Annotated in this window: 102 protein-coding genes, 2 pseudogenes and 1 riboswitch (2 of these 105 running past the window's edge); of the genes and pseudogenes, 37 read left to right on the top strand and 67 right to left on the bottom strand. The window is 69.9% G+C overall.

The window, feature by feature from the left end; translation table 11 throughout:
- Positions 1-388, bottom strand: the 5' end (the start) of a protein-coding gene (locus tag AFR_RS03265) for an ABC transporter permease (protein WP_023357876.1). Its footprint begins 644 nt before the window's first position; only the first 388 of its 1,032 coding nucleotides appear in the window; its start codon is at positions 386-388; the stop codon falls past the left edge of the window.
- A gap of 2 nt (positions 389-390) precedes the next feature.
- A complete protein-coding gene (locus tag AFR_RS03260) occupies positions 391-1,446 on the bottom strand; it encodes a sugar ABC transporter substrate-binding protein (RefSeq protein WP_041840569.1) in 1,056 nt (351 codons plus the stop codon).
- 164 nt (positions 1,447-1,610) lie between these two features.
- Here AFR_RS03260 and AFR_RS03255 point away from each other — a divergent pair, with 164 nt between their 5' ends.
- A complete protein-coding gene (locus AFR_RS03255) occupies positions 1,611-2,612 on the top strand; it encodes a LacI family DNA-binding transcriptional regulator (protein ID WP_023357874.1) in 1,002 nt (333 codons plus the stop codon).
- Here the strand turns inward: AFR_RS03255 and AFR_RS03250 are convergent.
- Entirely contained in the window at positions 2,596-4,818 is a 2,223-nt protein-coding gene (locus AFR_RS03250) for a discoidin domain-containing protein (RefSeq protein ID WP_023357873.1), read from the bottom strand. The two genes, AFR_RS03255 and AFR_RS03250, sit on opposite strands and share 17 nt — an antisense overlap.
- Before the next feature lie 520 nt (positions 4,819-5,338).
- On the opposite strand from AFR_RS03250, the gene AFR_RS03245 reads away from it, so the two are divergent.
- On the top strand, positions 5,339-5,842 hold the full coding sequence (locus tag AFR_RS03245) for a metallophosphoesterase family protein (RefSeq protein WP_023357872.1): 504 nt from the start codon (positions 5,339-5,341) through the stop codon (positions 5,840-5,842).
- Here AFR_RS03245 and AFR_RS03240 read toward each other — a convergent pair.
- The 3 genes from AFR_RS03240 to AFR_RS03230 all read right to left on the bottom strand — a co-directional run bounded on the left by AFR_RS03240 (position 5,829) and on the right by AFR_RS03230 (position 9,336).
- Entirely contained in the window at positions 5,829-6,923 is a 1,095-nt protein-coding gene (locus AFR_RS03240) for an L-dopachrome tautomerase-related protein (RefSeq protein ID WP_023357871.1), read from the bottom strand. The genes AFR_RS03245 and AFR_RS03240 overlap by 14 nt on opposite strands.
- 86 nt (positions 6,924-7,009) lie before the next feature.
- Positions 7,010-8,431, bottom strand: coding sequence for a glycine hydroxymethyltransferase (locus AFR_RS03235; protein WP_023357870.1), 1,422 nt, complete (start codon positions 8,429-8,431; stop codon positions 7,010-7,012).
- 19 nt (positions 8,432-8,450) lie between these two features.
- Positions 8,451-8,544: riboswitch (ZMP/ZTP riboswitch) on the bottom strand.
- Between the two features lie 33 nt (positions 8,545-8,577).
- A complete protein-coding gene (locus AFR_RS03230; protein WP_023357869.1) occupies positions 8,578-9,336 on the bottom strand; it encodes an SDR family oxidoreductase in 759 nt (252 codons plus the stop codon).
- Positions 9,337-9,425: 89 nt separating this feature from the next.
- Between AFR_RS03230 and AFR_RS03225 the strand changes: the two genes are divergently transcribed.
- Positions 9,426-10,331 (top strand): sugar-binding transcriptional regulator, encoded by a 906-nt coding sequence (locus AFR_RS03225; protein ID WP_023357868.1) that lies wholly within the window; start codon positions 9,426-9,428, stop codon positions 10,329-10,331.
- 5 nt (positions 10,332-10,336) lie between these two features.
- The gene (locus AFR_RS03220) at positions 10,337-11,899 is read left to right on the top strand and encodes a cation:proton antiporter (protein ID WP_023357867.1); all 1,563 of its coding nucleotides are present in this window, start codon (positions 10,337-10,339) and stop codon (positions 11,897-11,899) included.
- Here the strand turns inward: AFR_RS03220 and AFR_RS03215 are convergent.
- Together AFR_RS03215 and AFR_RS03210 are read right to left on the bottom strand one after the other, a co-directional pair.
- Entirely contained in the window at positions 11,884-12,615 is a 732-nt protein-coding gene (locus AFR_RS03215) for a methyltransferase domain-containing protein (RefSeq protein WP_041840567.1), read from the bottom strand. The two genes, AFR_RS03220 and AFR_RS03215, sit on opposite strands and share 16 nt — an antisense overlap.
- Before the next feature lie 32 nt (positions 12,616-12,647).
- On the bottom strand, positions 12,648-13,604 hold the full coding sequence (locus tag AFR_RS03210; RefSeq protein ID WP_023357865.1) for a helix-turn-helix domain-containing protein: 957 nt from the start codon (positions 13,602-13,604) through the stop codon (positions 12,648-12,650).
- 60 nt (positions 13,605-13,664) lie between these two features.
- Here AFR_RS03210 and AFR_RS03205 point away from each other — a divergent pair, with 60 nt between their 5' ends.
- The gene (locus tag AFR_RS03205; RefSeq protein WP_041840566.1) at positions 13,665-14,846 is read left to right on the top strand and encodes an MFS transporter; all 1,182 of its coding nucleotides are present in this window, start codon (positions 13,665-13,667) and stop codon (positions 14,844-14,846) included.
- On the opposite strand, the gene AFR_RS03200 is transcribed toward AFR_RS03205, so the two are convergent.
- On the bottom strand, positions 14,817-15,230 hold the full coding sequence (locus tag AFR_RS03200; RefSeq protein WP_023357863.1) for a hypothetical protein: 414 nt from the start codon (positions 15,228-15,230) through the stop codon (positions 14,817-14,819). The genes AFR_RS03205 and AFR_RS03200 overlap by 30 nt on opposite strands.
- 299 nt (positions 15,231-15,529) lie before the next feature.
- On the opposite strand from AFR_RS03200, the gene erm reads away from it, so the two are divergent.
- Positions 15,530-16,363, top strand: a complete 834-nt coding sequence (gene erm / locus AFR_RS03195) for an ErmE/ErmH/ErmO/ErmR family 23S rRNA (adenine(2058)-N(6))-methyltransferase (protein ID WP_023357862.1) — start codon at positions 15,530-15,532, stop codon at positions 16,361-16,363.
- Positions 16,364-16,492: 129 nt separating this feature from the next.
- Here erm and AFR_RS03190 read toward each other — a convergent pair whose 3' ends face one another.
- The 3 genes from AFR_RS03190 to AFR_RS03180 form a co-directional block, all read right to left on the bottom strand.
- Positions 16,493-18,145: a methyl-accepting chemotaxis protein gene (locus AFR_RS03190; RefSeq protein WP_023357861.1), complete on the bottom strand. Its 1,653-nt coding sequence runs from the start codon at positions 18,143-18,145 to the stop codon at positions 16,493-16,495.
- Positions 18,146-18,259: 114 nt separating this feature from the next.
- Entirely contained in the window at positions 18,260-21,223 is a 2,964-nt protein-coding gene (locus AFR_RS03185; protein WP_023357860.1) for a discoidin domain-containing protein, read from the bottom strand.
- A 200-nt stretch (positions 21,224-21,423) separates the two neighbouring features.
- On the bottom strand, positions 21,424-22,488 hold the full coding sequence (locus tag AFR_RS03180) for an aldo/keto reductase (protein ID WP_041840565.1): 1,065 nt from the start codon (positions 22,486-22,488) through the stop codon (positions 21,424-21,426).
- A 273-nt stretch (positions 22,489-22,761) separates the two neighbouring features.
- Here AFR_RS03180 and AFR_RS03175 point away from each other — a divergent pair, with 273 nt between their 5' ends.
- Positions 22,762-23,583 carry a helix-turn-helix transcriptional regulator gene (locus AFR_RS03175; RefSeq protein WP_023357858.1) on the top strand — a complete coding sequence of 274 codons (822 nt, stop codon included), beginning with the start codon at positions 22,762-22,764 and terminating at the stop codon, positions 23,581-23,583.
- 101 nt (positions 23,584-23,684) lie between these two features.
- Here the strand turns inward: AFR_RS03175 and AFR_RS03170 are convergent, their stop codons facing one another.
- Complete coding sequence (locus tag AFR_RS03170) at positions 23,685-24,488, bottom strand: SDR family NAD(P)-dependent oxidoreductase (protein WP_041841732.1); 804 nt, start codon at positions 24,486-24,488, stop codon at positions 23,685-23,687.
- 111 nt (positions 24,489-24,599) lie between these two features.
- On the opposite strand from AFR_RS03170, the gene AFR_RS03165 reads away from it, so the two are divergent.
- The 5 genes from AFR_RS03165 to AFR_RS03145 all read left to right on the top strand — a co-directional run bounded on the left by AFR_RS03165 (position 24,600) and on the right by AFR_RS03145 (position 29,395).
- Positions 24,600-25,784 carry a zinc-dependent alcohol dehydrogenase gene (locus AFR_RS03165; protein WP_023357856.1) on the top strand — a complete coding sequence of 395 codons (1,185 nt, stop codon included), beginning with the start codon at positions 24,600-24,602 and terminating at the stop codon, positions 25,782-25,784.
- A 27-nt stretch (positions 25,785-25,811) separates the two neighbouring features.
- Positions 25,812-26,327: an LURP-one-related/scramblase family protein gene (locus AFR_RS03160; protein ID WP_023357855.1), complete on the top strand. Its 516-nt coding sequence runs from the start codon at positions 25,812-25,814 to the stop codon at positions 26,325-26,327.
- Positions 26,328-26,399: 72 nt separating this feature from the next.
- Complete coding sequence (locus AFR_RS03155; protein ID WP_023357854.1) at positions 26,400-26,957, top strand: copper resistance CopC family protein; 558 nt, start codon at positions 26,400-26,402, stop codon at positions 26,955-26,957.
- Between the two features lie 232 nt (positions 26,958-27,189).
- Entirely contained in the window at positions 27,190-27,996 is an 807-nt protein-coding gene (locus tag AFR_RS03150) for an RNA polymerase sigma factor SigF (protein ID WP_023357853.1), read from the top strand.
- Between the two features lie 82 nt (positions 27,997-28,078).
- Positions 28,079-29,395 (top strand): alpha-amylase family protein, encoded by a 1,317-nt coding sequence (locus AFR_RS03145; RefSeq protein WP_023357852.1) that lies wholly within the window; start codon positions 28,079-28,081, stop codon positions 29,393-29,395.
- Between the two features lie 44 nt (positions 29,396-29,439).
- Here the strand turns inward: AFR_RS03145 and AFR_RS47050 are convergent, their stop codons facing one another.
- A complete protein-coding gene (locus tag AFR_RS47050; protein ID WP_023357851.1) occupies positions 29,440-29,595 on the bottom strand; it encodes a hypothetical protein in 156 nt (51 codons plus the stop codon).
- 87 nt (positions 29,596-29,682) lie between these two features.
- Positions 29,683-31,401: a sulfatase-like hydrolase/transferase gene (locus AFR_RS03140; RefSeq protein ID WP_023357850.1), complete on the bottom strand. Its 1,719-nt coding sequence runs from the start codon at positions 31,399-31,401 to the stop codon at positions 29,683-29,685.
- A 69-nt stretch (positions 31,402-31,470) separates the two neighbouring features.
- Here AFR_RS03140 and AFR_RS03135 point away from each other — a divergent pair, with 69 nt between their 5' ends.
- From AFR_RS03135 to AFR_RS03120, 4 genes are all read left to right on the top strand, one after another.
- A complete protein-coding gene (locus AFR_RS03135; protein ID WP_023357849.1) occupies positions 31,471-31,824 on the top strand; it encodes a DNA polymerase ligase N-terminal domain-containing protein in 354 nt (117 codons plus the stop codon).
- A gap of 68 nt (positions 31,825-31,892) precedes the next feature.
- Positions 31,893-34,751: a GH92 family glycosyl hydrolase gene (locus AFR_RS03130; protein ID WP_023357848.1), complete on the top strand. Its 2,859-nt coding sequence runs from the start codon at positions 31,893-31,895 to the stop codon at positions 34,749-34,751.
- Between the two features lie 153 nt (positions 34,752-34,904).
- Positions 34,905-35,591, top strand: a complete 687-nt coding sequence (locus AFR_RS03125; RefSeq protein ID WP_023357847.1) for a DedA family protein — start codon at positions 34,905-34,907, stop codon at positions 35,589-35,591.
- Between the two features lie 58 nt (positions 35,592-35,649).
- Positions 35,650-36,183 carry a hypothetical protein gene (locus tag AFR_RS03120; protein WP_023357846.1) on the top strand — a complete coding sequence of 178 codons (534 nt, stop codon included), beginning with the start codon at positions 35,650-35,652 and terminating at the stop codon, positions 36,181-36,183.
- Between the two features lie 61 nt (positions 36,184-36,244).
- Here the strand turns inward: AFR_RS03120 and AFR_RS03115 are convergent, their stop codons facing one another.
- A complete protein-coding gene (locus AFR_RS03115) occupies positions 36,245-37,204 on the bottom strand; it encodes a Dyp-type peroxidase (protein WP_052359312.1) in 960 nt (319 codons plus the stop codon).
- Between the two features lie 27 nt (positions 37,205-37,231).
- Between AFR_RS03115 and AFR_RS03110 the strand changes: the two genes are divergently transcribed.
- From AFR_RS03110 to AFR_RS03095, 4 genes are read left to right on the top strand one after another with little or no spacing between them, the layout of a single operon-like run.
- The gene (locus tag AFR_RS03110) at positions 37,232-38,662 is read left to right on the top strand and encodes a flavin-containing monooxygenase (protein ID WP_041840564.1); all 1,431 of its coding nucleotides are present in this window, start codon (positions 37,232-37,234) and stop codon (positions 38,660-38,662) included.
- 1 nt (position 38,663) lies between these two features.
- Positions 38,664-39,494, top strand: coding sequence for an SDR family NAD(P)-dependent oxidoreductase (locus tag AFR_RS03105; RefSeq protein ID WP_023357843.1), 831 nt, complete (start codon positions 38,664-38,666; stop codon positions 39,492-39,494).
- 45 nt (positions 39,495-39,539) lie between these two features.
- Positions 39,540-40,529 (top strand): daunorubicin resistance protein DrrA family ABC transporter ATP-binding protein, encoded by a 990-nt coding sequence (locus AFR_RS03100; protein ID WP_023357842.1) that lies wholly within the window; start codon positions 39,540-39,542, stop codon positions 40,527-40,529.
- The gene (locus AFR_RS03095; protein ID WP_023357841.1) at positions 40,526-41,356 is read left to right on the top strand and encodes an ABC transporter permease; all 831 of its coding nucleotides are present in this window, start codon (positions 40,526-40,528) and stop codon (positions 41,354-41,356) included. The genes AFR_RS03100 and AFR_RS03095 overlap by 4 nt, the downstream gene beginning before the upstream one ends.
- Here AFR_RS03095 and AFR_RS03090 read toward each other — a convergent pair.
- The 4 genes from AFR_RS03090 to AFR_RS03075 form a co-directional block, all read right to left on the bottom strand.
- Positions 41,353-44,511: an ATP-binding protein gene (locus tag AFR_RS03090; protein WP_041840563.1), complete on the bottom strand. Its 3,159-nt coding sequence runs from the start codon at positions 44,509-44,511 to the stop codon at positions 41,353-41,355. The genes AFR_RS03095 and AFR_RS03090 overlap by 4 nt on opposite strands.
- An 821-nt stretch (positions 44,512-45,332) precedes the next feature.
- On the bottom strand, positions 45,333-46,115 hold the full coding sequence (locus tag AFR_RS03085; protein WP_023357838.1) for an IS5/IS1182 family transposase: 783 nt from the start codon (positions 46,113-46,115) through the stop codon (positions 45,333-45,335).
- Positions 46,116-46,355: 240 nt separating this feature from the next.
- Positions 46,356-47,501: a PQQ-binding-like beta-propeller repeat protein gene (locus AFR_RS03080; RefSeq protein WP_023357837.1), complete on the bottom strand. Its 1,146-nt coding sequence runs from the start codon at positions 47,499-47,501 to the stop codon at positions 46,356-46,358.
- A 6-nt stretch (positions 47,502-47,507) separates the two neighbouring features.
- Positions 47,508-49,652, bottom strand: a complete 2,145-nt coding sequence (locus AFR_RS03075; RefSeq protein WP_238547230.1) for an alkaline phosphatase family protein — start codon at positions 49,650-49,652, stop codon at positions 47,508-47,510.
- Between the two features lie 127 nt (positions 49,653-49,779).
- Here AFR_RS03075 and AFR_RS03070 point away from each other — a divergent pair, with 127 nt between their 5' ends.
- Both AFR_RS03070 and AFR_RS03065 read left to right on the top strand, forming a co-directional pair.
- Positions 49,780-50,253, top strand: coding sequence for a DUF6174 domain-containing protein (locus AFR_RS03070; RefSeq protein WP_202963968.1), 474 nt, complete (start codon positions 49,780-49,782; stop codon positions 50,251-50,253).
- A 92-nt stretch (positions 50,254-50,345) separates the two neighbouring features.
- A pseudogene (locus tag AFR_RS03065) lies at positions 50,346-51,494 on the top strand (glycoside hydrolase family 18 protein); the annotation flags it as partial.
- Here the strand turns inward: AFR_RS03065 and AFR_RS03060 are convergent.
- The 10 genes from AFR_RS03060 to mtlA form a co-directional block, all read right to left on the bottom strand.
- A complete protein-coding gene (locus tag AFR_RS03060) occupies positions 51,491-52,294 on the bottom strand; it encodes a LamG-like jellyroll fold domain-containing protein (RefSeq protein ID WP_023357833.1) in 804 nt (267 codons plus the stop codon). The pseudogene AFR_RS03065 and the gene AFR_RS03060 sit on opposite strands and share 4 nt — an antisense overlap.
- A gap of 147 nt (positions 52,295-52,441) precedes the next feature.
- Positions 52,442-53,947 (bottom strand): MFS transporter, encoded by a 1,506-nt coding sequence (locus AFR_RS03055; RefSeq protein ID WP_041840562.1) that lies wholly within the window; start codon positions 53,945-53,947, stop codon positions 52,442-52,444.
- A gap of 133 nt (positions 53,948-54,080) precedes the next feature.
- Positions 54,081-55,400 (bottom strand): NAD(P)/FAD-dependent oxidoreductase, encoded by a 1,320-nt coding sequence (locus AFR_RS03050; RefSeq protein WP_023357831.1) that lies wholly within the window; start codon positions 55,398-55,400, stop codon positions 54,081-54,083.
- A gap of 70 nt (positions 55,401-55,470) precedes the next feature.
- Positions 55,471-56,391 (bottom strand): sporulation protein, encoded by a 921-nt coding sequence (locus AFR_RS03045; RefSeq protein WP_148308249.1) that lies wholly within the window; start codon positions 56,389-56,391, stop codon positions 55,471-55,473.
- 92 nt (positions 56,392-56,483) lie between these two features.
- Positions 56,484-58,130: a putative PEP-binding protein gene (locus tag AFR_RS03040; RefSeq protein WP_023357829.1), complete on the bottom strand. Its 1,647-nt coding sequence runs from the start codon at positions 58,128-58,130 to the stop codon at positions 56,484-56,486.
- Positions 58,123-58,395, bottom strand: a complete 273-nt coding sequence (locus AFR_RS03035) for an HPr family phosphocarrier protein (protein ID WP_023357828.1) — start codon at positions 58,393-58,395, stop codon at positions 58,123-58,125. The genes AFR_RS03040 and AFR_RS03035 overlap by 8 nt, the downstream gene beginning before the upstream one ends.
- Complete coding sequence (locus AFR_RS03030; protein ID WP_041840561.1) at positions 58,392-58,844, bottom strand: PTS mannitol transporter subunit IIA; 453 nt, start codon at positions 58,842-58,844, stop codon at positions 58,392-58,394. The genes AFR_RS03035 and AFR_RS03030 overlap by 4 nt, the downstream gene beginning before the upstream one ends.
- A complete protein-coding gene (locus tag AFR_RS03025) occupies positions 58,841-59,593 on the bottom strand; it encodes a magnesium transporter MgtE N-terminal domain-containing protein (protein ID WP_023357826.1) in 753 nt (250 codons plus the stop codon). The genes AFR_RS03030 and AFR_RS03025 overlap by 4 nt, the downstream gene beginning before the upstream one ends.
- A gap of 13 nt (positions 59,594-59,606) precedes the next feature.
- Complete coding sequence (locus AFR_RS03020; protein WP_023357825.1) at positions 59,607-59,927, bottom strand: PTS sugar transporter subunit IIBC family protein; 321 nt, start codon at positions 59,925-59,927, stop codon at positions 59,607-59,609.
- Positions 59,924-60,991, bottom strand: a complete 1,068-nt coding sequence (gene mtlA / locus AFR_RS03015) for a mannitol-specific PTS transporter subunit IIC (RefSeq protein WP_023357824.1) — start codon at positions 60,989-60,991, stop codon at positions 59,924-59,926. Before mtlA ends, AFR_RS03020 begins: the two co-directional genes overlap by 4 nt.
- Before the next feature lie 421 nt (positions 60,992-61,412).
- Between mtlA and AFR_RS03010 the strand changes: the two genes are divergently transcribed.
- From AFR_RS03010 to AFR_RS02995, 3 genes are read left to right on the top strand one after another with little or no spacing between them, the layout of a single operon-like run.
- A complete protein-coding gene (locus AFR_RS03010; protein ID WP_023357823.1) occupies positions 61,413-61,943 on the top strand; it encodes a SigE family RNA polymerase sigma factor in 531 nt (176 codons plus the stop codon).
- Positions 61,940-63,097: a PD40 domain-containing protein gene (locus AFR_RS43330; protein WP_023357822.1), complete on the top strand. Its 1,158-nt coding sequence runs from the start codon at positions 61,940-61,942 to the stop codon at positions 63,095-63,097. The genes AFR_RS03010 and AFR_RS43330 overlap by 4 nt, the downstream gene beginning before the upstream one ends.
- 42 nt (positions 63,098-63,139) lie before the next feature.
- Positions 63,140-64,168, top strand: a complete 1,029-nt coding sequence (locus AFR_RS02995; RefSeq protein ID WP_023357821.1) for a lysylphosphatidylglycerol synthase transmembrane domain-containing protein — start codon at positions 63,140-63,142, stop codon at positions 64,166-64,168.
- Here AFR_RS02995 and AFR_RS02990 read toward each other — a convergent pair.
- The 4 genes from AFR_RS02990 to AFR_RS02975 are packed head-to-tail and all read right to left on the bottom strand — an operon-like array spanning position 64,134 to position 67,180.
- Positions 64,134-64,853 (bottom strand): tetratricopeptide repeat protein, encoded by a 720-nt coding sequence (locus tag AFR_RS02990; protein ID WP_023357820.1) that lies wholly within the window; start codon positions 64,851-64,853, stop codon positions 64,134-64,136. The two genes, AFR_RS02995 and AFR_RS02990, sit on opposite strands and share 35 nt — an antisense overlap.
- Positions 64,854-64,895: 42 nt before the next feature.
- Positions 64,896-65,633: a tetratricopeptide repeat protein gene (locus tag AFR_RS02985; protein WP_023357819.1), complete on the bottom strand. Its 738-nt coding sequence runs from the start codon at positions 65,631-65,633 to the stop codon at positions 64,896-64,898.
- The gene (locus AFR_RS02980; protein ID WP_023357818.1) at positions 65,630-66,586 is read right to left on the bottom strand and encodes a cyclase family protein; all 957 of its coding nucleotides are present in this window, start codon (positions 66,584-66,586) and stop codon (positions 65,630-65,632) included. The genes AFR_RS02985 and AFR_RS02980 overlap by 4 nt, the downstream gene beginning before the upstream one ends.
- A gap of 3 nt (positions 66,587-66,589) precedes the next feature.
- A complete protein-coding gene (locus AFR_RS02975; protein ID WP_023357817.1) occupies positions 66,590-67,180 on the bottom strand; it encodes a TMEM165/GDT1 family protein in 591 nt (196 codons plus the stop codon).
- 223 nt (positions 67,181-67,403) lie between these two features.
- Between AFR_RS02975 and AFR_RS02970 the strand changes: the two genes are divergently transcribed.
- The gene (locus AFR_RS02970; RefSeq protein ID WP_023357816.1) at positions 67,404-68,339 is read left to right on the top strand and encodes an NAD(+)/NADH kinase; all 936 of its coding nucleotides are present in this window, start codon (positions 67,404-67,406) and stop codon (positions 68,337-68,339) included.
- Between the two features lie 9 nt (positions 68,340-68,348).
- Here the strand turns inward: AFR_RS02970 and AFR_RS02965 are convergent, their stop codons facing one another.
- Positions 68,349-69,944: an alpha/beta hydrolase gene (locus tag AFR_RS02965; RefSeq protein WP_023357815.1), complete on the bottom strand. Its 1,596-nt coding sequence runs from the start codon at positions 69,942-69,944 to the stop codon at positions 68,349-68,351.
- 97 nt (positions 69,945-70,041) lie between these two features.
- Positions 70,042-71,271 (bottom strand): MFS transporter, encoded by a 1,230-nt coding sequence (locus tag AFR_RS02960; protein ID WP_023357814.1) that lies wholly within the window; start codon positions 71,269-71,271, stop codon positions 70,042-70,044.
- A gap of 78 nt (positions 71,272-71,349) precedes the next feature.
- Between AFR_RS02960 and AFR_RS02955 the strand changes: the two genes are divergently transcribed.
- A complete protein-coding gene (locus tag AFR_RS02955) occupies positions 71,350-71,937 on the top strand; it encodes a TetR/AcrR family transcriptional regulator (RefSeq protein WP_052359308.1) in 588 nt (195 codons plus the stop codon).
- Here the strand turns inward: AFR_RS02955 and AFR_RS02950 are convergent.
- Together AFR_RS02950 and AFR_RS02945 are read right to left on the bottom strand one after the other, a co-directional pair.
- Positions 71,927-73,696, bottom strand: coding sequence for an MFS transporter (locus tag AFR_RS02950; protein WP_023357812.1), 1,770 nt, complete (start codon positions 73,694-73,696; stop codon positions 71,927-71,929). The two genes, AFR_RS02955 and AFR_RS02950, sit on opposite strands and share 11 nt — an antisense overlap.
- A 25-nt stretch (positions 73,697-73,721) precedes the next feature.
- Positions 73,722-74,162 (bottom strand): MarR family winged helix-turn-helix transcriptional regulator, encoded by a 441-nt coding sequence (locus tag AFR_RS02945; protein ID WP_023357811.1) that lies wholly within the window; start codon positions 74,160-74,162, stop codon positions 73,722-73,724.
- 171 nt (positions 74,163-74,333) lie between these two features.
- On the opposite strand from AFR_RS02945, the gene AFR_RS02940 reads away from it, so the two are divergent.
- On the top strand, positions 74,334-74,822 hold the full coding sequence (locus AFR_RS02940) for a hypothetical protein (RefSeq protein WP_238547229.1): 489 nt from the start codon (positions 74,334-74,336) through the stop codon (positions 74,820-74,822).
- On the opposite strand, the gene AFR_RS02935 is transcribed toward AFR_RS02940, so the two are convergent.
- The 6 genes from AFR_RS02935 to AFR_RS02910 form a co-directional block, all read right to left on the bottom strand.
- Entirely contained in the window at positions 74,812-76,251 is a 1,440-nt protein-coding gene (locus AFR_RS02935; protein ID WP_023357809.1) for an APC family permease, read from the bottom strand. The two genes, AFR_RS02940 and AFR_RS02935, sit on opposite strands and share 11 nt — an antisense overlap.
- Before the next feature lie 124 nt (positions 76,252-76,375).
- On the bottom strand, positions 76,376-77,365 hold the full coding sequence (locus AFR_RS02930) for a zinc-dependent alcohol dehydrogenase family protein (RefSeq protein ID WP_023357808.1): 990 nt from the start codon (positions 77,363-77,365) through the stop codon (positions 76,376-76,378).
- Complete coding sequence (locus AFR_RS02925; RefSeq protein WP_023357807.1) at positions 77,362-78,222, bottom strand: carbohydrate ABC transporter permease; 861 nt, start codon at positions 78,220-78,222, stop codon at positions 77,362-77,364. Before AFR_RS02925 ends, AFR_RS02930 begins: the two co-directional genes overlap by 4 nt.
- The gene (locus AFR_RS02920) at positions 78,219-79,151 is read right to left on the bottom strand and encodes a carbohydrate ABC transporter permease (RefSeq protein WP_023357806.1); all 933 of its coding nucleotides are present in this window, start codon (positions 79,149-79,151) and stop codon (positions 78,219-78,221) included. Before AFR_RS02920 ends, AFR_RS02925 begins: the two co-directional genes overlap by 4 nt.
- Positions 79,152-79,208: 57 nt before the next feature.
- Positions 79,209-80,570 carry an ABC transporter substrate-binding protein gene (locus AFR_RS02915; RefSeq protein WP_023357805.1) on the bottom strand — a complete coding sequence of 454 codons (1,362 nt, stop codon included), beginning with the start codon at positions 80,568-80,570 and terminating at the stop codon, positions 79,209-79,211.
- An 81-nt stretch (positions 80,571-80,651) separates the two neighbouring features.
- Positions 80,652-81,413 carry a DeoR/GlpR family DNA-binding transcription regulator gene (locus tag AFR_RS02910; RefSeq protein ID WP_023357804.1) on the bottom strand — a complete coding sequence of 254 codons (762 nt, stop codon included), beginning with the start codon at positions 81,411-81,413 and terminating at the stop codon, positions 80,652-80,654.
- Positions 81,414-81,819: 406 nt separating this feature from the next.
- Here AFR_RS02910 and AFR_RS02905 point away from each other — a divergent pair, with 406 nt between their 5' ends.
- A complete protein-coding gene (locus tag AFR_RS02905; protein ID WP_023357803.1) occupies positions 81,820-84,093 on the top strand; it encodes a putative bifunctional diguanylate cyclase/phosphodiesterase in 2,274 nt (757 codons plus the stop codon).
- Here the strand turns inward: AFR_RS02905 and AFR_RS43325 are convergent.
- The 12 genes from AFR_RS43325 to AFR_RS02845 form a co-directional block, all read right to left on the bottom strand.
- Positions 84,079-84,804 (bottom strand): DUF4190 domain-containing protein, encoded by a 726-nt coding sequence (locus AFR_RS43325; RefSeq protein WP_023357802.1) that lies wholly within the window; start codon positions 84,802-84,804, stop codon positions 84,079-84,081. The two genes, AFR_RS02905 and AFR_RS43325, sit on opposite strands and share 15 nt — an antisense overlap.
- Before the next feature lie 49 nt (positions 84,805-84,853).
- Complete coding sequence (locus AFR_RS02895) at positions 84,854-85,897, bottom strand: DUF4232 domain-containing protein (RefSeq protein WP_023357801.1); 1,044 nt, start codon at positions 85,895-85,897, stop codon at positions 84,854-84,856.
- A complete protein-coding gene (locus AFR_RS02890) occupies positions 85,897-86,394 on the bottom strand; it encodes a SigE family RNA polymerase sigma factor (RefSeq protein ID WP_041840556.1) in 498 nt (165 codons plus the stop codon). Before AFR_RS02890 ends, AFR_RS02895 begins: the two co-directional genes overlap by 1 nt.
- Positions 86,395-86,430: 36 nt before the next feature.
- On the bottom strand, positions 86,431-86,787 hold the full coding sequence (gene crcB, locus AFR_RS02885; RefSeq protein WP_023357799.1) for a fluoride efflux transporter CrcB: 357 nt from the start codon (positions 86,785-86,787) through the stop codon (positions 86,431-86,433).
- Positions 86,784-87,170, bottom strand: a complete 387-nt coding sequence (locus AFR_RS02880; protein ID WP_023357798.1) for a fluoride efflux transporter FluC — start codon at positions 87,168-87,170, stop codon at positions 86,784-86,786. The genes crcB and AFR_RS02880 overlap by 4 nt, the downstream gene beginning before the upstream one ends.
- Before the next feature lie 84 nt (positions 87,171-87,254).
- Positions 87,255-88,694: an NAD(P)-binding protein gene (locus AFR_RS02875; protein ID WP_023357797.1), complete on the bottom strand. Its 1,440-nt coding sequence runs from the start codon at positions 88,692-88,694 to the stop codon at positions 87,255-87,257.
- A 109-nt stretch (positions 88,695-88,803) separates the two neighbouring features.
- The gene (locus AFR_RS02870; protein WP_023357796.1) at positions 88,804-89,826 is read right to left on the bottom strand and encodes a hypothetical protein; all 1,023 of its coding nucleotides are present in this window, start codon (positions 89,824-89,826) and stop codon (positions 88,804-88,806) included.
- Complete coding sequence (locus tag AFR_RS43320) at positions 89,823-90,776, bottom strand: hypothetical protein (protein ID WP_023357795.1); 954 nt, start codon at positions 90,774-90,776, stop codon at positions 89,823-89,825. Before AFR_RS43320 ends, AFR_RS02870 begins: the two co-directional genes overlap by 4 nt.
- A complete protein-coding gene (locus AFR_RS02860; RefSeq protein WP_023357794.1) occupies positions 90,773-92,356 on the bottom strand; it encodes a hypothetical protein in 1,584 nt (527 codons plus the stop codon). Before AFR_RS02860 ends, AFR_RS43320 begins: the two co-directional genes overlap by 4 nt.
- 18 nt (positions 92,357-92,374) lie before the next feature.
- Positions 92,375-93,358, bottom strand: a complete 984-nt coding sequence (pseI, locus tag AFR_RS02855; RefSeq protein ID WP_238547326.1) for a pseudaminic acid synthase — start codon at positions 93,356-93,358, stop codon at positions 92,375-92,377.
- Between the two features lie 53 nt (positions 93,359-93,411).
- The gene (locus AFR_RS02850; protein WP_023357792.1) at positions 93,412-93,879 is read right to left on the bottom strand and encodes a GNAT family N-acetyltransferase; all 468 of its coding nucleotides are present in this window, start codon (positions 93,877-93,879) and stop codon (positions 93,412-93,414) included.
- Between the two features lie 35 nt (positions 93,880-93,914).
- Positions 93,915-94,958 (bottom strand): glycosyltransferase family 2 protein, encoded by a 1,044-nt coding sequence (locus AFR_RS02845; protein ID WP_041840554.1) that lies wholly within the window; start codon positions 94,956-94,958, stop codon positions 93,915-93,917.
- A 149-nt stretch (positions 94,959-95,107) separates the two neighbouring features.
- Between AFR_RS02845 and AFR_RS02840 the strand changes: the two genes are divergently transcribed.
- Positions 95,108-97,435, top strand: coding sequence for a putative bifunctional diguanylate cyclase/phosphodiesterase (locus AFR_RS02840; RefSeq protein WP_023357790.1), 2,328 nt, complete (start codon positions 95,108-95,110; stop codon positions 97,433-97,435).
- 55 nt (positions 97,436-97,490) lie between these two features.
- Positions 97,491-97,664, top strand: coding sequence for a CsbD family protein (locus tag AFR_RS02835; RefSeq protein WP_023357789.1), 174 nt, complete (start codon positions 97,491-97,493; stop codon positions 97,662-97,664).
- Between the two features lie 141 nt (positions 97,665-97,805).
- Here the strand turns inward: AFR_RS02835 and AFR_RS02830 are convergent, their stop codons facing one another.
- The 4 genes from AFR_RS02830 to AFR_RS02815 form a co-directional block, all read right to left on the bottom strand.
- Positions 97,806-99,995 (bottom strand): MMPL family transporter, encoded by a 2,190-nt coding sequence (locus tag AFR_RS02830; RefSeq protein WP_041840553.1) that lies wholly within the window; start codon positions 99,993-99,995, stop codon positions 97,806-97,808.
- Positions 99,996-100,067: 72 nt separating this feature from the next.
- A complete protein-coding gene (locus AFR_RS02825; protein WP_023357787.1) occupies positions 100,068-100,487 on the bottom strand; it encodes an SMI1/KNR4 family protein in 420 nt (139 codons plus the stop codon).
- Complete coding sequence (locus tag AFR_RS02820; RefSeq protein WP_023357786.1) at positions 100,484-101,128, bottom strand: response regulator; 645 nt, start codon at positions 101,126-101,128, stop codon at positions 100,484-100,486. Before AFR_RS02820 ends, AFR_RS02825 begins: the two co-directional genes overlap by 4 nt.
- Before the next feature lie 28 nt (positions 101,129-101,156).
- Positions 101,157-102,464 (bottom strand): sensor histidine kinase, encoded by a 1,308-nt coding sequence (locus AFR_RS02815; protein WP_041841719.1) that lies wholly within the window; start codon positions 102,462-102,464, stop codon positions 101,157-101,159.
- A 161-nt stretch (positions 102,465-102,625) separates the two neighbouring features.
- Between AFR_RS02815 and AFR_RS02810 the strand changes: the two genes are divergently transcribed.
- Complete coding sequence (locus tag AFR_RS02810; RefSeq protein WP_023357784.1) at positions 102,626-103,726, top strand: EstA family serine hydrolase; 1,101 nt, start codon at positions 102,626-102,628, stop codon at positions 103,724-103,726.
- 33 nt (positions 103,727-103,759) lie between these two features.
- Positions 103,760-104,869, top strand: a pseudogene (locus tag AFR_RS47600) (MFS transporter); the annotation flags it as partial.
- A gap of 45 nt (positions 104,870-104,914) precedes the next feature.
- Here the strand turns inward: AFR_RS47600 and AFR_RS44760 are convergent.
- Positions 104,915-105,472 (bottom strand): MarR family winged helix-turn-helix transcriptional regulator, encoded by a 558-nt coding sequence (locus AFR_RS44760; protein ID WP_084297888.1) that lies wholly within the window; start codon positions 105,470-105,472, stop codon positions 104,915-104,917.
- Positions 105,473-105,566: 94 nt separating this feature from the next.
- On the opposite strand from AFR_RS44760, the gene AFR_RS02795 reads away from it, so the two are divergent.
- The 4 genes from AFR_RS02795 to AFR_RS02780 are packed head-to-tail and all read left to right on the top strand — an operon-like array spanning position 105,567 to position 107,863.
- Positions 105,567-106,496: an NADP-dependent oxidoreductase gene (locus tag AFR_RS02795; RefSeq protein ID WP_023357781.1), complete on the top strand. Its 930-nt coding sequence runs from the start codon at positions 105,567-105,569 to the stop codon at positions 106,494-106,496.
- Positions 106,493-107,008: a cupin domain-containing protein gene (locus AFR_RS02790; protein ID WP_023357780.1), complete on the top strand. Its 516-nt coding sequence runs from the start codon at positions 106,493-106,495 to the stop codon at positions 107,006-107,008. Before AFR_RS02795 ends, AFR_RS02790 begins: the two co-directional genes overlap by 4 nt.
- Before the next feature lie 43 nt (positions 107,009-107,051).
- On the top strand, positions 107,052-107,495 hold the full coding sequence (locus AFR_RS02785; protein ID WP_023357779.1) for a helix-turn-helix domain-containing protein: 444 nt from the start codon (positions 107,052-107,054) through the stop codon (positions 107,493-107,495).
- The gene (locus AFR_RS02780) at positions 107,492-107,863 is read left to right on the top strand and encodes a DUF4180 domain-containing protein (RefSeq protein WP_023357778.1); all 372 of its coding nucleotides are present in this window, start codon (positions 107,492-107,494) and stop codon (positions 107,861-107,863) included. Before AFR_RS02785 ends, AFR_RS02780 begins: the two co-directional genes overlap by 4 nt.
- Here AFR_RS02780 and AFR_RS02775 read toward each other — a convergent pair.
- The 6 genes in view from AFR_RS02775 to AFR_RS02750 are tightly spaced (at most 8 nt apart) and all read right to left on the bottom strand, a layout consistent with a single transcriptional unit that may run on beyond the window.
- Positions 107,848-110,118 carry a hypothetical protein gene (locus tag AFR_RS02775; RefSeq protein ID WP_023357777.1) on the bottom strand — a complete coding sequence of 757 codons (2,271 nt, stop codon included), beginning with the start codon at positions 110,116-110,118 and terminating at the stop codon, positions 107,848-107,850. The genes AFR_RS02780 and AFR_RS02775 overlap by 16 nt on opposite strands.
- On the bottom strand, positions 110,115-111,098 hold the full coding sequence (locus AFR_RS02770) for a glycosyltransferase family 2 protein (protein WP_023357776.1): 984 nt from the start codon (positions 111,096-111,098) through the stop codon (positions 110,115-110,117). Before AFR_RS02770 ends, AFR_RS02775 begins: the two co-directional genes overlap by 4 nt.
- An 8-nt stretch (positions 111,099-111,106) precedes the next feature.
- A complete protein-coding gene (locus tag AFR_RS02765) occupies positions 111,107-112,291 on the bottom strand; it encodes an acyl-CoA reductase (RefSeq protein ID WP_023357775.1) in 1,185 nt (394 codons plus the stop codon).
- Positions 112,288-113,325, bottom strand: coding sequence for a LuxE/PaaK family acyltransferase (locus AFR_RS02760; RefSeq protein WP_023357774.1), 1,038 nt, complete (start codon positions 113,323-113,325; stop codon positions 112,288-112,290). The genes AFR_RS02765 and AFR_RS02760 overlap by 4 nt, the downstream gene beginning before the upstream one ends.
- Positions 113,322-114,653 carry an AMP-binding protein gene (locus AFR_RS02755; protein ID WP_023357773.1) on the bottom strand — a complete coding sequence of 444 codons (1,332 nt, stop codon included), beginning with the start codon at positions 114,651-114,653 and terminating at the stop codon, positions 113,322-113,324. The genes AFR_RS02760 and AFR_RS02755 overlap by 4 nt, the downstream gene beginning before the upstream one ends.
- Positions 114,650-115,343, bottom strand: partial view of an SDR family NAD(P)-dependent oxidoreductase gene (locus AFR_RS02750; RefSeq protein ID WP_023357772.1) — the 3' portion only. The gene runs 44 nt beyond the window's last position; the window shows 694 of its 738 coding nt (coding positions 45-738); its start codon lies off the right edge, out of view; the stop codon is at positions 114,650-114,652. Before AFR_RS02750 ends, AFR_RS02755 begins: the two co-directional genes overlap by 4 nt.

Raw genomic sequence — 115,343 nt, 5'->3', positions numbered from 1 at the left:
CACCCATCGCCGTGCCGCAGATCAGGCCGAGGATCAGGGCGAGCAGGCCCGGTACGCCGATCTTGGTGGCGAAGCTGGCCATCAGGATCGACGAGAACACGGCCACCGCGCCCACCGACAGGTCGATGCCGGCGGTGAGGATGATCAGCGTCTGACCGAGGGCCAGGACCGCGATGACGGTGACCTGGGCGAGCACCAGGGACAGGTTGGCGGCGGAGAAGAAACGCTGGTTGGCGATCGAGAAGGCGATGATCGCGACGATCAGGACGGCCAGCGGGCCCAAGGTCGGATTGCCGTGCAGCAGATGCTGCAGGCGCAGGCCGAGGGAGTCGTTGCGCCGGACGTCGAACTCCTGCGGCGAAGGCTCTTTGGTGGCGGTTGTTGTCATCGTCAGCCCCAGCAGTTTTCTTTGCCCCAGGCCGAGTCCTTGGCCTCGACACCGGTCTGCGGCTGGTCGGTGATCAGCGTCGCCCCGGTGTCGACGAAGTCCTTGCCCGCGGTCACCTGTGGTTTGGTGCCGTCCTTGGCGAAGGCCGAGATCGCGTCGATGCCCAGCGAGGCCATCTTCAGCGGGAACTGCATCGAGGTCGCGCCGATGACACCGGCCTTGACGTTGTCGACGCCGGGACAGCCGCCGTCGATCGAGACGATGGTGACGTCCTTGTCCTTGCCGGCGGCCTTGAGCGCCTGGTAGGCACCGGCCGCGGCGGGCTCGTTGATCGTGTAGACCAGGTTGATCGACGGGTCCTTCTGGAGCAGGTTCTCCATCGCCGTACGCCCGCCGTCCTCGGCGCCGTCGGTGACGTCGTGACCGGAGATCCGCGGGTCGTTCTCGTCGCCGATCTTGTTGGGGTCGCCGACGGGGATACCAAAACCGTCCAGGAAACCCTGGTCACGCTTGACGTCGACGGAGACCTGGTTGGCGTTGAGGTCCAACAGGGCGATCTTCGCCTGCTTGCCGTCTTTCTCGAACTTCGCCTTGGCCCACTGCCCGACCAGCTTGCCGGCCTGGTAGTTGTCGGTGGCGAAAGTCGCGTCGGCGGCGTTGGCCGGGTCGGTCGGCGTGTCCAGGGCGATGACGAGCATGCCCTGCTGACGTGCCTTGTCGATCGACGGGACGATCGCCTTCGAGTCGTTCGGTGTGATCAGGAAACCCTTGGCGCCGGCGGAGATCAGGCTCTCGATCGCCTGCACCTGGGCCTCGTTGTCCCCGTCCTGCTTGCCGGCGAAGCTCTGGAGCTTCACCCCCGCCGAGTTCGCGGCCTGCTGCGCGCCCTCCTTCATCTTGACGAAGAAGGGGTTGGTGTCCGTCTTGGTGATCAGGCCGACGATCGCTCCGTCACCGGAACCCGAGTCGCCACCACAGGCCGCGGTCCCCACGATCAGGGTCACGGCGAGCAGTGCAGGCCCGAGGCGCCCGCGCTTGATCAGCATTGATTGGCGCATGTCCCCTCCAAATCGATTTAGCAAAAATCGAGAGACAACGTTGTCTTGCAGTAGACGTCTCGGCGGATCGAGTGTCAACAATAAGTTTCCAGAATGTTGCTATCCGTGATCATCATTGGCGTTGATCAATGGAATGGGGAGATATGACGGAGGGGCGGCCGACCATGAACGACGTCGCTCGCAGTGCCGGTGTCAGTCTCAAGACCGTTTCCCGCGTGGTGAACGGCGAGCCCACCGTCGACCCGGCGCTGGTGGAGCGCGTGCGCGCCGCGGTCGCCTCGCTCCACTACCGGCCGCACCTCGGCGCGAGCATGCTGCGCCGCAAGGACAGGCGCACCGGCACGATCGGGCTGCTGCTCGAGGATGTCGGCAACCCGTTCTCGGCCGCCGTCCACCGGGCCGTGGAGGACGAGGCGCGGGCGCGCGGGGTGCACGTGCTGACCGGCAGCCTCGACGACGATCCCGAGCGCGAACGCGACCTGGCGCGGGCCTTCGCGCGACGGCACGCCGACGGGCTGATCCTGGCACCCGTCGGGCCCGACCAGGGATATCTGGCCCTGGAGCTGCCGCCCGGTGTTCCCGTCGTTTTTGTGGACCGGACGGCGACGGGCTTCACCGGTGACTCCGTGCTGGCCCGTAACGCCGCGGGGGCCTCCGCGGCAGTACGCCACCTGATCGCGTACGGGCACCGGAGGATCGTGTTTCTCGGGGACCTGTCACGGATCACCACGACGCGGGAGCGCAGGCGGGGCTACCTGGATTCGGTGGGGGCGGCGGGGCTGCGGGCGTACACGGTGGAGGGTTTGCATGATTCGGTGGCGGCCGAGGCGGCGACGCGGGAGCTTTTCGAGCGGGCGCGACCCCCGACCGCCCTGTTCACCGGTCAGAACCTGATCACCATCGGCGCGGTGCGGGGGCTGCGTGCGCTGGGCCGGCACCACGACGTCGCGCTGGTCGGCTTCGACGACTTCCCGCTGGCGGACCTGCTCGAACCGGCGGTGACCGTGATCGCCCAGGATCCGGCGGCGATGGGCCGGGCCGCCGCACAGGCACTGTTCGCCCGCATCGACGGGGACACCAAGGAGCCGCGCGAGATCAGCGTGGCGACAACGCTGATCCCGCGCGGCAGTGGAGAGATACCGGTCCGGTTTACGGGAAGTTCGTGACCGTGCGCGGCACAACCTCGGAGGCCGTTGCCGCGGCCCCGATGTTGTTGACGACGTGGTCGATGGTTCCCGAGGCGAGCGAGATGGTGAAGATGTTGCGGAAGCGCACGTTTCCGTTGGCCGGAGCCTGGAAGCCGTTCGCCGAGTGGACCGCCGGGTTGTTCTGGAAGAACGCGTAGCTGCCCATGGCCCAGGCGTCGTGGCTGGTCACGTTGTCGGCGACCTTGTACGCCGGGTAGCCGACGCCGTCCGTACGCCACACCGCGTTCGACGGCGGGTCGTACGGCTGCTCGTTCTGCAGGAAGTAGGTCCGGCCGCCGTTGCCGTTCCAGAGGACCTCGGTCTTCTGGTAGTGCTCGACGAACAGGCCGTACGCGGTCACGTTCTGACCGTTGACGATCAGGCCGCTGTCGGCGGTGTTGATGGTCCAGCCGTAGGTGCCGGCGTTGCCGTGGTCGGCCCGCCACGCCCAGATGTGGTCGATGATCGTGTTGTTGCTGTTGACCAGCAGGCTGTTGGTGGCCTTGCCGGCGATCGAGCCGCCGATCCGGAAGAAGACGTCCTGGACGGTCGTCGGGTTGCCCGCGTGGTTCGCGTTCGAGCCGTTCGGGCCGATGACCAGCAGGTTCGCCGAGTTGGTCGTGCCGGCGTCGAAGAGCAGGCCGGCGATCTTCACGCCGTCCACGTCGGCCACCTGCATCGGGGTGACGCCGCCGTCCGGGATGATCGTCGCGTAGCCGAGACCGAGCACCACGGTGTTCGCCCGGGTCACGTTGATCGTCTGGTTGACGTGGTAGATGCCCGGCTGGAAGAGCAGGTTGAGGCCCTGAGCCAGTGCGTTGTTGATCGTCGCGGCGCTGTCACCGGGCTTGGCGACGTAGAACTGCGTCAACGGGATCGCGGTGCCCGGCGTGTTGCCGTTCAGCCAGGTGGCACCGGAGGCGTTGGTCTGCAGGTTGGGGACGAACACCTGGTAGGCCCCGCCGGCCTGGTACAGGTAGGGCTTCTCCCGGATGACCGGCGCGCTGCCGATCACCGTGTACGGCGGGGTCGGGTAGCTCGCCGCGGGTGCGCCCTGCACACCGACGAACGTCTGGTTCCACACCGCGTTGGAGTTCGAGCCGATGGTGCTGTTGCGGGTGAACCACTGCTGCTGCGAGTACTGACCCTCGACGCCGGTGATCCGCGAGTCGGCGATGTAGCCGCCGGACGCCCAGCCGTAGCCGTTCGGGGCGAGGTTCAGGTCGCCGTGGATGTCCATCCGGCGGAAGGGCGCGGCCTGCGAGACGGCCCAGCGGTTCGCACCCGAGACCGGGTACAGGGAGAGGTTCTCGACCGAGCGCCAGAAGTTCTGGGTGGCGTTGCCCTGGAACCAGCCGGCGTCGACGGTGATGTCACCGTTGATCCGGGTGTCCTGCGGGTTCTGGCCGAGGCCCAGCACGGAGGTGTAGAAGCCGACCTGGATGTTCAGGCCGTTGTAGGTGCCCGGCTTGAACGCGAGCACGTACCGCTGCAGGCCGAACTGGTTCGACTCCTGCTGGCGGAAGATCGTGTCGGCCTGGCTCTGGATCGAGGCGGACGACATCGACGGGTCGAAGACGATGACGTTCGCGCCGAGGCTGCCGCCGCCCGGCAGTGTCGGGCCGCCGGGGGTGGTCGGCGGGGTGGTCGGCGTCGTGGGCGTGCCGCCGAAGACCTTGAACTCCCAGAGCGAGTAGCCGTACTGGGTGGCGCGCTCGGTGCCGTACATGCGGACGTAGCGAGCGGTGGCCGTGACGTCCACGCTCTGGACGCCCGCGTTGCCCGCGGTGTTACCCGTGGCGTCGGCCCACGTGCTGCCGTTCTGCGACGTCTGGATCTTGAAGGTCTTGCCGTACGCCGCCTCCCAGTTCAGCTCGACCCGGCTGATCGCCGAGCTGGCGCCGAGGTCGACCTGCAACCACTGCGGGTCGGAGAAGGCGGACGCCCAGCGGGTGCCCGTGTTGCCGTCGACCGCGGCGGACGCCGGGAACGCGCCCGGGTTCTCCGACGACGAGGCGGTTGCCGTCTTGCCCTGCGACAGCAGCGTCTCGGCGGCCTCGGCGCTCAGCGCGGTGATGGCGCCGAAACCGGCGACGACGGTGGCGACCAGCGCACCGGTGGCGGCGAGCCGCCACTTGCTGCGGGATCGCCTCTCGGGGACTACGGAGGGAGCGGGATTGACCATTGCTTCTCCTACACACAGCGATACGGACGCGGGGGATGCGCGTCCGGACGGGAGCCGGGGAAAGCTCCCGATGGGGATGCCGGAGGGGCGTTCACGGAGAGCGCTCCCCCGTTCCTGGACGCTAAGTTCGTTACGGCCATGTGTCAAAGGTGGGGTCTGAAGTTAAGCGGCGGTTAATCGCGTCCGCCCGGCCGCAGACCGGGCCTGGGCCGTCACTCCATCGGTGGCATCGATTGCCTCACTGTTCGTGATCCACCTCCACCCAAGACCGGTGGCACCGATCGTGAGCTGCGGAAACCTGCAATCACCTCCAGGGACATCAGGTAGCGGCGCGTAGTTGGCCGGCTGACTGACGAGGCTTCGGTGACGGGTACGCCTGGGTCCGGATAACGGTTGCGGACGGGCAATCGGCCTGCCCGAATCGGCTCGCTCGCGCAGGACGGTCATTACCGGCTTACCGCTCGATTGGGGCAGCGAGGCGAAAAATCGGGGAAGCGCTTCCCCGTCGTAGGGTGGACGGATGCGGCTGGTTCTGATGGCGGACACACACGTGCCCAAGCGCGCCCGGGACCTGCCCCCGGCGCTGTGGGCCGAGGTGGAGGCAGCCGACGTGGTCGTCCACGCCGGCGACTGGGTCGACGTGCCACTGCTGGACGCGCTGGAGGCCCGGTCGAGACGGCTGATCGCCTGTTACGGCAACAACGACGGTCCGGCGCTGCGGGCCCGGCTGCCGGAGATCGCCCGCGCCGAGCTGGACGGCGTACGCCTCGCCGTGGTCCACGAGACCGGGCAGTCCACGGGTCGCGAGCAGCGCTGCGCGGAACGCTTCCCCGACACGGACGTGCTGGTGTTCGGCCACTCGCACATCCCGTGGGACACGACGGCCACCACCGGGCTGCGGTTGCTCAACCCCGGCTCACCGACCGACCGCCGCCGTCAGCCGTACGCGACTTTCCAGACGGCGACGGTGGCCGGTGGGCAGCTGTCCGGCGTGGAGCTGCACCGGGTGATCAGACGAGCCTGACCGGGCCCGCATCGATCGCCACCCGGAACAGCGAGTACGGGTAGTGCCGCTGGTCGGTGCCACCCTGGTAGTCCGCCTGCCGGTGCAGCTGGTTGGCCGTGACGTAGAGGTGGCGGTCGGCGGCAACCGACATCGTGTCCGGCCACAGCAGCCGCGGATCGTGGGCGACCGTCTCGAACGTACCGTCCGGCAGCCGCCGCAGGATCGCGTTGTGCTCGTAATCGGTGACGTAGAAGCGGCCCTGGTCGTCGGTCTCGAGGCCGTCGGATCCGCCGCCCTTGTTGCCCTCGTCGACGACGGTGGCGGCCACCTCCGGATCACCGACCGACCGGTCCACCAGGGCGTCGGTGGAGACGCTGTACCAGTGCCGGGAGGCGAGCGGGCAGTAGTAGAGGCGGGACCCGTCGGCGGCGATGGCGATGCCGTCCGACCCCATGCGTACCGGCTCCGGTGGGCCGTCGGCGGGTCGTTTCATCAGCACCGCACCCTCCACGACCGGCAGGAACGTCGCCGGCTCCTCGGCCTTGGTGGAGGGGTGATCGTGCAGCCGGCGCCAGGCCGTACCGGTGGCCAGGTCGACCACGATGATGCCGTTGGCGCCCTGGTCCGAGGAGTCGGTGATGAAAGCGACGTTGCGGCGCAGGTCGAAGCGGACGTCGTTGAGGTACGTGGTCGGCAGCGCCACGTCGGGCTCGAAGACGATGGTCTGCACGACGGTGTCGGTCGCGAGGTCGACGCAGACGAGCTTGGGCCCGCCGGGCGTGGTCGGCTGGAACAGCGGGCTGCCGGTGTCGAGCACCCACAACCGGTCGGCGGGGTCGACGACGATGCTCTGCACGGAGACGAAGGCCTTGGCGTCGTCGTCACCGGCCGGGCTGTTCCAGGCCTGGTCCGGGTAGGCGACGGCGGTGCCGTCACGCAGCTCGGCGACGGTGAACTCCACGTCGTCGCCCCACTTGGGGTAGTTGACGAAGATCCGGCCGGTCGCCGAAACGCTCACCCCGGTGGGCATCGGCCCGCTGTCGAAGGTGTGCACGGTTTCGAGATCGCCGATGGGCTGGTCACTCGGTTGTTCCGTCATGGCAGCCGCATACCCGCCTCGGCACGGGCCTAACGAGCGCAGCAAGATGGCCGCGCCCGAACTCCGGACGCAGCCATCTGCGCAGGTCAGCCCAGGTCGACGCTGGGGTAGAGCGGGAAGTCGGCGAGCAGCTCGGTGGCCTGCTTCGACACCCGGTCGGAAACCGCGGTGGCAAGGTCGAACTTCGCCTTGGACGCGCCGGCCTTGGTGCTGGTCAGGACCGTGTGCATGAGCTCGGCGATCTGGTCCATCTCGCCCGTGCCGAGGCCGCGGGTGGTCAGGGCCGGCGTGCCGATGCGGATGCCCGAGGTGTACCAGGCGCCGTTCGGGTCCTGCGGGATCGAGTTGCGGTTGGTGACGATGCCCGAGTCGAGCAGCGCCTGCTCCGCCTGACGGCCGGTCAGGCCGTACTTGTCGACGTCGATCAGCACCAGGTGGTTGTCGGTGCCGCCGCTGACGACGGTGGCGCCCCGGCTGGTCAGGCCGGCCGCGAGCGCCTGAGAGTTGTCGACGATGCGCTGGGCGTAGTCGGCGAACTCGGGGCGGCGGGCCTCGGCGAACGCGACCGCCTTGGCCGCCATCACGTGCGCGAGCGGGCCGCCGAGGACCATCGGACAGCCGCGGTCGACCTGGTCGGACAGCTCGGGCTGGCAGAAGACCGCACCGCCGCGCGGGCCGCGCAGGCTCTTGTGGGTCGTCGTGGTGACGATGTGGGCGTTCGCGATCGGGTCGAAGTCACCGGTGAAGACCTTGCCGGCGACCAGGCCCGCGAAGTGCGCCATGTCGACCATGAACGTCGCACCGACCTCGTCGGCGATCTCGCGCATGATGCGGAAGTTCACCTTGCGGGGGTACGCGGAGTAGCCACCGACGATGACCAGGGGCTTGAACTCCTGGGCCGACGTCCGCAGCGCCGCGTAGTCGATCTGGCCCGTGGCCGGGTCGACGCCGTAGCTGCGCTGGTCGAACATCTTGCCGGAGATGTTCGGGCGGAAACCGTGGGTGAGGTGACCACCGGCGTCGAGCGACATGCCGAGCATGCGCTGGTTGCCGAAAGCAGCCCGCAGCTCGGCCCACTCGGCGTCGGTCATGTCGTTGACGTTGCGCTTCTGGACCTTGGCCAGGGCGGGCGCCTCGACCCGGTCGGCGAGGATCGCCCAGTACGCGACGAGGTTCGCGTCGATGCCGGAGTGCGGCTGCACGTACGCGTACGGCGCGTTGAACAGGGCCTTCGCGTGCTCGACGGCGACGGACTCGACGGTGTCGACGTTCTGGCAGCCGGCGTAGAAACGGCGGCCGATCGTGCCCTCGGCGTACTTGTCGCTGAGCCAGTTACCCATGGCCAGCAGCACGGCCGGGGACGCGTAGTTCTCGGACGCGATCAGCTTGAGGGACTCGCGCTGATCGGTCAGCTCCTTGGCGATCGCGTCGGCGATGCGGGGCTCGACGGCGCGGACCGCGTCCAGGGCGGAGCGGAATGCGGTCGATTCGGCGTTCAGTGCAGACATCGGACCTCCCTATCACAGGTGAAGAGGCCCAGGCGCACGGCAGGTCGTCCGGAACGGACGGGACCGCTCCCCGATGGTTTGCCCATCCGAACGCGCCAGTCACGGCCCGCCGACCAGCATACCGGCGTGCGCCCGGGCGACGGCAGTCAGGAGAACCACATTCCGCCGTCGACGACGATGGACTGGCCGGTCACGTAACCCGCGTCGGATGACGCCAGGAACGAGACGACACCGGCGACGTCGTCCGGCGTCTCGAGGCGGCCCAGCGGGATGCCGGCGACCATGCCGGCCAGCTCCGAGCCGGTCGCGGTGCCCCGGCGGGTGGTCATCACCTGGTCGATCGACTCCCACATCGGCGTCTGCACGACGCCCGGGCTGTAGACGTTGACGGTGATGTTGTGCTCCGCGAGCTCCTGGGCGACGGACTGGCTCAGACCGCGAACGGCGAACTTCGACGCCGAATAGGCGCCCTGCCACTTGCCACCGCGATGGGCGGCGACCGACGCCGCACCGATCAGCCGGCCGCCGCGCCCCTGGGCGATCATCTGCCGGGCGGCGGCCCGATAGCAGTGGAAGACACCCTTGAGGTTGACGTCCATCGTGCGCTGCCAGTCCTCGGCCGTGGTCTCTACCAGCGGCGCGGTCACGGCGATGCCCGCGTTCGCCACCAGCACGTCGAGACCTCCGAAGCGGGCCACGTGCGCCGCGACGGCCGCGTCGACCTCACCCTGTTCGACAACATCCACCGGTACGCCGTGAGCACCGAGCTCCACGGCTGTCCGGTCGAGCTCCGGACCGGGCAGGTCGGCCACCGACACGGCGAGCCCGTCCGCGATCAGGCGAGCGGCGATTGCCCGTCCGATGCCCCGCGCGGCTCCGGTGATCAGCGCCGACCGTTGCTCCATGCCAACTCCCTGCTAGGGTGCGCTCATATGAGCGGCTCATCGCTCGTTTGACAACCATCGTGCGCTGCTGTCCGGAACGGAGTCAAGGCGTGCAGGACCTGATCGCCGCGCTGGTCGCCCGGCGCTTCTACCTGGAGCAGCGCACCAAGAAGCAGATCGGGGACGAGCTCGGCATCTCGCGCTTCCGGGTCGCGCGGATCCTGGACCGCGCCTTGCGCGACGGCGTCGTCCGCATCGAGATCGCGGTGCCACCGGCGGTGGACCTCGAGCTGTCGGAGCGCCTGACCGCGTACACCGGGATCCGGCAGGCGCTGGTCCTGCGGGAGCCGGACCAGCTCGGGCCCGCCTGTGCCGCCCTGCTGGCCGAGCGGCTCACCGAGGAGGACGTGCTCGGCGTCTCCTGGGGCCGTACGCTGCACGAACTCACCGCGGTCCTGCCGCCGCTGCCCCGGGCCGAGGTGGTCCAGATCGTCGGAAGCGTGCCGAGCGCGGATCTCAACGTGAACTCGCTGGAGCTGCTGCGCCGCCTGAGTGAACGCACCGGCGGCCGGGTCCACGCCCTGCACGTGCCCATGATCCTCGACTCGCCCGAGGTCGCCGCCTCGCTGCGGGCCACCGCGTCGGTCGCGGAGACGCTGGCGACTTTCCCGCGGCTGACCTGTGCGCTGGTCGGCATCGGACGCTGGCAGCCCGGCGGCTCGTCGCTGCGGTCGGCCCTGCCGGAGCCGCTGATCCGGGATCTCGACGCGGCCGGTGCCGTCGCGGACATCTGCTCGACCGTTCTGGACAAGAACGGCTCGGTGGTCGGCGGCGACACCGTGCCCGCCCGGTGCATCGCCATCACCACCGAGCAACTGCGGGCGGTGCCTGACGTCATCGCGGTGGCCGGCGGCGAGACGAAGGCGCCCGCACTCGCCGCAGCCGTCCGGGCGGGACTCGTTCACCGATTGATCACCGACACGGCAGCGGCGACGGCGTTGATGTCACTAGCCTGACGGGCGTGAACGGCGTACAGATCTTGCTCATCATCGGGGCCGGCATCGGCATCTCGGCCCTGGCCCACCGGCGTGGACTCCAGCCCGGCCTCATCGTGGTCACGCTGGCCGCCGGGGTCAGCTTCATCCCCGGGGTGCCGCGGCTGGAGCTCGAGAGCGAGCTGATGCTGGCGATCGTCGTGCCGCCGCTGCTCTACTCGGCCACCCGCGGGGCGTCGTTCACGGCGTTCGGCAGGAACTTCCGGGCCATCTTCAACCTGGGTGTGCTCCTGGTCGTGCTGACCGCGGGCGCCCTCGGTGCGCTGTCGACCTGGCTGTTGCCGACGATCGGGCTGGCGGCCGCCTTTGTGCTCGGCTCGGTGCTCGCACCGCCGGACACGATCACCACGGTGACCCACGGCGACGAGCTGGGGCTGCCCAAACGGGTCACCACCATCCTCACCGGCGAGAGCCTGGTGAACGACGCCACGGCGCTGACGTTGTTCAGCATCGCGGTCGCGGCGGTGAGCGGTGAGCACACCACGTGGGGCGGCGGGATCCTGGAGTTCTTCCGCAACGCCAGCATCGGCGCGGGGATCGGTGGCCTGCTGGCCATCGCGACGCTCACGCTGCGCAAGATGCTGCGCAACCCGACGCTGGAGACCTCACTCGGGCTGCTCGTGCCGTTCACGGCGTTCCTGCTCGCCGAACAGGTGCACGCCTCGGGCATCATCGCGGTTGTCGTCGCCGCCTTCTCGATCAGCATCAACACGTCGCTGGACCCGCGTCACCAATATCCGAACGCGTACCGGACGCGGTTGCAGGAGGACGCGTTCTGGCCCGTCGTGGACTTCCTGCTGGAGACGTTCGTCTTCGCGTACATCGGGCTGCAGTTGAAGTTCGTGCTCGAGGATCTGGCCGCGGAGGAGGATCCGGGCCTGACCCGGACGCTGGTCGCAGCCGGTGTGCTGCTGCTCGCGGCGATCGTCCTGCGCCTGACCGGTGTCTACGCGCTCTTCGGCTGGTGGCAGCTCGGCGACCGCAACACCAAGGCGAAGCTGGCCCGATCTCCGGAATTCGCCGAGCGGCTGAACGAACGCCGGACGCGGGGGCGGCGCAACCGGCGGCCCCGCGAGATGCCGCTGGACGCGCCGAACGCCCGCGAGACCATGGTCGTCGGCTGGACGGGCATGCGCGGCATCCTGACGCTGGCGGCCGCGGCATCCGTGCCGGAGATGCTGGCGAACGGCGAGGAGTTCCCCGGGCGCAGTGCGATCCAGGCGATCGCGCTGATCGTCACGCTGGGCACCCTGCTGATCCAGGGCACGACGATCCGCAGGCTGGTCGGCCTGCTCCACCTCGACACCTCGGGCGAACGCCGCGAGGCGGAGGAGATGCGGACCCGCGGCGTCGAGGTGATGACCGCGGCGGCGCCGGCCCGTGACGGTGGCCCGACCACGGACGACTACGAGAAGCAGCGGACGGCGATCAGCACGGCCGTGTCCGACGGAACGCTGGACGAGGAGACCGGTCGCGGCCTGATCAGCGACATCGACCTGCGCCAGGCCGCCGCTCAGGCGAGCTCGTAGACGGAGATGTGGTCCGCGCTCCGGCTGGTGAAGGGTGCGCGGTGCCAGTCGGACCAGCGTTCGCGCAGACGCAGGCCGGCCAGGCGGGCCATCAGGTCCAGCTCGGCCGGCCAGCAGTAGCGATGTGCGGTCGGCAGCAGGCGGAAGCCCGTCGCGTCGACCGTGACGTGCTGCATCTCGATGCGCTGGGCGATGCGGTCGTGGACGGTCAGCGTGAAACCGGCGGAGTCCTCGTGGACGGCGTCCGTCCGGAACTGGCTGTCGTAGGCGGCCACGTCGGGGACGTAACACTCGAGGACAAAAACGCCGCCCGGCTCCAGCACCCGGGCCACGTTGCGGAACGTGTCGACCTGGCGGTCCTGGGCGGTCAGGTTGAAGAGGCTGTTCCAGACCACGTAGACCAGCGGGAACGGTCCCGGGTTGGGCACGTCGGCCATGTCGCCGGTGAGCACGGGCAGCGACTCACCACCGGAGATGGTCCGGAGTCTGTCCACAACGGCCTGGGACGCTTCGACCCCCTCGACGGCGAACCCGCGCCGGGCCAGCGGAATCGCCACCCGACCACCGCCGATGGCCAGCTCGAGCACGCTCGAACCGGCCGGGGCCAGGCCGGCGAGGAAGTCCACGGCGGCCGTCGGGTCCGGGCCCTGACTCAGGTCGTCGTAGCGGCCGGCCCAGCGGTCCCCGAAAAACGCGGGGTCGTCGAAATCCGTCACGGCCCGACGCAACCAGAACAACCCCGGGTCCGCTACCGCTTTTCTCCGGCCAGGCCGTCGCCGAGGCCGGTGCGGTAGTAGAGCACCGAACGGCCGGACCGGCGGCGGCGCACCAGGCCGGCGTCGAGCAGCACCTTGAGGTGGTTGCCGACCGAACCCAGGCCGTAGCCCGTGACGGCGACGAGGTGGGTGGTGCTCATCGGCGCCGACAGGGCCGCGAGGACGGCCGCACGACCGGGGCCGAGCAGACGGGCCAGGGCGGCGGGAGCAGCGGTCTCCCGGGGCACCAGCAGGCCCGTGCACGGGTAGATCACCGAATACCGGTGCGGCGGATTCCAGCCGACCCAGCCGTTGCGGGTCGAGGCCGGGATGAACAACAGGGTCGCCGCGGTGAGATCACGCGGCGGGTACGCGTACGAGTTGATCTGCAGTTGACCGTCGCCCAGCCAGCGCAGTCCGGACCGCATGCCGTTGACCGCCGCGGCCCAGCCGCCGGTGCTCAGACTGCGGGTGCGGGCGACGATGTCGGCCTCGAAAGCCGCGCGCCGGCGGGACCAGCCGGGCCGGACGGCGTGCTCCCACACCCAGGTGAGGACGTCCGCGATGCGCTCGGGGAGGTCGGGGACGCGCAGACCGGGCGGTTCGCGGCCGCCCTGACCGGCCGACAGGTCCGCGATCAGCGTCTCCGCGGGAGTCCGCCGGACGCGGGCGAGCTCGTCCGCGAAGTCCTGGTCGTTCTCGTGCGGCGGGCGGCAGAGGAAGTCGGCGAGCCACCGCGGCACGGTCGCGGCCTGGACGAACGCGGCCGCCACCGGGTCGTCGGCGAGCCTGCGCCGGAAGGCGGCACGCAGCCCGGCCACGTCGGTGAGCTGCCCCGGAACAGCCTGACCTCCGCGCAGGACCAGCATCGCCGCGACCGTCTCGGTGAAGGGCGAGACGGCAAAGCGGCTGCGGGCGAGCACGTCCGAGTCGACCAGCCAGACACCCAAGGTTTCGCCTCCCCGCGAAACTCTACGGTCCCGGACCGGCACGGCCACAGACTTCCGGCCATGCGTACGTACGGGGAATTGTTCCGCACCACCGAGTTCAAGCCACTGTTCGCGTCCTCCGCCACCCAGGTCGCCGCCGGCACGCTGAGCAGCCTCGCCTTCGGCACGCTCATCTACGCCCGGACCGGCTCACCGCTGCTGGCCGCACTGAGCATGTTCGGGCCGTCGTTCGCACAGGTCGTCGGGGCGATGTTGCTGATGTCGGCCGCGGACCGGCTGCGCCCACGGACGGCTGTGGCCCTGATCGGCACGGTGTTCGGGGCGGGCAACCTGGTGCTGGCACTGCCCGGGATGCCGCTCGGCGCGATGTTCGCCGTGATCCTGGTGATGGGCCTGGCCGGGTCCGTCGGTGGTGGCGCGCGGGCCGGGCTGCTCGGCCAGATCCTGCCGCCGGAGGGATACATCCTGGGCCGCTCGATGCTCAACCTGGCCGTCGGAGTGATGCAGATCCTCGGGTACGCCGCCGGCGGAGTGCTCGTCGCGCTGATGTCACCACGCACGGCACTCGTGCTGGGCGGCCTGCTCTGCTTGATCGCCGCACTGATCGCTCGGCTCGGGCTGAGCGACCGCCCGCCCCGGGCCACCGGACGTCCCTCGATCGCGGCGACCTGGCAGGTCAACCGCGTGCTGTGGTCCTCACCGGCGCGGCGGGCCGTCTTCCTGTCGCTGTGGGTGCCGAACGGCCTGGTGGTGGGTGCGGAGGCGCTCTTTGTGCCCTACGCACCACAGGCGGCCGGGGCGCTCTTCATCGCGGGCGCCGCCGGAATGCTCGCCGGAGACCTCAGCGCGGGACGCTTCCTGCCGGCCCGGCTGCGGCCCCGTTTTGTGACACCCTTCCGGCTGCTGCTGGCCGCGCCCTACCTGCTCTTCGTCCTGCCGCTGACCGTGCCGGTCGCGGTGGTGCTGGTGGCCGTGGCCTCGGTCGGCTTCGGCGCCGGCCTGCTGCTGCAGGAACGGCTGATCGGTCTCACCGACGAGACGATCCGCGGCCAGGCGCTCGGACTGCACGGCTCGGGCCTGATGACGATGCAGGCGGTGGGCGCAACCATCGCGGGTGTGATCGCCCAGCACCTGCCGGTCGGCACCGCCATCGCCATCATGGGCACGCTGTCACTGGTCGTGACCCTGCTGCTGACCCCCGGCCTGCGCCTGTCACGCCTTGAACTGGTCGATCAGCGGTAGCGACGGGCCGTAGTCGATCTTCCAGTCGGTGTAGACGCCGACCTGGCCGTCGGACCGGCACAGCAGAGCGAGGCTGATCCAGCGGACATCGGTGGCATCCGAGGTCAGGGCATAACCCACCGCGGCCGCGAACGACTCACCGCCGCACGGGCACTGGCACTCCTCCAGCTCGGCCTCGTCGAGATATTCCTCGCTGTCGGCGATCGCGACCTGCTCGCCGCAGGCCTCGCACGTCACGGCGCTGCCCTGCTCGTCGACGTCCACCAGGACGCTGAAGGTGCGGCCCGAACAGGCCGCGCAGACGACCTCCCGGACGTGGGCCACCGGATGACCACCGGCCCGGAAGTCGCGCAGATAGGTGTCCAGCTCTTCGAGGTCGGTCACACCCCGGAACGCTACCGGCGGCGTACGACAGAAAATCGGGTGACCGCCGGAACCCACCGCGCTTAGGGTCGCCGGATGCCCACGACGCACGCTCTGCTCGGCCTGGCCTTCGCGCCCGGCGCGCGGGGTCCGCTCCAGACGACCCGTCCGCGCCTCCGGCGTTGCGCCCTGGGCCGCCTCGCCGTCTGACCGCTGACCACCGGTAGCACCAGGGCCCTCCAAGTCCTTTTCCCACGGACGGGCCACGATGACGCCTGTCCGCGTTCCGCCGCCGTCCGGCGGCAGACAGGACCCAGGTCATGGCGCTACCCCGACGAGAGCACGCACGCACGCGGCAGGCTTTCGGCCAGAACTTTCTCTCCGACACCGCGGCGGTCCGGCGGGTGGTCACCGCAGCCGGTCCGCAGCCCGGTGATCTTGTGTACGAGGTGGGTGCGGGCCGCGGGCGGCTCACCACCGAACTGGCGCGACTCGGGGCCGAACTGGTCGCGTACGAGGTGGACCCGGCGATGGCGGCCGCGCTGCCCCGCCGGCCGGGACTCACCGTGCGGGCCGAGGACTTCCTGCGGGCCGTGCCACCCGACCGGCCTTTCCAGGTGGTCGGCAACATCCCGTACGCGCTGACGGCCGCGGTCGTCGACTGGTGCCTGCGCGCGGAGACCCTGACCACGGCAACACTGCTGACCCAGTGGGAGTACGCCCGCAAACGCACCGGGGACTACGGCCGCTGGAGCCGGCTGACCGTCAGCACCTGGCCGACATTCAGCTGGGAGCTCGCCGGGCGGATCCCGCGGACCGCCTTCCGGCCGATGCCGCGGGTCGACGGTGGCATCCTCCGGCTCACCCGCCGGCCCGTGCCGTTGGTGCAGGCGGGGGCGCTGCCGGCGTACCAGAGGCTGGTGGAACTGGGTTTCACCGGTGTGGGCGGTTCGTTGCAGGCCTCACTGGCCCGGCGCTACGGCCCGGCGCGGGTCTCGGGCGCTTTCCGGGCGGCCCGCCTGGCGCCGGACGTGCCGGTCGGGCTGGTCTGGCCGGAGCAGTGGCTGACGCTGTTCCGCCTGCTGGACGCCCCCGCCCGGCCGGACCTCGCCCCGCGGCGGCGACAACCGGGCCGAGGCCGCCGCAGGCCCTGACAAGACGCGGGCCCGGCCCGGCCACCGTCTGTTCCGACGGAAGCGCGGGCCGGGCCTGGTCACTGCCTGTTCTGCCGGAAGCGAGGGCCGGGCCTCGGCGCTGCTCGGTCTGGCGGAAGTGCAAGCGGGTCAGACGCGGAAGCGTTCGGCGACGATGCGGAGTTCGTCGGCGACGCGGTTGAGCTGGCTGACGGCGGCGTCGGCTTCGACCAGCGTGCTGCTGGTCTGCTCGGCCGAGTGGGCCACACCGTTGATGTTCATGGCGATCGTCGAGCTGCCGCCGGCGGCCTCGCTGATGCTGCGGCTCATCTCGGCGGTTGTCGCGGTCTGCTCCTCGACCGCCGAGGCGATCGTCACCTGGTAGTCGTTGATGCGCTGGATGATCTGCGAGATCTCGCCGATCGCGGCGACCGCGCTGGACGTGTCGGTCTGGATGGTCTCGACGCGGCGGGAGATGTCCTCGGTCGCCCGGGCGGTCTCCTGGGCCAGGTCCTTGACCTCGCTGGCGACGACCGCGAAGCCCTTGCCCGCGTCGCCGGCCCGCGCAGCCTCGATCGTGGCGTTCAGCGCGAGGAGGTTGGTCTGCTCGGCGATCGCGGTGATCACCTTGACCACGTCACCGATCTCGGCCGACGACGTGCCCAGCTTGGCGACGGTCTCGTTGGTGCTCTGCGCGACACCGACGGCGCTGGAGGCGACCTGGGCGGCGTCGTTGGCGTTCTGGGCGATCTCGCGGATCGAGGCACCCATCTCGTCGCTGCCGGCGGCGACCGACTGCACCGAGCCGGAGACGTCGCCGGCGGCCCCGGCGACCAGGCCGGCCTGAGCAGCGGCCTCGCGGGCGCTCTCGCCGATCCGGGCCGTCACGCCGGTCAGCTGCTGGGTGCTGTTGCCGAGGTTGGCGGCGCCGGCGGTCAGCGAGGTGATGGTGGTGCGCAGTCCCTCGCGGGCCCGGTTGACGGCGACGGCCATGCGGCCGAGTTCGTCGCGCGAGCGGACCTCGGCCGCGATGGTCAGGTTGTTGTCGGCGACGGCACCCAGGGCCGTCTGCACGGTGGCGAGCTGCTGCTTGATCAGGCGGACCACGTAGAGCGCGATGCCGCCGGCCAGCAGGATGCCGACGATCAGCGCCGTGATCATGAAGATCCGGGCGTTCTCGAAGTTGTTGGTTGCCTCGGTGGACAGCGCGTCGGCCTCGGTGTCCTCGAGCTTCTGCAGGTCGGCCACCGCGGAGTTCATCTCGCCCTCGACCGAGGAGAACTCCGCGGAGATCTGATCCGCGGCAGGCAGCGTGTACCCGGCGGCGAGCGGCTCCTGGAACAGCAGCGTGTTCCGGAGGGCGCGATAGTTCTTCATCGCGTCGCTGAAGGCGGTGATGCTCTGCTGACGTGCCGCCGACTTCGCGGCGATGGTGGAGTAGGTGCCCAGCGCCGTATCGATCTTGGTGTCGGCCGCGGCGACGTCGCTGCGGCCCTGCTTGCGCTCGGCGTCGGTGGTGCCCACCGCGTAGAGCACCATCCCGCGGAACATGTCGGCGATGCCGCCGCGCAGCTCAGCGACCTGCTGAAGGCTGTCGACGTGGTCGGCCTTCATGATCGACAGGTCGTCGCTCATCTCCGAGATCCGGGACAGGCCCAGCAAACCGACAACCACCGCGACGACGGCCATCGCGGCCACCGCCACGACGTTCTTCACCGCGAGGCTGCGGTCGGCCAGCAGCCCCGCCATCGGGCCGCGCCGCACCGTGACCTGCACAGCCTCGTTCATCTTTGCCTCCGGCATCCCCGCCACCTTTCGGTCCGCGAGAATCATCGCGCCGGGACGGAAAAGTCGGGGCAAAACGCGAAAGCTGCACTAAGAACCGTATTTCGCCCGCCAAACTGGTGGGCGAACCCGTCAGCGGACCGCGAGCTCGATCAGTTCGCCATCGCCCGGACGCCAGCCCTCGACCACCAGGGCCACATAGCGGGCCCGCTCCCCCAGCGCCGTGTAGGTCAGCCCGTCCGCCGAGGCTTCGAGGCGCCAGCGCGGGCGACGGCCCTTCGACCAGGTCAGCTGCACGTCGCCGATCGCCACGACCGCGCCGAGGTCCACGACCATCCGGCCGGAACCACCGGGCCGCCACGAGGTCCGCCGGTCACCGTCCACCGCCCGCGCGGGCGAGGTCATGCCCGCGGGCAGCGGCGAGGTCGGGAACGTCGTGCGGCCCCGCGCCCGGTCGCCGGTCGGGGTGATCGGGCCGTCCGGCACGACCAGGCGGCGGGAGCGGCCGGCGGGCACCCGCACCCGGGCCGACCACGAGCCGGAGCGGACGGTCAGCACCGCCCGGCGCCGGGCCGGTGCGGAAATCTCGAGGTGCCGGGAGTCGGCCACCTCGAACCGCGTGCCGTCCGGGGCGGGCTCGTCGAGGGTGAAACGCGGCGGCTCGACGGCCGCCGTGCCACCGGCCAGGCTGATGGACCACTCCAGGCCCCGGCCACGGGCGATCTGGCTGCCCCGATAGAGGCGACGGCCGTTCGGGAGGCGCACGGGCGCGTCCTTCACCGCGGCCGGCGTGAGGTTGAAAACGCTGAGATATCCGTCGGCATCGCTGATCCGCAGGCCGGACGCGGTCGGCAAGGGGCGGGAGGCGGCCGCCGCGAGGTCGGTGGTCGCGCCGGCGTAACCCTCGATCATCGGAGCGGTGGCCGACACGGCGGTCGCACTGACCACGATCTTCCGGGTGGCGCCGTGCGTGACGAGACCCGCGCGCCCGTCGATGCCGACCCAGCCGGCCGCCGACCGTGTCTCGGGGACGGCCACCGCGTCGGTCCAGGTCAGACCGTCGGTCGAGGTCTGGATCACGAACCGCTTGCCGTACGCGGCCTCCCAGTCGATGCGCACACCGGCCACCGTCACCGCGGAACCGAGGTCGACGGCGAGCCAGCTGTCGGCCCGTCCGCGTTCCTCGCGGGCCACCGCCCAGCGGGTGTCCGGGTTGCCGTCCGTGGCGTTGCGGGCGGGGTTCCAGATGTCCTCGGAGGAAGCGGTCGGCATCGCGCCCTGCGCCAGGTCGGCGCCGCGGGTGTCGAGCACCTCGAAGGTGTAGATCGAGTAGCCGTAGGCCGTCCCGGGCTCACGTCCGAGCATCCGCACCCAGCGGGCCTCCCGCGGCGGGAAGGTGATGTCACCTTCGTCGTGCTTGCCGAGCACGGCCACCCCGTCGGGAGTGGTGAAACTGCGGCTCCCGGAGAGGCCGGGCACCCCGGGCATGTAGAGGTTGAACAGGGTGAGCCCGCCCTCGCCGGGCAGGCCGGTGCTCGCGTAGACGACCGTGCCGGTGGGCAGCGTGGCAAATCCCGCCCGGCCGCCGCCGATCGCCAGCACGGTCGCGGTGGCGTCGAGCCCGTCGCGGCTCTTCGCGTACGCCCGGGTCCAGGTGTGGGTGGGCTTGCTGCCGGCCGGCAGGAACGCCGGGGCGCGCGTGTCGATCAGCCAGTTGTCGTGGCCGGGCTGCCACAGGAAATTGACAAAACCGTCCTTGGTGACCGCGGCGGCGAACGCCCGCTCCGACTGGTGTGCCGTCAGGCCGACGTCCTCGCCGAAGTCGCGCGTGCCGCTCGCCCGACGGAAGAACTCGGCCGGGGACACGGGCTGCACCGGCGTCTTGCGCAGACGGTGGAAGAGCCACGAGATCGCCAGCTCGGCGCGGGCCTCGGGCTCGTACTTCTCCTCGCCGCTGAACTTCGTCAGGCGGTATTTCGGCTCGTACCGCAGGTAGGGCATCAGGCGCTCGGACAGGTCGGCCTCGGCGCGGGCGGCGTCACGGTCACCCTGGACCTGGGCCAGGAACGCCAGCGGCAGGATGTCGCGGCCGTAGAGGTGATAGCGGTCGGCGACCATCGGCATCACCGGCTCACCCGCGTCACTGGCCAGCAGCCGCAGCGTCGCCCACAGCTGCTCGCCGTTGGGCTGGTGGGTGAGCACCTGCGGCAGCGGACGACCCGCGACCAGGAAGTGGATCGCCGCGCGACCGGCCGTCCGCCAGAGCTCGGCCTGGTAGTGCGGGTTGGCCGACTCGTGATTCTCGACGATGAACGAGTCGTGCAGGTTGTGCGCGGTGGCCAGCTGGTCGATGCGCTGCCCGTCGATCACGGCGGGGTTGGCGCGGTCGGCCACCGGGAGCCCGCTGGAGTTGGTCGCCCAGAGCAGGAACCGCTCGCGCCAGCCGTCGGCCTCCTCGTCGTCGTCCGCGGCCCAGGCCAGACCGGGGGCGAGAGCCTGGGCGTAGACGCCCATCTCCTCGAGCTTGGTGTCGCCGATCCAGCCACCGGCCGTGCCGCGCGGGGACCAGCCGCCGCTGAGCGGGTCGTCGTCCGAACCCAGGGCGTACGCGTACGCGGCCTGGCCGACGGCGATCCGCTCGACGTTGAGGCGCGTCTGCTCGTCGAGGTCGTCCCAGAGCAGCCGGGCGGCCAGCACGAAGTACAGCTCGAAGGTCGAGTCCCAGAAGAGCTGACGGCCCCACTCGGTGCCACCGGCGAGACGGTTGGTCGCGGCGTACCGCTGGATGGTGGCGACCGTCTTGGTCTTGAGGGTGGCCGCGTCGATGTCGGCCAGCCGGGCGTCGTAGTCGTCCATGCCGAGCAGGACGGCGTTGCCGAGGACGGCGACAAAGCGGAAGTCCTGCGCTTTGTATGCCCCGATCGTCGTGTCCCACTGCTCCTCCACCCAGCGGGTGTGCACGTGGAGCAACTCGCGGTAACGGTCGGCAACCGGGTCCGGCGCAGCCGCGGCGGCCCGGGCGGGCAGGCCGAGAGCACCAGTGATGCCTCCGGCACCGGCCAGCGCGAGAAGCTGACGGCGGGACAGTGCGAGCAAAGGACCTCCCCGGCAGAACAGGATGCCCTGGACAGGATTCGCGTCCGCCCCAAAGACTGTCAAATCACCTTTTGAGCACGAGGGACCCGTGACGCTCGTCGATCCGGCGGGCACGCAGTCCAGCATGCCCGACGGATCGAGAACGCCCGCGGATGGCGAGAGCTAGGTCACTGTGGAGACCGGCTGGTCGTCACGCGATTTCACGCGGTACGGCGACGCCGGGCGAACGGATCCGTCAAGGCCGGGGGGACATATCCGGCATCGGCCCGGCTGAAGCTCTGCCCCGGCGGCACGATCTCGTCGATGCGGTCGAGGATGTCGGTGGTCAGGTGAACGTCCACCGCGCCGAGCTGCGACTCGAGGTGCTCCATCGTGCGGGGCCCGATGATCGGCGAGGTCACCGCGGGATGCTGCATCACGAAGGCGATCGCCAGCTGCACCAGCGGGATGCCCACGTCGTCGGCCAGCTTCCCGAACGCGTCGGCCGCCTCGAGCTTCGCCTGGTTCTCCGGACGGGAGAGGTCGTACCGCTGCGGCAGGCGCTGGGCGCGCGTCGAGCCGGGCACGTCCTGACCCTTGCGGTACTTGCCGCTCAGCCAGCCACCCGCGAGCGGGCTCCACGGGAGGACACCCAGGCCGTACTGCTCGGCGACCGGCAGCAGGTCGGCCTCGATGCCACGGACCAGCATCGAGTACGGCGGCTGCTCGGTGACGAAGCGGCTCAGCCCTCGGCGCTCGGCGACCCACTGGGCCTCGACGATTTCGTGGGCGGGGAACGTCGACGAGCCGAACGCCCGGATCTTGCCCTGCCGCTGCAGATCGGTCAGCGCCGAGAGGGTCTCCTCGACGTCGGTGTCCGGCGAGGGCCGGTGCACCTGGTAGAGGTCGATCCAGTCGGTGCCGAGCCGGCGCAGGCTGTTCTCGACCTCACGGATGATCCAGCGGCGCGAGTTGCCCTGGCTGTTCGGGTCGCCCTTCGTGCCCATCGGGGCGTCGGCCGGCACGCCCATCTGACCGTGGAACTTGGTGGCGAGGATGACCTCGTCCCGCTTGCCGTTCGCCAGGGCCTTGCCGACGATGATCTCGGACTCGCCCTGCGAGTAGACGTCGGCCGTGTCGATGAAGTTGACACCGGCGTCGAGCGCCTTGTGGATGATTTTGATTGACGTGTCGTGATCGGGCTCGCCCCAGGCGCCGAACATCATGGCGCCGAGGCAGAGCGGGCTGACCTGCATTCCGGTTCGTCCGAGGCTGCGGTACTCCATGAGGATCACTGTGCCCCGAATCAGGTTCCGGAACCTGGATTACTTGCTTGTTAACTAATGCATCGATGAAACTGACAAGACCGTCCCCACAGCACGTTCCCCCGACCGATGGCGCCGGCCCCACCCGAGGCCGGCGCCTCGGCTTTTCCAGGGACTGGTGATCCGTGGGTAACCAGTTCCTTCATCCGCGCCGCGGAAGTTGCCAGACTCGGTCCAGCAGCAAGATCCGCTGACCGGGGAGAACCACCGTGAACGATCAGGGAAACTGAGGCCGTGGACCGGGCCCAGCTTGCCGATTTCCTGCGTACGCGGCGCGAGGCGTTGCAGCCGGAGGACGTCGGGCTGCCCCGCGGCGCCCGCCGGCGCACCGGAGGCCTGCGCCGCGAGGAGGTGGCCGCGCTGTGCGGCATGTCCGCGGACTACTACAGCCGCATCGAGCAGCAGCGCGGACCGCACCCGTCCGAGCAGATGCTCGCCGCCATCGCCCGCGGCCTGCACCTCTCCCTCGACGAGCGTGATCACCTCTTCCGCATCGCCGGCCACGCGACCCCGCAACGAGTGCACCGCGCCGACCACCTCAATCCCGGCATGATGCGCATCCTGGACCGGCTGGAGGACACTCCGGCCCAGGTCATGAGTGGTCTGGGCGAGACACTGCGACAGACCCGCTCGTGCATCGCGCTGCTGGGTGACGACTCCCGCTGGACCGGGATGGCCCGCAGCATGGTCTACCGCTGGTACACCGAACCGGAGTCACGGCTGATCTATCCCGAGGAGGACCACCCGGAGCACGGGCGGGTCTTCACGGCCCAGCTCCGGATCGCGTACGCCCGGGACGGCCTGAACTCGCGGGCGGCGGCCGTGGTCGACGCGCTGCGGGCGGTCAGCCCCGAGTTCATCGCGGTGTGGGCCGAGCACGACGTCACGTCGCTGCACACCGACCAGAAGCGCATCTCGCATCCGCAGCTCGGCCTGCTCGAGCTGCACTGTCAGACCCTGGTCGACCCCGACCAGTCACAGGCCCTGCTCGTCTTCACCGCAGTGCCCGGCACCGAGAGTTACGAAAAGCTTCAGCTGCTCTCGGCCGTCGCCTGAGAAGCCGGGTTGCCGGCCAGCGGATCGCGGCTTCAGGGGGCATGCTGAGCTGAGCAGCGGATGGCGGGGCCCGGCACGGCCCCGCCGTCTTGCTGTCGTCTTTACTCGGCCGAGCCGGGCTCGGCCATCTTGCGGTGCATCTGCGCCTTCACGCTGTCCGGCATGACCTTCGAGGCCGCACCCTGGACCTTCGTCTTCAACGAGCCGGCGACGACCTTCTCCTCGCCCTTCATCAGAGCCTTGAAGCCCTGCTCGGCGACCTGCGCCGGATCGTCCTTCTTGCTCGCGCCGACCTTGGTGTCCTCCATCTCGGCGCGGTCGAAGAAGTTGGTGTCCGTCGGTCCCGGCATCAGCGAGGTGACCGTCACACCGGTGTCCTTGAGCTCGTTGCGCAACGCTTCGGCGAACGACTGCACGAACGACTTCGACGCGTTGTAGACCGCCTGGTAGGTGCCGGGCATCGTCGAGGCGATCGACGACGTGAACAGCACCCGGCCGGCGCCGCGGGAGACCAGGTCGGGCAGGACACGCTTGGCGAGGTGCACAGTCGAGCGGACGTTGAGGTCGATGACGTTCAGCTCGTCGCTCAGGTCGGTCTGACGGGTGAAGTCACCGCCGATGCCCCGACCGGCGTTGATCGCGATCGCGTCGACCGGCCGGCCCGCCGCCCGGATCGCCGCGTAGAGCTCCTCGACACCGTCGTAGGTGGCCAGATCGACCTGCACGGCCTGTACGTCGTTGACGCCGTCGCGGCGCAGATCGGCCGCCGCCTGGGTGATGCCCTCGTCCTCGGCCGCCAGCAGCAGGTCGAACCCGTTCTCGGCGAACTGCCTGGCCAGCTCGTAGCCGATCCCGCTGGACGCGCCCGTCACAACCGCAAAATCCCGGCCCGTGGGTGTCGTCATGGTGTTCCCCTCCTCGTTCGGTCCCGACGGGGTGCCCGGCACGGCTCTGGTTATTCATCGCCGGAGCGGGCATGCCACCAACGGCAACGACGCTCTAGGAGGACAACCGGAATGCGCGCACTGACCTGGCAAGGAACTTCGAAGGTGTCCGTCGAGACGGTTCCGGATCCCAAGATCCAGGAGCCGACCGACGCGATCGTCAAGATGACCTCCACCGCCATCTGCGGGTCCGACCTGCACCTCTACGACACCCTGGGCATGTTCATCGACCCGGGTGACGTCCTCGGCCACGAGCCGATGGGCATCGTCGAGGAGGTCGGGCCGGAGGTCACGCACATCCGCCCCGGTGATCGTGTTGTCATCCCGTTCAACATCTCGTGCGGGCACTGCTGGATGTGCAGCCGCGGGTTCTTCGCACAGTGCGAGACCACGCAGGTGAAGAGCGAGGGCAAGGGCGCCTCACTGTTCGGGTACACGAAGCTCTACGGCCAGGTCCCGGGCGGGCAGGCCGAATATCTGCGGGTGCCCCAGGCACACTTCGGCCCGATCAAGGTGCCGGACGGTCACCCCGACGAGCGCTACCTGTTCCTCTCCGACGTGCTGACCACGAGCTGGCAAGCCGCGCAGTGGGCCGACATCACTCCCGGCGGCACGGTGTTCGTCACCGGCCTGGGACCGATCGGGCAGATGAGCGCCCGGATCGCCCGGCACCTGGGCGCCGAGCGGGTCATCGCGGTCGACAACGTGCCCGAGCGGCTCGAGATGGCCCGCCGCAACGGCATCGAGGTGCTCAACTTCGACGAGGTCGAGGACATCCCGGCGGCGGTCTACGAGATGACGGCCGGACGCGGCGCGGACAGTGTCATCGAGGCGGTCGGCATGGAGGCCCACGGCACGCCGTTCCAGGAATTCGCCCAGCGTGCGGCGGGCAAGCTGCCCGACGCGGTGTCCCGCAAGGCGATCGACAAGTTCGGCATCGACCGGATGGGGGCGCTGCGGACCGCGTTCGCCAGTGTCCGCCGGGCCGGCACGATCTCGATCATCGGCGTCTACGGCGGCCAGGCCGACCCGTTCCCGATGATGGACCTCTTCGACAAGGGCGTAACGATGCGCATGGGTCAGGCCCACGTGAAGCGCTGGGTCGACGACATCATGCCGCTGCTGACCGGCGACGACGACCCGCTGGGCGTCGACGACCTGGTGACACACCGGGTGCCGCTCGAGGAGGCGCCGCACGCGTACGAGATCTTCAAGAAGAAGGAGGACGGCTGCATCAAGGTCGTCCTCAAGCCGTAATCGTCGCGCCGGGGGAGAATCGGGCCCATGTATGTGATCAGGGAACGGTTCTTCTCCATCGGCGACGACTTCGACGTGCTCGACGAGCACGGCACCAAGCTGTTCCACGTCGACGGCAAGGTCCTCAGCGTCCGCAACAAGGTGGTGATCGAGGACCCGTCGGGCACCGAGGTCGCCAGTGTGCACCGGCACCTGGTGGCGCTCCGGCCGACGTACGAGATCCGCATCGGTGGTGAGAAGGCCGCCGAGGTGAAGAAGAAGCTGTTCACGCCGTTCCGCGACAAGTTCACCATCGACGTGCCCGGGCCGGAGGACCTGACCATGAAGGGCGACCTCCTCGACCACGAGTACGTGATCGAGCGCGAGGGTCGCGAGGTGGCGGCGGTCTCCAAGCGGTGGCTGACGATCCGGGACACGTACGCCGTGCAGGTCGGGGCCGGCGAGGACCCTCTGCTGATCATCGCGAGTGTGCTCGCGCTGGACCTCGCTCTCGAACGTGACGAGAAGAAGAAGGAAGAGAAGGACGAGAAGGACGGCAACTGAGGGATGCTGCGCGGCCCGGCCACTACGATGGCGCTCCGGAAGCGATCGGTCGGGTTGTCAGTGAGGAAACGTATGCGTCTCGTTCGTTCAGTCGCCGCGGCCCTGGTCGCGGCGACTCTCGCCGTTCTGGCCGGTGGTCCCGCGTGGGCCCACAACTCCCTGGTGGAGGCCGCGCCCAAGAAGGACGCGAAGCTGGCGAAGGCGCCGGCGGAGATCCGGCTGAAGTTCATCCAGAAGCTCGACGGCCGGTACATGACCATCGTCGTATCGGACGAGGCGAAGCAGAAGGTGGCGGTGTCGGCGCCCAAGGCCGACGGCAAGGTCGGCTCGGTCACGTTCTCGGAGCCGCTGCCCAACGGTGTGTACACAGTGGCCTACCGCGTGGTGTCTCAGGACGGGCATGCGGTGCAGGGCGCCTACTCGTTCACCGTCCAGGCGGCCGGGGCTTCGACGCCGTCGGCTGTGGCCCCGACCACCGCCTCGCCGGTCGCTCCCGCCTCGGCGGCACCTGTCCCTGTCGCCCTGGTGGAGGACAAGACGGCCACGTGGTGGCCCGTCGCAACGATCGCCGTCGCGGTCCTTCTGGTAGGCGCTGGGGCATTCGTCCTGGTCCGGCGACGGCGTTCATGATCAACCGTCTACTGTGACCATCTGACTACTAAACGTGACTCATACTTTCGGCTAGTCATCCATGGCCCTCTCGGCTAAGGTCGTCATAACCGAACGGCCAAGCATGTTCGGACGACGGCGATCGAATCGATCATCGTCATCCGGGAACCGATAGCGATACCTTGCCCGACCCGGGCCCGGCGAAACCTCGCCGAGCCGGCTCTCCGGGACAGGTGCCAGGGAGGAACACGAGATGACTGTCATTCAGTCCGCCAAGACGGAGACGAAGTCGAAGCTCAGCGAGGCTCCGGCCGACAGCGCCGCCGACCTGCTGAACGCGATGGCTGCGATGCCGGTCGGACACCCTTCTCGCGTGTCGCTGCGTGACCGTGCGATCGAGGCCTGGCTGCCGCTGGCCCGGCACCTCGCCCACCGCTACTCCGGCCGTGGTGAGCCCACCGACGACCTGATCCAGACCGCGACCGTCGGCCTGATCAAGGCCGTCGACAAGTTCGACCCCGAGCGCGGTGTCGACTTCGCCGGATACGCCATCCCCACCATCATCGGTGAGATCAAGCGCCACTTCCGCGACCGCACCTGGTCCGTGCGCGTGCCGCGCCGCCTGCAGGAACTGCGCCTGTCGATCACCGAGGCCAACAGCACCCTGACCCACACCCTGGGCCGCTCGCCGACCGTCGCCGACATCGCCGTGCACCTCGGCGTCACCGAGGAAGACGTCCTGGAAGGCCTCGAAGGCGCCCGCGCCTACAACGCCACCAGCCTGTCCACCCCGATCAGCGCCGACGGCACCACCGAGCTCGGCGACACCCTCGGCGGCGAGGACCACGAGTTCGAGCTGGCCGAGACCCGCGTCGCCCTGGGCCCCGCCCTGGCCCTGCTCGACGAGCGCGAGCAGAAGATCCTCACCCTGCGCTTCTACGGCAACCTGACCCAGTCGCAGATCGCCGACCAGGTCGGCATCTCCCAGATGCACGTCAGCCGCCTGCTCACCAAGGCCCTGACCAAGCTCCGCACGCAGCTGGCCTCCGAGGCCCTGTAATCCGAACCCCAGGAAACGCCGGCCCGGTTCGGGCCGGCGTTTTCTGCGTATGCTCTGGCATTCGAGGAAGCGGGAGAAGACTGTGAGTGAGCCCGGCTGGGTCGAGCACGCCGTGTGGTGGCAGGTGTACCCCCTCGGTTTTGTCGGCGCGTACCCGCCGGGTGGTGGCGACGGCAAGCTGGACCGCATCACGGCCTGGCTGGACTACGCCATCGAGCTCGGCGCGTCCGGGCTCATGCTCGGTCCGGTGTTCGCGTCCGAGACCCACGGTTACGACACGACCGACCACCTGACGATCGATCCGCGACTGGGTGGTGACGCCGAGTTCGACGCGCTGATCGCCGCAGCCCACGATCGTGGGCTGCGAGTGCTGCTCGACGGCGTGTTCAACCACGTCGGACGCGGGCACGCGGCGTTCCAGGCCGTGCTGGAGCAAGGACGTGACGCGCCGACCGCGCGGTGGTTCCGGCTCACCTGGCCCGACGGCGCGGGCGAACCGCAGTACGAGACCTTCGAGGGGCACGGCGCGCTGGTCGCGCTCAACCATCTCGAGCCGGCCGTCGCCGACTACGTCGTCGACGTGATGACCCACTGGCTGCGGCGGGGTGCGGACGGATGGCGACTTGATGCCGCGTACGCCGTACCGGCCGCCTTCTGGGCCAAGGTTCTCCCCCGGGTGCGGGCGGAATTCCCCGACGCGTACCTGGTGGGCGAGGTCATCCACGGCGACTACCCCAGCTTCGTCGACAGGTCCACGATGGACTCGGTGACGCAGTACGAGCTGTGGAAAGCCGTGTGGAGTTCACTCAACGAGGGCAACTTCTTCGAGCTCAGCTGGGCTCTGGAACGCCACAATCTGTTCCTCGAGACCTTCGTGCCGCAGACGTTCACCGGCAATCACGACGTGACGCGCCTGGCCAGCAAGCTCCTCGACCCGAAACACGTGCCGCTGGCCCTGGTGCTGCTGTTCACCGTCGGGGGCACGCCCTCGATCTACTCCGGGGACGAGCAGGGCTTCACGGGTGTCAAGGAGGACCGGGAGCACGGCGACGACGCTGTCCGGCCACCGTTCCCCGCCGGGCCGGACGACCTGGCGCCCTACGGCTGGCCGATCTACCACCTGCACCAGGAGCTGATCGGTCTCCGCCGGCGGCACCCGTGGCTGCACCGCGCCCGGACGAGCACCGTGAGCCTGGCGAACGAACAACTCGTCTACGAGGTCACCGACGGAAGCCACAAACTGCTGATCGCCCTGAGCGTCGGCGCCGATTCCACAATGCTTCCGGCGCCGTACGCGAAAATGGTTCTGAATGGTGACGCGGAGCTGAAGGAGCCCGGCTCGGCGAACACGACTGTGGTTCTTCCCGCGGCCGGATGGGCAGTCCTGGAGGCACAGTAAAAAGCGCCCGCACAAAGGCGGGCGCTTTTACGAGGTCCGAGGGATCAGAACCATACCTTGCGGCCACCGACCGGGCGGCCGACGGATCCGAGGATCCAGAAGACGGCACCGACGACCAGCAGGATCGCGCCGATCGTGTAGAGGATCGGGACGCTGAGGAAGATGCCCAGCAGCAGGAGAACAAGACCGAGGATCAGCATGGGGGGGCTCCGTTCGTCGGCGGAGTTTCCGCCGCCCCTCAAATACCCAACGCCCTCGATTTCCAATCACGACCTCAAAACAAAGGTCTAGCGTTTCGGGGGCGAGAGGGCGCGGTTGACGTCGCCGGACGGGCCGTAGGCGGTGAGGAACTTGTCCCGGAACTCGTTCATCTTCCAGACGGGGGCGGCCGGGGCGGGTTTGAGGCCGTCGGTCCAGCCCCAGCCGGAGATCTTGTCGAGGACCTTCTTGTCCTTGGCGACGATCGTGATGGGGACGTCGCGGCTCGCGCCCTCGCCGGTCACGATCTTCGCGGCCTGGTGGTCGCCGAGGAACACCATCACGGTGTTCTCGTCGCCGTAGTTCTCCAGCCAGCTGGTGATGGTCGTCAGCGTGTACTGGATCGACCGGGAGTATTCGCGCTGGACCTTCGCGGGGTCCTTCCAGATGGACTTCGGCCTCTTGCCGTCCTTCTGGATCTGCTTGTAGACCGAGCCGTCGCCGACGTCGTCCCAGTCGATGAACTGCGGGATCGGCGCCCACGGCGTGTGGCTCGAGACCAGCGGCATCTCGACCATCATCGGCGCGTGGTCCGGGCCGTGCACGTTCTTCTCGAACCAGGACAGCGTGTACTGGTCCGGTTGCGGCGCCCAGCCGAACTTCGGACCGACGTAACCGGTGTTGCGGGAGTCGTAGACCCGGTTGTACCCGTAGAAGCTGCCTTCGGGGAAGGCGCGGGTGGCACCCGGCATGACACTCATGGTGTCGAAGCCGGCCTTCTTGAACGCCATCGTCATCGTGAGCCGGTCGCTGGCCATGAGGTTGCGGTACCGCTGCTGGTTGTTGATCCACACACCGGACAGGAACGTCGAGTGGGCCAGCCAGCTGCCACCGCCGTACGTGGACGAGGTGAGCCAGCCGCTCTGGGCCGCGTACCCGGCCTTTTTGAGGCTTTCGGCGCTCTCGTCGAGAACTTCGACGGTGCCGGGTGACAGCTTCGGGTCCTCGATCGCTGAGCGGCCGTAACTCTCGACGAAGGTGAAGAAGACGTCCTTGCCGCGCAGCGAGGTGAGCAGCTGGTCGCCCGGGGTCGCGTCGAACGCGTCGTTGGCCGCTTCCTTGGTGAAGTCCTTCTCGTCGCGCAGGCCCGCCTTGACGGCACCGGCGCGGTCGTAGACGTAGATCGCCGAGCTGCGGGCGGCCACCGGGATGTTGTTGAAGATCTGCACACCCAGCAGCAGCAGGACCACCCAGACGGCGGTGCCGGTGATGGCCGTACCGGCGGCGGCCCGGCGGTGACCGGCCGCGACCTTGGCGACCCGCATGGCGGCCAGGCTCATCAGGGCGAGGATGGCGATGATCAGGATGACGACCCCGATCAACGCGCCGATCGCACCGGCCTCACCGACCGAGTCCTTGAGGAACGACTGGGCGTCGTCGAACAGCTCCCAGTCGAGCACCAGGTCGAACGGCCGGTTCAGGGTCTCGTAGAAGCCCATGTCGGTGAACTTCAGTAGGGTGAGCAGGCCGAGGCCGGCACCGAGGGCGCCCGCCATGATCCGCTGCCACCGCCCGCGCAGCAGCAGGATGAGGCCGACGGCGATGAAGCCCTCGACGGGCAGGCGCACGTAGGTGCCCGGACGCTCCAGCCGGCTGATCACGTTGGGCATGATCAGCGCCGCGAAGATCAGCACAAAGGCCGCAACCGTCAGCGCGTGCCCGGCGATACGCCGGAAACGGGAGGGTTCCTCCGTCTTCTCGGTACGACGGAACCGCGCGGCCAGTGCTTCGCGTACCGAACCAGGCAAGACGTGGCCCTCCTCCTCGACATTCCCACCAGGGGAACGGATCTCGGCGGCCTGTAGTTCAATCAGGCCGTGGACCAGCCCGCATTTGTCCTGCACGACCACCGCAAGCCCGCACCGCACTTCGACCTGCGGCTGGAGGAGGACGGTGTGCTGCGGTCGTGGGCGTTGCCCCGCGGCCTGCCGACCGATCCCGCGAAGAACCGCCTGGCCGTGGCCGTGCCCGATCACGCGCTCGACCACCTGACCTACACCGACGAGCACAAGTTCATCGCGGACATCGGCTGGTGGGAGGAGAACGACCGCAACACCAAGCGGTTCGTCTTCACCCTGCACGGCCGCGAGGAGTCCCACCGGTACGCCTTGATCCACACGGGTGGGAAAAACTGGCTGCTGCACCTGACCAAGGAGCAGCCGACGGGTTGACACATCGGACCCGGTCGATACAGGCTGACCTTGACATGGCATGACATCGATGTCATCTGGGGGGACGCATGATCGGATTCCGTACCGTCGCCGCGCTCGCGGGAGTGGCCCTGGCCGTGCCGATAGGCGCGGGAGCCCAGGCGGCAGCGCCGCCACCACTGGTCGCGGAGCCCGCGACGTACGTGAACCCGTTCATCGGCTCGACGAACCTCGGCAACACCTACCCCGGCGCGGTGACACCGTTCGGGATGCTCGCCTGGAGCCCGCAGACCTCGCGCGGCACCCAGATCTCGACGCCCGCACCGGGCGGTTACCAGTACACCGCGACCCGGATCCGCGGGCTGAGCCTGACGCACCTCAGCGGTGTCGGCTGCTCGGGCGCGAACGGCGACATCCCGATCATGCCGCACGTCGGTGACATCACGACCTCGCCGACCGCGGACGCCACCGACGCCGTCTTCGCCAGCACGTTCTCGCACGCCAACGAGGCCGCCAAGCCCGGCTGGTACAAGGTCGGCCTGGACAGTGGCGCCGGCGCCGAGTTGACCGTCACGCCGCGTACGGGCTTCGGGAAGTTCTCGTTCCCCGCCGACAAGCCCGCCGGGCTGCTGTTCCGCACGTCGATGTCGGAGACCGGGAGCGAGGCTGCGACCGTACACATCGATCCGGCGACGCAGACGGTGACCGGGTCGGTGAGCGCGGGCAACTTCTGCGGGCCGCAGAGCACGAACAACTCGAAGGCCTATTACACGCTGCACTTCGTGGCGAAGCTCGACCAGCCGTTCAGTGCGACGGGCACCTGGAAGGACGCCACCCTGGCGCCGGGCAGCACCGACGCCCAGGGCGGCAGCGGTTACAGCAGCACCGGGCGCCCGAACGCCGGGAAGGGCTCGGGCGGCTACGTGTCGTTCGCCCCGGGCACGACCAGCGTGGGGATGCGCGTTGCGATCTCGTACGTGAGCCTGGACGGCGCGAAGGCCAACCTGGCGCAGGAGTCGCCGGAGCGGCTGAGCTTCGCGGCGATCCAGGCGGGTGCGCGCAGCGCCTGGTCGGCCCGGCTCAAGAAGATCGGCATCGGTGGCGGCACCGAGGATCAGAAGACGACGTTCTACACGGCGCTCTACCACGCCATGCTGGAACCGACTCTGACCAGCGACGTCGACGGCCGGTATTACGGCGCTGACGACGCCGTCCACACGTTATCCACAGGACAAAAGGCTCAGTACGGGACATTTTCCGGCTGGGACGTCTATCGGGCCCAGGTTCAGCTGCTCGCGCTGCTCGACCCGAAGATGGCCAGTGACTACGCCCAGTCGCTGTTCAACTATGCGAACCAGCGTGACGGCGAGTGGGACCGCTGGCTGCTTCAGCACGGCAAGACCGCGGTGATGTCGGGCGACCCGGCCGCCGCGGCGGTCGCCGGCATGTACGCGTTCGGCGCCCGCGATTTCGACGTGCAGGGCGCCTTCGACTCCCTGGTGCACGCGGCGACCGTGCCGACGGCGAACGACTCCAGCGACGCCGGCTGCAACGTCGAGTGTGTGGGCCAGCGCCCGTCGCTCGACAAGTACCTGGAGCTGGGTTACGTGCCCGCCGACAACTGTCACTGCTGGGGTGGCGCGGCGGAGACCCTGGAGGACGCGGCGGCCGACTACGGCATCGCCGAGCTGGCCAAGGCACTCGGTGAGAAGGAGAAGCACGCCGACTTCCTGGACCGCTCGCACAACTGGCGCAACGTCTACGACAAGGACGCCAAGGCCGACGCGGGTCTCGAGCACAACATCCGCGAACGGATCACCGAGATCACCGCCAGCGCGGAGAACCCGCCCGGCGAGGGCAAGACGCAGGTTTTCGACGGCGACAAGGGCACCAAGTGGCTCACCTTCGCCACGACCGGCTGGGTCCAGGCCAAGCTGGCGGCGCCGCTGACCGTCGAGAAGTACGCCCTGACCTCGGCCAACGACGTACCGGAACGTGATCCCCGGGACTGGCAGCTGCAGGGCTCGACCGACGGCACCACGTGGACCACGCTCGACACGCAGACCGGTCAAGCGTTCGAGAAGCGCGGTCAGACCAAGGAGTACACGGTTGCGAACCCGCAGCCGTACAGCTACTACCGGCTGACCATCACCGCGAACGGCGGCGCCCCGATCGTGCAGCTCGCCGAGGTGGAGTTGGCCGACCCGGCCGTCCCCACCCCGATCCCGGCCGACGGTGCGTTTGTCGGCTGGATGCGCGACCGCTACGCCGACGGTGACTGGGCCGAGGGCTTCAGCCCGTCGACCGGGTCCGGCTTCGTCGAGGGCAGCAGCGCGCAGTACACCTGGATGGTCTACTCCGACGTGGTCGGCCTGGCCGCGGCGATGGGCGGCAACAAGGTCGCGATCGAGCGCCTCGACGCGTTCTTCCGCAACCCCGACGGCACGTTCGACCTGAGCGCCACCAAGGGCACGAAGTTCGACGCGACCAACGAGCCCGACATCCAGACGCCGTACCTCTACAACTACTTCGGGGCGGCGTACAAGACGCAGGAGACGGTGCGCGCGATCGTCGACGGCAAGTGGAGCAACGGCACCGGCGGCATCCCGGGCAACGACGACGCCGGCACGATGAGCGCCTGGTACGTCTTCTCCGCCCTGGGTCTCTACCCGACCGTGCCGACCCGGGCCGAGCTGGCGCTGACCACGCCTCTCTTCCCGCGGGCGGTCGTCCACCTGGCGAACGGCAAGGACCTCACGATCGAGGCACCCCGCTCCGACGCCAAGGCGATCTACGTGGAGAAACTGACGGTGAACGGGAAAACGACCACGAAGGGCTGGTTGCCCGCGAGTGTGGTCAGCACGGGCGGGAAGCTGAGCTACACCCTGTCCACCACACCCAGCCTGACCTGGGGAAGTGGTCCCGGGGACGTGCCTCCGCAGAACTAGTTGCGGCGCGGTTGTAATCTCCGCGGAAGCGTGACAGCGGGTGCCCTGGCGAGGGATCGTCAGGGCACCCCCACGTTTGTGTCTCCGGCGGGTGGATACCGTGGGAGGTCGGGGCTGCAAGTCCCGACACGACGACGGGAGACTGTCCAGCCCATGCCGCCCCCGGATGATCTGCCCAGTTTTCTGCACAGCGTCGCCCCGATTCTCGACCGGTGGGGGTACCTCGCCGTAGCAGGCGTCATCGGGGTCGAAAGTTTCGGCGTGCCGGCACCGGGTCAGACGATCATGGTCGCTGCGGCCATCTACTCCAGCTGGGGCCGGCTGGACATCTTCGCCGTCGCCGCGATCTCCTTCGTCGCGGCCGTGCTCGGCGACAACGTCGGCTACTGGATCGGCGTGCGCGGTGGCCGCCGGGCCGTGCACCGCTTCGGCAAGTACATCTTCATCACCCCGGCCCGCCTCGAACGCGCGGAGAAGTTCTTCGCCCGGCGCGGCAACCGCATCGTGGTCGTGGCCCGCTTCATCGACGGCCTCCGCCAGCTCAACGGCGTGATCGCCGGCATCACCGCGATGCCCTGGCGCACCTTCCTGCTCTACAACGCGATCGGCGCCGCGCTCTGGGTCGGCTGGTGGACCACCATCGCGTACCTCCTCGGCACGCACCTCGTCGAGATCATCGAACGCGCCGAGGAATACAAGTTCTGGGCGATCGGCGCGATCGTCATCGCCGTCGGCACCTACATCTGGCTGCATCTGCGCCACATCCGCAAACGCCGCGCCCGGCAGGCCGCCGAAGCCGCCGAGGCCGCCGCCTGTGAGCCGGAAGACGTCCAGGCCTGAGGGTTGCGGCCCGGCCCACCGGGTAGGTCTTCGGTAAGACCCGATGGGAGTGATAGTTGTGACTTCACCCGCCCAGTCCCTGGACCGCCGCCGCGACAAGGCGAGCAGCGCGGGCGCCGCAGCCGACAAGGCACAGGCGGCGGTGACCGACATCGACCACCAGCTCGACACGATCGCCGGACTGACCCAGCAGCAGAAACAGGCACTGCGCCACGCCCGCGACGAGGCCGAGCGGCTCAAGCGATCGCTCGCGGCCGCGGCCAAACGGCAGAGTCAGCTGACCCGGCAACGCAAGAAGGCCGTCGCGCAGGCGGACAAGGCGCGAGGCAAGGCCAAGGCCGCCGAGGCGAAATACGACAAGGAAGTGCTGGCCGAGCTGATCCGCCGCGAAAAGGCCGCTTCGGCCGGCCCGGCCCCGGTCCCAGCGGACAGTGCGCCGGACGGCAGTGCCCGCGAGGTCGCTGCCAAGGTCACGGCCGCGAAGGCGAGCGGGGCCCGTCCCCCGCGCCGGCCTGCCGCCGATCCCGCGCCTGAGAAGCCCAGCGCGGCCACGACAACGGCCCGGCGCACCGCCGCACGAGCAACCCGCTAGACCCTTTACCCGTACGTGCACCACCGTGGGGCTCTCCGTACGGGGAGCCCCGCAGCCGTGGTCAGGTGGCGGACGTGGCCGGTGGCAGGTCGTCGAGGAAGTCACCCGTCGGCACGAAGAACAGCGATCCCGTCCGGGCCGTCGAGAAGTCGAGGATGCGGTCGTAGCTGCCGTACGGGTCACCGAGGAACATCCGCCGCAGCATCAGCTCCGGCACGTCGGGCGTCGCGGCGTACGCGATGTAGTAGGTCCCGAACTCGCCGGCCGCGATCGAGCCGAACGGCATGTTGTCCCGCAGGATCTTGAGCTCGTTGCCCTCGTGGTCCTCGACCGTGTTCAGGGCGACGTGCGAGTCGGCGGGTTTGTCGGCGATCTCGATGTTGTCGAGCTTGGTCCGGCCGATCACCGCCTCCTGCTGCTCGACGGTCATGGTGTTCCAGGCGGTCATGTCGTGCACGTACTTCTGCACCATGACGTAGCTGCCGCCGGCAAAATCCGGGTCCTCGTCGCCGACCAGCACCGCCGCCGAGGCCGCCGCACCGACGGGGTTCTCCGTGCCGTCGACAAAGCCGAGCAGATCGCGCTCGTCGAAGTACTTGAAACCGTGCGTCTCGTCGATGATGTCGGCAGCGCCCCGGAGCCGTTCGCCGATCTTGGTGGCCAGCTCGAAGCAGACGTCGACCTGGCTCGCCCGCAGGTGGAACAGCAGGTCACCGGGGGTGGACGGCGCCGTGTGCTTCGGACCTTTCCACTGGCGGAAGCGGTGCAGCTGCGCGGGCCGCGGGCCGTCGAAGAGCCGGTCCCACAGGTCCGAGCCGATGCCGGTCACGCAGGACAGCTGGGCCGCGGGCACCCGGAAGCCGACCGACCGCTGCAGGGCGCCGAGATCCTCGAGCAGGTCGCGGACCGCCTGCTCACCGCCCTCACGAACCGTCGCCACCAGAAAGATCGCGGCGTCGGTGAGCGGGCTGAGCACGGCCTGCTGATTGACGGTGGGTCCCACCGACCGAGGTGCTGTCACACGGCGCAGCTTAGTGATAATCAAGCTATGAGCGAGCACGTAGAGGTACTCGTCATAGGCGCGGGGTTGTCCGGAATCGGCGCGGCGTACCGGCTGCAGACCGAATCTCCGGGCCGCAGCTACGCCATCCTCGAGGCACGGGAGACGAGCGGCGGGACGTGGGACCTGTTCCGCTATCCCGGCGTGCGGTCCGACTCCGACATGTTCACGCTCGGATATCCGTTCCGGCCCTGGCGGGAGCCGAAGTCGATCGCGGCGGGCCGGACGATCCTCGATTATCTGCGCGACACCGCCGCCGAGAACGGCATCGACAAGCACATCCGCTACGGCCGGCGGGTGGTCAGCGCGGCCTGGTCGACCCCGGAGGCCCGCTGGACGGTACGCACGGCCACCGGCGAGGAGTGGACCTGTTCCTTCCTGTACGTCTGCACCGGTTACTACCGCTACGACAGTGGCTACGAGGCCGACTTCCCGGGGCGGGAGAGTTTCACCGGCCCGATCGTGCACCCGCAGCACTGGCCGGAGGACCTGGACTGGACCGGCAAACGCGTGGTGATCATCGGCAGCGGCGCGACGGCGGTGACGCTCGTCCCCGCGATGGCCGACCGGGCGGCTCACGTGACGATGCTGCAGCGCTCCCCCAGTTATCTGCTGGCTCTGCCGACCCGCGAGGGCGCCGCGCGACGGGTCGGACCGCACGTGGTCCGGGCCCGGAACGTCCTGCTGACGTGGGCGCTCTACCAGGCCGCCCAGCGCTGGCCGGACCGCGTGGCCCGGGCCCTCAAGAAGGGCGTGGCCGAACAACTGCCTCCGGGTGTGGACGTGGACCCGCACTTCTCCCCGCGGTACGCCCCCTGGGATCAGCGGTTGTGCGTCGTGCCCGACGGCGATCTGTTCGCGGCGATGCGGGCGGGGCAGGCCTCGGTGTCGACCGGCACGATCGAGTCGTTCACACCGGACGGCATCCGGCTGACCGGCGGTGAGCACCTCGACGCCGACGTGATCGTCACGGCGACCGGCCTGACGATGGTGGCGTTCGGCGAGATCGCGCTGACCGTCGACGGACGGGAGATCAACTCAGCGGATCTGCACGTGTACAAGGGCATGATGTTCGACGGTGTGCCCAACTTCGCCTGGTGCGTGGGGTACACGAATGCCTCCTGGACCCTGCGCGCCGACCTGACCTCCCGGTACGTGTGCCGCCTGCTCAACTATCTGGCCCGGCACCGCATCGACATCGCCACACCCACACTGCCGGCGGACGCGCACGACACCGGCGAGCCGCTCATGGCGCTCTCCTCCGGTTATGTCCAGCGGGCCGCGAGCGTGCTCCCGCGTCAGAGTGACCGCCGCACCTGGCGAATGATCAACAACTATCTGCTCGATCTGCCGCGCATGCGACTGAGCCGCATCGACGACGGTGACATGATGTTCGCGCGGATCAAGACGGGGGCCTGACGTGGATCGTTTCGCATTTGCCGGACGCACGTGTGTCATCACGGGCGCGGCCAGTGGCATCGGAGCAGCACTGACACTCGACCTGGCCAAGCGCCGGGCGGTGCTCGTGCTGATCGATCGTGACGCCGAGGGCCTCGCCCGCGTCGCCGAGCTGGCCCGGGAGATCGGCGCCAAGGAGGTCAGCACGCACGTCGTCGACCTCTCCGACGGCGGTGACCGGCTGGACCTGGCGGCCGAGGTCGCCGCCCGGCACGGCGGCGCCGACCTGCTGGTCAACAACGCCGGTGTGGCCCTGAGCGGCACGTTCGAGCAGGTCAGCCTGAAGGACTTCGACTGGCTGCTCGAGGTCAACCTGCACGCCGTGATCCGGATGACCAAGGCGTTCCTGCCGCAGCTGCTGAGCCGTCCGGGCGCGCACGTCGTCAACATCTCCAGCCTCTTCGGCCTCATCGCCCCGCCCACCCAGGTCGCGTACGTGACCAGCAAGTACGGCGTCCGCGGCTTCTCCGAGGCGCTGCGCCACGAGCTGGCGGGCAAGGTCGGCGTGACGGTGGTGCACCCGGGTGGCATCAGGACCAACATCGCCACCAGTGCCCGGCTGACAGGCGCTGACGAGGACGGCACCCAGGCCGCGCAGGCCGCGGAGTTCACGCGGAAGGCGCTGACGATGCCACCCGAGGAGGCCGCCCGGCAGATCATCGCGGCGGTGCAGTCCCGCAAGCCCCGGCTGGTGATCACCCGTGCGGCGAAGCTGGCCGACGTGCTGGTGCGTGTCGCCCCCGCCCGCTATTGGAACGTCATCCAGCGTCAGCTCGCCAAGAGAAACATGTAGGCGGCATGTAGGCGGCGTGTCAGCGGGCCGGCGCACGCTGAGGGCATGACAGCTGATCTGGTGATCGAGGCCGAGGGCCTCGTCAAGCACTTCGGGTCGACCAAAGCCCTCCAGGGCGTCGATCTCGCCGTGCCCCGGGGGACCGTGCTCGGCGTTCTCGGCCCCAACGGCGCGGGCAAGACCACCGCCGTCCGCATCCTCTCCACACTCCTGACCCCGGACGCCGGCAGCGCCCGCATCAGCGGTTTTGACGTCGTCCGCGACGCCGAGAAGGTCCGCGGGGTGATCGGCCTGACCGGCCAGTACGCCTCGGTCGACGAGGACCTGACCGGCCGGGAAAATCTGGTGCTCTTCGGCACGCTGCTCGACCTGGGCCGGGCCGGTGCCCGGCAGCGGGCCGCGGAGTTGCTGGAGTGGTTCGACCTGACCGACGCGGCGGGGCGACCGGCCAAGACCTACTCCGGGGGCATGCGGCGACGCCTCGACCTGGCCGCGAGCCTCGTCGGCTCCCCCGACGTGATCTTCCTGGACGAGCCGACGACCGGTCTCGACCCGGCCAAGCGCGAGGACATGTGGGACGTCGTCCGCACCCTCGTCGCCGGTGGCTCGACCGTGCTGCTGACCACGCAATATCTCGAGGAGGCGGACGCACTCGCCGACGCGATCACGGTCATCGACCACGGCCGGGTCATCGCCCACGACACTCCCGAGGGCCTCAAGCGCATCGTCGGCGGTCAGACCCTGGAGGTCCGCCCGTCCGACCCGGCGCAGCTCGCACTGACCGCCTCGATCCTCTCCGAGGTGTCCTCCGGCGCCGCGGCCGACGAGATCCGCAAGGGCATGCTCGCCGTACCGGTCACCGACGACCGGGCGATGACCGAGGCGGTCGGCCGGCTCGCCGCGGCGGGTGTCGCCGTCACCGAACTCGCCCTGCACCTGCCCAGCCTCGACGAGGTCTTCTTCTCCCTCACCGGGCGTACGGCGTCCGACGACGACACGACCTCCACCACGATCAAGGAAGAGGTGGCGGCATGACCACGATGACTCGCGTACCGCGTACCGGCAGCCCGATCCTGCCCACGAAGGTCACCCCGAACCCGCGGCCGTTCCGGCTCGTGCGGCACTCCCTGGCCCTCGCCAAACGCAGCCTGATCAAGACCGCGCGAACACCCGAGGCCCTGATCGACGTGACGTTGCAGCCGGTGCTGTTCCTCGTCATCTTCGTCTACATCTTCGGTGGGGCGGTCGCCGGATCCACCCACGACTACCTGCAGTTCCTGCTCCCGGGCATCCTCGCGCAGACGATCGCGACCGGCTGCATCGCGATCGGCGTCAACCTCAACACCGACCTCGCCAAGGGCATCTTCGACCGGTTCCGGTCCTTGCCCGTACCCCGCTCGGCGCCACTGGTGGGTGCGGTCCTCGGCGACGTCGTCCGGTACGTGATCGTCACGGTCGTGACGCTGGCGATCGGCTACGTGATGGGTTTCCGGATCACGACCGATCCGCTCAGTGCGATCGCCGGCTGCGCCCTGGCCGTGCTCTTCGCGCTCTGCCTCAGCTGGCTGCCGGTCCTGGTCTCGATGAAGGTGCGGACGCCCGGGGCCGTGCAGGGCATCATGTTCGCCCTGATCATGCCGCTGAGCTTCGCGTCCAACGTGTTCGTCGGCACCAGCACGCTGCCCGGCTGGATGCAGAGCTTCGTCAACGTGAACCCGCTGACCCACCTGGTCGGCGCGATGCGCGGCCTGTTCCTCGGCGAGCCCCTCGGCACCCACGTGTGGTGGACGCTCGCCTGGTGCGCCGGCTTTGTTGTGGTCTTCATGCCACTGGCGCTGCGGGCGTACCGGAAAAAGGTCTAATTCAGCAGGCCGTCCATCAGCTCCCGGATGCGGGAGCTGATGGCGGCCAGCGGCCGTCCCTGCCAGGCGGCGAGCAGTTCGCGGCGCTTGTCCTCGGAGCCCAGCGCGGTGGCGAGCCGCTCGCCTTCGCCGGGTGGGAACACCAGACCGACCATCGCACCGACGCGGATGCCCAGCGTCCACAGGTCCCGGGCGGTGTCCCGCTCGCCGCGGATGGACGCGAGCTCGGCGCCGCCCAGCGCCCAGGCTCCGAGCAGCGGATTCTCGTGAGTGGACAGAGCCTCGTCCCGGGCCATCACCAGCTGGGCGACCGCGCGGGCCTCCAGCTGGGTGCGCAGCTCCGGGCGTACCTCGCCGACCCACAGCTGCAGCACCGCGACGGCGACCCGGAACACCAGACGGCGTTCCGGCCCCTGCTCGGTGAACCGTGCTGCGGCCCGGTCCACCGCGTCGCCGTACGCGAGGGCCTCGTCGTACCGGTGACGCCGCCAGGCCAGATGCGCGAGACCCAGGTTGGCCTGCACGGTGTCGATCTCCTCGCCGGGGCCGGAAGCGGCCAGCTCGACCAGCCGCTGCTCGGCCTCGGCATCGCCGGTGAGCGCCAGCTGCACATCGAGCAGCACCCCGATCGACCGCGCGTCCTGCACGGCACCGACCAGTTCCATGTGCCGCACGCTGCGCGACAACCACATCGTCGCCCGCTCGTCGCCGCGCGAGCTGACGGAATGCCCGACCACCTGAGCGGTCATCGCCATCCCCCAGTGATCCCCGGCCTGCTCAAAACTCCGGTACGCCTCCTCGGCGTCCGGGATCGAGGCCGCGGGCATGCCACCGTTCTCCCGGAGGACCGCCCGCAGGAACAGGCCGAAACCCCGCACGTACGGGTCGGGGAACGCGACCAGCTCCTCCGCCGCCACCAGATTGCCGTCGGGGTGGATCCGGTCCAGGGCGGGCAACGCCGCGGCGAGCACCCGCTGCCGGGCGGAGATCTCCCCGGCGCGTTCGACGAGCGCGTGGCGGACGACCCGCCGCCCGATCGCGGCGAGCCGCAGTGGCCCGGTGATGCCCGCGTTGACCCCCACCAGCAGGCACAACCAGACGAGCCGATCGGCGTCGGGCAGCGGCCGCCCGGCTCCCCGGCCGCCGGTGATCGCGGACCGAAGCCGCGCCGCGGGATCGTCCGGGTGCAGCAGCGAGGCAGCCCAGGTCGTGACCTCCAGATGCAGGCCACGAACGGTCCACAGGTGAAACAGCGCCACGGCGATGTCGACGGCGGCAGGCTCGTCGTCGTGCACGATGGCCCAGCGCAGACCGGCCAGCAGATTGCCCTGCTCGGCGGCACAGCGGGCAAACGCGTCCAGCTGCCCGAAACCGGAGTAGTCGCGTACGAGGGTGACGGCCAGCGCCTGCGCCCAGCCGGTCAGACCGGTCGACGCCTGCTCCCGGCCACCGGCGGCGTCAAGCCGGGCCTCGCCGTACTCACGGACGGTCTCGAGCATCCGGTACCTCGGCGCCGGACCGTCGCCCTCGAAGCTCAGGAGCGACTGCTCGACCAGGTTCGCCAGCCCGCGGCGGACGTCGGGGACACCGGCGACCGCGGCCGCCAGATCGGCGGTGAAAGGCGCCGGGATCACCGAGAGCCGCTGGAACAGCTCACGATCGGCGGACGTCAGGAGCTCCCGACTCCAGTCGACCATCGCCCACAGACTCGCGTGACGTTCCGGCAACCCGCGCAACGCGTCGTCCAGCAGCGCGAACCGGTCACTGAGCCCGGCCAGGACATCGTCGATCGGCATCGACCGCAGCCGGGCCGCAGCCAGCTCCAACGCGAGCGGAAGGTTGTCGAGCCGGTGACAGAGGGCGAGAGAGCGTTCCTCGTCCCAGGTCGGCACCGCGCCGCCGGCCTTGGCCCGCGCCTCGAGCAACCCGAGCGCCTCCCCATCGGGCAGCGCCACCAACCGGTGCACGACCTCCCCGACCAGGCCGAGCGGTGCCCGACTCGTGGCCAGCACCGCAACCTCGGGCGAAGCCGCCGCCAGCAGGTCGGCGACCACCTCCGCGGCAGCATCGAGAACATGCTCGCAGTTGTCCAGGACCACCAGACCTTCGAGCTCGAAGGCAAGCGCCCGGAGTCGCTCCTCCGGGTTCAGCACCCGCCGTTCGAGACTCATCCCCGGTGCCGTCGACGCTGTCTCGGCCCCACCGAACGCCGCGACAACCGCGGGCAGCACACCGGCCGGGGAACGTACACCGGCCAGCTCGATGACGCGTACCGGCCCCGGGGTGCGCCGGGCCACCTCGGCGGCGAGCCGCGTCTTCCCCGCACCACCGACCGCCACGATCGTCACCAGCGGCGCATCGGCCAGCGCCGAGGTCACCGCCGCCACGTCACCCTCCCGGCCAACCAGCGCGGTCGCCGAGCGCCGCCACCCCCGCGGCAGCCCCTGTTTGCCCGGAACCGCCCGGGCCACCTTGAGCTCACCTCGCAGCAACGCCAGATGCGCCTCAGCCAGCACCGGCGACGGATCGGCGCCGTACCGGTCGGCCAGCTCCGTACGCAAACGCTCAAACACCTCGAGGGCCTCGGCATCACGACCCTGCGCGGCGAGCACCCGCACCAGCAACGCCGCGGCCGGCTCATCCGGCGGGGTGTGCTCGGCCAGCCGCCGCAGATCCTTCTCGTCGAACCCACCGGCACCGGCGAGCGCGGCCTCGGCCCGCAACACGGCAACATCGGCAAAAAGCCGGGTGCCCTCGGCACCGGCAAGCTCAGGAATCTCCGGAAAAAGCGCGCGCGCCCGATCAGCCGCCGACCGCGCCCCCGCCGCGTCACCACTCCGCAGCGCGTTCCGCGCCTGCTCAACCAGCCCGCGAGCGGTCACAGCATCAACATCAACCCGATCCACCGGTACGCGGTAACCACCCGCAACCGCCTCAACCGCCAGCCCGAGCCGCCGCACACGTGACACGAGAGCCTGCAACGCACCGGCGGAATCATCCGGCGGCTCACCCTGCCAGACCGCATCAACCAACGCTGCGGCGGAAACCGCCCGGCCCCGCGCGCCGACCAGCTCCCGGACTAGCGCAGCCAGCCGCTCACCCCGCACCGGCCGCCCATCAACAGCCAGCACACCCAGCGTCGTAACAGTGGTCATGATGCTGCCATCATGACCCACCCCCATTTCAGCTGAGCCACCCGTCGTTCTTCCGCTGCGGTTGTCGTTCGCGCTTTGGCTTGGGCGCGCCCGTTCGACCTGGCGCGGCGGCGGTGGACGCAGGCCAGGAGAGGCCGAAACTTCGGCTCAGCGTCGTAGGTCATCCGCGAGCAGGAATGGTAAGGGTGGGCGGCCACGTCTGGGCCGGCTTGCCGTTGCTCTGCATCTGAAGGCCTCCAGGCCAAGCCAGGCCGAGGCCAGCCCAGGCCAGGCTGGGCCGGGCTGGGGCGGGCCGGGCGAGACCAGACCCGGGGGCGATACAGCTGGGTGATCGAGACCATCGCGATCGGTCGCGGGGCTCACGAAGGCCCAACTTCAGCGAAGTTGGGCCGGGAACGGGCCAGACCGAGCAGGACCAGACCAGGTGGGACCAGACCGGGCGGCGATACAGCTGGGTGCACGAGACCATCGCGATCGGTCGCGGGGCTCACGAAGGCCCAACTTCAGCGAAGTCGGGCCGGAAGCAGACCAGACCACGCGGGACCAGACCGGGCCGGACCAGACCACGCGGGACCCGACCGGGCGGGACCGGACCGGGCGGGCCCCGGACCGGGCGGCGGTAAAGCTGGATGATCGAGACCATCGCGATCGGTCGCAGGGCTCACGAAGGCCCAACTTCATCGATGTTGGGCTGGGGGCATACCAGACCACGCGGGACCGGACCGGGCCGGACCCCGACCGGGCGGCGGTAAAGCTGGGAGATCGAGACCATCGCGATCGGTCGCGGGGGATCACGAAAGCCCAACTTCATTGAGCCTTTTTCATCGTGGGTGATCAGCTGCCTCAACGCTGTGCAGGACCTGGATTGCCTGCACGATCGCTGTGGTCCGGCCGGGGCTGCAGCGGACCTGGACCAGGACTTTCCATTGTTTGAGGGTGGCGTTGGCGCGTTCGCCGTTGGCGCGGATCGCAGCGTGATCGCGGTTGAATTGCTTGTTCCAGGCGGTGAAGACTTTGCGGCCTTTGTGTTTCTTGTACGGAGTGATCAACGGGCGTTGGGTGCCTTGGTAGGCCCGGTCGGCGAAGGTGATCACCCTAGCCTTGGCCAGGGCCTCGATCAGGCCGTGGGTGCGAGCCGCGGTCAGGTCATGTGCCCTGCCCGGTAGCGCGGGTGAGGCCCAGATGAGCCGCCTGGCCGGGTCGGCGACGACTTGGACATTCATGCCGTGCCGTCGGTGCTTACCGGAGTAGTAAGCCTTGTCGTCGGCGACCCGGTCGATCGGGATCAGGGTGCCGTCGAGGATTGCGAACGACAGCCGCCGGATCCGGGTCATGGCGGTGGCCAGGTTGTCGGCGGTGGCGGCGAGTAGGTCGATGGCTTCGCGGACGTATCGCCAGGCGGTGGTGGTGCTGATGGCAAAGCCGGTGGCCAGGCGGTGGTAGGTGTCGCCGTTGCGCAGGTGGGCCAGGGCGAGCAGTGCTTGCCGGGCCGGGGCCAGGACCCGCCACCGCGATCGTAGTTGCCGGCGGTGGTGGCGGATGAGGCCGGCCAGGTGGTTCAGGGACTGGCTGGACAGAGAGATCGTCGCGGGGTAAGACAGCATGGTGAGGCTCCCGGTTGGGGCATCGGATCTTGGTCGACTGCTGTCTTACCGGGAGCTTCACCTTCATCGATACCCGACCCGCAACCATCATCGTGACCAGCACCAACACGATGAAAAAGGCTCATTGAAGTTGGGCCTGGGCTGACCAGACCGTGCGAGGCCAGACCGGGCGGCCGCCGCCGGGAGAGCGCCGACGCCGACGCCGACGGTCTGGTGGTCGGCGCCGGTGGTCAGGCCGATCTAGACAAAGAAGGCCAAGCGTTTGCGGTTCTCGTCGTTGATCATGGTGAAGTCGCCGCCGGCGGCGATGGCGTTGCGGGTGCGGTCGGCGGTGAGGACGCGGACGCCGATCACACCGTTCGCTGCGGGGGACCAGCCGGTGAGCAGGCCGCGGCTGGTGATGGAGGCGAGTTTCACTCGTTTGACCGAGCCATCGGTGCAGACACCTTGGGCGCCGTTGCGGTTGGTCAGGCAGGCGCGGTCGAAGTGGCCGCCGACGTAGATCGTGCCGGCCAGGGAGGTGATGGCGACGGCGTCGCCGTCGAAGACGCGGGTCCAGCGGACCTTGCCTGCGCTGGAGTAGGCGATGGCTTTGCCGCCTTGGCCGCCGGTTGCGACGTAGACGCCGCCCGCGTCGGTGGTGAGGGAGTTGACCTGGGCGGGCGCGTTTGCCCGGAAGCTGGTGTAGACGCCGCCGGTCAACCCTGAGAGGGCCGCGACGCGCAGGGTGTTGCTGACACCGCTGATCTTGTGGAAGGCCCCGCCGGCGTACACGCGGGAGCCGGCCGCGGCCAGGGCGTGGACGGAGTCGTCGGCGCTGGGGCGCCAGCGGCCGTCGAGGGAGCCGTCGCTGAGGGAGAACGCGGCCAGGTTGCGGCGGGTGTTGCCGTTGACGGAGCCGAAGCTGCCGCCGACGTAGAGGCGGCCGTTGGCGGCGGTCAGGGCGTACGGGGCGCCGGTCACGGTGTGCGAGAACGTGCCGAGGGCGCCGGAGAACGCGTCGAGGCGGGCGAGGGCGTCTCGTCGCGTACCGGAGATGCGGTGGAAGTCACCGCCTGCGTAGACCGACGTGCCGTTGATCGCGAGGGCGCGGACGGTGGCGTCGGCCGACGGTGACCAGCTCAGCAACGAGCCCGAGGATACGTCGAAGGCCGCCAGCCGCTGCCGCTCGTAGGTGCGCCCGCCCCAGCCCACGCTGGTGAACGAGCCACCGACGTAGACCGTGTCACCGCGGTACGCGACGGCGTACACGGAGCCGTTGAAGAGCGGTGCCTTCGCGGGGCTGGAGCTGACCGCCTGCGCCGGGGACACGCCGGTGGTGGTGAGGGTCAGGGCCGCGACAGCGCCGACGATCAGGGATTTTCGTACAAGTCGGAGGAAACGCACATTTCATTAACGGTCCCGGCTGGAGGAAAGTCTCGCCGCCGCGCCGTCGTGTTCCCTCGTCGCTTGAGTAAATTGCTCGACAGCGAGGTGCCCGCCGGCCTCCAGCTCGTCCTCCACCGGGGTCTGAGTGCGCAGGCCGAGCCGGTCGAGCCACTCGACGAGCTGCCGGTGCACGGCGTCCGGTCCTTCAAGATCGCCGTGGGTGATCTGCCACTCGGCCGGGTGTACGAGCATCGCCTCGGTCTGCCACCCGCCGAGGCCGCCGTGGGAGCCGACCAGCTCCTCGAAGGCCGCCACCTCGTCGGTCACCGGGTCGACCGAGCTGATCAGCACCAGGTCGCCGATGTGCGCGGCCTGCTGGTGCCGCAGGAGGTCGGCGCGCGCGTGCGGCCCGTACGGGAGGAGTGGATCCACCCCCTCCACCGTGCCGTCGGCGAGCCGGTGGCGACCGGCCGCACCGACCGCCACGGGCCCGTTGTCGTCCACGATGACCAGACCCACGCCCGGGTGACCGGCGAGACCGGCGATGAGCTGCGGATATTCGTGGTCGATACGGTCGCGGCCGAGGCGTTCGGGGAAGCGGGTCAGGTAGATCAGCGCCAGGTTGCCCGAGGAGACCACCAGCAGGGGCGCGACCGGTGACGACGGGAAGTCGGGATCCTGGGTCGCCTCGGTCTCGGCGGGCGCGGCGGGGGCTTCCGCCTGGTCGGGCTGGGAGAAGCGCTCGACGACCTGTTCGAGGGTCTCGCCGTGACGCTGCCGGAACGTGGCGCCCTGGCTCTGACCGTGGTCCGAGAGGATCACGATGCGGTAGCGGCGGGCGGCCTCGGGGGCCAGGCGTTCGAGCACACCGAGCATCCGGTCCAGGCTTTCCAGCTGCCGCATCGACTCGGGCCGGGCCGGGCCGGCGTGGTGCGCCACCTCGTCGTAATCGACCAGGTCGCAGTAGACCGCCGGGGCGCCGCGGGCCATCTGCTCGGCGATCAGCGAGACGTTGACGTCGCGCAGCAGCATCGAGGCCGGGCGCAACGCCAGGAAGGCACCCGATCGGCTGACCCGGGGCTGGAGGTTGCGACGCCGCTGCAGCCGGGCCTGGTGCAGCTCGGTGATGACCTCGCCGACACCGAGGACCAGCGCCCGGGTGAAGCCGAACGGGCTGGCCATGAACGCGGCCCAGCCCCGGGCCGAGCGGCCGGGCAGCGCCGCGTGGCTGACGGTCAGCAGGCTGATCGCGGCGTCGCCGGAGAACGCGTTCCCGATGCTGACACCACCGTCACGCAGCAGTCCGCGGCCGTCGGAGAGCCGTGGCTCGATCATCGCCGCGTCCCGGGGCCGGTTGGAGACCATCAGCCGGCCGGTCTCCTTCTCGAACCAGCGGAAGCCGGGGATCTGCCGGGATGCGCCGTGCAGGATGCCCGCTTGCGACGCGGGTGTGGTCGAGGGCAGACCGGTGTGCCAGCCGCGCATGACGTGCGTACCGGCGCGCAGCCAGCGCCCGATCGTGGGGAGGTTGCCGGCGCGGACGGCCCAGCGCAGGACCGGTTCGCTGACCCCGTCGAGCTGGATCATCAGGAGACCCGGCTCGGTGCCCGCCTGTGGCCGGCGCAGCGTGACCAGCCGGCCGCCCGCCTGCCGGGCCTGGCGCCGGCGGATGCCGCGCATGAGGCGGCGGGCCTCCTTGACGAAGGTGTCCTCGGTGCCGCTGTCGAACATCCAGTCGAGGATCGCCGCGCAGACCACGGCCAGCAGCGCCGCGACACCGACGGTGGGCCAGCCGCTGAGTCTTTTCGACGGGTCCAGCTCCAGCGCGACCGCCATGACGATCACCTGGGCGACCACACCGAGCAGCATCGCGCCCCAGCCACCCAGGGCGACCACACCGGCCAGCAGAAGCGGGCGCAGCACGGCACCGACAGCGGCGACGAGCACCACCAGGCCCATCGTGTCGATCACGTCGGTGCTGCGGACACCGGGCATCAGCCAGAGGGTGAAAGTCAGGACGACAAAGGTGGTCGCCGCGCTACGGATGACCGCGCGGGTCCGGTCGATGACCCGCGGCCAGGCAAAAAGGGCGCGCAGCTCCTGGCGGCGGTTCCGGGTTGCCGGAACCGGCACAGGATCGCGCGGGCTGCCCCCGGTGCTCGATGCCACTGCAAAACGATCGCACAGGCGGCCCGGCCTGCGCTCACGACGTAGCCAACGCCACTCACCCGGCGGGCGGAACCAGCCTTCTGCCGTACGCGTCGGAGCCGATAGCGTCGACGCCATGGAGGGCACCGTGAGACTCAGGACCGTTCTGCCGGGACTGCTGCTGATCACCCTGACGGGTGCGTGCGCCAACGACGAGCCCAACGTGATGAACGAACCGCCCGTCACCTGGACGGTCCCCGACAAGTACGCCTTCACCCTCGCCTCCGAGTGCGGCGAACGCGCGCTCATCGGCCGTTTCCAGGTCAGCGTCGTGGGTGACAAGGTGGTCGCGGCCAAGGGGCTCGACGACTCCGCACGTAACGCGTTGATGTTGCGCATGGCCGATCTGGTGCCGACCCTGCAGCAGCTGGAGGCCGAGGCCGAGACCGCCCGGCGTGAGGGTGCGGAGGTGGTCGAGGTCGAGCGGGACCTCGGTGACGCCCACCCGGCGAAGATCACCATCGACTACTCACGGAACGCCATCGACGACGAGGCCTGTTACACGATCGAGGACTACACGATCGGGCTAACGGAGGCTCCTTCGCCGCTGCCGTCACGATAGGTTCGGGGCTCGGCGAGAGGGACTGGGAGGCCCGCATGCGGGTCTTACCCGTCATTCTTTCGGCTGTGCTGCTGCTCGCGGCCGGCTGCGATTCGTCACCACCGGCCAAGCCGGCCCCTCAGACCGCGGACCAGCAGCGGGTCGTCGGTTACTTCACCGACTGGGGCGTCTACGGCCGCAACTTCCAGGTCCGCAACGTCGACGCCAGCGGTGCCGCCGCCGACCTGACCCACCTCATGTACGCGTTCGGCAAGCTCGACGGTGGCAAGTGCACCACCAGCGACAAGTGGGCCGATTACGAGAAGCCGATCGCCGCGGCGGACAGCGTGGACGGTGTCGCCGACACTCCCGGCGCCGGACTGCGCGGCAACTTCGGCCAGCTCCGCAAGCTCAAGGCGGCGCACCCGCGGCTCAAGGTGATCTGGTCGTTCGGCGGCTGGACCGGCTCGAAGGGTTTCACCGAGGCCGCCAAGGACCCGGCTGCCTTCGCCAATTCCTGCTACAAGCTGCTGACCGACCCCCGCTGGTCCGGTGTCTTCGACGGCATCGACGTCGACTGGGAATATCCGAACGCCTGCGGCCTGGTCTGCGACACCAGCGGCCCGGACGCGTTGCCCGGCCTGCTCAAGTCTTTGCGGAGCACCTTCGGGCCGGAGGCGTTGATCACCGCGGCCGTGCCGGGCGACCTCGGCAAGCTGAAGGCCACCGACTATGCCGCGGCCGCCCGCAGCGCCGACTGGCTCAGCGCGATGACCTACGACTTCTTCGGTACGGGCGGCGCCGGCACGGGACCGACGGCGCCGCACTCACCGCTGAAGGCGTACCCGGGGATCCCGCGCGAGACCTCGACCACCGATGCTGCGATCAGTGGCCTGCTCGGCCTGGGCATCCCGCCGGAGAAGCTCCTGCTCGGCATCGGTTTCTACGGTCGTGGCTGGACCGGGGTGAGCCAGGCCGGCCCGGGTGGCACCGCGAGCGGCCCCGCGCAGGGCAGCTACGACAAGGGCATCGAGGACTACGCGGTGCTGCAGGAGACCTGTCCGCCCACCGGCAGCATCGGCGGCACGTCCTACGCCGTGTGCGGCGGCCAGTGGTGGGGATACGACACCCCCGAGACCATCAAGGCCAAGATGGCGTACGCCCGCAGCAAAGCCCTCGGTGGCGCCTTCGCCTGGGAGCTTTCGGGTGACACCGACGACGCCCGGCTGGTCACGGCCATGAAGGACGGGCTGAGCGGCTAGCCGATCCGCACCCACACGTTGTCGAGGGTGCCCTGGAACTGGTCGTTGTCCGAGTAGGCGCCCTTGCCACCGACGCTGAACGGGCGGTTGTTGGAGACCGACAGCTGTGCGGAGATCGCCCTGTTCCCGCGGACGGCCCCGTCGACCAGCACGGTCAGGTTCGTGCCCTGGCGGCGGCACTCGATCGTGTGCCAGGCACCGTCGGCGACCGACCGGGAGCTGGTGACGAGCTTTATCCCCGGCTTCGCACCGACCAGGACACAGCTGGCCCGGCCGGCGGCGCCGTCGATCTGCAGCTTGTACTGGCTGCTGGTGGCCGAGTAGCCCTTCTGCACCACGTTCTGGCCCTTGCTGGTCTGGCCCCGGGTCAGCAGGACCATCGCGCCGTACGAGATCGGCCGGGTCCCGGGGTTGAGGCTGGCGGCGCTGGGGCTCTGCAGGGCGGCGTGCGGGCACTTCTTGGCCGAGCACTTGCCGGGGAACCGCAGGGCCTGGCCGCTGCCGTGCTGGACCGGGCTGACCGTGCCGCCGTTGCCGGTGATCAGCCTGAGGGTGTGCCCGTTGCCGGAGTCGTCGGGGATGGAGCCGGACCGCGCCCCGTCGAAGGCGTACCGCGCGACCAGCCTTCCCGTGCCGCCGGCCGCGCGGGCGGCGGTGGCGTGCAGCACCGCGGTGCGGGCCGCCGCCGACACGGTGACGGGGGCGGCGCCGGCCTGCTGGTGGGCCGCGGCGACGCCGGGGACGGAGCCGAGGAACGCCCCGGCGAGGACCGCGGAGGCGAGGAGACTACGAGATCGCATGCCCGAATTATTACTTGTGAACCGTTTCGGGGTTAATCCAACCGCCTACGACGGTCGGACGATCATGATAGCTATTCGGACTAATCCCCCATGAATCACGAAACCGCCCCGACCGAATCGGCCGGGGCGGTGCACTCGTGAGCGGGATCAGCCGACGTGCACGGCCGCCTCGCCGGTCGGCAGATCCGCCTTGTCGACCTTGACGAAGATCGCGGTGATGATCCCGGCGAGCAGGATCAGCCCGGCCGCCCAGGTGAACGCGTCGGCATAACCGTCGACCTGCGCCTTGAGCGCCACCGGCCCCGGGTCCTGACCCGCGACGAGGTTGGCCGCGACGTACGCCGCGATGGCGCTGGTCGCGATCGTGTTGAGCAGAGCCGTACCGAGCGACCCGCCGATCTGCTGCGTCGCGTTGAGCGCGGCACTCGCGGCACCGGCGTCGTGCTCCGGCACACCGACCAGCGCCAGGCTGGACAGCGGCACGAACGTGAAGCCGAGCCCCAGCCCGAGCAGCACCTGCGCGGGCATCAGGTGCGTCCAGAACGCCGTGTCGACGTCGATGAACCGCAGCGAGATCATGCCGATCGCGGCGAGCACGGGACCGATCATCATCGGGATCTTCGGGCCGATCCGCGGCAGCAGGTTCGACGCCACGGTGGCCGAGATCAGCACACCGACCGTCACCGGCAGAGAGGCGAAGCCGGCCTTGAGCGGCGTGTAACCGAGGACGTTCTGCAGGAAGAGCGTCAGGAACAGGAACGCGCCGAACAGACCCGCTCCGACCAGCATCGACGTCAGGTACGCGCCACCGCGGTTGCGGTCGAGCACGATCCGCAGCGGCAGCAGCGGATTTTTGCTGGCCCGTTCGATGAGCACGAAGACGATCAGCAGCACGATGCCGGCGGCGATGAAGGCGAGGGTCTTCGGCGAGTCCCAGCCCTCAGCCGGCTTGGCGGCCTCGGTGAAGCCGTAGACCAGCGAGGTGAGACCCAGCGTGACCACCACGGCGCCGGGCACGTCGTACGAGGTGTCGCCGTGTGCCTTGCTCTCGGGGACCAGCGGGATGGCCAGCGCCAGCGCGAGCAGGGCGATCGGGATGTTGACCAGGAGGCACCAGCGCCAGCTCGCGTACTCGGTGAGCACACCGCCGAGCAGCAGGCCGACGGCCGAGCCACCACCGGCGATGGCGCCGTAGACGGCGAACGCCTTGGCCCGCTCCCGGGCCTCGGTGAAGAGCACGGTGAGCAGCGCGAGGGAGGCCGGCGCGAGCAGCGCACCGAAGGCACCCTGCAGCGCCCGGGCGCCGAACAGCAGCGGCCCGGTGGTGGCGAGGCCACCGATCGCCGACGCGGCGGCGAAGCCGATGGCGCCGACCATGAAGGTGCGCTTGCGGCCCCAGTAGTCGGCGATGCGGCCGCCGAGCAGCAGCAGCCCACCGAAGGCCAGGGTGTAGGCGGTGATCACCCACTGCTGGTTGGCCTCGGTGATGCCCAGGTCCACCCGGGCGCTGGGGAGGGCGATGTTGACGATGGTGGCGTCGAGCACGACCATGAGCTGCGAGATCGCGATCACGCCGAGCGCGGCCCAGCGACGCGGGTGCAACTCAGGCGTGGAGTCCGGGCGAACCCCTGACGCTTCTGCGGCAGCGGACATCAATCGGTCCTTTCAGCGGTCTGCTCCAGGCGGCAAGAGCGCTGTCAAGCACCGGCCCGGTCATCCGCGATCGTACTGAGATCGTCAGCCGCGGATGGCCTCTGAGCTGCGAATGAGACGCGGCTCGCACTCCTCAGGACGATGTTGTTCGCTCCGTCACGCCGGTGTCCGGCATAGCGTCCGGAAACGCACTGTCGAGCGGCACCGCGCTCGACCGGACCAGTCCGAGCTGCACACCCTGGCGGGGCAGGACCGCGTCGAGGAGCCAGTCGGCGGCGACCCGCACACGGTTGCCGGGCATCGACAGCAGGTGGTAACCGCGGGTCACCGCCTTGGCCGGCAGACCCGACAGGGGCACGCCGAGCGGGTTCGCCGCCGAGTCCAGACCACCGAGATCCACCACAAAACCCAGATCATGATGCTTGTACGCCCGCCGCCGCCCCCGGCCGTACGAGGCGGCGATGTTCTTGGCGACGGTGGTGCCCTGGCGGCTGGCGTGCTGCGCGGTCATGCCCGTGATCTCGCCGGGACGGGTCAGGTCGGGCACCGCCGCGGCGTCACCACAGGCGTAGACGTCGGGGTGACCGGGGACGTTGAGGAACTCGTCCACCACGAGGCGGCCCTGCTTGGTCTCCAGCCCCAGGTCGGCGACCAGCGGGTCCGGGCGTACGCCGACACACCAGATCAGCGACTTGGTGGGGACGTACTCGCCGGTGCTGAGGTGCACGCCGTCCGAGGTGGCTTCCTTGACCGAGCTCTGCAGGAGCACCCGGACGCCACGCTCGCGCAGGACCCGGTCGGCGGCCCGGGCGAGCCGGGCGTCCAGCGACGGCAGCACCCGGTCGGCGGTGTCGACGAGGAGCCATTTCGGCTTCAGGTGCGGGCGGTTGCGGGTGAGGGCATCGGTGAAGAGCACACCCTGGGCCGCCACCTCCGTACCGGTGTATCCGGCGCCGACCACCACGAAAGTGCAGCGCGACTCGCATTCGGCCGGATCCGTGGCCCCGTCGGCCATCTCGATCTGCCGGGTGATGTGGTCGCGCAGGAACAGCGCCTCGGGGATGCCGCGGAAGCCGTGGGCGTACTCGGTGACACCGGGCACGGGCAGCAGCTTGTTGACACTGCCGGCCGCGATCACCAGGCGGTGGTAGCCGAGGCTGCCCCGGGTGCCCTCGGGGTCGGCGTACGAGACGGTCCGGTTGTCGAAGTCGAAACCGTCGACCTCACCGAGGATCACCCGCACACCGGGCAGGGTCGCCGCCAGCGAGACCGTGACCCGGCGGGGTTCGAGGATGCCGGCGGCGACCTCGGGCAGCAACGGGAGGTAGAGGAAGTAGTCGGTGGGATTCACGATCACGATGTCGGCGCTGCCACCGGACTGCCGGGACAGCGTGCGTGCGGCCTGGAAGCCGGCGAAGCCGGCACCGACGATGACGATCCGGGGGCGAGCCATGCGCCTCACGCTACCCAAAAAACGGGGACCCTCACGGCCGCTGTCACGGCCGTGAGGGTCCGGAAAGCGACTACTCGTCGCCGCCGTCGTCCTCGAAGACCTCTTCCATGACCTCACCCGCGACGTAACCCGCGGCCAGGCCGCCGGCGACACCGGCCACGACACCACCGGCGCCGTGGCCGCGGCTGTGACCGCCGTGGCCGCCGCCGTAGCCGCCGTAGGCGGGCTGCTGGTGGTGCGACAGGGCCTCGCGGACCCAGCCGTCGACGACCTGCGCCCAGTCGGCGCTGTCGGCGTCGCTGTGCGGGACGGTGTAACGCCCGTAGGAGTCGTGACCGCCGCTGAACATGCCGCCGCGCTTGTCGAACTCGAGCACGATCTCGACGGTCTGCGGGTTGGTCACGAAGGTCAGCTCGACCTCGTTGATGCCGTGCGCGTACTGCGCCGGCGGGTAGTACTCGATCTCCTGGTAGAACGGCAGCGTCTGGTGCACACCGGCGATCCGGCCGTACTCGAGATCGGCGTTCTTGAACTGGAAGCCCAGCCGGGCGAAGGCCTCGAGGATCCGCTCCTGGATCGGCAGCGGGTGCACCGAGACCGGGTCGAGGTCACCCTTGTCGATCGCCCGCGCGATGGACACCTCGGTACGCACACCCATCGTCATGCCGCGCAGGTGCTGACCGTGGACGGCGGTGATCGGCGTCTCCCACGGCACCACGAACTCGAACGGCAGGGAGAGCTGCTGCTTCTCGGCGAGTCGCAGGGGGCCGCTGACGCCGACGCGGTGGAACTCGCCGGTGGCACCGTACTCGCCCTGTCCACCCTCGACCTCGACCCTGGTGACCAGCCCGAGCGTGATGTGCTCGATCTCGACGTCGTGGTTGCCGCCGACCAGGTTGACCTGTCCGGCCAGCGACGCGCCGGGGCGCGTGGTCGGATCGGTCAGCACGGTGTCGACACTCGGGCCGCCCACACCGAACGCGCCCAGCATCTTCTTGAAGCCCACGAACTCCCCTTTACCCAGGACTGACAGGTCGGGCAGAAGCTAACAAGTCAGACTGGACAGTTGCTGAAAGTGGTCGTTCAGATGCGGGTCACGGCTGCTCGTGCCGTTGCCGGATCGCCGGCCGCCAGAGCCTGCTGGGCTGCGGCGCGGCACTCCTCCACTGTGTGCGCCGCCAGGGCGGCACGCACCGCGGGGATCGCCGTGGGCGACATGGATAGACTGGTCACGCCGAGGCCGGTGAGCACCACCGCGAACGCCGGGTCGGCGGCAGCCTCACCACAGACGCCGACCGGGCGGCCCACCGCCACACCGGCCGCCGCGCACAGGGCGATCAGCGACAGCAGCGCCGGTTGCCACGGGTCGAGCAGATCGGCCAGCTCACCGCTGCGGCGGTCGGCGGCGAAGGCGTACTGGCTGAGGTCGTTGGTGCCGACGCTGAGGAAATCGACCGTCTGGAGGATCTCGGCGGCCCGGACGGCGGCGGCCGGCACCTCGATCATCACGCCGACCGTGGGCAGTCCGGCGTCGCGGCACAGCGCGGTGAACTCAGCGGCCTCGGCCACGGTGGTGACCATCGGGGCCATCACGGCGACACGGGCCCGTGACTCCCGGGCCGCCGCGGCGATCGCCGAAATCTGGGTGCGCAGGATGTCGCCGCGCCGGCGGGCCACCCGCAGCCCTCGGATGCCCAGCGCCGGGTTGGGCTCGTCGTGCTCGCGCAGGAACGGCAGCGGCTTGTCCGAACCCGCGTCCAGGGTGCGCACGATGACCTGGCGGTCCGGCATCGCGGCGAAGACCTGGGCGTACTCCTGGACCTGCTCGGCCAGCGTCGGCGGGTCGATGTGGTGCTGGAAGAGCAACTCGGTGCGGAAGAGGCCGACACCCTCGACGGCGACACCGGTGAGCTCGGCGGCGCACCCGATGTTGGCCAGCAACGCCACCGGATGCCCGTCCGAGGTCTGCCCGCGGTGCTCGGCGGCGGGAGCCGTCGGTGGTGCGGAGATCGGCGTGTAGTCCTCGCCGGACCCCACCGACACCCGGCCGGTGGTGCCGTCGACGGTGACAACCGTGCCGTCCGCGATCTCCAGCGCCCGGCCGCACGCGACCACGGTGGGCAGGCCGCGGGCCCGCGCCAGGATCGCGGTGTGGCTGACAAAACTGCCGGCCGACGTCACCACCGCGAGCACCCGGGCCGGATCGAGGAGGGCGGCGTCGGCCGGTGCCAGATCAACGGCGACCAGCACGAACGGGCAGCCGGGGTCGGGCAGGGTCGGCATCGGGAGGCCGAGGCAGTGCGCGACCACCCGGTCGCGCAGATCGTCGAGGTCGGCCGCCCGGGCCGCCAGCAGACCACCGGCGGCCAGCAGGGCCGAACGATGGCCGGCCAGGATCGCCGCGACCGCGTGCGGCGCCTCGTGCCCGGCACGGACCGCCTGGGCCACACCGTCGCGCAGAGTCCGGTCACCGGCCAGCGCCGCCTGCACCCGCAGGATCTCGCCGGAGGTCGCGTCGGCCGCGGCGTCCGCCCGCCGACTGATGTCGGCGCAAACAGCGTCGATCGCCGCCCACGCGCGCTGCACCTCGGCCTCCGGATCACCCACGGGCCTCGGCGCGGGCAGTCGCGGCGGATCGGCCAGCCTGTACGCCGGCCCGACGGCTGTGCCCGCGCTCGCGCCGAGCCCCCGCAGCAGCTCGGGCCCGGGGTCGGGCACCAGGTCACGCACCGGCGACGTCCAGATCGGCGGCGAGCAGCCGGGCGAGGTTGTCCAGGGCGACCTCGGCACCCGGGCCCCAGGCCTCCAGGATCAGCTCGGTCCCGCAGAGTGCACCCAGACTGAGCAGGGAGAGCACGCTGTCGGCGGGCACCGCCGGCCGGTCCATGGTGCGGACGGTGACCGGCACCGTCTGCAACGCCGCCGCGATCGCGATCCGGGAGGCCGCCCGCATGTGCAGCCCGGCCCGTCCGCCCAGCAGGACCGTCCGGATCACGGTTGCCCCTCCACCGAGTGCAGCATGCCGACGATCGTCTCCGGGTCGGTGGCCTCGCGCAGCGCCCGCGCGCGTTCCGGGTCGAGCAGGATGTCCGCCAGCGCGGCGAGCAACGCGACGTGGCCGTCCCCCCGCGCGGCGATCGCCACGCAGACCGTCACCCGGAAGCCGTCCCAGTCGACGCCGTCCGGGAACCGCAGCACGGCCAGCGCGTCGCGGCGCACGAGGATGCGCGAGACGTCCAGACCGTGCGGGATGGCCACACCTTCGCCGAGATAGGTGGACATCGCCCACTCCCGGTCGAGCATCGCCTCGCGATAGGCCGGGTGCACCGCACCGATCTCCTCGAGCACGTCCGCGCAGCGATGAATGGCCGTCACCCGGTCGGGCGCGGCCTCGGCCACCCGTACGCCGCGCTCCTCGAGCACGGGTCGGACATTCGTGTTCATCCGGCCAGCCTCACCAGGGCGCGTCCCAGCACGCCGTCATTGTCGTCGGACTCCCACGAGACCACCAGGGCTGGTGTGCCACCGTAGCGCGGGTCCATGACAACCTCCACCGACTGCACGCTGGGTGCCGCGTTGGTGACGATGAGCAGGCCGTGCACCTGCTGGGCGACGAAGACCTGCTGAGCGTGGACCACCGCCGCCGACTGCAGCGGACCGTCGTCCACATAGCACAGTGCGACCCCGAAGAGCCGGTGGAAGACCCCGGCGAGCAGGTTGCTGCCGTGGTCGTCGGGAACCCACTGCAGGGTCGCGGCGGTGCGCCGGAGCGACTCGATGACCGCTTTTTCGTACGCGACCCGCCGCAGGTCGGACAGCCGCACCGGATCGAGCACGTCGACGAGGCGGCGGCGCTGCGGTGCCGGCATCGCGTCGAGCAGCATCCCCAGGTGCTCGGAGCTGACGCGTTCGAGCTGCGGCCGGGCGCGGTCGGGTGGCAGCGCGGCCATCACCGCGGCCGCCTCGACCATCGGCAGCAGCGCCAGCTCCGACGCGAGACGGGTGTCGTCGAGGTGGTGCAGCAGGGCAGCACGACGATCCGGGTCGGCGGCGATGAGCATCCGGGCGATCAACCGCCCGTCCATGGCCGCGAGCAACCGGTCGACGCGGTCCTTGGGCATGGACAGCAGCACGGAGACCGCCCGTTGCGGTGGTGACGCCTTGAGCATGGTGACGAGGTGTTCCGTCGGCATGGAGCCCAGCACGTCAGCCGCCCGCGGTGCCGACGACCGGTCCGCCCTGCTTGACCGCGGCGACCACCTGCGCGACGTGCGGGTCGCCGAGGAACATCCGGAAGCCGACGACCACCGCGCCGGGCGCGCCGGCCCGGGCGCGCGCGGCCAAACCGGCCTGGCAGAGCACCACGTCGGCGTCGGCCGGGATCGCCGAGACGGGGTGGTGCTCGACGAGGACGGGCAGTTTGCGGAACTCCCGCTTGAGCTGGCTGGCCAGCATGACGCTGCTGCCCATGCCCGCGTCGCAGGCGACCACGAGCTTGCGGACCGCGCTGCCGTCGATCGTGCTCACAGGCCCTCCTCGTCACGGGTCAGCCGGCCGAAACCGAGCAGCAGGGAACCGATCACGAAGGACACACCGGCGGCGACCACGATGCCGGCCAGCACACCGAAGTAACCACCGCGGGGCGTCTCGGCCAGGTACGCGAAGATGCTGCCGGGCGACGGCGTCGCGACCAGACCGGCGCCGGTGAGCATGAACGTCAGGATGCCCGCGCCACCACCGGCGATCGCGGCCAGCACCATGCTCGGCTTCATCAGCACGTACGGGAAGTAGATCTCGTGGATCCCGCCGAGGAACTGGATCGCCATGGCGGCGGGCACGCTGGGCCGCAGTGCGGAAGGCCCGAAGAGCAGGTAGGCCAGCAGGATCCCGAAGCCCGGACCGGGGTTCGTCTCCAGCATGAACAAAATCGACTTACCGGTCTCGGCCGACTCGGCGACACCCAGCGGGCCTAGCACACCGTGGTTGATCGCGTTGTTGAGGAAGAGGACCTTGGCCGGCTCGATCAGCAGCGCCGCGCCGGGCAGCAGGTGATGGGTGACCAGCCATTCGACACCGTTGCCGGCGGCGTTGGTGAAGATGCGCATGACCGGTCCGATCGCGACGACACCGGCCAGTGCCGCGAGCCCGCCGACGATGCCGGCGGTGAAGTTGTCGATCAGCATCTCGAAACCGGGGCGGATCCGGTCGATCGTGAGCTTGTCGACCAGCTGCAACGCGTACGCGGCCAGCGGTCCGACGATCATCGCGCCGAAGAACATGGGTACGTCGGAGCCGACCACGATGCCGATGGTGGCGACCGCGCCGACCACCGCACCGCGCTGGCCGTGAACCATGCGGCCACCGGTGTAACCGATCAGGATCGGCAGCAGCACGTGAACCATCGGGTCGACCAGCGCCGCGAACTTCTCGTTGGGCAGCCAGCCGCTCGGGATGAAGAGGGCGGTGATCAGACCCCAGGCGATGAAGGCCGCGATGTTGGGCATCACCATGCCCGCGAGATAGCCGCCGAAGCGCTGAACGCGGGCCTTGACGCCGGAGTCCTGGGCAGCCGGTGCGTACAGCTCTGCCACGGGACCGCTCCTATCAGGAAGCAAAGGGGGAAGGGTGGCTTTGTTGTACCGACATGATCACCTAGTGTCAACGGCCCGGAGAGTCCCCTACCTGTTATTTCAGGGCCGTTGCGCGAAGCTGCGCGGGAACCCGGCGATCATCACCCGGAACGCGCAATTGTCGAGGTGAAAACACGTCCGGATCTCGGTGACCGTTCGGCCCAGCACGAATCAACCGAATGGACTGTCGCCCGGCCGGCGTCTCCTTTGCGTCCTTGAGTTCGTACGGCGCGTCGGCCGGTGCCGTGAAAATCGGGGGGCACCGGCTGACGTTCCATCAAGGAGAGTCCGGCGAGACGAGAAGCCCGTGACCGCAGAAGCGGTGATTGACCGCAAGCTGTACGCTCACGACTCTTTCCGTACGCCGATCGGAAAAACAGGAATGGACGACGCTCGCGACTCTGCCTATGCGGATTTTGTTCGCGAGCGTTCCCACGCCCTCCTGCGCTCGGCCTACCTGCTGACCGGCGACCAGCACCTCGCCGAGGATCTGGTGCAGGAGGCGCTCGCCCGCACCCATCGGGCCTGGTCACGACTGGAACGCCCGAGCAACGCCGAGGCGTACGCTCGCAAGGTCATGTATCACGCCCAGGTCTCCGTCTGGCGGCGGCCGAAGGTCGCCGAGGCCCTGCCCGGTGACGGCCTGGAGCGGCACGGCGGCAGCGTCGACGATCCGGCCGAGGCCACGGTCCGCCGGGTCACCCTCCAGCGGGCACTGCTCGCCCTGAGCCCGAAACAACGCGCGGTGATCGTGCTGCGCTACTTCGAGGACCACACCGAGGTGGAGGCCGCGCAGATGCTCGGTGTCTCCGTCAGCACGGTCAAGACGCAGTGCGCCCGTGCCCTCGACCGGCTGCGGTCACTCGTGCCGGACCTGCGGGTGCTCGCCGACGTGCACGAGGCCGGCCGATGAGCGCCCCGGATCCGTTGCGCGACGAGCTGCGCGAGCTGGCCGACGTGGTCGTCCCGGCCGACATGTACGAACGGTCGCTGCAGCGGTCCCGCAAGATCGGCCGCCGGGAGGCCGCCATCGGCACGACGGCCGCGGTGGTCGCCCTGGCCCTGCTGGGCAGCGGTCTGTGGCGGTTGCCGTCACGCGGACCCGATCAGGAGCCGCCGGTCGCGGTCGCCCCGGTCGGCCCCTCGGCCACGGCGTCGCTGGCGCCGTCGGTGGCGCCGACCACCACCCGCGCGAGCGGCAACCAGCCGGACACCCCGTCGCGCCCCGACCGGCCGCGTCCACCGAGGGCCACGACAACACCGAAGTCGACCGCGCTGGGTGACCTGCCCGGGCAGATCTTCTACGCCGACGCGGACGACAACGGGCGGGTGGTCCGGCTGACCGGCGCCGGCAACCCGTCCACGGTGCTGTCAGCCTCCAACTCCACGGCCGGTGTCTCCCCCGACGGCTCCCGCATCGCCTATGTCACGAGCGGATCGCTGATGGTTGTCGACACCGGCGCCGACGACCCCCAGCAGGTGTACGCCGGCACGTCCTCCGCCGAACAGGCACCGGCCTGGTCCCCGGACGGCAGCAGGCTGCTGATCGAGGCGTCCGAGACGGGTGTGCTCGACGTGGCCACCGGCGAGCTGACCCCGCTGCCGCAGGGCCTGGAGGGTCAGCATTTCCGCTGGTCGGGCGACGGCAGCACGCTGGTCTACGCGACCTCGGACTGCGGGCTCGAGGTGGCGGCCGGCACGACCGCGCAGTCCGGGACGCCCGTGCCCGACCAGACCGGCACAGCGGGCCAGGCCGCCTGCCGTCCCGTCAGCGTCGACGCGACCGGTGACCTGGTGGCGGTGCAGCTCGACAAGGACGCCGCCTCGGAGAAGCGCGAGACACCGGCCGACGCGATCCTGGACACCGTGACCGGCGACATCGTCGACCTGCCCGTCACCGGCACGATCATCGGTGCGGTCTTCGACCCGGACGGCAATTTGCTCGTTCGTTCGAAAAAAGGCAGCAAGACCCGCCTCTGGCTCTTCGCCCCGGACTTCACGCTGCTGGTGCAGGCCAAGGAGCCGTCGGAGCTCAAGGGCCTGGACCTGCTGGCCTACACCCGCTGATTCGCGGGCCCCTGGCGGGCCGGAGTGCGACGATGAACGGTGATGGTCGTTTCTGACGCAGGTGCCGCGCCCGCCTGGTGGCGGCGTGGACCGGCGGTCGCCGCGGTGATCGTGCTGATCCTCGGTGCCGAGCTGGTCCTCGGCTGGTCGGCGCTGGTCCAGGCCGTGCACCAGCTGCGGACCCCCGCCTGGAACTGGGTCGCCGGCGCCCTGATCGCCGAGATCGCCTCGATGGGCACGTACGCCCGGATGCAGCGGGCCCTGCTGCGCGGCGCGGGCACCAAGGTCCCGGTCCGCCGGCACGTGGCTCTCGCGTACGCCGCGCACTCGCTCAGCGCGACCCTCCCGGGTGGGCCGGTCTTCTCCACGGCGTTCAACTTCCGGCAGATGCGTCGGTACGGCGCCTCGTCGGCGGTCGCCTCGTGGTGCATCGCGCTGAGCGCGGTGCTGTCGACGGGCGCCCTCGTGGTGATCGGCGCGGTCTTCGGCCTCCTGACCCGCAGCACGAACAGCTGGCACACCCTGCTGCTCTACGCCGGCGGGGCGCTGGTGGTCGCCTTCGGGGTGCGCTTCCTGGCGGAACATCCCGAGTGGCTGATCGGCCCGGCCCGCAAGCTGCTCAGTGGTCTCAACCGGTTGCGGCGGCAGCCCGCCGACACCGGGCACGCGCGGCTGGTGGGTTTTGTCGACCAGTTGCGGTCCGTCCGCGTACGCCCGGCCGACCTCACCCTCGCGATCGTGCTGGCGGTGGCCAACTGGCTGCTCGACGCCCTGTGCCTGTGGATGTGCTGCATCGCCGTCGGGGCGGAGGGCATCAATCCGGTGCAGCTGGTGATCGCGTACTGCGCGGGGATGGCCGCGGCGAGCGTGCCGATCGTGCCGGGCGGGCTCGGTGTGGTCGACGGCGCGCTGGTCCTGGGCCTGGTCGCGGGCGGGCTGACCAGCAGCTCGGCCGTGGCGGCGGTGGTGCTCTACCGCGTGATCAGCTTCGGTTTCATCATCGGCGCCGGCTGGCTGGTCTGGCTCATCATGCGGACTAGGGCAGGTACTCCTCGGGGCGTGCCGGCATAGCGGAGTTGCCGCCGCGCTTGCCGAAGAGCTTCCAGCCGCGCTTCTTCTTCTCCGGCGCGCGCACACTCTCGCCGTTGAGGACGGCCAGGCGGTGCTGAGCGACCGGGTTCTCGGGTTCGAGCTTCAGCGACACCAGGAACGCCTGACGGGCCTGGTCGGCGTGCCCGAGCGCATCCAGTGTGACGCCGTGCGTGAAGTAGTAGTGCGCCTCGTTCGGTTCGAGGCCGACGGCGGTGCGGGCGGCCTGCTCGGCGTCCGCGTACTGGCGGTCGGCGGCGAGCAGGGACCAGGCGACCCGGTCGTGCCAGAGCGGGTTCTTGGGTTCGACGATGACCGCCCGGTAGGCCATCGTGACGGCCTCCTCGTGCCGGCCGAGCAGCGTGAGCGCGCGGCTCGCCATCGCGAGGGGCCGGGGGTCCTCGGGCACGAGCGCAACAGCCCGGTTGGCGGCGTCGAGCGCCTTGTCGACCTCGTCGAGGACCAGGCGGATGCGGGCCAGCAGGATCCAGCCGGCCGCGGACTCCGGGTCGGCCGCGAGGATCGGCTCGAGGTGAGCCGCCGCGGCGGCGGGGTCGACCCGTTCGAACAGCGCGGCGGCGCGCGCGACCCCGATCTCGGTCGGTGTGGTCAGTCCGGGGCTGCCCGGCTTCTGGACCTTGTGCGGGGCCGTGTGCAGATCGGTCATGGACGCGCTCCCCTGAAGCTCACACCGTCATCATCGGCACCGTCACGCCTGTTCTGAGTGGTTTCCGCGAAACCCACCCGCGAGGAGGAACACGACCGCGAGCCCGAGGCAGGCCACCGCCGGTGCGGTGAAGCCCTGGAGCAGGAGCACCAGCCCGACCAGGCCGAGCGCCAGGGCGGGCACCACCAGGCGGCCCGGCGCGACGGCTGGGCGGCGGACGTTCCGGCTGGCGGGCACCGCAAGTCTCACCAGTTGTGCGCGCGCCTCGACGTGGTGCGGGTCGATCTCCAGCACCGCGAAGAGCACCCTCCGGGCCCGGTCCCGGTGGTCCAGACCGGCGTGGGCCGCGGCGAGGGTGAGCAGGATGCCCGGCACGCCGGGCTCCAGCGTGACCGCGGTCTCCGCCGCCTGCTCCGCCTCGGTGAAACGCCCGGCGCCGAGCAGAGCGCGGGCCAGGCGGTCGTGGTGAGCGGCCTCCCGCGGATCGGCGCGTACGGCTTGCCGGGCTGCGGTGACGGCCTCGTCGTGGCGGCCGGCCCCGGTCAGCGCGAGGCTCAGGACGTTCAGGGTCGCGGGGTCGGCCGGTGCCAGCTCGCAGGCGCGTTCGGCCAGCTCGACAGCGGTCCCGGGATGGCTCAACGCGATCTGGGCGCGCGCCATCAGCAGCAGGGCCGGCACGTGGTCCGGATCGGTGGCGAGGACGGCGCCCACCCGGACGGCCGCGCCCAGGGCGTCGCGGCTGTCGAGCAGGTCCTCGGCGGGCTGGAGATCGGGGGTCACCCGCCTGAAGTCGGCAACCACCCTCCGGACCTGAGGTGGTCGTGCGGCTCGATCGCGGGCACCGAGGCGTACGCCCGGACCGGGAAGGTGCCGAAACCCGCCACCCGGGGCGGTGCGGCGGTGAAGCGGGCACCGGCCGGTGGCAGGTTTTCCAGGCCGGTCAGGTGCTCGACGACCGGGATGCCCGCGGCCAGCAGCAGCGTGTGCGCCGGCCGGGTGCCGGCGGCGTCCGGCGTGATGTCGTCGATGTTGACGGAGTCGATGCCGACCAGCGCGGCACCGTGGTCGGCCAGCCACTGCGCACCCGCGGCGGTCAGGAAGGGCGCGTCGACGGCGTACTCCGGGGTGGCCCAGTGCACGTCACCGCCGGTGTGCAGCAGGACCGCATGCCCGGCGACGGTCAGGTTCTCGAGCGCGTCGACGCCGACACCCCGGACCCCACTGCCCGCCGTACGCACCACGACCGCAGGCAGGTCGGCCAGGCGTTCGAGGGGCAGCCCGGCCAGGTCGCTGCCGTCGCCGTACCGGTGGAACGGGCTGTCGAGGTAGGTGCCCGTGTTGCCGACCATGGTGAGGCGGTCGATCGCGAACTCGGTCCCGGGCGCGTAGACGTCGCGTGAGGCCTCCCGCGTGAGATGCGGCGTGATCTCCGGTGCGGGCAGGCCGGGGTACGTGACCAGCCCGGCCGAGATGACGTGGCTGAGCTCGACCCACCGGGTACGCGGGTCCGCGGGGTGCGTACCGAGGTGGGGTTCGGCGAAGACGCGGACATCGGCCACCGCCACCGCGTCGACGTCGTGGAGCCGGCACGCCGCCACGAAGAGCGCGGACAGCTCCGACTCGGTCGGGTCGGCGTGCGGCACGTCCAGCCGGAACCGCTGGGCGTGCAGGCCACCGCCCGCCCGGAAGGTGACGGTGGCGTCGAACTCGGCGCGGTACTGCAGCACGCGCATCTCCTACTTGTTGAGCTCGATGAGGGCTTCCACGAGCAGCCAGATGCCGAAGATAGCGAAGAGCGCCGCGGCGCCGTACTTGATCGTCCGCTCGGGAAGGTGCCGGCCGAGCAGACGCCCGACCAGGATGGCGAGCGCGTCGGCGGCGACCATGCCCAGCGTCGAGCCGAGCCAGGTGCCGAGCCAGCCGTGCTGGGTGGCCAGGGTGATCGTCGCGAGCATCGTCTTGTCACCCAGCTCGGCCAGGAAGAACGCGCCGCCGACGGCAAGGATCGCGGAGCCGGTCGATCGTTCCGCCTTGCTCTTCTCGTCGTCGGTGAGCTTGTCACCGCGCAGCGTCCAGGCGCCGAAGGCGAGGAAGGCGATGCCGGCGACGAGCGAGATCCAGCCGGTCGGGAGCGTCGCGCCGAGGCCGTAACCGATGCCGACGGAGACGGCATGCACGATCGCGGTGGCGACCGTGATGCCGATCAGGACCGGCACAGTCTTGAAGCGGGTGGCGAAGGTCAGCGCCATGAGCTGCGATTTGTCGCCGAGCTCGGCGACGAAGATGACCGCGAAGCTGAGCGCGGTGGCGGCGAGGAAGCCGTCCATGGAAACTCCCGGTGCAAGGTCGGACCGGGGCTCGGACGCAGGGCGACCTCGACCCGGCCGGAAATATGGCCAAGTCGAAGGTCTCGCTCGCCTCAGAGATCGAGGCTGCCGGGCCGGGCCCGGGTGTCACCGGGCCAGTATGTCGACCACAACATTGGGAGCTACTCCCCTTCGCATTTGGCAGCCTACCGGGAACACCGGCAAATCTGGCTAGGGTGACCAGGTGAGTCTCGATACAGCGGTCGACACGGTCGGCCTGGTCCTGCATCCGAGCAAGCCGGTCGGCGACTCGATCTCGACGATCGCGGACTGGGCGCGTGGCCACCAGGGCCGGGTGCTGGCCCGCACATCGGACGCCGGACGGGTGCCGGACGACGTCGAGGTCGTCCCCGACGACGAGTTCCTGGCCCGGGTCAACGGTGTGGTTGCGCTGGGCGGCGACGGCACGATGCTCGGCGCGATGCGACTGGTCATCGACCGCCCGGTGCCGGTGCTCGGGGTCAACCACGGCAACCTGGGGTTCCTGGTCGAGGTGACCCCGTCGACGCTGGGCGCGGCGCTCGAACAGCTGGCGAGCGGCGACTTCACCGTCGAGTCGCACAGCTGCCTGACCGCGGACGCGGGTGAGGCGGCCCTGGCGACCCGCTTCGGCTTCAACGACGTGGTGCTGGCCCGCCTGGGGCGTACGGGTGCGGTGTCGGTGGATCTGACCCTCAACGGCCGCCAGTACGGCTACTACAAGTGCGACGCGGTGGTGGTGTCCACCCCGAACGGCTCGACGGCGTACAACTACGCGGCGGGCGGGCCGATCCTGTCGCCCTCGGCGTCGGCCATGGTGATCACGCCCGTGGCCCCGATGGCGGGCATCGGCCGGGCGGTTGTCCTCGGCGCCGGCGACCGGGTGGCCCTGACGGTCGCCGGTGACAGCGCACCGGTGGCGGTCGACGTCGACGGCACCGCGTCCGGTGAGCTGGCGGCGGGTGCGGTGCTCTCCGCCGGTCTGCGCGAGCAGGCCGCCCAGGTGGTCCGGCTCTCCGAGGGCGCACACCAGAACCGCAACAGCGTCAAGCTGTCCCTGCTGGACCTGCCCCTGCGCCGGGACCAGCTGCTGGAGCTGATCCCGGAGCGCCTGCGCGAGAACGCGCAGCTGGAGCGGTGACCCGGCGGGTCAGTGGGCGGCGATCAGCTTCTGGAGGTCCAGGCGGCTGAGGTTGCCACCGCTCTCCGCCCGCTTCGCCTTGGTCGCGGACGGGTCCGGCTTGGGCAGCGGCTTGCAGCGCTTGTCGGACCGGTTCGCCTTGACCCGCTTCGGCACCTCACCCGTGGTCAGGTAGGCGGCGATCGTGTCGTCCACACAGGCGTTGCCGAAGAGGGAACCGGCGTGGGTCGTCCCGCCGACACCCTCGACCAGGGCCGAGCGGGGGAAACGCTTGCGGACCTCGAGGCTGCCCGAGAACGGTGTCGCCGCGTCCAGGGTCTCGCTGATCAGCAGGACCGGCGGCGTCCTCGTGCCGTCCACCTTCACCGGCTTGCCCGGCTTGCCGGCCCAGCTCAGGCAGGGCGCGTTGTACCAGGCGTTGCCCCAGGTCTCGAACGGCGCGGACCGGTGCACGCGCCAGTTGTCCGTCTGCCACTTCTTCCACGAAGCCGGCCACTGCGCGTCGGTGCACTGCACGCCGAGGTAGATCGCGTACGAGTTGTCGGAGCCGGGCTCCTGCGGGCTGCCGGTGTCGAAGAGCTTGCGCAGCGCGGCGGGGTCCTTGTCGTTGACCCAGCTCGCGAAGGCCGACGCGACCGACTCCCAGCCGAAGACGTAGTAGCCGGCCTGCAGGAAAACGTCCGTGAGCTCGTCCGGGCCGAGCACTCCACCGGCGGGCTTCCTCGCCAGCTTCGCCTGCTCGGCGTAGAAGAGCTTCTCGACCGCCCGGCCCGTACGGCCCAGGTGGTAGATCTTGTCGTGCTCGGCCAGCCAGGCGAAGTAGATCTTGATGTTGCGGTCGAACGCGAGGTCCTGGTCGAGGTTCGCGTCGTACCAGACCCGGCCCGGGTTCACGCTGCCGTCGAGCACCATGCGGCGGACCCGCTCGGGGTGCAGGGTCGCGTACACCTGACCGAGGTACGTGCCGTACGAGAAGCCGTAGAAGTTGATCTTCTCTTCGCCGAGCGCGATGCGCAGCCGCTCCATGTCGCGCACGGTGTCGGTGGTCCGCAGGTGCTGGAGCAGGGCGCCGCCGTTCTTGGCACAGGCAGCCGCATAACCGCGTGTCCGCGCGAGCCAGGTCTTCTCCAGCGCGGCCGTGGTGGGCACGTAGGCGGGACGGTTGTAACCCTGGTACTTGCTGTCGCAGGCGAGCTTCGGCACGCTGTCGCCGACACCGCGCGGGTCGAAGCCGATCCAGTCGTACGCGGAACCGGCCTGGTCCGGCACGTTCTCGCCGAGGGCCGACAGGGCCAGCCCGGAGCCGCCCGGGCCACCGGGGTTGACCAGCATGACGCCCTGGTACTTCCGGTCGGGTACGGAGTGCTTGATCCGCGAGACGGCCAGCTTGACGGTCTCGCCGGCCGGAGCCGCGTAATCCATCGGCACGGTGAGGAACCCGCACTCGGCTTGACGGGATCGCAGGCCGGCGTTCTCGCACTTGCCCCAGCTGATCGGGGTGTACCCGGGTTGGCCGCGTGGCGGCTCGGCCTCGGCGCCGGACGCGGCGGCCGCCCCGCACACCACCAGCGCGATCGTGGCGGCAGTCGCCAGAAGTCTCTTCATGCCCAGCCCTTCGTGTGGATTCGCCCCATATGCTCCGGCGCGGACGACTGTTCAACAGCCGTCCACGCCGGGGGGTTACCGCAGAAGAGCAGGTAGGTCAGGTGCGGCGCAGTCGCTGGGCGGCCAGGGCGGCGACACCGAGCACCACCACGACTGTGCTGTAGACGACCGCGGTCGTGTGCAGGCCGACCGAGGTGGCCGCAAATCCGGCGATCACCGCGGGCAGGCTGAAGGCGACGTACGCGATGGTCAGCGCCACTGCGAACAGCTCACCCCGCTCGTGCGGCGCGGCCAGCAGTGCGATGGTGCCGAAACTGGCCAGCGCGGACGCCCCGAAGCCGATGCCGGCGAGCACGGTGCCGACGGCGCCGAGCACCACACTCTCGGTCAGGACACCGGCCAGGGTCACCGCCGTGCCGACCGTCAGCAGCGCACCGGCGATGGTGAGCACCCGCGGCGTCGGCCACGTACGCAGCGCAAACGCGGTCACCGCGCCGGTGCCGCAGAGCAGCGTGACCACCAGGCCGCCGATCAGGTGGTTGGAGAGCCCGAAGACGCCGACCGCGACCGACGGGCCGAGGGCCAGGTAGAGCCCGCCCAGCGCCCAGCTCGCGACGATGATCGGCACGAGAGCAAGAACAGCGCCGCGCAGCCGGGCGGGCACGCCCAGTTTGGGGATCAGCGACGAACGGCCACCGGGACGCCTGCTCGACGTCTCCGGCATCAGCAGCACCACCACCGCGGCGAGGGCCATGCCGACCAGGAGCAGGGCGTAGACCAGGTGCGTGGGGCCGGGGGCGAACTGCACGAGCGCGCCGGTGCCCAGCGAGCCGATCGCCAGACCGGCGGGCGGCACGACGCTGTTGAGCAGGCCCGCCCGGCCGGGAGCGTGCGGCGGGTTCAGGTCGACGAGCGCGGCGCCCAGGGTGGTCAGCGCGGCACCGGTGGCGATGCCCTGCAGGAAGCGGGCGACCAGCAGCACCGGCACGTCACCGGCGGCGAGGAAGAGCACCAGCGCGACGATCTCCAGGGCGATCGCGGCGCCGAGCACGGGCCGCCGGCCGATGTGGTCGGAGAGCGCCCCGAGCACGAGCAGTGCGGCGATCAGCCCGACCACGTACACGGCAAAAACGGCCGTCAGCGTGCTCGCCGAGAAGCCCCAGAGCTCTTGATAGACGACGTAGAGCGGGGAGGGCGCACTCGACGCGGCCGTGAAGGTCACGAAGACGGCCGCGATGGCCGCGAAGGCCACCGGGCGGGACAGCCGTTTACGACGGACGGCCTGCTCGTCTGTGGACGCGGCGGGCGTGATGGTCGTTGAGGTCATGACAACTCCCAGCATTGAACAGACAGGTCTGTCTGCAAGCACCGAGACTAGACAGATCTGTCTGCTATCGTCAAACACATGTCCGCTGCATCACCTGCCGCCGTGTCGCGCAAGCCCTCCGCCCGCGACCGGCTGCTCGCGTCCGCCGACGAGCTCTTCTACGCCGAGGGTGTGCACACCGTCGGGATCGACCGCATCATCGAGCACGCCGGTGTGGCCAAGGCCTCGCTCTACAGCTGCTTCGGCAGCAAGGACGGCCTCATCCGGGCCTACCTCGAGGGTCAGCACCAGCGCCGCCGCCGGCGCATCACCGCCCGCCTCGAGCAGTACGACAACCCCCGCGACCGGCTGCTCGGCGTCTTCGACGGCCTGATCGAGCTGGCCGCGACGACGACCTTCCGGGGCTGCGCGTTCTACAACGCCAGCGCCGAGTCACCCGGCGGTGGTGTCGTCGAGCAGGTGTCCGACGAGAACCGCGCCTGGACCCGCGAGCTTTTCACCGAACTGGCCCGTGACGCCGGCGCGAAGGACCCCGACGCCCTGGCCGCCCAGCTCGTTGTCCTCTACGACGGTTCCTCGGTCGGCGCCCGCATGGACCGCAGCGCCGCAGCGGCGACCACGTCGCGCATGGTCGCCGCCGCTCTGCTCGACGCCGCTACCGCGTAACAGGGTCGAGCGGTCCGGCGATGCGGGCCGCCGGGGTCAGCGGCGCCGCCTCCGCCAGCTCCGAGACCAGCTCGGCCTCATGGGCGACCGGGTCGTCGGAGGTCTCGGTGGGCTTCGGGCCCCGCAGCAGGGACACCAGGGCGCCGACCACGGTCATCGCGATCGCCAGCCAGAAGACGATCACCAGGCCGTCGTGGAACGGCCCCGAGATCAGCCGCGGGAAGAACTCCAGCCCGGTCAGCGTGGCCGCGTTCCCGGCGGGCAGGGCACCCAGCACCTGCGGGCCCAGCAGCTCGGCGATCGGGTTGTACCCGAGGAAGGCCGCGAAGAGCGTGCCGACCGGCGGCAGCTGAGCGATCTGGCCGGCCGTGGCCGCCGGTACGCCCTGAGCCGTCAGCCCCGAGCTGAGTGTCGACGGCAGCGAGCTCGCCAGCCCGGCGACCATCAGCGAGAAGAACACGCCGATCGAGAGCACCTGACCGGCGTTCTGGAAGGTGGCCCGCATGCCCGACGCCGCACCGCGCATGTTCGCCGGGACGCTGGACATGATCAGCGAGGTGTTCGGCGCCGCGAAGAGTCCGCCGCCGAGGCCGTTGATGAAGATCAGCGTGGCGAACACCGCGTAGTTGAAGTCGCCGGGAAGCAGCAGCCCGACGAACGACGCCGCCATCACGAGCAGGCCACCGGAGGCGAAGGGCCGGGGCCCGAACTTGTCGGACAGATATCCCGCCAGCGGACCCGCCGCCAGGAAGCCGATCGTCATGGGCACCAGGTAGATGCCGGCCCAGAGCGGCGTCGACTCGTAGTCGTACCCGTGCAGCGGCAGCCAGATGCCCTGCAACCAGATGATCAGCATGAACTGGAGTCCGCCGCGGGCGATCGAGGCCAGCAGATTGGCCGCGTTGCCGCTGGTGAAGGCCACGTTGCGGAAGAGCGCGAGCGGGAACATCGGCTCGGCCACCCGCGACTCGATCACGCCGAAGGCCACCAGCACCAGGCCACCACCGATCAGGCCGGCCAGGACCCACGGGTTGGTCCAGCCCATCGTGTGGCCTCCGTACGGCTGGATCCCGTACGTGATCGCGGCGAGCACCGCGGTGAGGCCGGCCGCGAAGGTCCCGTTGCCCCACCAGTCGATCTTCGCCTTGCGCCGCACACCGCTGTCGTGCAGCGACCGGTACGCCCAGACCGTGCCGAGCACACCGAGCGGGATGTTGACCCAGAACACCGACCGCCAGTCCCATTCGGCGAGCACACCACCGGCGACCAGGCCGATGAACGAGCCGGCCAGCGCGGAGACGATGTTGACGCCCAGCGCCATGCCGCGCTGCTTCGCCGGGAAGGCGTCGGTGATGATCGCGGCCGAGTTGGCCATCAGCATCGCGCCGCCGACGGCCTGGAGCACCCGCCAGCCGATCAGCCACAGCGCTCCCCCGCCACCGTCGAAGGGGTCGAGCGAGAGGATCACCGAGGTGACCGTGAAGATGGCAAAACCGAGGTTGTAGATCTTGACGCGGCCGTACATGTCACCGAGACGGCCCAGCGTGACCACCAGAACGGCCGTGACCAGCATGTAGCCCATGAGCATCCACAGCAGGTAGCTGACGTTGCCGGGCTCGAGGGCGTTGAGGTGGATGCCCTTGAAGATCGCCGGCAGCGAGATCAGGACGATCGACGAGTTGATCGTGGCCAGCAGGGTGCCGAGCGTGGTGTTCGACAGGGCGATCCACTTGTACCGGGGATGGTCGACGGTGAGCACGCTGAGGAAACCCCCTTCGGGGTGGTCAGGTCTGGGGAGGGGCGATCAGGTCGCCGAGTCGTTCCATGGCGGGCAGCGCCGCGACGATCGCCGCACGGTCCTGGGCCGAGAGCCCTTCCAGGACCGCCGAGAGCGCCGCGGCGTAGTCCACGCGCCGCTGCTCGACGACGGCCCGGCCGGCGTCGGTGACGGCGATCAGCACGACGCGCCCGTCGGCGGGATCGTTGCTGCGCCGGGCCAGCCCGTCCTTCTCCAGACGGGTGACGAGCTGGGTCATCGCGGGCTGGGTGACACCCTCGGCCGCGTACAGCTCGGTGAGTCGTTGCGGGCCGCACCGGGCCAGGCGCTTGAGCGTCGAGGCGGCCGTCAGGCTGAGCCCGTTGCGCGGCGTCAGGCGGCGGAGGCTGTCGTAGAGATGCTCGAGCCCGTAGGCCACAAGATCGTTCTCCGGCTGGGTGTCGGTCACTGGCTGCACTCCCGATTTATATCACTGGCTTATACAACTATCTCGGACAAGTGATAAAACGCTCATCCACCCGTACGCGCGGGTGAGCAATGCACGGCCGGACGATGACCGAAATGTAACGATGCGGTGATGGACTTCTGGGGTCGAGAGCCATGCTGGCTGCACCCGCACATGGGGACCACTGTGGACGGCCGGTCGCCACAGGCGTACATGGCCGCCCTGCAGCACGTGGTGGTCACCCTGGACGGCGATCCGGAGTGGCTGCGCTGGTGGAGTGCGTCCGGCGTACCGGAGTGCGAGCTGGGGATAGTGGCGGAAGGCCACCTGGACCACTTGCGCCCGAGTGCCGACATCCGCAAGGTCCACGACCGGGTACGCGCCAACTTCACCTGCGCCGCACCGGACACCGACCGCCCGGCGGAACTGGTCCCGCTCGCCGTGCACGAGGTCACCGGCATGTTCGAGGTGATCCGCGAGGCGATGGGTCTGGGCGCACTGCCACCCGTTCCCCCGCTGCCGGACCTCCCCGACCAGGCGCGCGAACTCGAGGTGACCCACAAGGCGCTGACACCCGAGGCCGGCGAGGTCGAACCGCAGGGCTACCTGACCCTGACCCAGATCCAGGAGTTCTTCGGCGACGAGGCACCACCTATCCGGTGAGCTCCTCGCGGTTGACCCGTTCGGGCCGGTGCGCACCCGGCTCGCGCTGCCGGGGCACGGCCCGCACGGGCGGCTTCGACGGCGTCACCACCACGGGCGTACCGCCCAGGCCGAGGCCGGCGTAGGTCACCGGTGTCGCGGCCCGCAGCACCAGGCCGTGGACGACGCCCAGCGCGAGCACGGCGGCGGCCACGATGCCCAGCGTCCGGTGCTCGTCGATCGCCAGGTAGACCAGCGCGCCCAGGGTGATGGTCGACAGTCCGGGGGCGAGGCGGTTCCACGCCCCCTCGCCGGCCGGCTGCCGGTTGAGGAAGAGCAGCGCCGCCAGCGAGACGCCGAGCAGGAGCACCAGGATCCCCAGGCCACCGGCCAGGCTCAGGAGCGCCGGATCAACCTTGATCAGCGCTCCCCCGCCGATCATCAGCCCGACCAGAACGGTCTGGACCAGCGAGGCTCTCGCCGGCGTCGAGGTCGGACGGTGTGGGAGCACTCGTTCACGACCCAGGGCGAACAGGTAGCGGGAGATCGTCTGGTGCAGGGCGATCGCCGCGGCGAGGAGACCGGTCACCACCAGCACCCGGCCGAGCGTCACCGCCCAGGGCGCCAGCCGCGCCGCGGCCAGGTCGAAGACCAGATCCGGTCCGCGGGCGCCGGCCTCGGCGGCGATCCGGTCCGGCCCGGTGGCCACGGTCATCGCCCAGCTCGCCGTCACGAAGAGGATCGCCAGGAGCAGGACGGACAGGTACGTGGCCCGGGTGATCGTCCGGCGCGGGGTGCGTGCCTCCTCGGCGTACGCGGCGGCGGTCTCGAAGCCGATGAACGTCAGCGCGACAACGACCAGCAGCAGGCCGAGGGCCGGACGCGGCACCTCGCTGAGCTGTGCGGGCGCGAGGGCCGCCCAGCTGATCTGCCCGCCGGCGGGCTGCACCACGTCGGCGGCGCTGTACCCGACGATCACCACCGTCTCGGCGAGCACCAGCACCACGAGCAGCCAAGCCGACACGGCGAGCCGCAGCACGCCGCAGACTGCAACCACCGCCCAGCCGCCGAGAACAACAGCCCACCACGGCACGCCGGGGAGATACCGGCTCGCCGCGGTCAGCAGGCCCAGCTGCAGTGCGCCGTACGAGAGCACGGCGAGCCAGGCGGCACCGATCCCGAGCGGCCGCCCGAGACCACGGGTGACGATGGAGTACAGCGGACCAGCGTGGGGCAGCCTGCGTGACATCGCGGCATGACCGGCCACGAAGATCAGCAGCAGCAGACCCGCCCCGGCGAAGAGCAGAGGCAGACCGAGAAGCTCACCAACCGCGTACGCGTCGGGAACGATCGTCGCGACCACGGTGAGCGGGGTGACGGCGGCGAGGGCCAGGAACACGATGGACATGCCGCCGAGGCGCCCGGCGGCCGGGGTACGAGGCGGGGGCACCGCTTCATTGAGACCCACGTCGAACCGATTTGGCAACCACTCGTGATCAGTTACTAACTGAACGTGACAAATTTGGCACAAAGAGCGGCCGACATCCCAGGGGATGCCGGCCGTTGTCCTCTGATCAGGGTTCGATGATGATTTTTCGGCCGATGCCGGCCCGGAACTGCTCCAGGGCCTCGGCGTACCTGTCGAGCGGGAACCGGTGACTGATGAAGATCTCCGGGTCGAGCACACCGGCGGCCATCAGCTCACCGGCCCGGTCGAAGCTGTGCAGCACGGCCATCGAGCCGGTGATCGTGATCTCCCGCCGATAGATCTCGTACGGTTCGATCTCGACCCGGGCGTCGTACGCGGACACCCCGAACTGCAAAAAGGTGCCGCCGCGTCCGACGCGGCCGAGCCCGTCCTTGATCGCGGCCGCCACACCGGTGCAGTCGATGACCACGTCCCAGCCGCGCGGCGCCTCGAGTTCGTCGGCGCTGGTCACGGCCGCAGAGCAGCCGAGACGCTTGGCCGTCTCCAGGCGTTCCGGATTGAGGTCCACCATGGACACCGTCGCCGCGCCGGCCCGCTTGGCCAGCTCCAGCATCATCAGGCCCATCGTGCCCGAGCCGTAGATGAGAAAGTTGTCGGCCATGTTGCGGGGCAGCACGTCAAAACCGCGGACGGCACAGGACAGCGGCTCGATCAGTGCGGCGTTCCGGGCCGCCAGGTGCGACGGCAGCTTGAACAGGTTGGCCATCGGCGCGGCCACGAACTCGGCGGCGCCGCCACTCTTCGAGACGCCGATCGCGTTCCAGTTCTCGCACTGGTTGCCGCGGGCCCGCTTGCAGTAATAGCAGTGCCCGCAGTACAGCGACGGGTCGACCGCGACCTGGTCACCGACCGCGTACCCGGTGACCTCCGCGCCGATCTCGACGATCTCCCCGGCGAACTCGTGTCCCGGGATGATCGGGAAGGCCGGCGCGAACTCACCCTCCATGATGTGCAGGTCGGTGCCGCAGATCCCCACGGCCGCCGGCTTGACCACCACGTCGAGTGGCCCCGGCGTGGGATCGGGCACAGTCTCGACGGAGATGGTGCCGGGGGTGACAACAACGGCAGCCTTCACTTGACCGCTCCCATCGACAGACCACGGACCAGCTTGTTCTGGGCCACCCAGCCGGCGATCAGCACCGGCAGCGACAGCAGCACCGCCGCGGCGGACAGGTCGGCGAGGAACGGGCCACGACCGGAGATGAAACCGAGCAGGAAGATCGGCGCCGTGCTCGCGTTCGTGTCGGTCAGGTTGACCGCCAGGAAGAACTCGTTCCAGGTGAAGATGAAGCAGATCAGCGCCGTCGCGGCCAGGCCGGGCGACACGATCGGCAGGATGATCCGCCGGATCGACGTGAGCAGGCCCGCGCCGTCGACCTCACCGGCCTCCAGCACCTCACGCGGCACCTCCAGCAGGAACGACCGCATCATCCAGATCGCCAGCGGCAGGTTCATCGACGTGTAGAGGATGACCATCGTCCAGATGTTGTCCTTCATGCCGATCTTCACCGTCAGCAGATAGACCGGGAGCACGGCGGCCACCACGGGCATCATCTTGGTGGAGATGAAGAAGAACAGCGCGTCGCTCCACTTGGCCACCGGCCGCAGCGACAGCGCGTACGCCGCCGGTGTCGCCAGCACCACCACCAGCAGGGTGGAGAAGACGCTGGCCATCAGCGAGTTCAGCAGGAACGGCGTGATGTTGCTGTCGAACACGTTGGTGAAGTGCTCGAACGTCGGCGTGAAGAACCAGACCGGCGGGTTGGTCGTGACGTCCTTGGCCTGCTTGAGGCTGGTCAGGATCATCCAGATGACCGGGAAGACGAAGATGATCCCGGCGATCCAGGCGACGACACCCCAGACCGCGTTCCCGACCTTGCGGCGGGTCTTGGTGCTGGCGGCGCCGGACGGCGGTGCGGCAATCGTGGTCATCGGCCCTCCTCCACCTTGAACAGGCCGGAGATGACGCGCAGGGCGAAGGTCGCCACGATGATCGTCAGGATCACCACGACCACACCGGCCGCGGAGGCCTCGCCGTACTCGTACTTGCTGAAGATGGTCTGGTAGATCTCGTACGGCAGGTTGGTCGTCGCCGTGCCGGGACCGCCCTGCGTGATCGTGTAGATCGCGTCGAACGTGTTGACCAGGTAGATCGAGCCGAGCAGCGCACCCAGCTCGAGGTACTGGCGGAGGTGCGGCAGCGTCATCCGGGTGAAGATGCGCCACGCACCGGCGCCGTCGACCCGGGCCGCCTCGAGCACGTCGTTGCTCTGCGACTGCAGGCCGGCCAGCAGGATCAGCATCATGAACGGCGTCCACTGCCACACCAGCGTGGTGATGATGGCGGTCTTCGGGTACGACGTCGCCCAGGCGGTGCTGCCGCCGAAGATGCCGTTGATCAGGCCGTAGTCCGGGTTGTAGATGCCGTGCTTCCAGAGCAGCGCGGCCGCCACCGGCATGATCAGGAACGGGGTGATCAGCATCGTCCGGACGATCGACCGGCCGAGGAACTTGCGGTCCAGCAGGATGGCCAGGGCCAGCCCGAGAATCATGGAGAAGATGACGGCGCCGGCCGTGAGGATCACCGTGTTGAGCAGCGCCGACCGCAGCCGGTCGTCGGTGAGCACGGTGATGTAGTTGTCGAAGCCGACGAACTTCCTCGACCCCGGGCGCAGGGCGTTCCAGCTCTGTGTGGAGAAGTAGATCGTGACCAGGAACGGCACCTGGGTAACGATGATGGCGAAGACGAGTGCGGGCAGCAGCGGAGCCCGCCGGGCCCACCGGTCCTTGGCGCCGCCCTTGGTCGGGACGGGGGGCGGGGCCTCGGTGTGCTCGTCCGCCCGGGTGATGACGTCCGTCATTTCTGGCCTTCCGGTCGGTGCGGGGGCGCCACCTGCTCGGCGGCGCCCCCGCCGGCACTACTTGTAGTTCTTCGCCACTTCTTCGGCGAGCTTCTGACCGTCGTTCAGTGCCTGGTCGACCGTCTTGCTACCGGCGAGAGACGCGCTGAGCTCCTGCGAGACCTTGGTGCCGAGATCCGCGAACTCCGGGACACCCACGAACTGCACACCCAGCGCGGGCCGCGGCTGCAGACCGGGGTTGGTCGGGTTGGCGTTCTCGATCGAGCCGAGCGTGATGTCAGCGAAGGCCTTGGCCGACTCCTTGTACTCCGGGATCGAGTACGTCGAGGTGCGCTTGCCGGAGGGCAGACGCGACCAGCCGAGCTTCTCGCCGACCAGCTTCTCGTAGTCCTTGCTGGTGGCCCAGGAGATGAACTTCCAGGCGTTGTCCTGCTTCTTGGTGGTCTTGGGCATCGCGAACGCCCAGGTCCACAGCCAGCCCGAGTACTCGGTCTTGTTCACCGGTGCGTACGCGTAACCGACCTTGCCGGCTACCTTGGACGAGTTCGGGTCCTCCAGCGTGCCGGCGGCGGAGGTGGCGTCGTACCACATGGCCGCCTTGCCCTGGCCGAACGTGTTCAGGCACTCGGTGAAGCCGGCCTGCGGGGCACCGGACTCGCCGTGCTTCTTGACGAGGTCGACGTAGAAGTTCGCGGCTTCCTTGAACTCCGGCGCGTTGACCTTCGGGGTCCAGTCCTTCTCGAACCAGGTGCCGCCGTAGGTGTTGACGACCGTGGTCAGCGGCGCGAACATCTCGCCCCAGCCCGGCAGGCCGCGCAGGCAGATGCCGGCGACACCCTTGTTCTTGTCGTCCAGCTTCGCGGCGAAGTCCGCGACCTGCGCCCAGGTCGGCTTCTCCGGCATCGTGAGGCCCTTGGCCTCGAACATTTCCTTGTTGTACATGAGGAACGACGACTCACCGTAGAACGGCGCCGCGTACATCTTGCCGTCGTCGCCGGTCAGCGACTGCACCATCGGCTTGATCAGGTCGGCGGTGTCGTACGCCGAGTCGGCGCCGGCCTGCGTCGACAGCTCGTGCAGCCAGCCGTTCTTCGCCCAGATCGGCACCTCGTAGGCGCCGACGGTGACGGCGTCGTACTGACCGCCCTGGTTGGCGACGTCCTGCGTCACCTTGTCGCGCAGTTCGTTCTCCGGGAGGATCGTGAACTTCACCGTGACGCCGCTCGTCTTGGTGAAGTTGTCGGCAGTGAGCTTCTGGATGTCCTCCATCTGCGGGTTGCCGACCATGAGCACGGTGATGGTGTTGTCCGCGGCGTCGCCGCCGCCGGTCGATCCGGCGCCGGAACACCCGGAGAGCACGAGGGCGCTTGCGGCGGCCCCCGCGATCAGGAAGGAGAGCTTCTTACCTGGTTTTTGCACAGCAGATCCTCCGTTTGAAGAAATGCACGAGCCATGCCGGAAAAAGATTGTCCCGGCACTGAAGGTGAATTGAATTTCGGTTTAGACCCGGATCACCTGGGGTCCGAGCCGTGAATAACGGTGCGCCTCGGACGCCGGCAGACCGGTGTCCGTGACCAGTGACTCGAAATCCGATATCTCGGCGAAACGGCAGAACGTGCGCACGCCGAATTTCGTGTGGATGCCGGCAAAAATCTTCCGGCGGGCCGCGCGTACGGCCTGCGCCTTGACGTCGGCGACGGCGGGATCCGGCGTGGTGAGGCCCACCTCGCGGGAGATGCCGTTGGCGCCGACGAACGCGAGGTCGATGACAAAACCGGCCAGCATGGTGCTGGCCCAGTGGTCGACCGTGGCCAGCGTGCGGCCGCGGACCCGGCCTCCGAGCAGCAGCACGGTCGCGGGCGAGGACGTGGCCAGCCAGGCCGCGGTGTTCAGCGAGGCCGTGACGATGGTGAGCGGACGGTCGGTCGGCAGCGCCTCCGCGATCAGCTGCGGGGTGAAGCCCTCGTCGATGAAGATGGTCTCCGCGTCGCCGAGCAGGGCGACGGCCGCGGCCGCGATCCGTCGCTTCTCGGGGACCCCGCGCGTGGTGCGCATCGCGAGGTCGGTCTCGAATTTGGCGGTCTCCACCGGGTACGCACCGCCATGCGTACGACGGAGGAGACCGTGCTTTTCCAGCAGTCGCAGATCACGCCGGATGGTTTCCGCGGAAACGGTCAGCTCGGCCGACAGTTTGGCAACGTCCACCTCACCCTGCCGCCGCGCGAGTGCGACGATCTGATGCTGCCGCTCATCCGCATTCAATCCGCACCTCCGGCCCGTTCCCCCTGGCATTCGCTCGACCCGCGGCTGCCGTGGACCATTTGTAACACCGGTGAAACGTGTGGCCGCCATCACAGACTCGGCAGTTTTGTTGTATCTGTGCCCGCTTCGGTCGGCTCGCCACCCGCCCAATATCATCCCATCGGCTCACGAAGCAGGATGAAGGTCATGCCCGATTGCCCCAAAATCCTGCCCAGGTGGTGCCCGGCGTGTGAGCTCGGTAGGCCCGGGCGTGTGTGATCGGTCGTCCGGCGGCCCTTCACGGGCCCCTGAAGGTTGTTACCGGACCTTTATGAAGGCCCCTCGTGGGGCATCGGCCGGGCCGCGACCGGAAAACGGTCATGGGAAACGCCTCAGCTCCGGTGCTCGCGGACCGACAATCGGGGTCATGGGCATGCTCGCAACGCAGCAACTGACGGAGTTCCTCTCCGCGGTCGCTGACCGGCCGGACGGGCCGGCCGCGCAATTCGCGGCCGTGGAGTGTGCTGCGCGCGCTCTGGAGGCCGAGGTCGCCGTGCTGGTGATCGACGACTGCGTGGTCGCCGCCCTCGGCGTACCCGCCGAACAGGTGCGGCCGGAGGTGCTGGCCGAGGTCGCCGCCGGTCGCCGCAGCACGCTGATGCTGGCCGGCACCGCGTACGCGGTCACCGGCGCCCCGATCGGCGGACAGACGCCCGGGGTTCTGGTCCTCGGACGCACCGGCCCGGACTTCTCGGCCGAGGACGTCTGCCTGCTCCGCGGCATGGCCCGGGTGCTCGAGCTGAGCCTGCAGGCCCTGACCGTCGTCGAGAGGGAACGCCTCCAGGTCGAGGAGAACGACCGGCTGACCGACTCGCTGCAGGAACGGCAACGGCTCTTCGAGCACCTGACCCGGATCCAGCGGCTGATCGCCCGCCGGGCACCGCTCCAGCACATCCTGGACGCCATCACCGCCGGCGCCGCCGAGCTGCTGGACCTGGAGCTGGCGTCGCTCAACCTGCTGGAGAAGGACGACCCGTCGGTCGGGAGCATGGTCTCCAGCGTGGGTTTCCCCCCGGATGTGCTGCCGAGGATGAAGCGGGTGCCCCTGCCGTCCGCGGGTGTCGCCGGCCTGGCCGTGCTCGGTGACGAGCTGGTCATGGTCGAGGACTACGCCAATTCGCCGATCGCCATCCCCGAGGTCGTGCGCTCGAAGATGAAGGCCGTGATGGCCGTCCCCGTGCACGAGAACGGCGAGGTCGTCGGCTGCCTGACCGTCGGCACCTCCACCGGGCCGCGCGAGTGGGACAAGCCGGCCCAGGAGGTCCTGCGCGCCTTCGCCGAGCACGTCAGCCTGGCGCTGACCGACGCCCGCACGCTGGAGGCCATGAACGAGGCGTTCCACGACTCGCTGACCGGGCTGGCCAGCCGCGCGCTGTTCCAGGCCCGCATGGAGCGGGCGTTCGTGACCGCCGAGCACGAGAACGCGGGCGTGGCGATGCTCTTCGTCGACCTCGACCGTTTCAAGGTGGTCAACGACTCCCTGGGTCACGCCGCCGGTGACAAGCTGCTGATCGCCGTGGCCGATCGGGTCCGCGGCTGCCTGCGCTCGGCCGACATGGCCGCACGCCTGGGCGGCGACGAGTTCGCGGTGCTGCTGCCGCTGACACACGGTGTCGACGAGGCCGTCCCCGTGGCCCGCCGGATCCTCGAGGCGATGCGGGAGCCGTTCGAGCTGGGCGGCAAGGAGACGTTCATCAGCTGCAGCATCGGCGTCGCGTACTCGGTCGCCGGTGGGCACGAGGCCCAGGAGCTGATGGTCTCCGCCGATCTGGCCATGTACCAGGCGAAGAAGCAGGGCAAGGACCGCTTCGAGATCTTCGAGCCGGCGCTGCAGGCGGTGTTCCAGGCGGGCCTGCAGCTCGAGGCCGACCTGCGCCGGGCGGTCGTACGGCACGAGTTCGAGCTGCGGTACCAGCCGATCGTGCACCTGCGGACGGGTGAGATCACCGGTCTGGAGGCGCTGGTGCGCTGGCAGCACCCGGAGCGGGGCATCATCCCGCCGCTGGACTTCATCCCGCTGGCCGAGGAGACCGGGATGATCGTCCCGATCGGCGAATGGGTCCTGCGGGAGGCCTGCCGTCAGGCCGCGCAGTGGAACCTGCGCCGCGTGGGCGAGAAGCCCTTGACCGTGAGCGTGAACCTGTCGGCGGTCCAGCTCGACCAGGCCGATCTGCCGCAGCGGGTGGCGTCGGCGCTGGAGGACAGCGGTCTGCCGGCAGAGTGCCTGGTCATCGAGCTGACGGAGTCGCTGCTCGTGGACCACCGTCCGTCGACGCTGCACCAGCTGGAGCAGATCAAGAGCCTGGGCGCCCGCCTGGCGATCGACGACTTCGGCACGGGCTACTCGAGCCTGGCGTACCTGCGCCGTTTCCCGGTCGACATCATCAAGATTGACAAGTCGTTCGTCGACGACGTCGGTGACGAGCCGACCGCGGCCGCCCTGACCCTGGGCATCATCCAGCTCGGTCAGGCCCTGCACCTGTCCACGATCGCCGAGGGCATCGAGGATCTGGAGCAGCTGAACGAGCTGACCGACGGCAACTGCGAGCTGGGTCAGGGCTACTACTTCGCCGAGCCTCTCACCGACGACGACATGAGTGAGCTGCTCTTCCCGGCCGCGGGCGGCTCAGTCGGCCACTGACGTCGTGGTCCTGCCGGCCGGGTCGGTGACGATGCAGATCACCCCGCGGTCACTCCACCAGTCGCTCGACACGGGCGTGATCGAGTAGAACTCGAGCTCGACGTCGGACTTCTTGGCGTAGAGGTCGAACTCGGTGTTGCAGCGCTTCGCGGCCGCTTCCCGCACCTTCTCCTCGCCGGGCCAGGGACCTTCGGCCAGGTCGAACACGGCGTAGACCTCACCCTCGTGGGGCGTGGTGCAGGCGACCACCGGCATGCGCCCGACGTAGGTCGTCTCCTCCAGGGTCTCGAGGCAGTCGCCCGCCTCGAGCCGCGAGATTGACATGCTGTCGTCGGCACGCTGCCCGGGCGGGCCTTCGTTGGCTGCCGAGATGATGCCGTAGGTCGCGCCGCCGGCGATGAGCAGCAGCCAGCAGCCCGCCAGGGAGAGGCCGGCGATCGCCATGCCCTTGCCCCGCTGGCCACGCTTGCGGATCTGGGTCAGCGCGACGATGCCGAAGATGATGCCGAACAGCACACCACCGAGCAGGCCGAAGATCAGCGACGCGATGGCAAAACCGTTGGTCCCGGTGTGCTGTTGCTGCTGGTGCGGCGGCGGCGGGTAGTTCGCGTAGGGCGCGCCCGGTGGGTACGCCGGAGGCGGCGGGAGCTGGCCGGCGGGCGCGGCGCCGAAGCCCTGGGCATCCCCGTAGGCCGGAGGCTGTTCGTTCACGCCGGGCAACGTAACAACTCTCATGATCATCCGCTGTCCCTGCCGGACCTCATTTCACGATCTCGACCGGTACGCCACCCGTGTCGAGGTTCGCGATGACAACCTCACCGTCGGGCATCGCCGCCATCCACGTCAGCCGGCCACCCTTCTCGGCGTCCTTCGGCACGGTGGCCCGCATCGCGTACGTGACCGACGAGTGGGGGCCGATCTTCCGTGGTCCGCAGTTGAGCCGGAACCACCCCTTGCTCCCCGCGAACTCCTGCCGGTACGCCGGGCAACCGCCGTACGAGAAGGTCCGGTTGTAGCCGTTGGTGAGCTCGACCGTGTAGTCGAAGGTCTCCCCTCGCCTGACCTGCGCCGGCGCGCTGATCTTCGCCATCACCGGTGCGTTGAGCAGCGGCGGCCGGACATACCAGGAGCCGGCCCGCGGCGCGCACATCACCTCGTCCGACTTCGGTGAGGCCGGGAAGGACCGTGCCCCGAACTCCAGCACCACGTCGGTCAGCTCGGTTGCGTCGCAGCCCGCACTGCCCTTGGTCACGTCGACGCGGGCCGCCTCGCCCGGGTCGATCGTCGCCGGATATTGGCGCAGCTCACCGGGCTCGTCCGCGACCGGGTAGGCGACCACCGTCGTCCGGGCACCCGTCGACGTCAGCGTGCCCTTCACCGTCGGTATGCCGGACAGCGTGCAGCGGCGGTCGGTCCGGTTGGTGACCACGACACTGCGGAGCATCGTGCCGTCCGCGGCGAGGACGTCTTCGTAACCGATGGTCGGATTGAGCTTGGCCGGATCGCAGGCCGGCGCGGCGGGACGCGGACTGCGCCGGGCCAGCTGCGGCGCCTGCGCCAGCGGCTCGGCGACCCAGCCCACCGTGCCGTCCGCGGTGACGACCGTGGAATCGGACGGCGACACACGCAGCGCGACCGGCACTCCCACAGCGACCACGATCAGCCCGGCCGCGGCCCAGGTAACCGTGCGGCGACGCCGGCGGCGACACACGTTGCGGACGATCGTCTCGGTGGCGTGCGGCGGAGGGACAAGCTCGTGACGGGAGTCGCCCAGGGCGGTCCGCAGATCGGTTTCCAGGTCCATCAGATGCCACTTCCGATCGTCGTCGCGGGCAGTGCCGCGCGCAGCTTCGCCAGGGCACGGGAGCTGTTGCTCTTGACCGTGCCCACCGAGCAGCCGAGCAGCTCGGCGGTCTGCGCCTCGGACAGGTCCAGGTAGTAACGGCAGACCAGCGCCGCCCGCTGTTTCTTGGGCAGGGTGGCCAGCAGGTTCCAGATCGTCGTGTCGCGCGGCTCGGCGTCGAGATATCCGGCGTCCGGCGGGGCGTCGACCAGCCGTTCCCGGCGCAGGGACCGGATCCGGTTGAGGTGGCGGTTCACGATGGCCCGGCGGACGTACCCCTCCGGGTCGTCCTTGCGCTGGATCCGGCGCCAGGACATGCCCGCGCGTTCCAGCGCCTCCTGCACGACGTCCTGCGCTACGTGCGGATCACCGGTCAGCACGTGGGCGAAGCGCAGCAGCGCGGCATGTCTGCTGCGGATGAAGTCCTCGAACTCCATCGGTGCATCCCAGCGGTTCATGGTCCAAGGACACCAGAGGGCCGCCGGAAGGTTGCATCACACCGCTTGCGCGATGAGCACCCCGACCATTGCCGCGCCGAGACCGGCCAGGACACTGCCGATCGCGTACGCCGCAGCGAGGAACCGCTCACCCCCGCGGGCCAGGCGCAGGATCTCGAGACTGAAGGTCGAGTACGTCGTGAGGGCGCCGCAGAATCCCGTACCCAGAAGGGCGGCCAGCCAGGGGGCGACGGGGAGCCCGAGCAGGAAGCCCAGCAGCAGCGATCCGGCGATGTTGACCGTGAACGTGCCCCACGGGAAGCCGGAGCTGTGCCGGGCCTGGACCGCGCGGTCCGTCAGGTAACGCAGGGGCGCACCGACCGCCGCGCCCAGGGCGACCAGCAGCAGGGTCATCGGCGGACCACCGCTTCCGCGAGGACCGTGCCGGCCCAGACCGCCAGGATCGCGCCGATCAGGGTGGCCGTGAGGTAGAGCAGGGCCGTTGCCGGCGCCGTGTGCAGGACGTCGACGGTGGCGGTGGAGAAAGTGGTGTAACCGCCGAGGACACCCACACCCCAGAACGGGCGGATCAGGCGCTGCTCCGGCCAGAACCGGCTGATCAGGACCATCAGGACGCCGATCAGCAGGCACCCGGTGACGTTGACGGTCCAGATCGCCCAGTTGAACGCCGGCGGGTCGTGCGGCCAGGCGGTGGAGATGCCGTAGCGGGCCAGCGCGCCCACGACACCGCCGGCCGAGATCGCCGCCAGCACCGGGAGGTCCGGATCTTCGCGCACCGGCTCACGCTAGCCCAGAGTCACGGGAGGCCGGGGGCGGACGTGGCGGCGTCCACCCCCGGCCTCGTTCCGGGGAACAACGTGTCAGGCGGCGATGCGCGGCAGCAGCGCCTCGGTGAACTGCCACAGCAGCGACGAGTCGTGCGTGTGGAACGCGGCGCCCGTGTAGAACGTGCGGTTGCGTCCCTGCAGCGCACCCAGCTTCTTGTAGAAGCCCGACTTGATCGCGCCCGTGGGGACGGTCAGCTCGAACGGGCTGTGGCTGGAGAACACCGCGAACTCCGGCGTCCTCGTGTCGACCGTGCCGGCGGTCCGCAGCCGCTTCACGCCCGCCAGGATGTCCGCCTTCACGGACGTCTCGGAGAGCTGGTACGGGCTGCCGTACTTCACCTGGTGCAGGCCCGGGATGCCCGACGGGGAGATCGAGTAAACACCGGGCAGCGACGGCAGGTTGTACGCCGTGCCCTGGCCGATGTTGGTCACGGCCATGTTGTCCGGGATCCCGGTGTTCCGCAGCAGACCCGTGTAATAGGCGCTGTTGCCGAACTGGGCGAACAGCCCGGCCTCGGTCGCGTCGAGGTCGAAGCCGAACAGGTTGTCGAGCTTCGGCGGGATCGTCACCACGAGCTTCTTCGCCCGGATGATCTTCAGACCGGACGGGGTCTGCACCAGGATGTTCGCGTACCCGGCGGCGTCCCGGTCGGTGGCGACGACCCGGCTGCGCAGCAGGGCGTCCGCACCGAGCTCGGCGCGGGCCTTCTCGTAGAGCTCGCTGTTGTTGTGCCGGGCCGTGGTCAGGAAGCCGACCTGCAGGTTGCGCAGGATGTCGAGACCGAAGTTCTTGAAGACGTACAGGGTCGGCTGACGCAGCAGGTCACCGAGGCCCTGGCCGAAGTTGAAGATCGTGCCGACGACCGCGCCCAAGTCGTACTTCTTGACGAAGTCGCCGAACGGCAGCAGCAGGTCCGGCGGCACCGGGTTGGGCAGGTCGAAGCCCGCCTCCAGGTACGGGTACTGGGCGAGCTGCGCGGCGTACGCCCCCAGAGCGGCCGACGGGTCGCTCGGGGTGTACCCGGTGACCTCCTTGCCGGTGCGGTAGTCGACGTACTTCGACACCATGCCGGGGCTGTCGAAGGACGCCTTCTCCAGCGGCACGTCGAAGCGAGCGAACCAGTCGCGCACGATCGGCAGCTCGTGCCAGACGATGACGCCGATGTCGACCTTGCCGCCCGTCGCCGGGTCGGTGTAGGTGTGCGTGTGGCCACCGAGCCGGTCGGCGGTCTCGATCACGGCGACGCTCTTGCCCATGTCCCTCAGGCGGATCGCCGCGTAGGTACCCGTGGCGCCGCCGCCGATCACCGCGACGTCCCGCGTGATGATCGAGTCGCTGCCCAGCACCGACGCCTGGGCCATCGCCTCGGGCTGCGGGAGCGCTCCCGCACCCGCGAGGCCCAGCCGGCCCACCGCCGCGGCTCCGGCGCTCGCTCCGGCGAGCTTCAGCACATCTTTCCGAGTCAGGCCCATGACGTCCTCTCGAACATTATTCGCGTTTAGAGGGTCCACTGTAGGGGACGATCATGGGTCGCGTTGTCCGAGGTGAAGGGCGATTTGATCGAGGCGAGTGTGGTTTGGATCACACACTGGGAGTGCGAATACAGCAGTCTGAGGAATCGCTGGAAGTCGAAGTCTCGAACACATTGTCACGCAACTCGACGCCGTCGGCCCGTTCGACAACCATCGGCGACCACGACTCGGCCGAGCCGCTGCCGCGCAGCACACAGTCACGGATCACCGTGTCCCGGTAGCGCAGCACGCTCACCACACCGTCGACCTCGCTGCGGCCCCAGCCCGCGACCCGTACGGCGTACCGCGGGCCGTGCCAGCGGACGCAGACGTCGGCGATGGTGATCGCGGAGCCGACCACCGGCGAGCTCACAAAACGGTCCGTGTTGTCACCGGGCAGCAGCCGGAAGCCCATCTCGACGTCCCGCAGGCAGGCGCCCTCGACCCGGACATCGTGGACGGAGCTGAGGTAGAAGCCCTCGATCGCGTCGCTCACCCGCAGGTCGGTGATGGTGAGGTGGTGCGGGTGGTAGGTCGGGCCCTCGATCGAGGACACGTCCGCACCCACCGCACCCCAGTGCACGGCCACACCCGTGTAACCGCCGCGCACGGTGATGTCGTGCAGGGTGACGTCCCGGACGGCACCCATCAGGGCGATGCAGTTCGCGTGCTTCTCGGTCGGGCGTTCCACGTGCAGGCGGCGCAGGTCGACACGGGCGATCCACTCCGGAGTCGCCGGGTAGAGATATTCGCCGACGGTCACGGCCGTACCGCGGTCGCCACCGTGCTCACCCGGGTCGGCCGGCGGCGGGCGCAGACCCAGATCACTGACCGCGACGTCCGAGCCGACGATGTGCAGGACCGGGTGGCCGGTCGTGCCGATCGACTCGAGCCAGGTGCCGGGCGGGCCGCCGTTGGCCCCGGCAATCTCCGAACCGCGGATGGTCCAGCCGCCGGGCACCCGCAGGCCGTCGGCGAGCACGTGCACACCGGGCGGAAGCTCGAGCTTTCCGGCGGGAACGGTGTCCAGCACCTGCTGGAGCACGCGCCGGTTGTCCTCCGGGTCCGCGCCGAGCAACGGGCGGTGGATCACGGGACGACCCGGCAGGAGAGACCCCGGTCGCCCTGTTCCAGGCCGAGCAGGACCGGGCCCGCGGCCGGACCGGCCAGCCGCAGGTCGACGTGGCCGGAGCCGTGCGACAGGACCTCCACCGGCACCGCCGCGCCGGTCTGCAGATCAACCGCGTGCACACTCAGGCCCGAGCCCGGCCGGGACTTGGCCACCTCGGCGACCACACGGGTGCCGGCGCGGCGGGCGGCCCGCAGCACCTTGAAACCCGCGCGGGCCGGCTTGCGGCGGGTCAGCCTGGTCGACGGCGAACGCGGCAACGGCGGCGCCGGTGGAACAGGACCCACCTCCAGCCGGAAACGCTCCGGCGGGTTCGCCGGGAGCAGGGCCAGGTCACAACCGCTCGGATCCGATCGGCTGTCGTCGGCGGCCGACGGCTGCTGCGGGCGTACGGAAATGGTGTCGATCCGGACGCCCAGAGCGGCCCGCGCCGCGATGCGGCCGGACGTCCACGCCGGTCGCGGGGGTTCGGCCAGCTCGACCATCAGCAGGCCGTCACCGTCGAGCTCCGCGGCCGTCAGGTCGAACGAGACCGTGGCCTTGGCGCTCCCGGCGCGGCGCAGGCCCTGCCGCCGGGCGAGCAGGGCGGCGCCGCGGAGCTCACCCTGTGCCCGGACCAGCACGAGCCGCGGCAGCTCGGGCGCGGTGATCGACGGGCGCACCCGGTCGGACCACCAGCGGGTCGCGAGCTCGTCGAGCTGGACCTGGATGGTGACCCGAGTGGCATATCCGGGGCTGCTCACCTTGAGACCGACAGCGCCGTAGTCGCCGGTCACCCGGCCGACGATGCCGGTGCCGCGGACGACCTGATCGACGATGCAGACACCCTCGTGCCGGCCGCTCGTGACGTCGACCGGCAGCTCGATCACCGCCGGGGCGACGTCGTAGTCGGTGGCGAACCAGGCGCCGATCATGTCCGGAAGTCCGTCCGGGTCAGCATCGGCTCCTTGCGGGTCCACATCCGCTCGACCGCGGTGAAGAGCGGGTCGGAGTCGGCCTCGATGTGCCGGAACGTCGCACGCATCGTCTTGAGCAGCACGTCGGCCGGCCACACCTCCCACTGCGGCACCAGCGGGGTGACCACGTCGGTGCCGCTGCGGTAGAGCCAGAGCCAGAGCCGGGCGCGCCGGACCTGCTCCTCGGTGACCAGGTCGGCGCCGTCCCGGATGGCGGTGATGCTCTGCTCGAGGGTCTTCCAGTACGCGTCCTGGTCGTCGACCACCGTGGACAACCCGCAGGAACTCCACTCGGACCAGCCGGCCTGGATCACCGGGATGCCGTACGCGGGCAGCTCGTTGCTCACGCTCCCCCGCACGGTGACGCCGAGGTCGGTCAGGCTCCACAGGGCGTTCTTGCTCAGCGTGGCACTCGGCCGGAACGCGAGGTGCTTGACCTTCTTGTACTTCGCGGCGACCGAGTCGAAGAAGCCGGTCGAGTCGTAGAGGGCCTGGCTCGGGTGGTCCAGGAAGAGCCACTGCGCCTCGGGGTGCTCGGCCGCGTAGGCCGCGGTGTCGGAGAACCAGTCGGCGAGGCTCGGGAACAGCTCGCGGTTGGTGCCGAGCGCATCCGAGACCGCGTGGTTGAAAACGGTGACCACCGGGCGGTCCGGGTCGAAGCCCAGCCGGTCCACGACGTGGCTGCGCAGGCGGGCCCGCTCGGCGGGGTTGTTCAGGTCCACCGACGCGGTCACACCGCCACGCCACCAGCTCGGGCGGCCCAGGTTGACCTTGGCTCGCCAGGCGACGAGCTCCGCGATCGGCTTGAGCTCCTCACGGCGCGGCCACACCTGAGTCTCGAAGACGTCGCCGATCTGACGGGTGAGCTCACCGCGGAAGGTCTCGGTGCCGGTGTCGTTCTCCGGGAACAACCCGTACGCCTTCAGGCAACCGGTCTGCTGGGTGTGGATGATCGGCACGCCGGCGCGGCGCGCGGACTCGACGGCCAGACCCCACTGGTCGTAGTCGACGTGGCTGGTGACCAGCGCGACGACGTTCCCCGGCTCGAAAAGACCCTGGTAGAGCTTGAAGAGCCGGGTCGCGTACGCGTGCCGCAGCCGGTAGTCGGCCCGGTCGCGGTAGCCCTCGGGCAGACTCGGCACCTTGGCGAGGCGGCAGTACGTCGCGTCCGTGTAATCGAGCAGCAGCTGGTCCGGCGCACCGGGCTCGGTCATCTTGCGGACCCGGTCCCAGACGTCGATCACCTCGGACGCCGCGAAGGCCTGGGAGACGTCCCGCACCTTGCCGATGTCGAAGCCGCTCCACAGCGTGCGCTGCCACTGCTCCTCGACGCCGGTCAGCACCACCATCCGGGCCGGGTGCAGCCGGCGGATGGCGTTGGCGAACGCCAGGTTGCGCAGGTTCACGCGGATGTCCTGGTGGAACGCCTCGACCAGGATGACGGCGTCGTCAGCCGGCCGCGGGAGGTTCTTCTCCCAGTAGACCTGCGCCGACTCCAGGAACCACTGCAGTTCCTTGCTGTTCGCGTTGAGCCACACCGTTAGTGTCCGTGCCTTTCAGATCAGGTCCCAGGTGAGCGGCGTGCCCTTGGCCGCGTCCTGGGTGAAGGTGCGGCCGAGAACCATGCCGATCGCGTCCGGTGCCAGACCGCCCGTGGGACGGATCGACCGGACGTTGTCCTCGGTGACGGTGTCACCGGCGCGGACGTCGGCGACCACGTAGAGGGAACGGCGGAACCGCAGCCCCTCCTTCTCGGCCTCGGTCGGGCCGATGGACGTGGTGCCGAGTGCCTGCCAGGCGCGCTCCGACTCGACGACCAGGCTGCTCAGCTCGGCCGGCTCGAGGGAGAACGCGGAGTCGACACCACCGTCGCCGCGGTCGAGGGTCACGTGCTTCTCGATCAGGCACGCACCGAAGGCCACCGACGCGATCGGTACGCCGATGCCGAGCGTGTGGTCGCTCAGCCCGATCGGCACCCGGAACGCCTCGGCCAGCACCGGGATGCGGCGCAGGTTGGTGTGCTCGGGCGGGGCCGGGTACGACGCCGTGCAGGAGAGCACGACCAGGTCCTGGCAACCGGCGCCCCGCGCGGCGTCGACCGCAGCGGCGATCTCCTGCACGCTCGCCATGCCGGTGGAGATGATCAGCGGCTTGCCGGTGCTCGCGCACAGCCGGATCAGCGGCAGATCGGTGATCTCGGACGACGCGATCTTGTACATCGGGGCGTCCAGCTTCTCCAGCAGGTCGACCGCGGTCCGGTCGAACGGGCTGGAGAACGGCGTCAGCCCGCGGCCGCGGGCGCGCTCGAAGATCGCCTCGTGCCACTCCCACGGGGTGTGTGCCCGCTCGTAGAGCTGGTAGAGGTACTCGTTGCCCCACAGCTCGTGACCCTGGGAGATCTGGAAGCGCGGGTGCTTCACGTCCACGGTCATGGTGTCGGCCGTGTACGTCTGGATCTTGATGGCGTGCGCGCCGGCGTCGGCCGCGGCATCCACCAGGGCCAGCGCCCGGTCCAGCGAGCCGTTGTGGTTGCCGGACATCTCGGCCACGATGTACGGCCGCCGGCCGGCACCGATCTCCACGTCGTTGACGATCACTGCGGTATCCCTCTTTCGGTCCACACCACAACCTGTGGCGTGCCGTCGATCAGTCGCTCGTACCGGCGCACCTCGGTGAACCCGAAGCGCCGGTGCAGCGCGAGCACCTGTTTGTTGGTGGCGAGCGTCTCCCCGCCCAGCCGGGTCAGCCCCAGCTCACCGAACGCGTACGCGACGGCTTCCTTCTCGAGCCGCATCCAGCCCGCGAGCAGACCCGCCCCCAGTCCCTCGACGTCGAGGTAGAAACTCCAGCTCGGCGGGTCCTCCCGGCAGTCGAAGATGACAACGCCGCTGTCGTCGTGGATGAGCACGTGCCGGTCCGGGTCCTCGAGGACCACGTCCCACCACTTCGCGTGTTCCTCGGGCGCGATCACGTGGGTGGTCAGGCTGACCGCGCGCACGTCGGGGTGGTTGCGCCAGGCGAGCACGGTGTCGCGGTCGGCATCGGCAGCGGGACGCAGCACTCTTCAGGCACCTCTCACGTTCACGTACGGAGGCGTCACCGTATGGGCGCAGCCTGAGCCGGTCGTGGCGACGAGGCGAGACTGGGGCGAACCGCAGGTGACGGCTCGGGGTCGCTCTTGACGATCCGGTACGCGTGACGCAGCCCGGCGTACATCGGGTAGCTGTTCAGCCGGACCAGACAGTGCTTGATCCCGCCGTCCGGCACGTGACCCGCGGGCTGGTAGCGGCGGTAGTGGGCGGCGATGCGCTTGAAGAACGCCCGGCGGCGGCGCGGGTGCAGCCGCCCGTCGTTGCCCGCGACGACCAGCAGGTGGTTGACCATCAAGGTGAACAACTGGTGGCGCAGCCACGGCTCGGGGTCGCGGGCGGCCACCCAGGCGAGCATCCGGTCGTACTGGTCGAAGGCCTCGAAATGGCGGTCGCTCCGGGTCGCGGTGATCGCCCCGAGCCGGCCGACCCGGTAGTGGTAACAGACCCGGTCGAGCACACTCACACGCTTCGCGGCGATCAGCACCGGGTTGCTGAACGGCACGTCCTCGTACCAGCCGGGCTGGAACCGCAGGTCGAGCTCGGTGAGCAGGCCGCGGCGGACGACGCGATTCCACGCCGTGTGCTGCAGCCGGAGCAGGCTCGGCAACGAGGTGTCCTGCAGCACGTGGCTGCTGGCGTCAACCTCCAGGCGGCCGTTCTCGTGCACCCGCAGGTGATCGATGAGCAGAACGTCCGGTTCGTCCCGCCGGAGTGCGGTCAGGACCTCGGTGACCGAACCCGCCGGCAGCCAGTCGTCGCTGTCGACGAACCACACGTACTCGCCGCGGGCCTCGGCCAGTCCGGCGTTGCGGGCCAGACCCAGCCCGACGTTCTGGCTCAGGTGCACAACACGCAGGTCACCGTGCCGGGCCGCGTAGCTGTCGAGCATGTCACCACAGCTGTCCGGCGACGCGTCGTCCACCGCGATGACCTCGACGGCCGCGGTGTCGGCCGGGCTCAGACCGGCCCGGATCGACTCGAGGCACTGATAGAGGTAGCCCTCGACGGCGTACACCGGGACGACGACCGACAGCAGCACGGTATTCATACCCGTCACGCTGGTCCGCCCGGGTGACCAATGGAGAAACCCGAGTTGGCCGGGAGCGGTCCGGGGTGAGGCGGGCCGCAATCTCTCAAAACCGGCGCGGACCGACCGAACAGGGCAGTACCGGGACTGTTTTTCGAAGGAGTTGATGGATGGGCGCGTCCGAGCTGCCTCTCGCCCGCCATGATCGGCTGCTGCAGACGTCAGGTGCCCTCGCGCTCGTCTCGGTCGTGCTGGTGGCGGCCGACTTCTGGCACCCGTTCGGGCCCAAGGTGCTGCTCTGGGTGCCGCAGGTGGCCGGGGCCGTCGTGGCCTTCCTGGCCTTCCGCCGCACCGCGCTCGCGCCCGCACTGCCGGACCCCACCCGACGCTTCTGGCGCCTGCTGACCTGGGCCGTGGCCTGTGTCGGCGTCGGCATCACCGCGCAGACCTTCGACGTCCTGACCACGGACGATCCGCGCGGCGAGCACACCGGGCCCGCCATGCTCGGCCTCTGCGGCGTCGGCGTGGCCTTCATCATGTACGCCCTCTACCGGCTGCCGCTGGGCCGTCAGACCCCGGGTGAGCTGCTCCGGGTGATCCTCGACGCCGGCACGCTGATGCTGGCCACAGCGGTGTTCATCTGGCAGTTCTCGACCCGGAACGCGCTGAACACCGGCGACCGGACCGCCGTTTACGTGTCGCTCTTCGTCACTGTCATCGCCCTGCTCGCCGTCTTCGCGGTGGCCAAGTTCGTTCTGTCCAGCCACCTCTACGTCGACAACCGCGCCCTGCGGATGCTCGGCCTGGCCATGCTGGTCGGCGCGGTCGGTCCGATGCTGCGTGCGCCGTTCGAAGCGGTCGACCCGCATTTGTTCCCGGACATGGCCAGCGCACCCGTCGTCTACTTCTTCGCCACCTTCGCGGCGACCTACCAGCGTGCCGCCACCTACGGCCCGCGGCGCGGAACGGTCACCCGGCGGCAGCGCTCCTTCAGCCTGCTCCCGTACGCGGCCGTCGCCGCGGTGGACGGACTACTCATCGCGGTCACCATGCGTCACGACAGCGGGGAGTTCGTGGTCGTCGCGGCAGCCGTGCTGATCACCGCCCTGGTGGTGTTGCGGCAGCTCACCGCGTTCCGCGACAACAGCCGCCTGCTGGAACGCCTCGATCACGGCGCCACCCACGACGCCCTGACCCAGCTGCCGAACCGCGTGCTCTTCCACACCCGGCTCCAGAAGGCCCTGAACACTCCCGGCGACCGCCCGGTGGCCGTCGCCCTGATCGACCTCGACGACTTCAAGGAGGTCAACGACACCCTGGGTCACGAGGTCGGCGACCTGCTCCTCGTCGGTGTCGCCCAGCGCCTCCAGGGCTGCGTCCGCACCGAGGACACGGTCGCCCGCCTCGGCGGTGACGAGTTCGTGGTGGTCCTCGACGACGCCGACCCGGCCGCCGCGGACCAGGCCGCCGAACGGATGCTGAACGCGCTGCGCCAGCCCGTCTACGCCGACGGCCACGAGCTGCCGATCCGGGCCAGCATCGGCATCGCCGACGGCCGGACCGGCGACGAACCCTCGGTCCTGCTGCGGCACGCCGACATCGCGATGTACGCGGCCAAGAACCTCACCGGCACGACCTACCTGCACTACGAGGCCGGCATGGCGGCGAACGGCTCGGAACACGCCCACCTGGGTGCCGAGCTGCGCGAAGCCATCACCGGCGATCAGCTCTTCCTCGTCTACCAGCCGATCGTCTCGCTCGACGACGGCCGGATCATGGGCTCCGAGGCACTGGTCCGCTGGGCCCACCCGACCCGCGGCACCCTGGCCCCGGACTCGTTCATCCCCGTCGCCGAACGCACCGGCCTGATCGTGCCGCTCGGCCGCTGGGTCATACGGACAGCCTTCGCGCAGCTCGCCGCCTGGATCGCGGAACACGGCGAGGCGGCACCCGGCGTCCTGAACGTCAACGTCTCGGCCCGCGACCTGCGCGAACCCGGCTTCGCTGACGGCGTGGCCGCCCTCCTGACCGAACACCACCTCACTGCCGACCGCATCGTCCTCGAGATCACCGAGACGATGGCGCTCGAACCGGGCCAGTCCGTCGTCAACCTCCACCGCCTGCGCGCCCTGGGCCTGCGGGTGTCACTCGACGACTTCGGCACCGGCCACTCCACGCTGACACTGCTGCACGACTGCCCCATCGACGAGATCAAACTGGACCGCTCGTTCACCCAGGCGGAGATCGACGGCCGCCCGCCCGTGTCCGCCGCGGTGATCCACCTCGCGCAGGCGCTGGGACTCCACGCGGTCGCGGAAGGCGTCGAAACCGCCGAACAGGCCGAACAACTGCTCTCACTCGGCTACATCGCCGCACAGGGCTACTACTTCGCGCGGCCGATGCCGGCGGACAAATTCTCCGAACTGCTGCACGAGGACCGCTCACTGATGCCGACCTTGGTTGCCGCCGGGCAAGCTTTTCCGGCCATCAAGGGTTGACGATCGGCGTTACGGGTACCCGTTGGGGCGTAGGCCCAATTACCTGGAGGTTCTCATGGGTGCCGATGACAAGATTGACAACAAGTCCGAAGAGCTGGGCGGCAAGGTCAAGGAGGGCGTCGGCCGGGCGACCGACAACGAGAAGCTCGAGGCCGAGGGCAAGGCGGACCAGTCGACCTCCAAGCTCAAGCAGGCCGGCGAAAACATCAAGGACGCTTTCAAAAGCTGAGCCCCTTTCTGTACGGGCACAGTGAAGTTCAGTGACACACAGCCCGGCCTTACTGCGACACAATGCCGTGGCCGGGACCGCCGGGCTGTAGTTATGGCAAAAGGGCGGCCGCTTTAGCGGCCGCCCTTTGCTGTGTGCGCATCAAGCCGTTGGGATCAGCTCTCGGTCGGTGGCGGGTTCTTGGGTGACCGCCGGGGGTGGTTCGTGGGCGATGGTGGGTAGCCAGTTGAGCCAGCGGGGGAGGTACCAGTTCTTTTCGCCGAGGAGGGCCATCACGGCTGGTAGGAGGACTGCGCGGATGATGGTGGCGTCGAGGAGGACCGCGGCGGCGAGGCCGACGCCGAGTTCCTTGGTCGCGGTCAGCGGCAGGGTGGCGAAGAGGGAGAAGACCGCCACCATGACCACCGCGGCGCTCGTGATCACACCGGCCGTGCTGCCGATGCCCTGGGAGACCGCCTGACGGGTCGGGAGACCCCTGTCGTGGCCCTCGCGGATCCGGCTCAGCACGAAGACGTGGTAGTCCATCGACAATCCGAACAGGATGATGAAGAGGAACAGCGGCATCCAGTTCGTGATGCCACCACCGGACTTGAACTGCAGGAACGACTCGAAGTGGCCGTACTGGAAGACGAAGACCAGCATGCCGTAGGCCGCCGCGACGGACAGCAGGTTCAGCACCACACCGGTGATCGCGACGACGACCGACCGGAACGAGACGAGCAGCAGCAGGAACGCCAGGCCGAGCACAAAGCCGAAGACCCACGGCAGTGACTCGTCGAGCCGCTGGTTGAAGTCCATGCTGCCGGCGGTGTCACCCCCGACCGCCACCGTCGCACCGGGCACCTGGCCGAACGCGTCCGGCGCTACCCTCCCCCGCAACGTGTCGACGGCGCTTTCCGACGTACGGTCACTGCCGTTGCCGACCAGGCCGACCGAGACGACCGCGACCGTCCCGGCGGGGTTGACCCGCACGTCGATCGGCTCGAGCAGCTGCCCGCTGGCCTTGGCCGCGGTGCGGAAGTCCGCCAGAGCGGCGTCGAACTGCGGTCCGCGCACGGTCGGCGCCTGGACGACAACCTCGGCCGGGACGGTCTCGCTGGGGAACGCCTCGCCGATCTTCACGTAGGTCTGCACGATGGCGGAGTTCGGTGAGACGTCCTCGATGCTCTCGCCCTTGGTGCGCAGGTCCAGCATCGGGTAGGCGAGCGCGGCCAGCACACCGACGGCGACGATCGTCGAGATCAGCGGCTTGGCCAGGACGACCCGCAGGATCGCGTTCCAGACGCGGCCGTCGTTGCGCCGGCGGTAGAGACCCGGGATCTTGATCGCGTCGACCTTGTCGCCCAGCGCCGAGAGCAGCGCGGGGAGAACGGTCAGCGACCCGAGGACCGCCGTGGCCACCACGAGGATCGTGCCCACCGCAAAGCTGGTGAACGTCGCGTCCTGGGTGAAGAACATGCCGGCCATGGCCACGATGACCGTGAGCCCGGAGATCCAGATCGACCGGCCGGACGTCTGCGCGGCGATGACCAGCGCGCGGTGCGGATCGGCGCCGTTGCGGCGCTCGTCGCGTTCCCGGCGGATGTAGAAGAGGCAGTAGTCGACCCCGACCGCCAGGCCGACGAGGAGCATCACGTGCATCGTCTCGTCGACGGTCGGTGCAAAGCGGCTCGCCCCCGCGAGCAAGCCGATTGCGGCGACCACGGCGGTCACGGCCAGACCGACCGGCAGCACCGCGGCGACCACCGCGCCGAACGCCACCAGCAGGATGCCGAGCGAGACCGGGATGGAGAGCATGGACAACCTGGTCAGGCCCTCGTCGAGCGCGTCGCCGATGAGCTTGGAACCGCTGGCGTCACCGGCCTCCGCGACCAGCACCCCCGGGTGCCGCGCCTGCACGTCGGCGACCGCGTCGAGCAGCGGCAGGACCCGGTCCTTGGCGGTCTCCGGGTCACCGCTCATGGTGAACGGCACCAGCGTGGAGTTGCCGTCGGGCGAGACCAGCGGGTCGGCCACCCCGGCGACACCCTCGCGGCCGGTCAGGGTCTTCGTGACGTCGGCGACGGCCTTGTCACGGTCGGCGCCCTGGATCAGGACCATCTCACCCGCCGGGCGGACCGGGAAGCCGGCCTGCTCGACGATCTTTTCAGCGCGCCCCGACTCGCCGTGCCCCTGATCACTGCTCGACGCCTCACGGGTGCCGATCTGTCCGCTGAGGATGGTCACGCCGACAACAAAGGCGATCCATCCGAGGATCGCAAGAGTGCGATGTCGCGCACTCCACATCGCGGCCCGTGCCGCGATACCGGTGACTTTTTCCCTGTGCTTCATGGGAATTGACGCTAGGGAGTACGCACCCCGTAAACGATCCGGTGACCTGGCGCTTCGATGGTAGGGCTAGCCCTACGGCCGGCCGGCTCCGCGCAGCAGAAGAGCGAGGAATTCCCGCAGATCGGCGGCCACCACGGTCGCGCCGTCCTCGTCGTACACGCCGCCGACCTCGGCACCACCGGCCAGCCGCAGCACCGCAGAACCGCACAGGGCGAAGAGTGCACCACCGCCGTCACTGCCGAAGACGACGATCGGGCGCCCGTCGCTCAGGACGTACGGCTGGCCGTTGTCGACGCCCGGCCCCGGCGGCCGGTGGATCCAGTAGCCGTTCTCCACGTCGGGCAACGACACCTCGCCGACGACCTGGTAAAACGCACGGAGGTCCGGCGGCAGCCGGGTGAGATCGGCGCCCGCGACCGGCTCACCGATCCTGCTGTCCCCCACGGCCGCACGCCACCGGCTCACCTCGGCGCTGCTGAGGGTGGAGGTCACGACTGGAGGTAGGCCAGCACGGCCAGGACACGACGGTGCTGTTCCGTGTCCGGGGGCAGGTCGAGCTTGGTGAAGATGTTGCGGACGTGCTTCTCCACCGCGCCCTCGGTCACCACGAGCTTGCGGGCGATCGCGGTGTTGGACCGGCCCTCGGCCATCAGACCCAGGACCTCACGTTCGCGGGGTGTGAGATTACGCAGCGGGTCGTCCCGGCGGCGGCGCACGAGGAGCTGACCGACCACCTCGGGATCGAGCACGGTGCCGCCGCCGGCCACCCGGCGCAGCGCGTCCATAAACTCGGCGATCTCGGAGACACGGTCCTTGAGCAGGTAACCGACCGCCCCGAGGCGATCGGCGAGCAGGTCGTCGGCGTACTCGACCTCGACGTACTGGGAGAGCACCAGCACCGGGCTGCCCGGCACCTTGCCACGGGCCTCGACGGCGGCACGCAGACCCTCGTCGGTGTGGGACGGCGGCATTCGCACGTCCACGATGGACACATCGGGCCGGTGCTCGGCGATGGCCTGGACGAGCGACGGCCCGTCGCCGACAGCCGCGACGACGGTGCAGTCGTTCTCTTCCACCAGCCGGACCAGACCCTCGCGCAACAGCACGGCGTCGTCGGCAATCACCACCCGCATGCCGACGAGCCTAGGGGCTAGCGCGTCTTTACAGGGGGAGGGCCACCGTGAGGGTGGTTCCCAGACCGGCCGGGCTGTCGACATTCATCACGCCACCGGCCGCCTGAACGCGGTCGGACAGGCCGGACAGGCCGTGCCCCTTGGCCAGGCTCGCACCGCCGACACCGTCGTCCGCGACGGTGATCAGCAGACCGGCCGAGGCGCGCTGCACGCTGACCTGGACCTCGCTGGCGTAACTGTGCTTGGCGACGTTGGTGAGTGCCTCGGCCACCACGAAGTAGGCGGTCGTCTCGACGGCCGGGTCGAGGCGGGCCAGCGGCGGGGCGTCGAGGTCGACGGGGATCGTGCACCGGCCGGCCAGGGCGGTCAGCGCCGCCTGCAGCCCCCGGTCGACCAGGATCGGCGGGGCGATGCCCCGCGACAGCGCCCGCAGCTCGTCCAGGGTCTCCCGGGTCTGGCTGAGCGCCTCGGCAACAGTCGCCCGGGCCGCCTCGGGGTCGGTGCTGAACTGCTGCTCGGCGCGGCCGAGGTCCATGGCCAGCCGGACCAGCCGCTGCTGCGGTCCGTCGTGGATGTCCCGCTCGAGGCGGCGCAGTGCGGTGGCCTCGGCGGAGACGGCCGCGCTCTTCTGCGCCTGGGCGACGTCGCGTGCGGCGTGCGCCTCGGCGACTTGCTCGCGCAGCTCGTTGACCCCGCTGAGCAGACCCCGGGCGAAGAGCGCCTCGAGCAGCGCCATGCCGCGGATCACCGGGTAGAGCGTGCCGGCGAAGAAGAAGCCGATCGCCATGTGGAAGATGACCCGGGTCGACCAGGCGTCACCGAGACCCAGCAGCATCGGCAGGTCCTGCTCGTCCGGGCCGCGCGGGATCGACCAGTCCCAGAGCGGGAAGGTCAGACCCCCGAGCGCGCCCACCCACCAGACGATCGCAAAGACGAACGCGATGGTGCTGGGGATGAAGCGGAAGATGCCGTGCAGCAGATCGAGCCAGGACTGCCCGTCGGTGACCGGGGTGACGACCCGCTTGACCAGCGTCGAGCCCTCCGCAGCCCGCTTGTAGTGGGGGTGCGGCATCCGGCGGCCGAGCACCGGCGCCAGCCGCGCTCGCTCCACCGTGGCGAAGCCGCGCGCCATCATGAACGTGCCCACCAGGATCGGCAGACCCAGCCAGATGATCATCGTGCCGATGCCCACCCAGAAGCCGGCCATGCTGAGCACGAGGGTGATCAGGCCCAGCGGGAAGCCGAGCAGGATGTACTGGGTGTCCAGCCCGAGCTGGCGGAAAAGGCGACCGGCCACGCTGCTGCTCAGCTCTCCGGGGGCGATGGTGGTGTCCATGCCCATGACGCTAGGCATCGGCGGCCTCCGAACCGATCCCGCTGGCCGCCCGGTCGACAGTAGGGTTAACCCGACCCCTCCCTCAACCCTTTTGCGGGCGAAGCCTCCCTGACCTGCGCAAATCGCGGCACGGGCGGTGCGAATTGCGCGATGCTGAGAGTGTGGACGACTGGAGTGAGCTGCAGGGCAAGGTGCAGCGGACGATCGACGGTCTGGTCGGTGCCGGGCGGGAGATCGGCGTGCAGGTCGCCGCGTACCTCGACGGCGCCCTGATCGTGAACGTGGTGTCCGGGCTGGCGGACGAGTCCACCGGTCAGATGGTCACGCCGGACACGCCGTTCTTCAGCTTCTCGACCGGCGCCGGGCTGACCAGCACGGTCGTGCACGTCCTGGCCGAGAAGGGTCAGCTCGACTACGACCTGCGCATCGCCGACGTGTGGCCGGAGTACGCCCGGCACGACAAGAAGAAAACCACACTGCGGCACGCCCTGTCGCACTCGGCGGGGGTGCCGCAGCTGCCGTCGTTCACCTCGCCCGAGGACTTCCTCGACTGGGACCGCATGTGCCGGACGATCGCCGGCTCGGCACCGATGTGGGAGCCCGGCACCCGGCACGGCCTGCACACATGGACGTACGGCTGGCTGATCGGCGAGGTCGTCCGGCGGGCCGTGCACCGGCCGATCGCCTGGGTGCTGGCCGAGGACATCGCCCGGCCCCTCGACGCCGACCGCGAGCTCTTCTTCGGCGTACCGACCGAGCAGGTCAACCGGGTCGCCCGGCTCAAGGACCGCAACTGGAACGCGGCGCTGGAGCTGCTCAGCGAACGCATCGAGAACTTCGACAAGATCTGCCCGCTGGGCGTACGCCCCAACGCCATGCTGGCGAACCGGCGCGACATCCTGCGGACCGACATCCCCTCGGCGGCCACGGTCAGCGCCCGCGGCATCGCGCGGATGTACGCGGCCCTGATGGGCGAGGTCGACGGCGTCCGCCTGATCTCGCCGGAACGCCTCAAGGAGATCACCACCGTGGTCACCGACGGCCCCGACTGGGCCTTCGGCGGCGACCTGCCCAAGTCCCTCGGGTACGCGTACCAGCTCGGCGGCGCCCGGTACGGCTGGAGCGGCAACGGCGGCAGCCTGGCCGGTTTCTACCCCGAGCTGAACCTCTCGATCGCGGTGACCAAGAACTACCTGGGCTCCGGCGACGACGACGCGATGGAAGGCGTCGCGGCGCTGATCTACGCGGCGGTCGCGAGCTGAAAGCTGTCACACCCCCGGCCTAGCGTCGCGGGCATGAGGAGATGGCTGCCGCCGATCGGCCGGGACGCGTGGCTCGCGCTCGGCCTGAACACCCTGTCGTGTCTCGGCAGCGGCCTGACCATGCCTTTCCTGCTGGTCTACCTGCACACGATCCGTGGCATCCCGCTGCCCACCGCGGGCCTGATCCTGGCCACCATCGGCGTGACGGGCCTGGTCGTTGTGCCGCTGACCGGCCCGCTGGTCGACCGGGTGGGATCGCTGCGGGCGTTCGTGGGTGGTCTGGCGCTCGGTGGTGTCGGCATCGCGCTCTTCGCCCCGGCGACCACGGTGGCCGCCGCCTTCGGCGCGGCTGTCGTCTACGGCTGCTCGGGTGGCCTGACCTGGAACAGCTTCGCCACCCTGCTGAGTGAGCTCGCCCCGCCGCGTGAGCGCGGGCCGATCTTCGCCCTGCGTTACACCGGCGCCAACGCCGCCTTCGGGGCCGGCGCCCTGGTCGCAGGCTTGATCACGGTCGGCGAGACCGCTGGGCCCTACGTGGCGATCCTGCTGGTCGACGCCCTGTCCTATCTCGTCTTCGCGGCGGCCATGCTGCTCGTCAGGCTGCCGTCGCTCCCACCTCCGGCGCCCCGGACCGGCGGCGGCTACCGCGTGGTGCTGCGCGACCGGCGGCTGCTCGGTGCCCTGCTGGTCAACACGTTGCTCACGGTGTTCGCACTGGCCCAGACGAGCACGGTTTTTGCGGCCTGGGTGACCGGTCCGGGTGGCAGCTCGTCCCGGGTGGCCGGGGTGGCGTTCGCCCTCAACATCACCGTTCTGCTGCTGGTGCAGCTGCCGGTACTGCGCTGGGTCCGCGGCCGGTCCCGGCTGCGCGTGGCGGCGCTGTCGGCCGTCTTCTTCGCGGCGGCCTGGGTCACGCTCGCCGCCGGCGTCGGCAGCCCGGCGCTGATCGTCCTGTCACTGGGTGTTTTTGCCCTGGGTGAGGCGCTGCTCTCCCCCACCCTTCCCGCGCTGGTGAACGACCTGGCGCCGGACGAGCTGCGCGGCCGCTACAACGCCGTTTTTGCCCTGTCGCAGCAGGCCGGCCCCGTGCTGGCACCGGTGCTGGGCGGCCTGGCCCTGGGCCACGGCCTCGGCGTCCCATACGTCCTCACCCTGGCGGCCCTCTGCCTGGTCGCCGGCGCGGTGGCGCTAAGGGGTGTCCCGCTCACCGGCTTTCCGACGGGAGGCGGCGGTGGAGCGGGAGACGGTCGAGCGAGTGGCCGTGGAGCGGGGCGCGGCCGAGCGCGGCGGGGCGGTACGCATGCGGTCGCGGACCCGGCCGAGGATCTCGGTGATCGTGGTGATGTCCCGGCGGCTCAGTGAGGTCAGCAGCAGGCTCTGCACCACCTCGATGTGGCCGGGCAGGACCTGGTCCAGCCGGGCCTGGCCGGCGGGGGTCAGCGTCACGATGATGCTGCGCTCGTCGTCCTCGCCGGGCGTGCGCTTGATCAGTCCCGCCTTCTCCAGCTGTCCCGCCTGGTAGGTCAGGCCGCTGCGGCTGTAGACCATGCTGTCCGCCACGTCCGTCATCCGCAGGCGTCGCTCGGGTGCGGCGCTCAGGCGAGCCAGGATCTGGAACTGCGGGCCGCTGAGCCCGCCGTCGACCCGCAGCTGCTGCTCCACCGCGTGTTCGAGCAAGCTGCTGACGTCCTTGAGCGCCAGGTAGGCGCCGAGCTGCTCGGCGTCCATGGGCGTGGCCTCTGTCACGGAACCATCCTACGGCTCGGACTTGCTTCGAATTCGAAGCGTGCTACTTTTCATGAGTGCTTCGAGTTCGAAGCAGCTGAGCAGGAGGTCAACCATGAAGGCTCTGCGATACCACGAGTTCGGCGACACGTCGGTCCTGCGGCTGGAGGACGTCGAGCAACCCGTCCCCGCCGCCGGGCAGGTGCTCGTCAAGGTCGCCGCGACGTCGTTCAACCCGGTCGACAACGGGCTCCGCGGCGGGTTTCTCCAGCCGGTGATGCCCATCGAGCTGCCGCACATCCCCGGCATCGATGTCGCCGGCACGGTCGTCGAGGGCCCGGGCTTCCGGCCGGGCGACGCCGTTGTCGGTTTCCTGCCGATGACGGCCGACGGTGCTGCCGCCGAGTTCGCGGTGGCCCCGGCCGAGATCCTGACCGCGGCGCCCGCCACCATCCCGCTCGCCGACGCCGCCGCCGTTCCCGCGGTCGCCCTGACCGCCTGGCAGGGCCTGTTCGAGCACGCGCAGCTGCAGGCCGGCCAGCGTGTGCTCATCAACGGTGCGGGTGGCGGCGTCGGCGGATATGCCGTGCAATTCGCCAAGCAGGCCGGTGCGACCGTCATCGCCACGGCCTCACCGCGCAGCACGGAGGCGGTCCGGGCGGCCGGCGCCGATCAGATCATCGACTACACCGCCACAACCGTGGCCGACGCCGTCGACGTGCCGGTCGACGTTGTCCTCAACCTGGCCGGCGTCGACGAGAAGGCCATGGCGGCCCTGGTTGCGCTGGTCAAGCCCGGTGGCGTGGTGGTCACCACCGCCTCCCCGGCACCGGAGGACACCGAGCGCAAGGTCCGGACCATCCAGATGTACGTCCGCAGCGACGCGGCGCAGCTGGCCGAGATCGTCCGCCGCATCGACGCCGGCGAAATCACCGTGGACGTCTCGGGCCGCTACCCGATCGCGGAGACAAAACAGGTCCAGGAACTGGGTGCGGCAGGCAAGCTCCGCGGCAAGGTCATCCTCACGACCGGGGTGACCGCATGACGCTCCCCGCCGACAACCCCGGCCGCGACCTTGTTGTTGTCAGTCCGGACGACCCCGACGTCGTTCATCTCAGCGTGGTCGGTGACACCTACACCGTGCTGGTCAGCGGCGACCAGACCGCGGGCCGCTACACACTGATCGACATGTTCGTGCCGCCCGGTGGTGGCCCGCCGCCGCACCGGCACGACTTCGAGGAGATGTTCACGCTGCTCGAGGGGGCCGTCGAGTTCACCTTCCGCGGTGAGAAGCACGTGGTCCGGGCCGGGCAGACGGTCAACATCCCGGCGAACGCCCCGCACTTCTTCCACAACAGCTTCGACGTGCCGGCCCGGATGCTCTGCATGTGCACCCCGGCCGGTCAGGAGGAGTATTTCGCGGCCTTCGCGGCGCCGGTCGACAGCCGGACCGCACCCCCGCCGGAGCTCACCGAGGAGCAGCAGAACGAGTCCAAGGCGAAGGCGGCCCGGCTCGCCGCCGACTACCGGTCGGAGTTCCTCATCCCCAATCAGTAGATTCATGCCCTATGCTTCCCTGAAACGCGCGGGATAGGGAGCAATGGGGAACGATCTGTACTCGGTCGAGCAGGTGGCCGAGCAATTGGGGCTGCACGTCCGCACTGTCCGGAGTTATGTCCGCGACGGCCGGCTCAAGGCGGTCAAGATCGGCAAGCAGTACCGGATCTCCCGGGCCGATCTGGCCGCACTGACCGGCGAGCCGGCCGTCGCGAACACCGGACGTCGGCGGGCCGAGGCGTCCAGCATCGTCGAGATCGACGGCATCGACGTCGCCGCGGCGAGCCGGCTCACCACCGTGCTGACCGCCGGGGCCCAGTCCCGGCGGGACTCCCCCGAGCCACTGCGCATCCAGACGATCCACGACGAGGAACGGTCCCGGATGAAAATCGTGATCCTGGGTGGCCTGACGGACACCGCGGACATCATGCGGATGGTCGACGACCTGCTCGACTCCGCGAACGGCCTGATCGGCGAGCAGCGATGAGCGAGCAGGTGCAGGAGCGCAACGGTGTGCCCGTACTGGTCTGCGACGCCGACGGCCCGGTGGTCACCGGTGTGCAGGACGCGCTCGACGTGATCGGCTCGGCCTTCACGCGTTCCGAGGTCGTCGCCCTGCCGGTGTCACGGCTGAGCGACGACTTCTTCGAGCTCCGCACCGGGCTGGCCGGCGAGGTCATGCAGAAGTTCGTCAACTATCAGATCCGGCTCGCGATCGTCGGCGACATCTCCGAGCGGCTGGCCGCCAGCGAGTCGCTGCGGGCCCTGGTCCACGAGTCGAACCGCGGCCGGCACATCTGGTTCGTGCCCGACCTCGACGCCCTCGACGCTCACCTGACTCAGCGCAGTTCGTAGATCGTCACCGGCCCGCTGGTGTGGCGCAGCTGCGCCAGCCGGGCCAGGTCCGGCGAGACCTCTCCGGCCCGGGTGTCGGCGAAGAGCCACTTCACGCCGTACTGCTGACGGAGACGGGTCAGGTCCGCCGGATCCGCGGTGGTGAAAGCGCGCTGGTTCAGGTCGTACAGGGCCTGGTCGGGCGGCGGTTGGAGGACGTACTTGAGGCCGCCGACGCCGTTGGCCGCCACGGTCTCGTCCGAGTAGGCCCAGCTCTCCACCAGCGTGCGGTGGCCACCGAGCCCGGCGACCCAGAACGCCCGGGCGTCACACGGCTGGTACCGCGCCATCGGCGTGCAGTGCACGTTGGTCGCCACCACGTCGTCGTCGGCCGCATGCTCGTCGAGCCACAGCGCTGCGCCCATCTCCTCCTGCGTGACCATGCGAGCCGTCGACGGCTGACCTGTCTCCTGTCCCAGGACGCGGACGAAGCCCGCCAGGCCGGTCGCGAGACTCGCCCCCAGCACCGCGGCGGTCACCGCGGTGGCCAGGACCCGGAACCTGCGGCGCAGGGCCAGCACCAGGATCGCGGCGATCACCACCAGACCCAAGGTCCGCAGCACCGGTACGGCGAGAGCCCACGCCCACCCGCCCAGGGTGTTCCGCGCCGGAGCCGCCACCACCGGCGCGACGACACTCCACAGTGCACCGGCGAGCAGTCCGGCCACCGGTACCCACCAGTGGCGTGTCCGCTCGGCGAGCATCCAGACCGTGAGCACCACCCCGAAGGGCGCGGCGCAGAGGAAGAAGTAGAGCTGGCTGGCCGACGGGTGCCACAGGGCCCAGGCCGCGCCGGCACCGGCCACGGTCATGCCGCCGAGCAGCCACGCCGCCGGATCCGAGCGCCGCCGCAGCGACAGCAGCCCGAGCAGCCGGGGCGACTGCATGAGCACCCACCAGCCGATGACTCCGGCGACAAACCCGCCACCGGTCAGCCCGATCCCCTGCAGTCCCGGGGCGATCAGCCCGCCCGGTGCCACACCGTCGCCGGTACCCAGCGTCTTGGAATACGGCTCCATCCATCGCAGCAGACTCAACGGCTGCACGCCGAGCGTTCCGGCACCACCACCGGCGAAGAGCCGGGTGCCGATCAGCATCACCACGGTCAGCGCCAGCAGAAGGCCGGCCGCCGCCCGGGGAAACCTCTTGTCCCGCCACCAGACGACCAGGGCGGCCAGGCCCAGACCGGCGATCAGGGGCGGCAGTGCGCTCGACTTGGCGCCCGCACAGACCAGGGCCAGGGGTGGTGCGAGGAACGAGGCCGGGCCGAGCTTCCGTCCGCGCAGCAGGTCGACCACGATCGCCACGAGCAGACCGAGCAGCGGCATCGCGTACGTCTGTGACGGGCTCGCGTAGGACAGCGAACTGCCGCCGTACGCGTCGATCGGGGCGCCGAGGGTGAGCGGCATGCCTGCGAACGCGACACCACCGGCCAGCGGACCGGCCCACCACTTGCCGCTGAGTTCGCGGGTCAGTGCCGCGACGACCAGCACCGCGGTCGCACCGATCGGCACCATCCAGAGGCGGAGCAGCACGGTCGCCGGCGAGATTCCGGTGATCATGCTGGCGGCGGCCATGTCGGCGTCGGACAGGTAGTGGTAGCGCAGGGTGTCACCGGCGAGTTGCGGCACCTCGAACGGCATCGCGCGGGTCATCTCCTGCACCAGCGCGAGGTGGTACATCAGGTCCTGGTAGTAGACCGCGTCGGCCGGTGGCAGCGGGGTGCCCGACCACGCCGCCGCACCCCAGGCGATCACGCCGAGCAGCGCCCCGCAGATCAGCCAGGACCAGCGCAGGGGAAGCGGTTCGGGCTCGGCGATCCGCCAGTGCTGCCGCAGCCGGGGCACGGCGACGAAGGCGACCAGCACGAGCACCGGCCAGCCGATCAGCAGGGCCTGGAGGCCGGTGGCCGCGGCCAGCGCCCAGCCGACGATCTGCACGAACAGGCCGGTCGCGGCGCCGTAGCCGAGGTCCTCGGGCAGGTTGCCGCGGCTGCCGCGGATCGCCCGGTGGACCAGTGTGCCGGGCGGGACGACCCCGGCCAGGAAGTAGAGGCCGTAGGTCGCGATCTCCCGGCCCGGGACGTCCGCGCGGTAGAGCGCGCCCGCCAGCACCACGGCAACAAGCAGCCACGGTACGGCGGCGAGCCAGGGACGCAGCGCGGGGCGGGACGCGGCGGCCGGCGCCGGAGCCGGCCGGGTCAGCAGCGTGGTCACGGGAGGGCAGCCGCCGACCTCTGCTGCGGGATCTCGATCCGCTGAGCCTCGGCGGCCGAGTCGAATCCGATGTGGAATGTCGGCCGGTCCTGCACCGTGCGGTAGATCCGGGCCACATACTCGCCGAGCAACCCGAGGCAGATCAGTTGCACCGCGGAGAGCAGCAGGACCGCGAGGAAGAGCGACGTCCAGCCGGGGATGACCGTGCCGTTGGCCCAGACCACCACGCCGAAGATCATCAGCGCGATGCAGGCCACGAACGAGAACGCGCCGAGCCAGGTCGCGATGCGCAGCGGTGCCGCGGAGAAGTTCGCGGTGCTGTCCCAGGCGAGGGCGACCATCTTGCGCAGCGGGTACTTCGTCTCACCGGCGGCGCGGCGTTCCCGCGCGTAGGTGACCTCGGCCGAGGCAAAACCGAGCGACGGCACCAGCAACCGGTAGACCGGCGCACGCTCGGGCAGCTTCTTCAGCACCTCGACCACATCACGGCTGAGCAGCCGGAAGTCGCCGGCCTGGGCGGGCACGTCGCCGCCGACCATCCGGCGCATGAGCCGGTAGTAGGCGCCGGCGGTGTGCCGCTTGAACACGGTGTCGGTGCTGCGGTCGGAGCGCACCCCGTAGACGACGTCGAGTCCCTGCTCACGGGCCACCCGCAGCATCTCCGCGATGGTCTCCGGCGGGTCCTGCAGGTCGGCGTCGATGCTGACGATCCAGTCGCCCTTGGCGCGCTGCAGACCCGCGGTCAGCGCCGCCTGGTGCCCGCTGTTGCGCCGCAGTTTGACCAGGCGCAGCTCCGGCCAGGTGCGTCCGTACTCGAAGAGCAGGTGAGCCGTACGGTCGCGGCTGCCGTCGTCGACAGCCACCACCTCGTAGGTGACACCGAGATTGTCGAGCACCGGCCGGAGCCGCTCGACCAGCGCGGGAATCACGGCTTCCTCGTTGTACATCGGCACGACGACCGACAGAACAGTGCCCTCCACGGGGTCCCCTATGTCTCGAGCGTGGTGAGCCGCGTGAACTCCCGCGGCAGGTCGAAGCCGTCCCAGATCGCGCTGAAGGTGAGCGCCGACCCGAACGGCACGATGCGGTCGACGCCGCGGCCACCGAGCGCGAGGGCGAACGCCTTCAGCTCGGCCGGTGCGAAGCCGAAGTGGCTGAACGTCTGGTCCTGCCGGTTCATCGCCGGCACCAGGTCCTCGAGCTTGCCGACGCTCGCGAACGGGAACGCCCCGGCGCCGATCCACCGCCGCGGTGCGTCGGCCACCTCGGCCAGCGCCAGCGAGGTCACGGCGTTCTCCGGGAACGCCATCGCGGTCACCGCACCCGAGGCCGCGAGCCCGTACGCGTTGACCCGCTTCTCCACCGCCATCGCCGCGTCGACGGCCCAGCCGCGCCGCGCGACAACCTCGCTGAGCAGCTCGAGGAACTCGTCGGCGACACCGGCCGGGTCACCACCGACCAGGAACACCGTGCGCGGTGACGAACAGGCAGCCTGGTCGAACCAGTACGCGTCGTTGGCAAAACCGGTCGCCGCGGCGCGCTTGGCCGCCGGATCTGCAGCCCGCCACCCGGGTACGGACAACGCGGCCCAGGACGTGCGGTCGGGGAACGTCAGATCGCGCGCCGACGGGCGCAGCGGGTGCTTCCGGATCGTGGTGACGGCGCTGTCGCCGCCCCAGATCACCCGCAGGTCGCACCAGGCGCTGAGGGCGGCCGTGATCGTGTCGTCCCGCCCGTAGGTGACCATGCGCTGAGTGCGGCCGATCACCGGATCGGCGTCCTCGAGGGTCGCGTTCAGCGTCTCCAGCACGGTTTCCGCCGCACCGGCCGACCGCGCCGAGATCCGGACGACATTGTGGTTGCCGGCCAGCGCGGACAGCGCCCACGAGTAGACGAAGATGGTGTCCACATTGGCCGGTGGCACGTGGAAGACGTTGCCGCGCGGGAAGACGAACGCGTCGGGCCTCTCCAGGCGGGCGGCGGCCCGGGTCAGCTCGGCCGGGCGCAGGAAGTATCCGAGCGAGCCCAGCTCGGGGTGGCGCCGGGCGACCGCGGGCGCGAGCAGCTTGCGCGCGAAGCGGGACAGGAAGTCGACCACCCGCGGGTCGCCGACGGTGAGCCGGTCCTGCGACGGCGCTGTGAGATCACCAGGATCCCCGAACCGGAACCTCATGCCGCCTCCTTGTACGTGTCGGAACAGCCCCTGGCCTCGGCGCGCGGCAGGCGCCCGAGCACGGAGAAACGTTTGCCGGGCCAGTCGCCGTCGTCGACGCCGTGCACCACACCCAGGTCCTCGGTCAGCAGGACGTGTCCGGGGTACGAGGTCGGCAGGGTGCTCACGACCTCGATCAGGCCGGGCTCACCGACCGGTTGTTCTTCCCAGGTCTCGGGGTTGCGGATGATCACATCCGCGAAGTCCGGGCAGTAGAGCGAGCCACCCGAGGGCCCCTCGAGGAAGATCGTGCCGATCTGCTCGACCATCCCGTAGAAGTTGTGGCTGTTCACCAGGCCGGTGTCCCGGGCCAGCCGGCGACGGAACTCCTCCGGGGAGACCGCCTGGTCGACGAGCTTCTTCCAGCCGCCGGAGTGGATCAGGATGCCGTTGCTCAGGTCGAGCCCGTTGTCCCGCGCGACCTCGTAGAGATGCAGCCAGACCAGGTAGGTGAAGCCGAAGATGAGAAACGGCGCGTTGCCGTGCTTGGCCAGGAAGCCGCGCAGAGCTTCGAGGTCCGGCACGCCTTCCTCGTCCAAGGCCCAGACGTGGTCGCGGCCGAAGGTGGCCATGCCGAGGACCCCGGCGCCGCGGGCGCTGAACGAGCGGCGGTCCTTGAGCAGCGCCTTGGTGTCGACCAGCAGCATCGGGAGGCGCTTCGGGCCGAGCACGGTCTGCAGGGTCGCACCGAGCTGGCGGGTCTGCGTCGCGGCAGCGGCCTTGTCCAGGTAGATGCGGCTGACCTCGCCGGTGGTGCCGCTGGAGGTCAGGACCTTGAAGACCTCGTCGTCCGGGATGCTCTTCAGTTCCAGGTTCTTGAAGAGCCGCACCGGCAGCCAGGGCAGCCCGGCGACCGAGCCGGCCTCGGTGTAGCCGTTGGCCGCGAGGATGCGGTCGTAGGGCTCGCAGTTGGCCCGGTGGTGCTCGACCAGCCCGGACAACTCCTTGAGCAGCAACGCCTCACGCTCGGGCTGGGCCAAGGTGAACAGACTCATACCAGGGCCTCCAGCGACCGGTAGTCGATCTTTCCGGTGGGCAGCAGCGGCAGCGCTTCGATGCCGCGCACGTCCAGGCCGGAGAAGTGGGTGTCGAGGAATCCCGCCAGCTCGCCGCGGACCGAGCGCGCGGCCTCGGAGTCGGCGCCCTCGACAAAAACGTGCAGCTTGTCGTCGCCCGCCACCGCCGCGACGGCCCCGTGCGCGGCCAGCGTGCGCTCGACGTCGTCGAGGTTGACGCGCACGCCGAAGACCTTGCCGATGCGCTTCGACCGCCCGGTGAGGAAGAGGAAACCGTCGTCGTCGAGGTGGCCCAGGTCGCCGGTGCGCAGGACACCGCCGAGGTCGTCACCGCGGGCGAGATCGGCGCTGCTCTCGGCGTACCCGAGCATGACGTTGGGTCCGGTGAAAACGACCTCGCCGTCCGCGATCGAGAAGGAGCCGCCGGGGATCGGCAGGCCGGCGGAGCCGAGCTTGCCGGGCAGGTGGCCGGGTGGCAGCACGGCCATGCGGGCGGTCGCCTCGGTCTGGCCGTACATGACAAAGAGCCGGCCGCCGACGGACGCCATCCGCTGCGCGAAGTCCTCGACCAGCGCGGTGCGCAACCGGCCACCGGCCTGGGTGAGCGTCCGCAGCGCGGGGTATTTCGCCGGGTCGAAGCGCAGGCGGCGCAGCATCTCGTACTGGTAGGGCACAGCGGCCAGCGAGGTGACGCCGTAGCTTTCGACGGCCTGCCAGAAGTCGCGTTGCAGGATGCCGGTGCGTTCGAGGACAACCGTGGCGCCGCGCAGCAGATGGCTGTTGAGCACCGACAGGCCGAACGTGTAGAACAGCGGCAACGTGGTCGGCGCGACGTCGTCCGCGGTGATGCCGAGGCTCTCGCCGATGGCCGCGGCGTTGGCCAGCACGGCCGCACGGGAGAGCCGGACCAGTTTCGGGTTGCCCGTGGAACCGCTGGTGGTGAGCAGCAGGCCCAGGTCGGGGTGCGGTGTCACCGCCGGTTCGTCCCGCACCCACCAGCCGTCCTCGGCGGTGTAACCGTCGGGCGGTCCCGTGGTCACGCCGGTGACCAGTGCCGGAGCGAACCGCTCGACGAGGTCGAGCAGCACGGTGTGGTCAAGGTCCGGGTCCAGCAGCGCGATCGGGCGGTGAGCGGCGAACGCGCCGAGATAGAGCGCAACGGCGTCCAGCTCGGTCGGCATCAACGCGAACACAACGCCGGGCGGACGGCTCTCGAAGGCGGCCGCCGCCGCGTCGACCCGGGTCCGGTCCAGGACCTCGCCGGTCGCCGCGTCGAGCACCCGGGCCTCGGGATGGAACAGGTTCACAGCGAGAGTCCTCCGTCGACCCCGAGCACCTGCCCGGTCACGAACCGGGCCTGGTCGGAGAGCAGGAACGCCACCACGTCGGCAACCTCGCCGGCCTCGCCCAGCCGGCCGAGCGCGGTGCTCGCGATCCGCTGCGCGCGGCCGCGATCGTCGAGCGTGTCGAGCATGTCGGTGGTGATGAAACCGGGCGCCACGGCGTTGACGCGGATGCCGCGCGGCCCGAGCTCCTTCGCCGCGGACAGCGCCAGGCCGCTGACCGCGGCCTTCGACGCGGCGTAGATGGCCTGGCCGGCCGCACCCTCGGTCCCGGTGATCGACGACACGAGCACCACCGCCGGGGTACGCCCACGGCCGAGCAGCCGTACCGCCCCCTGCAGCGTGTGCGCGGCACCGATCGCGTTGACCGCGAAGAGCCGCTGCACGGTGGCGTCGTCGGTCATGCCGAGGACACCGGCCGCGTGGGTGCCGGCGTTGACCACCAGCGCGTCGAGCCGCCGGAAGTTCTCGAACGCCACCCGCATCAGCACTCGGCTGGTCTCCGGGTCGGCGATGTCACCGTGCGCCGGGACGACCGTCACCGCGTACTTGCCGGCCAGCTCGGCCGCGACCTCCGCGATGACGTCCGCTCGATGGCCGTGCACGACAAGATCGTGGCCCTGCTCGGCGAGACGCCGGGCGACGGCCAGACCG

This window comes from Amorphoplanes friuliensis DSM 7358 (assembly GCF_000494755.1).
Taxonomy (GTDB): Bacteria; Actinomycetota; Actinomycetes; order Mycobacteriales; family Micromonosporaceae; genus Actinoplanes; species Actinoplanes friuliensis.
This window is presented reverse-complemented; position numbering and strand designations above follow the sequence as displayed.

Bases quoted from the DNA above. Each gene is read 5' to 3' on its own strand.
- AFR_RS02925 (WP_023357807.1), bottom strand. From the start codon at position 78,222: ATGACCACGATTGCCGCACCGCCGTCCGGCGCCGCCAGCACCAAGACC.
- AFR_RS02835 (WP_023357789.1), top strand. From the start codon at position 97,491: ATGGGTGCCGATGACAAGATTGACAACAAGTCCGAAGAGCTGGGCGGC.
- AFR_RS03085 (WP_023357838.1), bottom strand. From the start codon at position 46,115: ATGCTGTCTTACCCCGCGACGATCTCTCTGTCCAGCCAGTCCCTGAAC.
- AFR_RS03160 (WP_023357855.1), top strand. From the start codon at position 25,812: ATGTATGTGATCAGGGAACGGTTCTTCTCCATCGGCGACGACTTCGAC.
- AFR_RS02790 (WP_023357780.1), top strand. From the start codon at position 106,493: ATGACGCTCCCCGCCGACAACCCCGGCCGCGACCTTGTTGTTGTCAGT.
- AFR_RS02905 (WP_023357803.1), top strand. From the start codon at position 81,820: ATGGGCATGCTCGCAACGCAGCAACTGACGGAGTTCCTCTCCGCGGTC.
- AFR_RS02785 (WP_023357779.1), top strand. From the start codon at position 107,052: ATGGGGAACGATCTGTACTCGGTCGAGCAGGTGGCCGAGCAATTGGGG.
- AFR_RS02965 (WP_023357815.1), bottom strand. From the start codon at position 69,944: ATGAAGAGACTTCTGGCGACTGCCGCCACGATCGCGCTGGTGGTGTGC.
- AFR_RS03090 (WP_041840563.1), bottom strand. From the start codon at position 44,511: ATGACCACTGTTACGACGCTGGGTGTGCTGGCTGTTGATGGGCGGCCG.
- AFR_RS03190 (WP_023357861.1), bottom strand. From the start codon at position 18,145: ATGCCGGAGGCAAAGATGAACGAGGCTGTGCAGGTCACGGTGCGGCGC.
- AFR_RS02990 (WP_023357820.1), bottom strand. From the start codon at position 64,853: ATGACCGATCTGCACACGGCCCCGCACAAGGTCCAGAAGCCGGGCAGC.
- AFR_RS02760 (WP_023357774.1), bottom strand. From the start codon at position 113,325: ATGAGTCTGTTCACCTTGGCCCAGCCCGAGCGTGAGGCGTTGCTGCTC.
- AFR_RS03060 (WP_023357833.1), bottom strand. From the start codon at position 52,294: ATGCGATCTCGTAGTCTCCTCGCCTCCGCGGTCCTCGCCGGGGCGTTC.
- AFR_RS03240 (WP_023357871.1), bottom strand. From the start codon at position 6,923: ATGACGGAACAACCGAGTGACCAGCCCATCGGCGATCTCGAAACCGTG.
- AFR_RS02975 (WP_023357817.1), bottom strand. From the start codon at position 67,180: ATGGACGGCTTCCTCGCCGCCACCGCGCTCAGCTTCGCGGTCATCTTC.
- erm (WP_023357862.1), top strand. From the start codon at position 15,530: ATGGCGCTACCCCGACGAGAGCACGCACGCACGCGGCAGGCTTTCGGC.
- AFR_RS02845 (WP_041840554.1), bottom strand. From the start codon at position 94,958: ATGAATACCGTGCTGCTGTCGGTCGTCGTCCCGGTGTACGCCGTCGAG.
- AFR_RS03180 (WP_041840565.1), bottom strand. From the start codon at position 22,488: ATGGAGTACCGCAGCCTCGGACGAACCGGAATGCAGGTCAGCCCGCTC.
- AFR_RS03150 (WP_023357853.1), top strand. From the start codon at position 27,190: ATGACTGTCATTCAGTCCGCCAAGACGGAGACGAAGTCGAAGCTCAGC.
- AFR_RS03010 (WP_023357823.1), top strand. From the start codon at position 61,413: ATGGACGACGCTCGCGACTCTGCCTATGCGGATTTTGTTCGCGAGCGT.
- AFR_RS02890 (WP_041840556.1), bottom strand. From the start codon at position 86,394: ATGAACCGCTGGGATGCACCGATGGAGTTCGAGGACTTCATCCGCAGC.
- AFR_RS47050 (WP_023357851.1), bottom strand. From the start codon at position 29,595: ATGCTGATCCTCGGTCTTGTTCTCCTGCTGCTGGGCATCTTCCTCAGC.
- AFR_RS03055 (WP_041840562.1), bottom strand. From the start codon at position 53,947: ATGTCCGCTGCCGCAGAAGCGTCAGGGGTTCGCCCGGACTCCACGCCT.
- AFR_RS02895 (WP_023357801.1), bottom strand. From the start codon at position 85,897: ATGGACCTGGAAACCGATCTGCGGACCGCCCTGGGCGACTCCCGTCAC.
- AFR_RS43330 (WP_023357822.1), top strand. From the start codon at position 61,940: ATGAGCGCCCCGGATCCGTTGCGCGACGAGCTGCGCGAGCTGGCCGAC.
- AFR_RS03025 (WP_023357826.1), bottom strand. From the start codon at position 59,593: ATGCCGACGGAACACCTCGTCACCATGCTCAAGGCGTCACCACCGCAA.
- AFR_RS02920 (WP_023357806.1), bottom strand. From the start codon at position 79,151: ATGACGGACGTCATCACCCGGGCGGACGAGCACACCGAGGCCCCGCCC.
- AFR_RS03170 (WP_041841732.1), bottom strand. From the start codon at position 24,488: ATGACGACACCCACGGGCCGGGATTTTGCGGTTGTGACGGGCGCGTCC.
- AFR_RS43320 (WP_023357795.1), bottom strand. From the start codon at position 90,776: ATGATCGGCGCCTGGTTCGCCACCGACTACGACGTCGCCCCGGCGGTG.
- crcB (WP_023357799.1), bottom strand. From the start codon at position 86,787: ATGACCCTGCTGCTGGTCGCCCTGGGCGCGGCGGTCGGTGCGCCCCTG.
- AFR_RS03095 (WP_023357841.1), top strand. From the start codon at position 40,526: ATGACCACGATGACTCGCGTACCGCGTACCGGCAGCCCGATCCTGCCC.
- AFR_RS02995 (WP_023357821.1), top strand. From the start codon at position 63,140: ATGGTCGTTTCTGACGCAGGTGCCGCGCCCGCCTGGTGGCGGCGTGGA.
- AFR_RS03245 (WP_023357872.1), top strand. From the start codon at position 5,339: ATGCGGCTGGTTCTGATGGCGGACACACACGTGCCCAAGCGCGCCCGG.
- AFR_RS03235 (WP_023357870.1), bottom strand. From the start codon at position 8,431: ATGTCTGCACTGAACGCCGAATCGACCGCATTCCGCTCCGCCCTGGAC.
- AFR_RS02875 (WP_023357797.1), bottom strand. From the start codon at position 88,694: ATGGGCCTGACTCGGAAAGATGTGCTGAAGCTCGCCGGAGCGAGCGCC.
- AFR_RS03030 (WP_041840561.1), bottom strand. From the start codon at position 58,844: ATGAACACGAATGTCCGACCCGTGCTCGAGGAGCGCGGCGTACGGGTG.
- AFR_RS02830 (WP_041840553.1), bottom strand. From the start codon at position 99,995: ATGAAGCACAGGGAAAAAGTCACCGGTATCGCGGCACGGGCCGCGATG.
- AFR_RS03125 (WP_023357847.1), top strand. From the start codon at position 34,905: ATGCCGCCCCCGGATGATCTGCCCAGTTTTCTGCACAGCGTCGCCCCG.
- AFR_RS02780 (WP_023357778.1), top strand. From the start codon at position 107,492: ATGAGCGAGCAGGTGCAGGAGCGCAACGGTGTGCCCGTACTGGTCTGC.
- AFR_RS03205 (WP_041840566.1), top strand. From the start codon at position 13,665: ATGCGTACGTACGGGGAATTGTTCCGCACCACCGAGTTCAAGCCACTG.
- AFR_RS03110 (WP_041840564.1), top strand. From the start codon at position 37,232: ATGAGCGAGCACGTAGAGGTACTCGTCATAGGCGCGGGGTTGTCCGGA.
- AFR_RS02980 (WP_023357818.1), bottom strand. From the start codon at position 66,586: ATGCGCGTGCTGCAGTACCGCGCCGAGTTCGACGCCACCGTCACCTTC.
- AFR_RS03130 (WP_023357848.1), top strand. From the start codon at position 31,893: ATGATCGGATTCCGTACCGTCGCCGCGCTCGCGGGAGTGGCCCTGGCC.
- AFR_RS03045 (WP_148308249.1), bottom strand. From the start codon at position 56,391: ATGCTGGGCGCGTTCGGTGTGGGCGGCCCGAGTGTCGACACCGTGCTG.
- AFR_RS02820 (WP_023357786.1), bottom strand. From the start codon at position 101,128: ATGCGGGTGGTGATTGCCGACGACGCCGTGCTGTTGCGCGAGGGTCTG.
- AFR_RS02940 (WP_238547229.1), top strand. From the start codon at position 74,334: ATGGGGACCACTGTGGACGGCCGGTCGCCACAGGCGTACATGGCCGCC.
- AFR_RS02955 (WP_052359308.1), top strand. From the start codon at position 71,350: ATGTCCGCTGCATCACCTGCCGCCGTGTCGCGCAAGCCCTCCGCCCGC.
- AFR_RS02960 (WP_023357814.1), bottom strand. From the start codon at position 71,271: ATGACCTCAACGACCATCACGCCCGCCGCGTCCACAGACGAGCAGGCC.
- AFR_RS03155 (WP_023357854.1), top strand. From the start codon at position 26,400: ATGCGTCTCGTTCGTTCAGTCGCCGCGGCCCTGGTCGCGGCGACTCTC.
- AFR_RS03050 (WP_023357831.1), bottom strand. From the start codon at position 55,400: ATGGCTCGCCCCCGGATCGTCATCGTCGGTGCCGGCTTCGCCGGCTTC.
- AFR_RS03250 (WP_023357873.1), bottom strand. From the start codon at position 4,818: ATGGTCAATCCCGCTCCCTCCGTAGTCCCCGAGAGGCGATCCCGCAGC.
- AFR_RS02795 (WP_023357781.1), top strand. From the start codon at position 105,567: ATGAAGGCTCTGCGATACCACGAGTTCGGCGACACGTCGGTCCTGCGG.
- AFR_RS03100 (WP_023357842.1), top strand. From the start codon at position 39,540: ATGACAGCTGATCTGGTGATCGAGGCCGAGGGCCTCGTCAAGCACTTC.
- AFR_RS03230 (WP_023357869.1), bottom strand. From the start codon at position 9,336: ATGGAGCAACGGTCGGCGCTGATCACCGGAGCCGCGCGGGGCATCGGA.
- AFR_RS02765 (WP_023357775.1), bottom strand. From the start codon at position 112,291: ATGAGGTTCCGGTTCGGGGATCCTGGTGATCTCACAGCGCCGTCGCAG.
- AFR_RS02815 (WP_041841719.1), bottom strand. From the start codon at position 102,464: ATGGACACCACCATCGCCCCCGGAGAGCTGAGCAGCAGCGTGGCCGGT.
- AFR_RS03165 (WP_023357856.1), top strand. From the start codon at position 24,600: ATGCGCGCACTGACCTGGCAAGGAACTTCGAAGGTGTCCGTCGAGACG.
- pseI (WP_238547326.1), bottom strand. From the start codon at position 93,358: ATGTCCGGCAACCACAACGGCTCGCTGGACCGGGCGCTGGCCCTGGTG.
- AFR_RS02840 (WP_023357790.1), top strand. From the start codon at position 95,108: ATGGGCGCGTCCGAGCTGCCTCTCGCCCGCCATGATCGGCTGCTGCAG.
- AFR_RS03260 (WP_041840569.1), bottom strand. From the start codon at position 1,446: ATGCGCCAATCAATGCTGATCAAGCGCGGGCGCCTCGGGCCTGCACTG.
- AFR_RS03255 (WP_023357874.1), top strand. From the start codon at position 1,611: ATGAACGACGTCGCTCGCAGTGCCGGTGTCAGTCTCAAGACCGTTTCC.